This window comes from Paraburkholderia sp. Cpub6 (genome assembly GCF_014201065.1).
Taxonomy (GTDB): domain Bacteria; phylum Pseudomonadota; class Gammaproteobacteria; order Burkholderiales; family Burkholderiaceae; genus Paraburkholderia; species Paraburkholderia tuberum.
In genome coordinates this window covers 54,326-143,323 of record NZ_JACHDM010000019.1, presented here as the reverse complement: position 1 = coordinate 143,323, position 88,998 = coordinate 54,326, and the positions used below count along the sequence as shown (strand labels likewise).

Below are 88,998 nucleotides of genomic sequence, written 5' to 3'. Positions count from 1 at the left end.
GTCGGATCGTCAACAGGTTTTTATCACTCGCTTAACCTGCCCACGCCGCTGAAGCCCACGCCATCAAAGGCTTCCCGCTTCTCCGCACCCCGGCGTCCGGAGCGCGAAAGAGCGGAATTCTAGTCGCCGACATCGGGACTTGCAAGCGACATTTTGACAAGCGTATTAACGGTGCTTGAAAACCGGTTTGCGCTTCTCCACGAACGCGGCCATGCCCTCTTTCTGGTCTTCGGTGGCGAAGAGCGAATGGAACAGGCGGCGCTCGAAATGCACGCCCTCCGCGAGCGTCGTTTCAAAGGCTCGGTTGACCGACTCCTTGACCATCAGCACCGCCGGCAGTGGGAATTCCGCAATGGTGGCGGCCGCGCCGACCGCTTCGTCAAGCAGCGATGCCGCCGGGATCACGCGCGAAACCAGTCCGGCGCGCTCCGCTTCGGCGGCATCCATGAAACGGGCGGTCAAACAGAGGTCCATCGCCTTCGCTTTTGACACCGCCCGCGGCAAGCGCTGCGTGCCGCCCGCGCCCGGCATGATCCCGAGCTTGATTTCCGGTTGACCGAACTTCGCCGTGTCGGCGGCGAAAATGATGTCACACATCATCGCCAGTTCGCAGCCGCCGCCGAGCGCGAAGCCCGCCACCGCGGCAATGATCGGCTTACGGATCGAGCGAACCGTTTCCCAATTGCGCGTGATGTAGTCGCCCTTGTAGACATCCATATAGGAGTACGACGCCATCATCCCGATGTCCGCACCGGCCGCGAACGCTTTCTCGCTGCCCGTCACGACGATTGCGCCAATCGACTCGTCGCCGTCGAACTCGCGCAACGCTGCGCCTAGTTCGTCCATCAGCGCGTCGTTCAGTGCATTCAGAGCCTTCGGACGGTTGAGCGTAATCAGTCCGACCCGTCCCCGCGTCTCAACCAGAATGTTTTCGTAAGCCATGCCGCCTCCATAAGGGTTAATCGCACGCGAAAAACGCTTCGCGCATCGTCTGTGGTGATGCTACCATTCCCCAACCAACCGGTCGGTCAATTATTCGACAGGTATTTCCCCAACGTACAGCCGAGCCTCTTTGCCATGACACATCCGCTATTCACCAAGCACGAAGACACGCTGCACAAAGCGCTCGCCGCGCTCGAAACGCGCGGCTACTGGAGCCCGTTCGTCGAGATGCCCAGTCCGAAAGTGTACGGGGAAACAGCCAACGCGGACGGCGAAGCCGCGTTCAAGGCGCTTCTAGACAAAACGTTCGACCTGGACCAACCGTCGACGGGAGAGACCGTCGGCGCAGAGGTTTCGCCGTTCGGCTTCCAGCTCGGCGTGCGTTACCCGAAAGCCGACCCGAGCGCGCTCATCGCCGCATCTGCCGCGGCGCAACGCGATTGGCGCGCCGCCGGCTCGCAGGCATGGATCGGCGTGAGCCTCGAAATCCTCGCGCGCCTGAATCGCGCCAGCTTCGAGCTCGGCTATAGCGTGATGCACACGACCGGTCAGGCGTTCATGATGGCCTTCCAGGCAGGGGGCCCACACGCGCAGGATCGCGCGCTCGAAGCGGTCGCGTATGCCTGGGATCAGCTGCGCCGTATTCCCGCCGACGCGCACTGGGAAAAGCCGCAAGGCAAAAACCCGCCGCTCGCGATGCACAAGCGCTACACCGTCGTGCCGCGCGGCATCGGCCTCGTGCTCGGCTGCTGCACATTCCCGACGTGGAACGGCTATCCGGGCCTGTTCGCCGATCTGGCCACCGGCAACACGGTGATCGTCAAGCCGCATCCGGGCGCGATCCTGCCGCTCGCGCTGACCGTGCGCATCGCGCGTGACGTGTTGCGCGAAGCGGGCTTCGATCCGAACGTCGTCACGCTGCTGGCCACCGCCCCGAACGACGGCGCCCTCGTCCAGCAACTGGCCCAGCGCCCCGAGATCAAACTGATCGACTTCACGGGCAGCACCCAGAACGGCACCTGGCTCGAGCGCAACGCGCACCACGCGCAGGTCTACACCGAAAAAGCTGGCGTCAATCAGATCGTCATCGACTCGGTCGACGACATCAAGGCGGCCGCGCGCAACATCGCGTTCTCGCTGGCGCTGTACTCAGGCCAGATGTGCACCGCGCCGCAAAATATCTACGTACCGCGAGACGGCATTCGCACCGCGGAAGGCACGCTCAGCTTTGACGATGTCTCCCAGGCGCTTGCCGGCGCGGTGCAAAAGCTCGCCGCCGATCCGGCCCGCGCCGTCGAACTGCTCGGCGCGATCCAGAACGAAGGCGTCGTGCAGCGCATCGACGAAGCCGCCGGGCTCGGCCGCGTTCTCGTCGCGAGCCAGACGCTCGACCATCCGTCCTTTCCGGGCGCTCGCGTGCGCACACCGCTCGTATTGCTACTCGACGCCTCGACCGACCGCGCCCAGTTCACGAGAGAATGGTTCGGGCCGATCTCGTTCGTCATCGCGACGGACTCGACCGCGCAGTCACTCGACCTCGCTGGCGACATTGCTGCCGAGCACGGCGCGCTAACGCTGGCGGTCTACAGCACGGACGACGCCGTGCTCGACGCCGCGCACGAAGCGTCGATTCGCGGCGGCGTCGCACTGTCGATCAACCTGACCGGTGGCGTGTTCGTCAACCAGTCCGCGGCTTTTTCGGACTTTCACGGCACCGGCGCCAACCCGGCCGCGAATGCCGCGCTTGCCGATGCCGCTTTCGTCGCCAACCGCTTCCGTGTCGTTCAAAGCCGCGTTCATGTTGAACCGAAAGCGGCGCCCGCGGTAGCTGGCTGAACGGCATAAGAAGGCTTCAGCACAACGCACGACTTCGTCCTATGCCGTTCGGCGGATGGACCGAGTCGTGCGCTCTGACTAACATCAGACATCGGATCGGCATCACGCGCCGACGCTAGTCGAGCGACCGTGCCCATCGGCCAAAGAGAGTTTGAGGAGACACCCCATGTCATATGAAGCGATCCGGCTGGACATCGACTCATCGAGCCACGTCGCCACCGTCACGCTGAACCGCCCGGACAAGCTCAACAGCTTCACGCGCGCGATGCATCAGGAACTCGGCGCGGCACTCGACCAGGTCGAAAAGTCCGGCGCCCGTGCGCTCGTGCTCACCGGCGCGGGACGCGGCTTCTGCGCCGGCCAGGATCTCGCCGACCTCGATTTCACGCCCGGCGCGATGACCGACCTCGGCGCCCTGATCGATGAATACTTCAATCCGTTGATCCGCCGTCTGCAAGCGCTACCGTTTCCGGTGATCGCCGCGGTCAACGGCACGGCCGCCGGCGCGGGCGCCAATCTCGCGTTGGCCTGCGACCTGGTGCTCGCAGCTCGCTCCGCGAGTTTCATCCAGGCGTTCGTGAAGATCGGCCTCGTGCCGGATTCGGGCGGGACGTGGTTCCTGCCGCAACGCGTTGGCATGGCACGCGCGCTCGGCCTCGCGATCACCGGCGACAAGCTCAGCGCCGACAAAGCCGAAAGCTGGGGCTTGATCTGGCAAGCGCTCGACGACGCCGAACTGGCTCCGGCCGCGGCAAAACTCGCGACCCAGCTTGCCCAGCAACCGACGGGCGCGATCGCCGCGATCAAGCAGGCGATGCGTGCCGGCACGACGCAAACGCTCGACCAGCAGCTCGATCTCGAGCGTGATCTGCAGCGCCAACTAGGCGCCTCGCACGATTACGCGGAAGGCGTGCAGGCATTTATCGAAAAGCGCGCGCCGCGCTTCGAGGGGCGTTGAGATGTCCACGCAAACCACCCGCCCCGACCAGATGACTGCCGACGAACTCGCCCGCGCGACAGCTGCCGCGATGTACGAAAACGACGCCTGCAGTCGCGCGCTCGGGCTCGAGATTCTCGAAGTGCGCCCCGGCTATGCGCGGCTGCGCATGGCGGTGCGCGACGACTTCCTGAACGGCCATCAGATCTGCCACGGCGGCCTGATCTTCACGCTCGCCGATTCGACCTTCGCGTTCGCCTGCAACACCTACAACATCAATACGGTTGCCGCCGGCTGCTCGATCGAATACCTCCGGCCGGTCTACGGCGGCGACGTACTGAGCGCCGAAGCGGTCGAGCAGACATCGAGCGGGCGCACTGGCATCTACGATATTCGCGTCACGAATCGCGCCGGCGAGACCGTCGCGATGTTTCGCGGCAAGTCGGCGCAAATCAAGGGCAACCTGATTCCCGCCGGCGACTAACATTGAGCGGCGGCAAGCCAGAGCCGCCCTCGCGGACAACTGTCTGCGTGGCTCTCTGACGCCAGCCAACGCGTTACATATCAGACTCAGATACCGAGGCAGCAAGGAGACATTCGATGAGTACCGCTCTTCCGCTCGATCCGATCGAGACCGCCAGCCGCGACGAGCTCGCCGCGCTCCAACTTGAACGGCTCAAATGGTCACTCACCCATGCGTATGAAAATTCGCCGGTGTACCGGCGCAAGTTCGACGAAGCCGGTGTTCATCCGGGCGATGTCAAGTCGCTCGCGGACCTCGCGCGCTTTCCGTTCACGACGAAGAAGGATTTGCGCGACAACTATCCGTTCGGCATGTTCGCGGTGCCGCAGGAGCAGATTTCGCGAATCCATGCATCGTCTGGGACGACCGGCAAGCCGACCGTCGTCGGCTATACGGCGCGCGACATCGACACGTGGGCGAATCTCGTCGCCCGTTCGATACGCGCCGCCGGCGCGAAGCGCGGCGACAAGGTGCACGTGAGCTACGGCTACGGCCTCTTCACGGGCGGCCTCGGCGCGCATTACGGCGCCGAGCGCGCGGGGCTCACCGTGATTCCGTTCGGCGGTGGTCAGACCGAAAAGCAGGTGCAGTTGATCCAGGACTTCCGGCCGGACATCATCATGGTGACACCGAGCTACATGCTGTCGATCGCCGACGAACTCGAGCGCCAGGGTATCGACCCGGCTAGCTGCTCATTGCGCATCGGCATCTTCGGCGCTGAGCCGTGGACCAACGAAATGCGCGAGGCGATCGAAAAACGCATGGGCATCGACGCGGTCGACATCTACGGTCTCTCCGAAGTGATGGGCCCGGGCGTCGCCTCGGAGTGCATCGAGACCAAAGACGGCCCGACGATCTGGGAAGACCATTTCTATCCCGAGATCATCGACCCCGAAACGGGCGAGGTGCTGCCCGATGGCGAACTCGGCGAACTCGTGTTCACGTCGCTGACGAAAGAAGCGCTGCCGATCATCCGCTACCGTACGCGCGATCTCACGCGCCTGCTGCCGAGCAGCGCCCGCACGATGCGGCGTATGGAAAAAATCACGGGCCGCTCGGACGACATGATGATCGTCCGTGGCGTCAATGTGTTCCCGACGCAGATCGAAGAGTTGCTGCTCAAGCAGCACGCGCTCGCGCCGCACTATCAGATCGTACTGACGAAGGAAGGGCCGCTCGACGTGTTGACGCTGAACGTCGAACCGTGCCCCGAAAGCGCGCCGGATACTTCCGCGCTAACCACCGCGAAAAACGCGCTGGCGTACGACATCAAGGCGCTGATTGGCGTAAGCGCGGTGGTTAACGTGCTGGCCGTGAATGGAATCGAACGCTCGGTGGGCAAGGCACGGCGGGTGGTCGACAAGCGCAGATCGGGGCTCTAAGTCAGGCAACCGGCAACGACGCGCAGCGTAAGAGCCCAACAAAAAACGGCGTCACGCACGGATCCTGATCCGAACGTGACGCCGATTTCCACGACTTCTATTGACGGCTTCGCGGCAGCCTCCAACCCGCCTCCCGAAAACCGCCGTAACTCAATCGGCAGTCACGCTTCCGCCTGCGCCCCACCGCCTCACGAATTCGGCAGCAGCAACCACATCCGGCCACCCTGCTTCATCTTGCCAGCCAGATCACCGGCATCGTCGCCGAGGCCCCAGAAGTAGTCGGCGCGCACGCCGCCTTTGATCGCGGTGCCCGTGTCCTGCGCGAACACGAGGCGGTTCATCGGCGAGTTCGTCAGCGGCCGTGTGGTCTGCAGGAACACCGGCGTGCCGAGCGGAATCGCGCTCGGGTCGACCGCAATCGAGCGCTCCGGCGTCAGCGGCACGCCGAGCGCGCCGATCGGACCGTCCGCGCCGCCGCCCGGCATACTTTCGGCCGACGGCATCTCGCGAAAAAACACGAAGCGCGGATTGGTGTCGAGCAATCCATCGACGCGCGTCGGATTCGCGCGTGCCCATGCCTTGATGCCCTGCATCGTCGCCTGCGCGGGTGTGATCTCGCCATGATCGAGCAGCCAGCGCCCGATCGACTTGTACGGCTGATCGTTGGTACCGCCAAAGCCGACGCGCATCACACTGCCGTCTTCCATCACGATGCGCCCGGAGCCCTGCACCTGCAAAAAGAATGCTTCGATCGGGTCGTCGACCCACACGAGTTCGTTGCCGCTGAGCGCGCCCGAGCGTTCGAGCTGGGCGCGCGCCGGCAACGGCGCCCCCGCGCGATAGCCGGCGGGCCAGCGGTACAGCGCGGTCTGATATACCCCATGCCGCGTGCGCGAGCCCCGCAGCAGTGGCTCGTAGTAACCGGTGACCAGACCGTCGAGCGTGCCGTCGCTATTCGCGAGCTGGAACGGCGTGAAGTAGGCTTCGAAGAAGGCGCGCGCACCGGTGACGTCGAGATCGTCGATTTGCGCGGCGGCCGCGCATGCACGCGACCAGTTCGGCTGACGCGCGAGCCTCGTGCAGTTTTGCCGCAACGCGGCCGTCGCGCCGATCAGCGAGTCGTCCTGCCAGCCCGGCACCTGCTGCCACGCAACCGCGGTCAAGCGCGACGACGCGATCTGGCCGGGGATGATCGCCGCGCCGCTCGGCGGCGAAGGCCGGAGCGCGCCGCCGCCGCCGCAGGAGGCAAGCAATACCGCAACCGACAATGCACCGACCCACGCGCTGGCTCGGCGGACAAAACGCATACAATGTTCGTTCTTGATGGAAACCGCCATGTCTGATCTGTTCGACGAATACCCGATGCTCATCTTCGCGCTGGAATCGCTGCTCGCGCTGTTCCTGCTCGTCTTTATCGTAGTGTGGACGTCGTCTGGCAAGAAAAAAGCGAGACGTGCCAAGCCAGCGGAACGGTCCCAACAGCAAAAGCCGCAGTGACCCCGGCCGGCGGGTTGCATACGGAACCGCGCAATCCCTCGTGCATCAAGCGCTCGTCTGAGCGCTCATCCAACCACCCACTCAACTGCCCGCTGCGCCGCGCGCCGATACGAACTCATTAAAGACCGCGCAACACCGCGCCGGTTCAATGCAACGTTCGCGGCATGCGCAACACGAACTCCGGCACCGGCGCCTCGAAGCGCTCACCATCCTCCGCCACGCAGAAGTAATCGCCGCGCATCGTGCCGACCGGCGTCGCGATCACTGCCCAACTCGTGTATTCGAAATGCTCGCCCGGCTTGAGCAGCGGCTGATGACCGACCACGCCCAGGCCTTTGACTTCTTGCACGGTGTTTTCGCTGTCGGTGATGATCCAGTGACGCGCGATCAACTGTGCGGGCACCTGGCCGGTGTTACGGATGGTCAGCGTGTAGGCAAAGGCGTACTGGCGACGCTCCGGGTCCGATTCTTCGGGCAGGTAGTGCACCTGCGCCGAGACGCTGAATTCGTACTGGCTCATCCTGATTCCGATCTGATCAAACGGGCTGTGAAAAATCGTGGAAGGCCCGAACGCCAATGGTCTGCGGGTGCAGCGGCGATGCGGCGCTCATGGAATGGCATTCTGCTTGATGCGCGGCATGGCCGCAACCGGATACGCCTTTCGACCAGCAGTGTCTAAGACGTTGGGACATGGCTGCTTTGCCGCGCCCAGTCTCCATGTCGTTTTTGCGCCGGCACTTTGCGAAGTTTCATCGCGCGATTCCGCCACGCCAACCGCGGCCAGCACCCCGGTCTGCACGCGCAAAACCGGTAAAATGGCGCTTTCCCGCTTGCATCGGCCCCCTGTCATGACGCAATTTCGCATCGCCCCCAGCATTCTCTCCGCCGACTTCGCCCGCCTGGGCGAAGAAGTCCGCAACGTCGCCGCCGCCGGCGCCGACTGGATCCACTTCGACGTGATGGACAACCACTACGTGCCGAACCTGACCATCGGCCCGCTCGTATGCGAAGCGATCCGCCCGCACGTGGACGTGCCGATCGACGTGCACCTGATGGTGCGTCCCGTCGACCGCATCGTGCCGGACTTCGCGAAAGCCGGCGCGAACCTGATCAGCTTTCACCCGGAAGCGTCGGATCACATCGACCGCACGCTGTCGCTGATCCGCGACCACGGCTGCAAGGCCGGCCTCGTGTTCAATCCGGCGACGTCGCTGAACTATCTCGATCATGTGATGGACAAGGTCGACCTCGTGCTGATCATGTCGGTGAACCCGGGCTTCGGCGGCCAGTCGTTCATCCCCGAGGCGCTCAACAAGCTGCGCGAAGCGCGCAAACGCATCGACGCGTACACCGAGCGCACCGGCCGCGACATCCACCTCGAAGTGGACGGCGGCGTGAAGGTCGACAACATCGCGGAAATCGCGGCGGCCGGCGCGGACACGTTCGTGGCCGGCTCGGCGATCTTTGGCCAGCCCGATCACAAGGTCGTGATCGACAAGATGCGCGCCGCCCTCGCGACCGTCCAGCGTTAAAAACCAGCGCCTCATGACCACTTCGTATCCCGCCCCGACGTTTACCGGCCCGCGCCTCGAAGCCGCGATCATCGACCTCGACGGCACGATGATCGACACGGCCGACGACTTCACCGCCGGCCTCAACGGTATGCTCGCTCAGCTCGACGCGGAGGAAACGACGCGCGAGGAAGTGGTCGGCTATGTCGGCAAGGGTTCGGAGCATCTGATCCGCAGCGTGCTTGCGCCGCGCTTCGAAGCCGAGCACGCGCAAGAGCGCTTCGACGAAGCGCTCGCGATCTATCAGGACGAGTACGCGAAGATCAACGGCGTACACACGCGGCTTTATCCAGACGTCGAGGCCGGTCTGCGCGCGCTGCGCGACGCGGGCCTGAAGCTCGCCTGCGTGACCAACAAGCCGCACCGCTTCGCGCTCGAATTGCTGCAGCAGTACCGGCTTGCACCGTATTTCAGCGTCGTGCTCGGCGGCGACAGTCTCGCGAAAAAGAAACCAGACCCGCTTCCGATGCTGGCCGCCGCCGCGCAGCTCGGCGTCGAGCCGAGCGCCACGGTGGCGATCGGCGACTCGGAAAACGACGCGCTGGCGGGCCGCGCGGCCGGCATGGCGACGCTGACCGTGCCCTACGGGTACAACCACGGCCAAGCTATACAAACGATAAAATCCGATGGTATAGTTGCCTCGCTGCTCGACGCCGCCAGGGCGATCGCAGCGCATCAATCCACGACTTAACAGTCCTTCATCCTCATGTTTCTGAATAAAAAACGGAGTCTGATTAGCATCGACCGGGGAGCCTGGCCCTGGCGTCGCTGGTCGCGCTAACCTCGCCTGAGGTACGCTGAAGCTCGTCTTCGGCAACCGTTTTTTACTTCGCTGCGCTCACGCGCTTTTTCCATCGATCTGTTTTTGCGCAGCTGCATCGGCTGATTGAGCCTGCGCGTACCCGCAAGGTACCGTTGCTCACCCGCACCGCTCGCACGCGCCGATGGAAGACCCGCGCCGGTCGGTATCATTGTGTCGAGAACGTCGACCCACACCCTGACCGGAGGCGCTTAGCCCCGCTTTGCCCGACGCTTGCTGCCGCCGGACCACCGTACAGGATCGGAACATGACCGAACTCGAATTCCAGTCCCTCGCCAACGAGGGTTTCAACCGCATCCCGCTGATCGCCGAAGCGCTCGCCGACCTCGAGACGCCGCTGTCGCTGTACCTGAAGCTCGCGCAGACCGAGCGCAACGGCGCGAACTCGTTCCTGCTGGAGTCGGTGGTCGGCGGCGAACGCTTCGGGCGTTATTCGTTCATCGGCCTGCCGGCGCGGACTCTCATGCGCACGCGCAACGGCGTGTCGGAAGTGGTCCGCGACGGCAAGGTCGTCGAGACGCACGACGGCGATCCGCTCGCGTTCATCCAGCAATTCCAGGCGCGCTTCAAGGTCGCGCAACGCCCGGGGCTGCCGCGCTTCACGGGCGGTCTCGCCGGCTATTTCGGCTATGACGCCGTGCGCTATATCGAGAAGAAGCTCGCGCACAGCGCGCCGAAAGACGACCTCAATCTGCCCGACATCCAGCTGCTGCTGACCGAGGAAGTCGCCGTCATCGACAACCTCGCCGGCAAGCTCTATCTGGTGGTCTACGCCGACCCGACCCAGGCTGAGGCCTACACGAAAGCGAAGCACCGTCTGCGCGAACTGCGCCAGCGGCTGCGCGTCACCGTCGAGCCGCCCGTCGTGTCGGCCAGCGTACGCACCGAGATCTACCGCGAGTTCGCGAAAGACGATTACCTGGCGGCCGTGCGCAAGGCGAAGGAATACATCGCCGCCGGCGAACTGATGCAGGTGCAGGTCGGCCAGCGCCTGATCAAGCCGTACCGCGACAATCCGCTGTCGCTGTATCGCGCGCTGCGCTCGCTGAATCCGTCGCCGTACATGTACTACTACAACTTCGGCGACTTCCACGTGGTCGGCGCGTCGCCGGAGATTCTGGTGCGCCAGGAAAAGCGCGGCGAGGACCGTATCGTCACGATCCGCCCGCTCGCCGGCACCCGTCCGCGCGGCAACACGCCCGAGCGCGACGCCGCGCTCGCTACCGAGCTGCTGAACGATCCGAAGGAAATCGCCGAGCATGTGATGCTGATCGACCTCGCGCGCAACGACGTCGGCCGCATCGCGCAGATCGGCTCGGTGGTCGTGACCGACAAGATGGTGATCGAGAAGTACTCGCACGTGCAGCACATCGTCAGCTCGGTCGAGGGCAAGCTCAAGAACGACATGACCAATTTCGACGTGCTGCGCGCCACCTTCCCGGCCGGCACGCTGTCGGGCGCGCCGAAGGTCCGCGCGATGGAACTGATCGACGAGCTCGAGCCCGTCAAGCGCGGCCTGTACGGCGGGGCGGTCGGCTATCTGTCATTCACCGGCGAGATGGATCTGGCCATCACGATCCGCACCGGCGTGATCGCGAACGGCAATCTGTATGTGCAGGCGGCCGCGGGCGTGGTCGCCGATTCGGTGCCCGAATCCGAATGGCAGGAGACCGAGAACAAGGCACGCGCGGTAATGCGCGCCGCCGAGCAGGTCCAGGACGGCCTCGATAGCGACTTCTGACCGGAGACACACCATGCTGCTCATGATCGACAACTACGACTCGTTCACCTACAACCTGGTGCAGTACTTCGGCGAACTCGGCGAAGACGTGCGCACCTACCGCAACGACGAAATCACGCTCGATGAAATCGCCAGGCTGAACCCCGAGCGCATCTGCCTGTCGCCGGGCCCGAGCAATCCGCAACACGCGGGCATCACGCTCGACGTGCTGCGCGAATTCGCCGGCAAGACGCCGATTCTCGGCGTGTGCCTCGGCCATCAGGCAATCGGCGAGGCGTTCGGCGGCCGCGTCGTGCGCGCGCAGACCATCATGCACGGCAAGGTCAGCACGATCGAAACCGACTGCAAGGGCGTATTCGAAGACCTGCCGAAGCATTTCACGGTAACGCGCTACCACTCGCTCGCGATCGAACGCGAATCGCTGCCCGACTGCCTCGAAGTATCGGCATGGACTGAAGACGGCGAAATCATGGGCGTGCGCCACAAGGAACTGGCCGTGGAAGGCGTGCAGTTCCACCCGGAATCGATCCTGTCCGAACACGGCCACGCGCTGCTCGAAAACTTCGTCAAGCAGTCGAAGCTCGCCGTCGCCGGCAAGGCCTCGCATCACGCGGCGCCGGCGCCGCGCAATGCCTGACACAAAGGGAGACGAGATCATGTCCATTACGCCCCAGGAAGCCTTGCAGCGGACCATCGAGCACCGCGAGATTTTTCACGACGAAATGCTGCACCTGATGCGCCTCATCATGCGCGGCGAGCTGTCGCCCGTGATGTCGGCGGCGATCATCACCGGCCTGCGCGTCAAAAAAGAGACCATCGGCGAAATCACCGCGGCCGCCACGGTGATGCGTGAATTTGCCCGGCACGTCGACGTGCAGGACAACTCGAACTTCGTCGATATCGTCGGCACCGGCGGCGACGGCGCGCACACGTTCAACATTTCCACCGCGACGATGTTCGTGTCGGCCGCGGCGGGCGCGAAGGTCGCAAAGCACGGCAATCGCGGCGTATCGAGCAAGTCGGGCAGCGCGGACGTGCTCGAAGCGCTCGGCGTCAACATCGATCTGCAGCCGGAGCAGGTCGCGGCATCGATTGCGGAAACGGGCATGGGCTTCATGTTCGCACCGAACCATCATCCGGCGATGAAAAACGTCGCGCCGGTACGCCGGGAACTCGGCATCCGCACGATCTTCAATATCCTCGGGCCGCTTACCAATCCGGCCGGCGCGCCGAACCAGCTGATGGGCGTGTTTCACCCCGACCTCGTCGGCATTCAGGTACGCGTGATGCAGCGCCTCGGCGCCAGGCACGTGCTCGTCGTGTACGGGATGGACGGCATGGACGAAGTGTCGCTCGGCGGCGCCACGCTGGTCGGCGAGTTGCGCGACGGCGAGATCCGCGAGTACGAGATCCATCCGGAAGACTTCGGCATGCAGATGGTGTCGAACCGCACGCTCAAAGTCGCCGACGCGGGCGAGTCGAAGGTCATGCTGCTTGACGCGCTCAGCAACAAGCCAGGCGTCGCGCGCGAAATCGTCACGCTGAACGCCGGCACGGCACTCTATTCGGCGAACGTCGCGGCCACGATCGCGGACGGCATCGAGCTCGCGCGCGAAGCGATCGCGAGCGGCAAGGCACGCGCGAAGGTCGACGAACTGGTGCGCTTCACCCAGCAATTCAAGCAGTAATCACGTAGCGAGACATTTATGAGCGACATCCTCGACCGCATCATCGCGGTCAAACGCGAAGAAGTCCGGGCGGCCGAGCAAAGCGTGCCGCTCGAAGAACTGCGGCTCGAAGCGTCGTCGCGCGATCTCCGCGACTTCGTCGGCGCATTGCGCGCCAAGCACACGGCGGGTCTCGCCGCGGTGATCTCCGAAGTGAAGAAGGCGAGCCCGTCGAAGGGCGTGCTGCGCGAGCACTTCGTGCCGGCCGACATCGCGCGTTCGTACGAGAAGCACGGCGCGGCGTGTCTGTCCGTGCTGACCGACGTGCAGTTCTTCCAGGGCAGCGTCGCCTATCTGCAGCAAGCGCGCGCCGCGTGCCAGTTGCCGGTGATACGCAAGGACTTCATCGTCGATCCGTATCAGGTGGTCGAAGCACGCGCGATGGGGGCCGACGCGATCCTGCTGATCGCCGCCGCGCTCGAAACCGCCGAGATGCAGGACCTCGAAGCGCTCGCGCATTCGCTGGGTCTCGCGGTGCTCGTCGAAGTGCACGACAGCGATGAACTCAAGGAAGCGCTGACGCTGAAGACGCCACTGATCGGCATCAACAACCGCAATCTGCGCACCTTCGAAACCTCGCTCGACACGACGCTCGGCATGCTCGACGCGATTCCAGACGATCGCATCGTCGTGAGCGAATCGGGCATCCTGTCGCGCGACGACGTCGAGCGCATGCGCGCGCGGAACGTGCATACCTTCCTCGTCGGCGAAGCGTTCATGCGCGCGGACGAGCCGGGCGTGGAACTCGCGCGGATGTTTTTCTGAGCGTCGTATCGACGTATCGGGCGCAGAGAAATCCACGCAACAAGGACACCCAGCATGGGCATGGAACGCGAAATCAAGCTGGCGCTGCCGGCTTCGCAGGTGCAGGCGGCGACGCAGTGGTTCGCCGCGCGCGCCGGCAAGAACGGACGCGCGATCAAGCTCGTGAACATTTACTTCGATACGCCGCAGTTGACGCTGGCGTCGTCAAAGAGCGCGCTGCGTCTACGGCAGACCCCGGACGGCTGGCTGCAGACCTTCAAGACGGTCGGCACGGCGACGAACGGCTTGCATAGCCGGCACGAATGGGAATTGCCGGTCGCGGGCGCGAAGCTCGAAATCGAATCGTTGCTGAGCGCTTGCGACGAACCCGCCGCCGCGGATGCACTGAAACAGGCCGCGCCTGCGCTGATCGAGCTGTTCCACACCAATTTCACGCGCACGCTATGGCTGCTCGACTCCAACGGCGCTCAGATCGAGGCGGCGATCGATCAGGGCGACGTGCTTGCCGAAGTCGACGATGAAGCGCGCCGCGCGCCGATCTCGGAGATCGAGCTCGAACTGAAATCGGGCGACGAAGCGGCGCTTCACACGCTCGCCGCCGAACTCGGCAAACGGATTGCCGGCCTCGCGCCGGATGACATCAGCAAGGCGCAGCGCGGGTATCGGTTGCGCGCCGGGTGAGCGCGTTGCCCGAAACCCGCGGCACCTCATGCGCTCGCTTGCCGCAACTTGAGCTAGTCCGCGTTTGCTGCGACACTTCCCCGCCATGACCTCCGCTTCCCGCACCCGCTCCAGTTTGCCGCAGGCATCGTTGTTCGACGATGTCGCGCCCGCCCCGGCCTCCGCCGCCCCCACCGCCGCCCCGCCCACGCTCGAAGCACAATTCGCCGCGCTACCAGCGGCCTGGCGCGCGCACCTGAAACCCTTCATCGACAGCGACACCTACGCGCCGCTGTGCCGCTTCGTCGACGGTGAGCGTGCCGCCGGCAAAACGATCTATCCGGCCGACGTGTTCCGCGCGCTCCGCCTGACGAGCCCCGACGAAGTGAAAGTCGTAATCCTCGGCCAGGATCCGTACCACGGCGAAGACCGCGGCACGCCGCAGGCGCACGGTCTCGCGTTTTCGGTCGCGCCGCACGTGCGGCCGCCACCGTCGCTGCGCAACATCTTCAAGGAAATCGCCGCGAGTCTCGGTCACCAGACGCCGCAGCACGGTTGCCTCGACAGCTGGGCCAAACAGGGCGTGCTGCTGCTGAACACGGTGCTGACCGTCGAGCGCGACAGCGCCGCGAGCCACGCGAAACGCGGCTGGGAGAAATGTACCGACACGCTGATCCACGAACTCGCGACGCGGCATCAGAACCTCGTGTTCATGCTGTGGGGCGCGCATGCGCAGGCGAAGCGCGCGCTACTCGGCGGCAAGTCGCACTATGTGCTGGAGGCGCCGCATCCGTCGCCGCTGTCCGCGCATCGCGGCTTTCTCGGTTGCGGGCATTTCGCGAAGGCGAACGAATATCTGTTGCAGCACGGCCGGGAGCCGATCGACTGGCGTCTACCGGACGACGCGCAAATGCTTGCGTGAGAGCGTCGTCGTCAGAAGATTGCGATACACAACGAAAACGCCACGGAGGGTGAACCCATCCGTGGCGTTATTCTTTTCACCGCTCGCGCCGCATCGAAGCTGCGCAACGCGGCAGGACAAACCCGCTTAGACCGCGGCGATCGCTTCGCGTGCCGAGCTCAGCGCGGCGTTCGCGGCGTCCGGGCCCAGGTTCAGGCCTTCGGCGTAGATGAAGTTCACGTCGGTCATGCCGAGGAAGCCGAGGAAGCTCTTCAGGTACGGCGTCTGGCTATCGTTCGGCGTGCCGAGATACTTGCCGCCGCGCGCCGACACGACGTGGACCTTCTTGCCCGTCACGAGGCCTTCCGGGCCATTCGCGGTGTAACGGAACGTGATGCCCGCACGTGCGATGAAGTCGAAGTACGTCTTCAGTTGCGACGAGATGCCGAAGTTGTACATCGGCGCACCGATCACGATGACGTCGGCGGCTTGCAGTTCGGCGATCAGCGCTTCGCTGCGTGCGGCGATCGCGGCCTGTTCCGGGGTGCGCTGGTCGGCCGGCGTGAAGAACGCGCCGAGCACGGCGTCGTCGAGGTGCGGCAGCGGTTCGGCTTGCAGATTACGGACGACGACTTGCGCGCCCGGATTCGACTGTTGCAGCTTTTCCGTCAGCTCATTGACGAGAAGCGTCGAGTTCGCGCCTTGCGAACGGGCTGCCGAGTTGATTTGCAGGATCGTGGTCATGGTTGACTCCAGTAGGGGGCGCGCAGTGTTGCGCGAGTGAAGTCATTGTGTTTTTTTACCGGCCGGCGAAAAAGCCGTCCGGCGGCGAAGGATTGTTGCATGGGTAGAACAATCAACCGCCCTCCTCCGCCGATTGACGACGGGACAGGCGACGATCGGTGGACCGCCCGGTGCGGCCCACCACCACGCCGATCACTTCGTCAGCCAGCGCTCGAGGGCTTTGCGCGCGGCGGGACGGTGATCGCTGACCGTGAGCTTGTAGCGGGCCACTTCGGGGCCGTCGAGCTTCACCTGCGTGACCCGCAGCTCGTCGCGACGGAACGCGTGCACGTCGACTTTCGCACCCGGCTGATAGCGCGTCAGCAGAGCATCGATATTCCCGCCGGTCACGCGCAGACCATCGATCGCGATCAGCACGTCGCCAGCGGAGAGGCCCGCCTTCTGCGCGGCGCTGCCCTCGTGCACGGTCGCGAGCGCGCAATCCGCGCCGCCGCGTAGCCGCACGCCGAGCGACGGCTTGCCGTTCTTGTCGACGTCCGGCGCGGGCGCCACGCCGAACGGCGCGAGCAGCGCGTCGAGCGGCAGATCGCGCGTGCCGCGCACGCCCTCGGCGAACAGTTCGGCCAGTTGCGCGCCGCTCGCTTCCGCGAAAATCGCCTCGATCTCGCTTTCGTCGACGCCGACCGGCTTGCCTCGATAAAAATCACGGCCAAAGCGCTTCCACAGCAGACGCATCACGTCGTCGAGCGATTTCTGGTTGCCGGTCTGCGCGCGGATCGTCAGGTCGAAGGCAAGCGCGATCAGCGAGCCCTTCGTGTAATAGCTGACGATCGCGTTCGGCGCGTTCTCGTCCTGCCGGTAGTACTTGACCCACGCATCGAACGAGCTTTCGGCGACGCTCTGCTTAAGGCGCCCGCTGCCGCGCTGCACCCCGCCGATCACCTTGCCGAGCAGGCCGAAATAGTCGTCCTGCGAGATCACGCCGCTGCGTACGAGAATCAGGTCGTCGTAATACGACGTGAAGCCCTCGAACAGCCACAGCATCGACGTGTAGTTTTCGACGCCGAGGTCATACGGCGCGAACACGGCCGGCTTGATCCGCTTCACATTCCAGGTGTGGAAATACTCGTGGCTGCACAGACCGAGATAGGTCCGGTAGCCCTCGCTCATCGGCTCGCGGCCCTGCACCGGCAGATCGGTGCGATTGCAGATCAGCGCGGTCGACGCGCGATGCTCGAGCCCGCCGTAACCGTCGGTGACAGCCTGCGTCATGAACACGTAGCGCTCGACCGGCGCCTTCTTCGACTTCGGTTCGAACAACGCGATCTGCGCTTCGCAGATGCGCTTCAGATCCTTGCACAGACGCTCCATGTCGAGCCCGATCACGCGACCGCCGATCACGACGTCGTGCGGCACGCCATGCGCCTTGAAAGTCGCGAGCGTGAATTCCCCGAGCGTCACAGGATGGTCGATCAGTTCGTCGTAGTTCTGCGCGCGGTATTCGCCGAAGCCGTAGCGCTTCGTGCCGCGCGCTTCCGGCAGCGCGGTCGCGACGCGCCAGCCGCGATACGCGGCGCCCTGCGGCTTCTGGATATCGACCACGCACTGCGCGTCCTCATGGCCGAGCGGCGACAGGAACACGCTGGTGCCGTTGAAAAAGCCGATCGTGTCGTCCAGATGCGCGGCGCGCACCGACAGGTCCCATGCGTACACCTCGTAGCGCAGCGTCAAGGCTCCCTTGACCGACGCGGCCTGCCACGTGTGCTTGTCGATCTTCTCGACGCGCACCTTGCGGCCCGCGTCGTTCACCGCGCGCAACGTGACGATGTTGCGCGCGAACTCGCGCACCATGTAGCTGCCCGGAATCCACACCGGCAGCATGAAACGCTGGCCGGCCGGATCGGGATCGGCGACGGTCACGGTGACTTCGAACAGGTGGGCGGCGGGGTTACCCGGAACGATGGTGTAGCGGATCGGCTTCATCGGCGGCGCTTGGGAGTGTCAGGAGAGTGAGGCGGGGAAGTTCGGGGCTCGATGCGAAAGGAGGCGCTGCGTGCGCCTCCTTTCGTTTGAACTTTGCATCTGTTGCGCCCGCGGCGGGCGTGGCGCTGCGTGCTGTTCAGTGCACGGCCGACAGTTCCTTGTCGAGCCGATCTGCCGGCACCGCGCCGGGCAGGCGGCGACCGTCGGCGAGAAACACCGTCGGCGTGCCTTCGACGTTCATCGAACGGCCGAGCGCGAGGTTCTTGTCGATCGCGGCGGTGTCGCAGGTGGCGGCGGCGGTCGGCGCCTGACGGTCCTGCATCCACGATTCCCACGCCTTCGCGCGATCGGCCGAGCACCAGATCGACTTCGATTTGGCCGTCGAATCGGGCGACAGCACCGGGTACAGGAACGTGTAGACCGTCACGTTGTCGATCGACAGCAGCGTTTTTTCGAGCTGCTTGCAGTACGGGCAGTTCGGATCGGAGAACACCGCGATCTTGCGCGCGCCGTTGCCGCGCACGACCTTCACCGCGTTGCCGAACGGCAGGCTCGCGAAGTCGATGCGGTTGGTTTCCGACAGGCGTGCTTCGGTCAGATTCTTGCGCGTCTTCGAGTCCACCATGTCGCCGAGCATCAGGTAGTCGCCGCTCGCATCGCTGTAGACAATCTGCGTGCCGAGATTCACTTCGTACAGGCCCGCGATCGGCGTCTTCGACACGCTTTTGATCGTCACGTCGGAAAGACGGGTTTGCAAGGTGGCCTTGAGCTTGTCGGTGGTCTGGTCGGCCTGCGCCGAGCAGCCGAGCGTAGCGGCACCGATCGCGAGCGCGGCAGCGGCGATTCGGAAGGTCTTTTTCATGCTGGAGTCCTGGAGTCAGTCGCGCACCTGCGCGTTTTTTACGTTCCGGCCGCGAGTTTCGGCCGCCTATCTGTTCAATCAGGCTCGATCAGGTTCGATCGGGGGTCGGATAAGGGGCGGATCGCAGCGCTTCGATCCGGTCATGATACCTGTCCCGGGCGCCGGTGACCGGCCATCGGCTATCCGCCCGACGCCTCATTGCGGTTTACCCCAGCGCGGCCGATACGAGCCAGCGCTTGATGAATGGCTGCGCGCCGACGAACGCCATGCCGGTATTGCGCACGGCGCGCGCGAGCGGACCGGGCACCGAGAACAGTTTCTGCAGGCCGTCGGTGGCGATCATCAGCGCGCGAATGTCTTCGCGGCGCGCGCGCTCGTAGCGACGCAGCAGCACCATGTCGCCGAGATCGCGGAACGACTCCTTGCCGCCGATCGTGCTCGCGAGCGCGGCGACGTCGCGCAAGCCGAGGTTCATGCCCTGTCCTGCCAACGGATGGATCAGATGTGCGGCATCGCCGACCAGCGCGACCCGCGGGGCGACGAGCCGGTCCACGGTCTGCAACGCGAGCGGGAAGCCCTGCGCGGGCGTCACGCAGTCGAGCGCACCGAACTGTTCACCGCTCACGTGCTCGACTTCGGCGGCGAGCCGCTCGGGATCGAGCGCGAGCAACTGCTCGGCGTGTTCGGTGCGCGCCGACCAGACCAGCGACACGTGGCCGTCCGGCATCGGCAGCAACGCGATGATCTCGCCGTCGCGGAACCACTGATACGCGGTTTCGCCGTGCGGCTTCGCACCCTTGAAATTGGCGACCACACCGATCTGTCTGTAGTCGCGGCGCACCATCTTCGAGCCGATCTGCGCGCGCACCCACGAGTGCGCGCCGTCCGCGCCGACTACCAGATCCGCTTCGAGCACGCTGCCGTTCGCGAGGCCGACGCTCGCGTTGTCGACGGAGAAATCGAGCGCCTGCGCGCGCGTGTCGATCCACGTGAGGTTCGGCTGGAAGCGCAGCGCGGCATCGAGCGCGCGCTCGATCACCGACGACTCGACGATCCACGCAAGCTGCGGTACCGATGCCTGAAACGCCGAGAAATGCAGCTCGGCGTGCGCGTCGCCGTAGACGCGCATGTCGTAGACGGGACCGAGCCGTGTGTGATCGAGCGCCTGCCAGACCCGCAGCCGTTCGAGCAAGGCCTGCGAACTCGACGACAACGCATAGACGCGCGAGTCGAAGACAGCACCGGCGGGCAGCGCCGCGCAAGGCTGCGCGAGCAGTGCGACGCGCAGTCCGGCTTGCGTGAGCGCGAGCGCCGCGGTCTTGCCGACGAGCCCGCCGCCGATCACGGCGGCATCAAAGGTCTGGTGGTGTGCGTTCATGCGCGCATTATAGCCGCGGGGGTTGCGGGGGACGGATCGACGGGCGCGGCCGTTGGGCTCTGTGCGCGGGGCCTCGCGGGCTCGTGCCGGACATGGTGTGTGGGGTGAGAGTCTGAGGTTGTCGGCGGGACTGTGCGCGTCTGATGCCGACCGCTCGCGCAACCCGCACTTCATGCGTTGGCGGCCACGCGCATTTGAGTCCCGGGCCGGTGGCCGCGCGGCCTCGATGCGTCGTGCTAATGCGTCGCGGCGCTTGCCGCGAGCGCCGCGTTCGCCTCGCGCATGCGCATGAAGTCGCGATTGGACGAGAGGTTGCGCCACGCGGCCGCCTCGAGCTCCGCCTTGCGATCGCGCTGATCGCTGCGTACCGCGCAGTCGGGGAACACGCGATCGAACACGCGCCATAGCGAGTCGTAGTCGTTCTTATCGGCGAACCGCGCGATGTCGGCGTGATCTTCGTGCGACAGGTGGGTCGTCAAACAATCGATGGTCTGCCGGTCGGTGGTGGCCTGCGCTTCGTCGAAATTCGGCGCGACCCATGTCGCGACCGAGCCCACCACGACCGCGGCGGCGACGCCGATCCCAACCCATCTGATGAGTCCCACGTTGCTCCCCCGGAAATTGAGCTCTGCCGACTCCGAACCGACGATTCTACAGTGGCTTCGCGCCAATGCGCCGGCGGGTCCGCGCGGGCGAACGGGTTACAATTGCGCTTTCCGTGAAAACTCGCACTCAATCGTCGAGCCAACGCCCCGATTCGGTGTCTTGTCCGCTCCGCTGAGCCTGCCGCGCCCCACCTTACGCGAAGGCTTTCCGAATCCGCGCGCAGCGTCGAGCGCATCACGCAACCTACTGATTCACTGAAGGATTTCCATGAGCCTCAAATGCGGCATCGTCGGCCTGCCCAACGTCGGCAAGTCCACCCTGTTCAACGCGCTGACCAAGGCGGGAATCGCCGCCGAAAACTATCCGTTCTGCACGATCGAGCCGAACGTCGGCATCGTCGAGGTGCCGGACGCGCGGCTGAAGGCGCTCGCCGAAATCGTCAAGCCGGAGCGCATCCTGCCGGCCGTGGTCGAGTTCGTCGACATCGCCGGTCTGGTGGCCGGCGCGAGCAAGGGCGAAGGCCTCGGCAACCAGTTCCTCGCGAACATCCGCGAAACCGACGCGATCACGCACGTCGTGCGCTGCTTCGAAGACGACAACGTGATTCACGTCGCGAACAAGATCGATCCGCTGTCGGACATCGAGGTAATCAACACCGAGCTCGCGCTTGCCGACCTCGCGACCGTCGAGAAGGCGCTCGCGCGCTATTCCAAGGCGGCCAAGTCGGGTAACGACAAGGAAGCCGCGAAGAACGCGGCGGTGCTGGAGAAGGTCCGCGCGCAGCTCGACCAGGCGAAGCCGGTCCGCGCGCTCGATCTGACCGATGAAGAAAAGGCTACCCTCAAGCCGTTCTGCCTGATCACCGCCAAGCCCACGATGTACGTCGCCAACGTGAAGGAAAACGGCTTCGAGAACAACCCGCACCTCGACGCGATCACGAAGTTCGCGGCTGCTGAAGGCGCGCCGGTCGTGGCCGTGTGCGCGGCGGTCGAAGCGGAAATCGCCGACCTCGACGAAGCCGACATGGAAGTCTTCCTCGCCGACATGGGCATGCATGAGCCGGGCTTGAACCGCGTGATCCGCGCGGGCTTCAAGCTGCTCGGCCTGCAGACCTACTTCACGGCCGGCGTGAAGGAAGTGCGCGCGTGGACGATCCACGTCGGCGATACGGCGCCGAAGGCGGCCGGCGCGATCCACACCGACTTCGAGCGCGGCTTCATTCGCGCGCAGACGATCAGCTTCGACGACTACATCACCTACAAGGGTGAACAAGGCGCGAAGGAAGCCGGCAAGATGCGCGCGGAAGGCAAGGAGTACGTCGTGCATGATGGCGACGTGATGAACTTTTTGTTCAACGTGTAAGCGCGAAGCAGCGCAAACTGCGCTGCGCGCTTAAGGCCCGCGAACCCACAGGGGTTGCGGGCTTTTTTTGTTTGCGCGCTACGACTTCCGCAACGCGTCGAGGCAACGGGCCTTGATGTGCGGATTTGCGGTCGTGACCGCCGAAACAGCGTGCAACGCTTTGGCCTTGTAGGTTTTCGGCGCATCGTCAATAAACGGAATGCCGCACACACGCGATATCGCGAGAATGTGACTGTCGCTTTCGACAGGGTCTACGACCTTCAGCACAGCTGCGGGATTTCTCGGCCACGCATAGGCAAGAGCGATTCCCAAACCTTCCGCGTTCGCGCCGTCGGCCCCTATGGCCAGGCTACCCGGATGACTCTAGCTGTCGCCATGCATGAAGAAGGCGTCCCTGCCGAAAGTGTGCGTTCCCGGATTAGGCGTCAATGGCATGCCGAAAGCTCCGACATGATGGGAATGCCTTGGCGACCCAATCGTGTACGAACCTTCAGGTATTGGCCCGACCGATCGGACGGGTTGGATGAGGCGATTGTTTTTGCCCGCGCCATGGCCCGAGTTGCATCACCCGTGATCTTCCCGAATAGATTCCCGTTTATTTCTTTTCCCTGACAGCCAATGCTAAATTTCGGCTTCCGGCGCGCCGCCGCCGGAATGTCATCGAACACAACTAGAATCGCGCGATTCGCGTCCGCGCCCCTTCCGAACCGGAGACAAATCGATGAATTACAAGCCGCTGTTCCGTTCACTTTCCGTTGCCGCTGTATTGAGCATCGGCGTCAGCCAGGCGGCTCACGCCGCGACCGAAATCCAGTTCTGGCACGCCATGGAAGCCGCACTGGGTGAACGTCTGAACGACATCGCGAACGACTTCAACAAATCGCAAAACGACTACAAGATCGTGCCCGTGTTCAAGGGCACCTACGACCAGACCCTCGCCGCCGGCATCGCCGCCTATCGCAGCGGCAACGCGCCGGCCATCCTGCAGGTCTACGAGGTCGGCACCGCGACGATGATGCAGGCGAAGAAAGCCATCGTCCCGGTCACGCAGGTATTCAAGGACGCGGGCCTGCCGCTCGATCAGAAAGCCTTCGTGCCGACCATCGCGAGCTATTACAGCGACTCGAAAACCGGCGAACTGATCTCGATGCCGTTCAACAGCTCGACGCCGGTGCTGTACTACAACAAGGATGCGTTCAAGAAGGCTGGCCTCGATCCGAACCAGCCGCCGAAGACCTGGGCCGAGTTGCACGCCGATGCGCAGAAGCTGAAGGCCTCGGGCATGTCGTGCGGCTACTCGTCGGGCTGGCAAAGCTGGATTCAGCTCGAGAACTACAGCGCGTGGCATGCGGCGCCGTTCGCGTCGCGTAACAACGGCTTCGACGGCATGGACGCGCAGCTCGAATTCAACAAGCCGCTGCAGGTCGCGCACATCCAGTTCCTGCAGAACATGGCGAAGGACGGCACGTTCACCTATGTCGGCCGCAAGGACGAACCGGTGTCGAAGTTCTATAGCGGCGACTGCGGCATCATCACGAACTCGTCAGGCTCGCTCGCGACGATCAAGAAATACGCGAAGTTCAACTTCGGCACCGGCATGATGCCGTACGACGACAGCGTGAAGGGCGCGCCGCAGAACGCGATCATCGGCGGGGCGAGCCTGTGGGTGCTGTCGGGCAAGGACCCGGCCGTCTACAAGGGCGTCGCGAAGTTCCTCGCCTATCTGGCCACGGCGCCAGTCGCCGCGAAGTGGCATCAGGACACCGGCTATCTGCCGATCACGACCGCCGCGTATGACATGACGCGCCAGCAGGGCTTCTACGACAAGAACCCCGGCAGCGACACCGCGATCCGCCAGATGCTGAACAAGCCGCCGCTGCCGTTCACGAAGGGCCTGCGTCTGGGCAACATGCCGCAGATCCGCACCGTGATCGACGAAGAACTCGAACAGGTGTGGGCGGACAGGAAGACGCCGCAACAGGCGCTCGACTCGTCCGTCGCGCGCGGCGACGACCTGCTGCGCCGCTTCGAAAAGGCCGGTAACTAAGCATCGCCTGCAGGCAGGGTTCCGGCGCTCCCGCGCGGGAACCCGTCGTTGCAGCACACTCTGGACATCCCGATGGAAAAGCGCTCCTACTTCGGCACCAGCGCGCTGCCCTACCTGCTCGTCGCGCCGCAGCTGCTCATCACGCTCGTGTTCTTCCTGTGGCCGGCGGGCGTCGCGCTCTGGCAATCGACGCAAACCCAGGACGCGTTCGGTACGTCGAGCGCGTTCGTCGGACTCGCGAACTTCAAACAGCTGTTCGCCGACCCGCTGTATCTGGCGTCGTTCAACACGACGATTGTGTTCTGCACGCTCGTCACCGTGTCGGGCCTCGTGATCTCGCTGCTGCTCGCGGTCTGCGCGGACCGCGTGACGCGCGGCGCGAAGGCCTATCAAACGCTGCTGATCTGGCCGTACGCGGTCGCGCCCGCGATCGCCGCGGTGCTGTGGTCGTTCCTGTTCAACCCGAGCATCGGCCTCGTCACGTATGCGCTCGCGAAACACGGCATTGTGTGGAATCACGCGCTGAACCCCGGTCAGGCGATGTTCCTCGTCGTGCTCGCGTCGGTCTGGCAGCAGATCAGCTATAACTTCCTGTTCTTCTATGCGGGCCTGCAGGCGATTCCGCGCTCGCTGATCGAAGCGGCCGCGATCGACGGCGCCGGTCCGGTGCGCCGCTTCTTCGGCATCGCCCTGCCGCTGCTGTCGCCGACCACGTTCTTTCTGCTGGTGATCAACATCACCTACGCGTTCTTCGACACCTTTCCCGTGATCGACGCGGCGACCGGCGGCGGCCCAGCCCAGGCCACCCGCACGCTGATCTACAAGATTTTCGCCGAAGGCTTCCAGGGGCTCGACATCGGCAGTTCGGGCGCACAGTCGGTCGTGCTGATGATCATCGTCGTGGCACTGACCGTCGTGCAATTCCGCTTCATCGAACGCAGGGTTCAATACTCATGATCGAGAACCGACGCGGTTTCGACCTGTTCTGTCACGCGGTGCTGATCATCGGCGTCGCGCTGGTGGTGTTTCCGGTGTACGTCGCGTTCTGCGCGGCGACGATGAGCGAGCACGAGGTGTTCACGGTGCCGCTGTCGCTCGTGCCGAGCACGCATCTGTTCGAGAACATCGTCACGATCTGGACGCAGGGCACCGGCAACGCCGCGGCGCCGTTCAATCGCATGCTGTTCAACAGCCTCGTGATGGCGCTCGTCATCGCGATCGGCAAGATCGCCGTATCGATGATCTCCGCGTACGCGATCGTCTACTTCCGCTTTCCGTTTCGCACGCTTGCGTTCTGGCTGATCTTCGTCACGCTGATGCTGCCGGTCGAAGTGCGGATTTTCCCGACCGTGCAGGTGGTGTCGTCGATGCATCTGAGCAATACGTACACCGGTTTGACGCTGCCGCTGATCGCGTCGGCGACCGCGACGTTCCTGTTCCGCCAGTTCTTCAAGACGCTGCCGGACGAGCTGATGGAAGCCGCGCGCATCGACGGCGCGGGCGCGCTGCGCTTCTTCTGGGACGTCGTGCTGCCGCTGTCGCGGACCACGATGGCGGCGCTCTTCGTGATCACGTTCATCTACGGCTGGAACCAGTATCTGTGGCCGATCCTGATCACCAGCCAGCAGTCGCTGATCACCGCGGTGATCGGCATCAAGGGGATGATCGCCTCGGGCGATACCGCGACCGAATGGCATCTGGTGATGACGGCCACGCTGCTCGCGATGCTGCCGCCGCTCGCCGTCGTGCTGACGATGCAGCGCTGGTTCGTGCGCGGCCTCGTGGATTCGGAAAAATGATCCGGTATGGCGGACAGCGACAAGCACTCAAAAACAAAAGGCTAGAACGGCATGGCTGCACTGACTCTGCAAAGCGTTAAGAAAACCTACGACGGCAAACAGTTCGTGTTGCACGGCATCGACGTCGACGTCGCCGACGGCGAATTCGTCGTCATGGTCGGGCCGTCCGGCTGCGGCAAATCGACCTTGCTGCGAATGGTCGCCGGGCTCGAGCGCATCTCCGACGGCAGCATTTCGATCGCCGGCAAGGTCGTCAACGATCTGGAGCCGAAGGATCGCAACATCGCGATGGTGTTCCAGAACTACGCGCTGTATCCGCATATGAGCGTGGCCGAGAACATGGGTTACGCGCTGAAGATCGCGGGCGTCGATCGTGCGCAGATCGCCAAACGCGTCGAAGCCGCCGCGCAGATTCTCGAGCTCGGCGCGCTGCTGCAGCGCAAGCCGCGCGAGTTGTCGGGCGGGCAGCGGCAGCGCGTCGCGATGGGCCGCGCGATCGTGCGCGAGCCGGCGGTGTTTCTGTTCGACGAGCCGCTGTCGAATCTCGACGCGCGTCTGCGCGTGCAGATGCGCCTCGAAATCCAGCGTCTGCATGCGCGCCTCAAGACCACGAGCCTGTACGTCACGCACGATCAGATCGAAGCGATGACGCTGGCGCAGCGCGTGATCGTGATGAACCAGGGCCACGCCGAGCAGATCGGCGCGCCGACCGAAGTCTACGAGCGGCCGGCCACGGTGTTCGTCGCGAGCTTCATCGGCTCGCCGGGGATGAACCTGCTCGAAGGCCGTGTCGCGGACGACGGCTCGACCTTCGACGTCGCCGGCAACGGCCCGAAGCTGCCGCTCGCGGGCGTGCCGTCGATCGGCCGCGAAGTCGCGACAGGCCGCGAGTGGACGCTCGGCATTCGCCCCGAGCATCTGAGCCCGGGCACGGCCAACGCACCGTTCGCGACACTGAGCGTCGATTCTTGCGAAATTCTCGGCGCGGACAATCTCGCACACGGCCGCTGGGGCAAGCACGATGTGACCGCGCGGCTGCCTCACGCGCATCGTCCCGCGGCCGGCGAGGCGCTGCAGGTCGTGCTGCCCGCGCAGCATCTGCACTTTTTCGATCCGGCGACTGGACGGCGCGCGAACTGAGACGCCCGCGGCGCGCCGCGACGGCGGCCCGCCGCCGGCCCCCCCTGCCGCCCGGCCCTCGCCGCGAAGTACAATGCCACCTGAACCACATGCCGCGCGCGGCAGCGCCGTCGAATCCGACGCCGCGCCGGCCGGCGCCGGGTGTTCCGCCCGGCCCTCACACCGATTACCCATTCACCCCCGACTGCCCGCCCGCACGCGGCCGGCGTCGTCAACGTCTACTGCAAGCTAATGGCCCAATACGTTTTCACCATGAACCGGGTCGGCAAAATCGTGCCGCCCAAGCGCCAGATCCTGAAAGACATTTCGCTATCGTTCTTCCCCGGCGCGAAGATCGGCCTGCTCGGCCTGAACGGCTCGGGCAAGTCGACCCTGATCCGCATCATGGCCGGTGTGGACACGGAGATCGAAGGCGAAGCGACACCGATGCCGAACCTGAACATCGGCTATCTGCCGCAGGAGCCGCAACTCGATCCGCAGAAAACCGTGCGTGAAGCGGTCGAGGAAGGCCTCGGCGACGTGTTCAAAGCGCAGAAGAAGCTCGACGAAATCTACGCGGCCTACGCGGAGCCGGACGCCGACTTCGACGCGCTCGCCGCCGAGCAGGCGAAGTACGAAGCGATCCTCGCAACGACCGACGGCAGCGCCGAGCAGCAGATCGAAATCGCCGCCGACGCACTGCGCCTGCCGGCATGGGACGCGAAGATCGAGCATCTGTCGGGCGGCGAAAAACGCCGCGTCGCGCTGTGCAAGCTGCTGCTGCAAAAGCCCGACATGCTGCTGCTCGACGAGCCGACCAACCACCTCGACGCGGAATCGGTCGAATGGCTCGAGCAGTTCCTGACGCGCTTCCCGGGCACCGTGGTCGCCGTCACGCACGATCGCTACTTCCTCGACAACGCCGCCGAGTGGATTCTCGAACTCGACCGCGGTCACGGCATTCCGTGGAAGGGCAATTACAGCAGCTGGCTCGATCAGAAGGAAGAGCGTCTGAAGCAGGAAGAAGCGTCGGAGTCCGCGCGCCAGAAGGCGATCAAGAAGGAACTCGAGTGGGTGCGCCAGAACCCGAAGGGCCGCCAGGCGAAGTCGAAGGCGCGTATCGCGCGCTTCGAGGAGCTGAACAGCCAGGACTACCAGAAGCGCAACGAAACACAGGAAATCTTCATTCCGGTCGGCGACCGCCTCGGCAACGAAGTGATCGAGTTCAAGAACGTCAGCAAGTCGTACGGCGACCGGCTGCTGCTCGATAACGTCAGCTTCAAGATTCCGGCCGGCGCGATCGTCGGCATCATCGGTCCGAACGGCGCCGGCAAATCGACGCTGTTCCGTATGCTGACCGGCCGCGAGCAACCCGATTCGGGCGAAATCGTGCAGGGTCCGACCGTCAAGCTCGCGTACGTGGACCAGAGCCGCGAAGCGCTCGCAGGCACCAAGACCGTGTTCGAGGAAATCTCGGGCGGCGCGGACGTGCTGACGGTCGGCAAGTACGAAACACCATCGCGCGCGTATATCGGCCGCTTCAATTTCAAGGGCGGCGACCAGCAGAAGATCGTCGGCAATCTGTCCGGCGGCGAGCGCGGTCGTCTGCATCTGGCGAAGACGCTGATCGCGGGCGGCAACGTACTGCTGCTCGACGAACCGTCGAACGACCTCGACGTCGAAACGCTGCGCGCGCTCGAAGACGCGCTGCTCGAATTCGCGGGCTCGGTGCTCGTGATTTCGCACGATCGCTGGTTCCTCGATCGTATCGCGACGCATATCCTCGCGTTCGAAGGCGACTCGCAAGTCACGTTCTTCGACGGCAACTACCAGGAATACGAAGCGGACAAGCGCGCGCGTCTCGGCGAGGAAGGCGCGCGGCCGAAGCGCCTGCGCTACAAGCCGATCTCGCGTTAAGAAGCGGGCGGACGACGGCCCGTCTGGCGCGATGCCGCACGGGCTGCGGGGCATGCGCGTTGCTAACCGTCGCTATGGAGGCGCGCGTGAAAGTCTCGCGCACGCGACAGACGGTCAACACAGCGCCGCGCGACGCGGCGACGAGGAGACAGGCATGGCGATGTCGAAGGGCAGGCGCTGGATCGTGATCGTGGGCGGAACGCTTTTGGCGTTGGTTCTGATCGCGATCGGCGCGATGCAATTCGCGCAACAGGAAGTCAAGAATCGCGTCAGCGCGGCGCTCGGGCCGCTCGGCAGCGCCGACAGTATCGACGTCGGCCTCACCTCGGTACACCTCACCCACGTCGTGCTAAAAGCGCCGCCTGACTGGCCAGCGGGTGAACCGCTACGCGCCGACGAAATCACGATCACCCCCGACGTGCGCGATCTGATCGCGCGGCGCATGCATATCCGCGAGGTCGTCGTGCGCGGCTTCGACATGGCCGTGTTACGCACGAAGGACGGCTCGCTGAATCTGCTGCCGAACCTGCGCGAATCGCTGAACCGCGGCGATCAGCCGGGCAACGCCGGCACGGCGCCGCCGATCCCGCGCGAAAAGCTGGTCGACCATATCCGGTTCGAACACGGCAACTTCCATTTCTACGACATGACTGTCGGGCCGCCGCCGTTCAAGGTCACGGTCAGCAACGCCAACGCGAGCGTCGACCATCTGCATCTGCCGGCGCTTACCGAACCGACCCATGTCAGCGTTCGCGGCTCGATGAAGGGGCCGGCGCATACGGGCACCGTGACGTTCGACGGCTGGATCAAAATCGCCAGCCGCGATTCGCAGACGACGAGCACGCTGCGCGGCGTCGATATTGCGATGCTCGATCAGTATCTGCTGAAGAAGGCCGGCACGCGCGCACAGGTGACGGGCGGCACCGTCGATCTGACGATCGAATCGACGGTGCGGAACTATCATCTCCATGCGCCCGGCACGGTGACGGTCCACAATCTGCAGCTCGCCGAATCCGACAATCCGCTCGAGACGTTCATGTCGATTCCGACCCACGCCGCCGTCGCGGCGCTGAAGACGCATAACGGCAATATCACGCTGCATTTCGTGCTCGACGGCGATCTGCGCGATCCGAAGTTCTCGGTGCGCGAAGGAATCCTCACGCGCATCGGCGCGGGATTTGCGCAGGCGCTCGGGGTCAGCGTCGAAGGCGTCGCGAAGGGTGCGGGCGAGACCGTCAAGGGTCTCGGTAATGCGCTGAAGAATCTGCTGGGGCAGTAGCGGCGGCGGTCAGCTCAAACCGGCAAGCCCAACTCGCGCAGCTCGGCTTCCGTTTGCGCGGTGCTCGTGTGATGCACGCCGTGCCAGCCGAGCGCCGTCGCGGCTTCGGCGTTCTTCGCGTTGTCGTCGATGAAGACGAGTTCGGCCGGCTCGACACCGGGCATTTGCAGTTCGATGCGCCGGCGCATCTCCGCGAAGATCGCCGGGTCGGGCTTCACGAGTTTCACGCGCCCCGACACGACGACGTCGCGAAACCGCCGCAGCACCGGATAGTGCTCCCACGCGTACGGAAACGTCTCGGCCGACCAGTTGGTCAGCCCGAAGAGCGGCACCTCGGCCGCTTCGAGCTTTTCCATCAGCGCGATGCCGTCGTCGAGCACACCCGCCACCATCTGGTGCCAGCGCTCATAGAACGCGCGGATCAGCGGTTCGTGATCGGGAAACCGCGCGATCAGCTCGTCGGTGGCTTCGACGATCGGCTGACCGCCATCCTGGCGGATCACCCAGTCCATCGAGCAGACGTGCGTGAGGAACCAGCGGCGCTCGACTTCGTCGGGAATCAGCTCGCGGTACAGGTACTCGGGACTCCAGTCGATCAGCACACCGCCGAAATCGAACACCACTGCCTTGATCGCCATGCACCACGCTCCTTTGGAAGGTCGTCGCTATGCTCAGATGGGTTGCGTGCGCAGTTCCAGCCACGCTTTCGCGTCGCCCGATACATGCGGCGCGAGGCGCGCGCGCACCGTCTCGTGATACGCGTTGAGCCACGCGCGCTCGTCGTCGCGCAGCAGCGACAGCTCGATGCAGCGCGCGTCGATCGGACACAGCGTCAGCGTTTCGAACTTCAGGAAGTCGCCGAATTCGGTTTTTTCCGCGGCCACGTTCAGCACGAGGTTTTCGATTCGCACGCCCCACTTGCCCGACCGATACAGACCCGGCTCGTTCGACGTGATCATGCCCTCCTCCATCGCGGTCCACGGTTCGGCCGGCGCGTAGTGCGAGATCACCTGCGGGCCTTCGTGCACGTTCAGGAAGTAGCCGACCCCGTGACCGGTGCCGTGGCCATAGTCGGCGCCGGCCTGCCAGATCGGCGCGCGCGCGATCGCGTCGAGCATCGGCGAGCGGATGCCGCGCGGGAATTGCGCGCGTGACAGCGCGATCATGCCTTTCAGCACGACGGTGAAATCGCGGCGCTGTTCGCTGCTCGGCGTGCCGACCGGGACGACGCGTGTGATGTCGGTCGTGCCGCTCAGATACTGGCCGCCCGAATCGATCAGCAGCAGGCCATTGCCTTCGATCACCGCATGCGACTCCTCGGTCGCGCGATAGTGCGGCATCGCGCCGTTCGCATTGAAGCCCGCGATCGTCGCGAAGCTCAGCGACACGAAGCCGGGACGGCGCGCGCGAGCTGCCGTCAGACGCTCGTCGATCGTCAGCTCGGTGATGCGCTCGCGGCCGAGCGCGCTTTCGAACCACGCGAAGAATTCGGCGAGCGCGGCGCCGTCCTGCTCCATCGTCTCACGCACGTGCGCGGCATCGGCGGCGGTCTTGCACGACTTCAGGAAAGTGGACGGATTGACCGCTTCGGCCACCTTGACCGACGACGGCACCGCCTGCAGCGAGCCGTACGTGATGCGGCGCGGATCGATCAGCAGCGTGCTGCCGGCTGGCAGCGCAGCAAGCGTGTCGGCGGTTTTCGCGTACGGCTCGACGCCGATGCCGTCGCGCGCGAGCACTTCGGCGAGCGCCGGCGACACCTTGCCGTCGGCGATAAATAACGACGCCCGATCCACGCCGATCAGCGCGTGCGCGACGAACACCGGGTTGTAGCTGACGTCGGCGCCGCGCAGATTCAGCAGCCAGGCGAGGTCGTCGAGCGTCGAGATGAAGTGCCACTGCGCGCCTTTCTCGACCATCGCGCGACGCACCTGCGCAAGCTTGTCCGCACGTGTGACGCCCGCTTGCGGCGCGGCGTGCTCGAAGACGGCGTCGGCGGGCAGCGCCGGGCGCTGCGCCCAGATCGCGTCGAACAGGTCGAGGTCGGTGCGCAATTGCACGCCGCGCGCGTTCAGTGCGGCGCTCAACGCGCGCGCGGCCGCAACGCCCAGCACCGCGCCGTCCACACCGACCGTGCCGCCGCTCGCGACGTTCTGCGCGAGCCATTCGAAATGCGGCGTCGTGAGCTGGCCGCCGGTCATCTTCATCAGCTCGACACCGCTGCCGGCGAGCTGCGCACTCGCCTGCTCCCAGTAGCGGCTGTCGGTCCAGACGCCGGCAAATTCGGCGGTGACGATCAGCGTGCCGGCCGAGCCGGTGAAGCCCGACAGCCACTGGCGGCCTTGCCAGCGCCCTGGCAGATACTCGGACAGATGCGGATCCGCCGACGGCACGAGGTAAGCGGCAATGCCTTCGCGCGCCATCGCGGCGCGCAGGCTCGCGAGGCGCTCGGGAATGGAGGAGGTTTCGGGAAATCGGGCGTTCATGGAGTTACCTGCAAGGATTCATCGACGGATTGACCGGCGCGTTGATTGACGCGACAAGAGGCCGACCGTCACGGCGACGGCGATGAGCGCGACGGCGGTGCATACCGGCCATTCGAGCATGTCGCCGTCATGGAAGAGACTTGTCACATTGCCGGCCATCCGCGCGACGCTCGTGCCGAGCACACCGGCCAACAGGGCGGCCCACCAGCGGGCGCGGCTCGCGCGGCGCTGCGGATGCAACCACCAGCCCGCGAGGCCGATCACCGCGCCGAGTACGAGAATGCCTGGCCAACCCATCAGGCGTCGACTCCAGACTGGGCGCTCAAACACGGCAAGATCAATTTCGGATTCGTCTCATAGGCGAAAGGAGCCGCCAACGCTAGCATTTTTGCCTCCTCAACTATACAAGTTCAGCACGGCGCTTTCCGCATAGCGGTTGAGTTTAGGGATCGGGGTGTGCTTAGGCAAGTTGTAAGTCTGACGAAAACGCCTCATGCTTCGCCCGTTGCCAGGCTGACGCAGCGCCATGCGCATCGCCCTTATCGAACCCGACGTGCAACACGCCAAACTGGTTGACCGGCTCATTTTCGCCGGCGGCCACGCGTGCCAGCACTTCACCACTAGCGCCACGTTCCTGCAGCGCGCTACCGACGAATTTTTCGACCTGTTGATCACCGAAAGTTGGGCCGGCGACCATTGCGCCGAAGACGTGATCCCGCGCGCGCGCTCCATTCTGCCGGGCCTGCCCGTCATGATGCTGCTGAGCGCACCGCGCGAATGCCAGATCGTCGCCGCGCTGCATGCCGGCGCCGACGACTGTCTCAGCAAGCCAGTGCGCGGCCCCGAAATGCTCGCGCGCGTCGAGGCGCTGCAGCGCCGTGCGGGCCTGCGGCGGCCGCCCAACCGTCGACGCGACGTGATCGGCGGCTATACGTTCGACGCGGCGAATTTGGCCGTGACATTCCGCGACCTGACCGTGATCCTGACGCCGAAGGAATTCCGCCTCGCGCTGGTGCTGTTCAACAATCTTGCGCGGCCGGTGTCGCGCGCGCATATTCTCGAAACCGTGTGGGCCCGCCGTCGCGACGTAAAGTCGCGCACCATCGACACCCACGCGTCGCGCGTGCGCAGCAAGTTGCAACTGCGCCCGGAGCTTGGCTACACGCTGACGCCGGTCTATGGTTACGGTTACCAGCTCGACGCGATCCCGCCGGAGAGCCTGACAGGCGCGAACTGACGCATGCGGGATATATGGCGGGCAGGATGTGAGTATCGTGGAAACGCTATAATATGTGGCTGAACGATAGCTCCCCCACATGCAGCTTCTAACGATCGGAATCAACCATCACACTGCGCCTGTCGCCTTGCGCGAACGCGTGGCGTTTCCGCTCGAACAGATAAAGCCCGCTCTCGACACGTTCAAAGGCATCTGGCTGGGCCACATGGCCCCCAACGCGCCCGAGGCGGCAATTCTGTCCACCTGCAACCGCACTGAACTCTATTGCGCGACCGACGACCTCGCCGCGCGCGAAGCCTCGGTGCAGTGGCTGTCGAAGTACCACAACCTCCCCATCGACGAACTCGCGCCGCACGTCTATGCGCTGCCGCAGTCCGAAGCCGTGCGCCATGCGTTCCGCGTCGCGTCGGGGCTCGATTCGATGGTGCTCGGCGAAACGCAGATCGTCGGACAAATGAAGGACGCGGTGCGCACCGCCTCCGAAGCCGGCGCCCTCGGCACCTACCTGAATCAGCTATTCCAGCGCACCTTCGCCGTCGCGAAGGAAGTGCGCAGCACCACCGAGATCGGCGCGCAGTCGGTGTCGATGGCCGCCGCCGCGGTACGCCTCGCCCAACGCATTTTCGACAAGATCGCGAACCAGCGCGTGCTGTTCATCGGTGCTGGCGAAATGATCGAGCTTTGCGCGACGCACTTCGCGGCGCAGCATCCGCGGGAACTCGTCGTCGCGAACCGAACCGCCGAGCGCGGCATGCGGCTCGCCGAGCGCTTCAACGGCCGCGCCATTCCGCTCTCCGAGCTCCCCGCGCGGATGCACGAATTCGACATCATCGTGTCGTGCACGGCGTCCACGTTGCCGATCATCGGTCTTGGCGCGGTCGAGCGCGCGGTCAAGGCGCGCCGTCACCGGCCGATTTTCATGGTCGACCTCGCGGTGCCGCGTGACATCGAACCCGAAGCCGGCCAGCTCGAAGACGTGTTCCTGTACACCGTCGACGACCTCGGCGCGATCGTCCGCGAAGGCAATGCGTCGCGCCAGGCCGCGGTCGCGCAGGCCGAAGCGATCATCGAAACGCGCGTACAGACCTTCATGCAGTGGCTTGATGCGCGCAGCATCGTGCCGGTGATCCGCCACATGCACACCCAGGCCGACACGCTGCGCCGCGCAGAGGTCGAACGCGCGCAGAAAATGCTCGCGCGCGGCGACGATCCGGCCGCAGTCCTCGAGGCACTGTCGCAATCGCTCACCAACAAGCTGATCCATGGTCCTACGCACGCGCTGAATCGCGCGAGCAGCGACAACCGCGACAAGCTGATCGAGCTGATGAGCGGCTTCTACAAACACCCCGGCTCTACCGAGCGTTAGCGGCGCAGTGCTCGCCGCACCCGCGCGCGCCACCGCCGTGGCTCGCAAAGTGCTTCCGCCCCGGGCATTCGCCCATTCCCCTGGCCGCATCCATTCCGGAGTCCGCTCCGCTACCCGCCCGATGAAAACGAGCATGCAACGCAAGCTCGACCAGCTGACCACCCGGCTGGCCGAACTGAACGACCTGTTGAGCCGCGAGGACATCACCGCCAACCTCGACCAGTACCGCAAGCTGACGCGCGAACACGCGGAGCTCGGCCCGGTCGTCGAGCATTATGGGCTGTGGCGCCAGGCGCAGAACGACGCCGCCACCGCGCAGGAACTGCTCGCCGACGCGTCGATGCGCGATTTCGCCGAAGAGGAAATCCGCGCAGCACGCGATCGTATGGAGACGCTCGGCGTCGAACTGCAGAAAATGCTGCTGCCGAGAGACCCGAACGACGAGCGCAACATTTTCCTCGAAATCCGCGCGGGCACCGGCGGCGATGAATCCGCACTGTTCGCGGGCGATCTGCTGCGCATGTATCTGCGCTATGCCGAGCGCAACCGCTGGCAGGTCGAGATGATGTCGGCGAGCGAATCGGACCTCGGGGGCTATCGCGAAGTGATCGTGCGAATTGCCGGCGATGCCGCGTATTCGAAGCTGAAGTTCGAGTCGGGCGGGCATCGCGTGCAGCGCGTGCCGGCCACCGAAACGCAGGGCCGCATCCATACCTCGGCGTGCACGGTCGCGGTGATGCCGGAAGCGGACGAGATCGGCGAAGTCGAGATCAATCCGGCCGATCTGCGTATCGACACGTTCCGCGCGTCGGGCGCGGGCGGCCAGCACATCAACAAGACCGACTCGGCGGTGCGCGTCACGCACTTGCCGACGGGCATCGTCGTCGAATGTCAGGACGACCGCTCGCAGCACAAGAACAAGGATCGCGCGCTGAAGGTGCTCGCCGCGCGCATCAAGGACAAGCAGGCGCGCGAGCAGCAGGCGAAGGAAGCGGCGACGCGCAAGAACCTGATCGGCTCGGGCGACCGTTCGGAGCGCATCCGCACGTACAACTTCCCGCAGGGGCGCCTCACCGATCACCGCATCAACCTGACGCTGTATCGCCTCGACGCGATCATGGACGGCGATCTCGAAGAACTGATCGCGGCGCTCGTCAGCGAGCATCAGGCCGAACTGCTGGCTTCGCTCGGCGACGCGGACTAACGCCCCGACAATGACCGACGCCTCCCCGGCTCCGCTCGACCCCACCGCTCTGCCCCCCACGGCCGAGGCGCTATTGCGCGCATCGCCGCTGCCACCGCTCGAAGCGCGGATTCTGCTCACGCATGTGCTCGGTTGGCGGCGCACGCAGCTGATCACGCGCGGCGAGGAGCCGCTCGAACGCGCAAGCGTCGAGCGTTATCGCACGCTCGAGGCGCGGCGCATGGCCGGCGAGCCGGTCGCGCAGCTCGTCGGTGCGCGCGAGTTCTTCGGGCTCGAATTCGAAGTGACGCCGCACGTGCTGATTCCGCGTCCTGAGACCGAGCTGCTGGTGGAGACCGCGCTCGCGGCGATCGAACCTCGGCCGCGCCCACGTGTGCTCGATCTCGGCACCGGGACCGGCGCAATCGCGGTGGCAATCGCGTCGATGCGGCCCGACGCGCAGGTCTGGGCGCTCGACCGCTCGGCCGACGCGCTCGCCGTCGCCGCGCGCAACGGCGCGCGCCTGCTCGACGTGAAACGCCCGGGGGGCGCCGTCGTTTTCCTGCCCAGCGACTGGTACGGCTCGCTCGACGCCGCGTTGCGCTTCGATGCGATCGTCAGCAATCCACCGTATATCGCGAGCGGCGACCCGCATCTGCGTGAGGGCGATCTGCGCTTCGAGCCGCGCGGCGCGCTCACCGACGAGGCCGACGGCCTCAGCGCGATCCGCGCGATCGTTGCCGGCGCCCCCGAGCGTCTCGCCGCCGACGGCACGCTTTGGATCGAACATGGCTACGACCAGGCCGAAGCCGTGCGCGCATTGTTGAGCGAACGCGGTTTCGCCGAGGTCCGCTCGGCGCGCGATCTCGCCGGCATCGAGCGGATCAGCGGCGGCGTGCTGCGCGCCGCTGCGGCCTGAGCGCGGTCGCCGAGGCTAAAACCCCAGGCGCGACGTGGCTGCGGCCGCCCGTAGCGAAATCCGCTATCATTTCAGCCTATTCCCATCCTTTATCGGAACCGCAAGGTCAGTCATGGATACGCAACAACGCATCAAGCAAATCGTCGACGGCAACAACGTCGTTCTCTTCATGAAGGGCACGGCCCAGTTCCCGATGTGCGGTTTTTCCGGCCGCGCCATCCAGATCCTGAAGGCGTGCGGTGCCGGTGAAATCAAAACCGTCAACGTGCTCGAAGACGACGAAATCCGTCAGGGCATCAAGGTGTTCTCGAACTGGCCGACCATTCCGCAGCTGTACGTGAAGGGCGAATTCATCGGCGGCTCGGACATCATGATGGAGATGTACGAATCGGGCGAACTGCAGCAGCTGTTCGCCGCGGCCTGAGCGTTCTACGCTTCGTTCGCTTCATCAGGCGCCGCAAGCCATGCAGCAAGCACGCACCGCGGTGCCTCGCCGGCTGATCGTCGCGATCACCGGCGCCACCGGCGCCATCTACGGCATCCGGCTGCTCGAGACGCTGCGGCAGCTCGGCGGCGTCGAGAGCCACCTGCTGATTTCGAGCGCGGGTTGGCTCAACATCCAGCATGAACTCGAGTTGGGCAAGGAAGACGTGCATCCGCTCGCGGATGTCGTCCATTCGGTGCGCGATGTCGGCGCGAGCATCGCGTCCGGCTCGTTCGCGACCGACGGCATGATCGTCGCGCCCTGCTCGATGAAAACACTCGCGAGCATCGCGCACGGTTTCGCCGACAACCTGATCACCCGCGCCGCCGACGTCACACTGAAGGAGCGTCGCCGTCTCGTGCTGCTGGTGCGCGAAACGCCGTTCAATCTCGCGCATCTGCGCAATATGACGGCCGTCACCGAAATGGGCGGAGTGATCTTCCCGCCGCTGCCCGCGTTCTATAACCGGCCTGCTTCGATCGACGAGATGGTCGACCACACTGTCGCACGCGTGCTCGATCTGTTTGCGCTGGGGCCGGCGTTGTCGCCGGCGTGGGAAGGATTGCGGGGCGCGCAGGATTAACCGCGACAACGCGGATTAACAACGGCTGCGACGCAATCAATTCCCGCCGAACCCATTTATCAAGCCGGCGTGCGGACCTATATTGGTAGCAACCCAATTTTTCCGTGCCGTGCTTACACGGCCGCGTTGCTGTCATGAACCGCTTACCTTCGCTTTTCCTGTCTCACGGCGCACCCACGTTGCCGATTGATCCGTCGATGCCGTCCGCCGAGTTCGGCACGCTCGGCACGCAATTGCCGCGTCCCGAGGCAATCCTGATGTTGTCGGCGCACTGGGGCACCGCGCAGCCACTCGCGAGCATCGCGACGGCGCCTGAAACCATCCACGATTTTTATGGTTTTCCGCGCCAGCTCTACGAAATCCAATACCCGGCGCCGGGCGCGCCCGACATAGCACGTAGCGCCGCCGCGCTGCTGGGCGCGAGCGGCATCGTCGCGGACGTGCAGCCGCACGGACTCGATCACGGCGCATGGGTGCCGATGCTGCTGATGTTTCCGCGAGCGGACGTGCCCATCGCGCAACTGTCGATCCAACCGCACAAGGACGCCGCGCATCATTTCCGCGTCGGCCGCGCGCTGCGCGCGCTAAAAGACGAAGGCGTGATGGTGATCGGCTCCGGCCAGATCACCCATAACCTGCGCGCCGCCGATTTCTCCGCGCGCCCGGAAGACGCCGATCCGCGTGTGGCCGAATTCACCGACTGGTTCGAGGACAAGCTCGTCGCGCGCGATATCGACGCGCTGCTCGACTATCGCCGCCAGGCGCCGCACGCGGTGTTGATGCATCCGACCGACGAGCATCTGTTGCCGGTATTCGCCGCGCTCGGTGCCGCCGACGACGACTATTCGCTCGCGATCCAGTCGCTCGGCACCTACCAACGCTCGCTCGCGATGACGAACTACGTGTTCGGGACCGCCTGATCCGGCGCGGGGTCGCGCACAAAGGTCAACAAAAAGCCCGCCTGATCATCGATCGGGCGGGCTTTTTATCGGCGCCGAAAGACCCGCGTCGAGCGGATCTTCGGTTTCGACCGGCGCTCAATGCGCGCCGATAACTTCGAGCACTTCGTCGTGCACGATCCGCTCGTCCAGATACTCCGAACGATAGCCGCTGTTCACGCCCCAGAAGTAGAACACCAACGAGAAGGCGATCACGACGAGCATGTCCCAGCCGTACGGCAGAATGCCGAAGCCGCCAAACTCCTTGCTGCCGATCAGCGACAGGATCGCCATGATCGGCAGATACGCGACCAGCCACCAGGCAGCCTTCAGGTCACGGCCCCAGCCCTCGAAGCCCGACTTCGCCTGGAAGTAGAAATACACCGGCAGCGCGACGACCATCAGCAGAATGATTTCGCCGGTCAGCGGCCACCTCGCCCAGTACAGGATCAGCGACGCGCAGACGAACGCGAACGGTGCGATCACCTTCATGCCGGCGATGTGCAGCGGGCGCTCGAGATCGGTTGCCGCGCGGCGCAGTGCCATCAGGCTGATCGGGCCGGTCAGGTACGAGATCACGGTCGCGACCGAAATCACCGCCGCGAGCGAACTCCAGCCGCGGAAGAAGAACAGGAAGATGAACGAGACGAGCAGGTTGAACCACATCGCGTTGCGCGGAACGCCATAGAACGGGTGCACGTTACCGAACATCTTCGGCATCGTGTTGTTGCGCTCCATCGCGTAGATCATGCGCGAGGTGGTTGCCATGTAGGTCGTACCGGTGCCGCTCGGGCTCACGAACGCGTCGACGTACAGCAGGATCGCCAGCCAGTTCAGGTTCAGCGCAATCGCCAGTTCCGCGAACGGCGAAGCAAAGCTGAAGTGGCTCCAGCCCTTCATCACGTCGGCCGGATTCGCGGCGCCGATGTATGCGATCTGCAGCAACACGTAGATCACGAGCGCGAGCAGGATCGAGCCGATCACCGCGAACGGCACGCTCCTGGCCGGATTTCGCGCTTCACCGGCCAGGTTGATCGGGCTCTGGAAACCGTTGAATGCGAACACGATGCCGCTCGTCGCGACCGCGGTCAGCACCGCCGACCAGCCGTACGGCGCGAACGTGGTCGTCTGACCAAAGTTCTCGGTGTGGACGCCTGTCATCATCAGGCCGACGATCGTTGCGCCCGGGATCAGGAACTTGAAGATCGTGATCGCCGAGTTGGCGCGCGCGAACAGCTTGACGCCCCAGTAGTTGAGCAGGAAATAGATGATGACGAGCCCGGCGGACAACAGCAGGCCGTTGGTCGACAACGACCCGTCGACGAACAGCGCATGCGCCCAGGGATAGGGCCAGGTACTCATATATTGGATCGATGCTTCGGCCTCGATCGGGATCACCGACACGATCGCGATCCAGTTGGCCCACGCGCTGATGAAACCGACCAGCGCGCCGTGCGAGTAGCGCGCATAGCGCACCATCCCGCCAGATTCCGGAAACATCGCGCCAAGTTCCGCGTAGGTCAGCGCAATCGCGAGAATCACGACCGCACCGATGATCCATGCGCAAATCGCAGCCGGACCGGCAATTTTTGCAGCCTTCCACGCGCCGAACAGCCAACCCGATCCGATGATCGAGCCCAGACCGGTCAGCATCAGCGCGAATGGCCCGATGTTCCGTTGTATAGAACTTTTCAAGTCTTCTCCTAAAATCAGAACCATGTCGGCACCGCGTGACATCGCTTGTGGCGGGTGGGGACGGGGTGACGCGCATGTAAGCGCGTCCAGATGCGGAATAGGTGCAACCGACGCGCGGCGCGTAGTTTAACGGTTGCACCGTGTGACTGCAGCGAAACCGCAGCCGAACCAAGGGTTCTCCCTAGCAAAAAGTTGTCCCCCTGCGCAAGCTTTGTAAGAAAATTTCGGATCAGTCCGGTAAAGTTTCGTCTAGACTGTTGACCTTCGTCCGAATTCGCCGTATAACGTTCGGGCAGGATTTCAAGTGGCGAGTGAAGTGGTTCTTTCGTAGTTCGCCCATCAACGGTACTCCGGTTGGTCCCATTACCCCCTTCCTTGATTTTCATGCACCCCGGGCTTCGGCCTTATTCACCATCTTTAGGAAAAAGTAATATGGAAACCGGTACCGTCAAGTGGTTCAACGACGCTAAGGGCTTTGGCTTCATCACTCCGGACGGCGGCGGTGAAGATCTGTTCGCGCATTTCTCGGAAATTCGCACTGAAGGCTTCAAGACGCTGCAAGAAAACCAGAAGGTCACGTTTGAAGTGAAGACGGGCCCGAAGGGCAAGCAAGCGGCTAACATCAAGCCGGTGTAAGCTCCGCGCTTCCTTCTGGACGCAAAAAACCCCGCCTCGGCGGGGTTTTTTATTATGGCGGCCAATCTGAATGCGCCGATTAACTTCGCATGACTTCGCAATTCGCGGCGGATTATTTGCTGATTATCCGGGATTATCCGAATACGCGCCGCGCATGAATACCGAGGCCAGTCGCCACGCTCGCGAGACGATCGCCGAACACCGCTTGCGCGTCTGGAAACGCCGCGGCCAGCGCGCCCGACAGAAACGCGAGGCCGGTCGACCCGCCGGTGAAATAGATCGCGTCGACATCGCGCGGCGCGACACCCGCCGCCTGCACCGTATCGCGCGCGGCCTGCACGATGCGTCGCGTTTCTTCCTCGCCTGCCTTGACGAGCTGCGCTTCGTCGAACGCGAGACGCAGATCCTCTTCCACCTGCTCGAGATCGATCACGGTCTCGCCGCCCGCCGCCACGCCGATCTTCGCCTCTTCCGCGTGGGCGGCGAGCGCGTGCCCGAAACGCTGCTCGACCACGCGCATCAGCCGGTCGTGGTGCTTCGTCTGCGTGAAAAGGTGCCGCATCAGCGCGAGTTCGCTGACGCGCTTCGGCGTGTAGACGGTGTTGATCAGGTGCCAGGTCGCGAGATCGAAATAAATCCGGTTCGGGATTTCGCGCCCTTGCGGATCGAGCGACTGGTAGCCGAGTTCGCGCAGTATCGTGGCGAGTTCGACGCGGCGGTCGAAGTCCGTACCCGCGACGTGCACGCCGTGGTGCGCGAGCACATCGTCCTTGCGCTCGACGCGCTTCATCCGTTCCGGCCCCACTCGCACGAGCGAAAAGTCCGACGTGCCGCCGCCGATGTCCGCCACAAGCACGAGCCCCTCGGCGCTCAGGTGCGATTCGTAGTCGAACGCAGCTGCGATCGGTTCATACTGAAAGTGGATGTCGCGCAAGCCGGCCGTGCGCGCAGCGGCTTCGAGCTGTTGCTGCGCCATCTGGTCGGCGCGCGGGTCGTCGTCGACGAAGAACACCGGGCGGCCCAGCACTGCGCGGTCGATCGCGCCGCCGGCGCTCGCCTCGGCCGCGCGCTTCAGGTGAGTCAGGAACGTCGCGATCACGTCGGTGTACTTGATCGCACTGCCGTCGCCGAGATCGGTCGTATTCTCGGCGAGCGGCGAGCCGAGAATGCTTTTCATCGAGCGCATCAGCCGGCCGTCGAAACCGTCGATGTAAGCAGCGAGCGCCGCGCGCCCGAATTCGCTGGTGCGTTCGTCGGTATTGAAGAAGACCGCGGTGGGCAGCGTCGTGTACGCGCCTTCGACCGGCGCCAGCTTCAGCTGCGGGCCGATCGGAACCGCGACGGCCGAATTGGAAGTACCGAAGTCAATCGCGCAATAGTTCATGGCAGGAATGGCCGCTCACGGCTGGCGCGCAAAGAAAGGGGAGCGGCTTTGTATCACGAAAACTCCGGCAGCATCAACTGAAGCTGCCGGGACGGCCGCAAGATCGTTTGAAATCATGGCGCGGAATGGATCTTGCTGCGTCCGACCGGATATGCCGCCCCATTTCGCCATCGAGGAGACTTCGCGTCATGAGCGTGCCGCCCACCGCCGCCGTCGATGAACGTCACGCCACGCTGATCGAAACCGATCTGCCGTCGCGACTGGACCGCCTGCCCTGGGGCCGCTTTCATACGCTAATCGTAGTCGCGCTCGGCGTGACGTGGCTGCTCGACGGGCTCGAGGTGACGCTTGCCGGCGCCGTCGCGAGCGCGCTGAAAACGAGCCCGGCGCTGCGCTTTTCGAATGCCGACGTCGGCCTCGCAGGCAGCGCGTACATTGCCGGCGCGGTGCTCGGCGCGCTCGGCTTCGGCTGGCTGACCGACCGGCTCGGCCGCCGCAAGCTGTTTTTCATCACGCTGACGCTGTATCTGGCCGCGACCGCGGCGACCGCGCTGTCGTGGAATCTGATGAGCTTCATGCTGTTCCGCTTCCTGACCGGCGCGGGTATCGGCGGCGAATACACGGCGATCAACTCGACGATCCAGGAATTCACGCCGGCACGCGTGCGTGGCTGGACCGACCTCGGCATCAACGGCACGTTCTGGGTTGGCGCAGGGCTCGGCGCAGCGGGCTCGCTGGTGCTGCTCGATCCGCATTTGCTGCCTTCCGACTGGGGCTGGCGCGCGTGTTTTTTCATCGGCGCGGGGCTCGCGCTGGCGATCCTGCCGATGCGCATCTGGATACCCGAAAGCCCGCGCTGGCTACTCACGCACGGCGACGAGCGCGACGCCCGCACGATCGTCGAGGGCATCGAGACGCGTTTTCGCAACGACGGCTACACGCTTGCCGACGACGCCCTCTCGCGGCTGCGCCTGCGCGCGCGCGACCATACGCCGTTGCGCGAGGTGTTCCACACGCTGTTCAACGTGCACCGGCGCCGCGCGCTGGTCGGTCTCACGTTGATGACCGCGCAGGCATTCTTCTACAACGCGATCTTTTTCACCTACGCGCTCGTCCTCACCGACTTCTATCACGTGCCGGGCGACGACATCGGCTGGTATCTGCTGCCTTTCGCGCTCGGCAATTTCCTGGGGCCGCTCGTGCTCGGGCGGCTGTTCGACGTGATCGGCCGACGCAAGATGATTGCCGCGACCTACGCGATGTCGGCGATCCTGCTGACGCTGTCCGGCTATCTGTTCGAGCAGCAACTGCTGAGCGTCGTCACGCAGACGGTCGCCTGGATGGTCATTTTCTTCTTTGCGTCGGCGGCCGCGAGTTCCGCGTATCTGACCGTGAGCGAATCGTTTCCGCTCGAAATCCGCGCGCTCGCGATCGCGGTTTTCTATGCGTTCGGCACCGCGCTCGGCGGCATCATCGGGCCGGCGTTTTTCGGTCGGCTGATCGATACGCATCAGCGCAGCGAGGTGTTTTCGGGCTATCTGGTCGGCTCGGCGTTGATGCTCGCGGCGGCGCTCGTCGCGGCGATCTGGGGTGTCGACGCGGAGCGCAAGTCGCTCGAACATGTGGCCGCGCCGCTGTCGAGCGTGATGGATGGTGAGAACGGCATGGACGGCGCTGCATGAAAAACGCGCGGACGGTGCCGCGCGTGCCTGACCGCTTAGTTGCTCATCGACTGCTTTCTTCGCTTTACCCGAAATCGCGCCGCAAGCGCGGCGAATCCATCGCTCAGAACGCCTTCTTCCAGGCGCCGGCGTACACGATCTCCGCGAGCGCCGCGCGTTGACGCGGCGCCTTCTCGCGTTCGCGAAGGACCGGGTCCAGTTTGTCGACGTCGCCGTAATGGCCGAGCGAGATCATCGCGATCGGCTCGACGTCCTTTGGTAGTTCGAAGGTGGTACGGAACGCGTTCACGTCGAAGCCGCTCATCTGGTGCGCGGCGAGGCCGAGCGCGTGCGCCTGCAGCACCAGCGCCATCGCCGCCGCGCCGGCGTCGTAGAACGCGCAGCGGTTTACGTCGCCCTTGTTGGTCAGTGTGTGCGCGGTCACCGCGATCAGCACCGGCGCGGGCGCATTCCAGCCCTGGTTGAACGGCACCAGCGTGGCGAAAGCCTTCTTGAACGCGACTTCGTCGACGCTGCGATCGAATACGACAAAACGCCAGGGCTGCGCGTTATATGAAGACGGCGCCCAGCGCGCCGCTTCGAGCACGGCTCGCAACTGATCGCGGCTCACCGGCTCGCTCGAATACGCGCGAGGGCTCCAGCGGCCTGCAATGAGCTCGTGAATGGCAACTTCGGTTGAGGCGGGTTTGGTGGCCATGCGCTTCTCTCGGTAGAAATTCATGATCGTCGGGCGGCTGCCCGAGGCCACATAGCATAACGGGCTTTCGGTGCGCGCTCCAAGTTGCGGCGCGGCGTTATGCGTGCTGGCTGAGAAAACGCGCACGGCCCCGTTATGGGGCCGTGCGTCGTTGCTTCGCTGACGGTGAATCCGCGCGGCTCGCGAAGGCGCCTCAGATTGCCTGCGGCGTCGGCACCTTGGCCGGGCGGTTGATGCGCAGCACGATCACCGCGGCGATCAGACACAAGCCGCCGGAAATCATCGATGCGACCGTGTAGGTGCCAAGACTCGCGCGCAGCATGCCCGCGCCGAGCGCCGCGAACGCCGCGCCGAGCTGGTGGCCCGCGACCACCCAGCCGAACACGATCGGCGCCGATTCCTTGCCATAGACGTCGGTCGCAAGACGCACGGTCGGCGGCACGGTGGCGATCCAGTCGAGACCGTAGAACACCGCGAACAGCGGCAGTCCGAAAAAGTCGATGCCGAACGCGTGCGGCAGATACATCAGCGACAGCCCCCGCAGCCCGTAATACCAGAACAGCAGCACGCGGCTATTGAAGCGGTCCGACAGCCAGCCCGACATCGTCGTGCCGAACAGGTCGAACACGCCCATCGCCGCGAGCAACGACGCGCCCTGCACTTCGGTCATCCCGTAGTCGCCGCACATCGCGATCAGATGGGTGCCGACATAGCCATTGGTGCTCGCGCCGCAAATGAAGAAGCTGAAGAACAGCAGCCAGAAGTCGCGCGTTTTGCTCGCCGACGCGAGCGTGCCGAATGCGATCGCGAGCGGATTCTGCCTGGTGACGGTCGTCGTGATGGGCGCGTCATGCGGTTCGCCGTACGGGCGCAACTGCATGCTGGCCGGATGCTCGGGCAGCAGGAACGCGACGAGCGGAATCACGACGCCCGCCGCGAGCGCGACGACCCACACGACCTGACGCCAGCCGTAATGCTCGGCGATAGCCGCGAGCAGCGGCAGAAACACCAGCTGGCCGGTCGCCGAGCTGGCGGTCAGGATACCCATCACGAGACCGCGGCGCGTCGTGAACCAGCGCGTCACGACCGTCGCCGACAGCGACAGCGCCGCTACCCCGGTCGAGCCGCCGACCATCACGCCCCAGATCAGCACCATTTGCCACGGATGCGTCATCAGCGACGACAACGCGACACCCGCGGCCATGGTGCCGAGCGCGCTCAGCAGCGTGGGGCGCACACCGAAGCGCTGCATCGCGGCGGCCGCGAAAGGCCCCATCAACCCGTACAGCGCGATGTTCACCGAGATCGCGAGCGAAATCGTCGCGCGGCTCCAGCCGAACTGGTGCTCGAGCGGCACCATCATCACGCTCGGTGTCGCTCGCGTACCCGCAGCCGCGAGCAACACCAGGAACACCACGGCGACGGTCAACCAGCCGTAGTGGAAACGCCCGCCTATCAGTCGCGCAGCCCAGTTCATTGGTTCTCCCATCGACGCGGCCCGGGTGGCGGCGTCGTTCGTATTATTACGGCCTCGGTGAATGACTTGTGACAGATCGGTCACAATAGTGTTGCGATCTTAGTTACTGGTCGGTAACATGTCAAGGCGTCAATCTCATTCGGGTGACTTGCCATGTCCGACAGCGAAACCCCCAAGCCCGCCCCTACTCGTGCGCGGCGCGCGCGCGGCGCACAGACCGCCGGGCCGCAGGCGCAGCTGCATCTGCTGCGCGCGGCCAGCGAGTTGTTCTATCGCGAGGGCGTGCGCACGGTCGGCGTCGATGCGGTGGTCGAGCGCGCGGGCGTGAACAAGATGAGTCTGTACCGGCAGTTTTCGTCGAAGGACGAGCTCGTGATGGCGTATCTGGAACAGAAGGACGAGCAGTTCTTCCGCTACGTCGAGAAGAGCTTCGCGAAGCATCCGGACGAGCCGGCGAAGCAGCTTCAGCAGTACTTCGACGACCTCGCGGTGCGCGCCTCGGTCGACGATTACCGCGGCTGCCCGTTCGTGAACGTGTCGGTGGAGTTTGCGGATACCGCGCATCCGGCGCGGCAGTTCGTGTTCCGCAACAAGCAGCGCTTGATGGCGCGCCTCGTCGAACTGTCGACGGCGGCCGGCGCCGGCGATCCGCAAGCGCTGGCCGATGGGCTCGGTCTGCTGATCGAGGGCGTGTACGCGGCGAGCCAGACTTACGGGCCGGGCTGCGGGCCGATCCTCGCCGCGCCGAAAGTCGCCGCGCAGTTGATAGCGGCCGCTTGCGCGGAGAAGCCGGTTCGCTGAGCCAGTCCGTCAGCTGGGTCCATTAGAATTGCGCGTCTTCCCGTCACATCCGTCCGCCATGCCGTTGCCCGCCGAATCCCACGATGCCGTTATCGCCGCGATCCGTCATTGGCTGACGGAGGCCGTGATCGGCCTGAACCTGTGTCCGTTCGCGAAGGCCGTGCATGTGAAGGGGCAGATTCGCTATGCGGTCAGCGAAGCGGACACGCTCGAAGCGGTGCTGGCCGACCTGGAAGCCGAGCTGCAGGCCCTCGTCGCCGCCGACCCCGCCGCCATCGACACGACGTTGCTGATCCTGCCGCGCGCGTTCGGGGACTTTCTCGGCTTCAACGACTGCCTGTTCTTCGCCGACCGGCTCGTCCAGCAGCTACGGCTCGAAGGCGTCATCCAGATCGCGAGCTTTCATCCGCATTACCGGTTCGAAGGCAGCGAGCCCGACGATATCGAAAACTACACGAACCGGGCGCCCTATCCGATCCTGCATCTGCTGCGCGAGGACAGCATCGAGCGGGCCGTGCAGGCCTTTCCCGACGCGGAAGAGATCTACGAGCGCAATCAGGAAACGCTGCGGCGAATTGGCCTCGCGGGCTGGGATGCGTTGATGAAGCGCTAAATGAAGCGCCAGGCCGCGCCTCAGGCCGGCACGAAAAATCGCTCCTTCAGCGCATCGAGCCCGAGCGCGTCCAGCACTTCGCCGAGCCGCTCAGCGGGCCGGCGCCGCGGCAGGTCCTTGTACTGCGCGATGATCAACTCGTTTTTCATCGCGTGTTCCCAGCCGACCAGCTCGGTCACGCTGACCTGATAGCCATGCGCTTCGAGCTGCAGGCAGCGCAGCACGTTCGTGATCTGGCTGCCGAATTCGCGCGTGTGCAGCGGATGCCGCCAGATTTCCGTCAGCGCGGTCTTCAGAGCCTTGCCCTTGTTCTGCCGCAGCACGCCGGCCACCTCGGCCTGGCAGCACGGCACGACGACGATGTACTTCGCGTGCTTTTCGAGCGCGAAACGGATCGCGTCGTCGGTGGCGGTATTGCACGCGTGCAGCGCGGTCACGATGTCGATTTCGGCGGGCAGCCGCGTCGACGTGATCGACTCCGCCACCGACAGATTCAGAAACGACATCCCCTTGAAGCCGAGCCGCGCCGCCAGCTCTTCGGACTTCGTCACCAGCTCTTCACGCGTTTCAATGCCGTAAATGTGCGAAGCCCCACCAGCGACATCCTGAAACTCCTTGAAAAACAGGTCGTACAGGATAAAACCGAGGTATGACTTGCCCGCGCCGTGATCGACGAGCGTCAGCGCCCCCTGCTGGTCCTTCAGGTCCTTGAGTAGCGGCTCGATGAACTGGAACAGATGGTAGACCTGCTTCAGCTTGCGACGGCTGTCCTGATTCATCTTGCCGTCGCGCGTGAGGATGTGGAGCTCTTTGAGCAGTTCGACGGACTGGTTGGGACGGATTTCGTGGGTTTTGCCGGACATCGTATGGGCCGCCATCAATTGCAGTGCGAACGTGCGACAGATGACGGAAAAAGAGAAAAGTTGCTGCCAGTTTACCCAAAGTGCGGCAATCCCAGCGAGTACGCCGTCCGGATCACGCGAGACAGGCGGTCCACTGGGAACACTTCCTGCTCGAAAGGCGCTGCGCGGAAGTGTCTCGAGAATGGCCGAAAACAGCTTGAGCGCCGGCTGAGCCTGCGGGTGCAAGCCGCGTCGCCGAAAACAGGAAGCTGTCCGGCCGTGCAACCGGACACGCGAACCGGATGCATGTGGGGAGAGCGGTCCCGCAACAAGGGGCGAACGTTACGTAACCAGCAGCGGCCGGCTTTGCAACGGGTCGCGCGCTCGGATGATCACAGAAGAGGCGGCAATGGATACGGTACCCAACGGAAATGTCGAACAGAAGTTTCAGGAAATGATGGCGAAGCTCACCGCCGCGCCGGCATGGTCGGAGAAACAGCAACTCGAACTGGAGATGGCTCGCGACATCTCCACGGAAATGCTGCGGCTCGCCGAGGTTATGCGCGACGGCAACGTCGACCTCGAGACCTGCCTGACGATGCTCAAGTACGCCAAGGTGCTCGACTTCGTGATGACGACGCTCGCGTCGCGACGCGACATCAAGCCGCAGACGTTGCGGGTGATCTTCAAGCTCGCCGGGCTGAAGGTCGATGAGGCGTATCCGGGTTAGCGCGTCGGCATCCTGGTTAGATTGGCTTGGTATCGCGTTTCTCGTATCACCACAAGACTGCTGCAACACGCCCGCACGCGGGCGGCTGGATGCCGCTCGCGACGCGGGCTTCCACACTCCCCTTCCACGGGTGTCTCAAGCGTGCGGCGCCTCGACGGGCGGCGTTCCCTCATGAAATAGCGTCTTCAGCTGCTCGCGCAGCTCCGGCGAATCCGCGTGCTTGTGAACGCTGACGGCATGCTGGACCGCGGCTTCGAGCAGTTCGCCGTCGCTGTCGGCGGATAGCGCGACAGTGCAGTTCGTTTCGCTCGGAAACTCGCGACAGTCGATATATTTGCGGGTCATGGCAATCTCCTTGAACCAGACGATCGACCCTTCCACCGATTCAACGGGCGATGCGCGTCGGCTGCCGGCGCGCGGCAGTGAAGCGCGCCGCAGCGGCTGCGTGGCAAGTGACGTGATTGGGGATTGACGCGAGGAACGACCCGAACGGCGTCCGATGGAAGGTGTTTGAAAAGTATAGGTCGCGTGCGGCGCGAGCCAAGCGGTGAACGAGATGCGCAACGGCCGGGAGAAAGACTGAATCCAGTATTTTCCGGTCTGGGGCGATCGAGCCCGGTCGCCTGGCGAATAGCCGCCTATTTGCCAGTACCGAGCACAGTTCGACAGAGTTTGTCGGCGTTTGCCGCGCGCCGCGCGCGGTGTGACAATAGCGCCCTTCGCACCGCATATCCGTTCGGTCACCGCGGCGCACCGCCTTTTCTCCCCGTTGATCCGCTGAACCGCATGTCAATCTCGCTCGATTCCGCCCGCGTCGCCGTGATCGGCGGCGGCCCCGCCGGCCTGATGGCCGCCGAGACGCTTGCCGGGCGCGGCGTGCAAGTCCACGTATATGACGCGATGCCGTCGGTCGGCCGCAAATTCCTGATGGCGGGCAAAGGCGGCATGAACATCACGCATTCGGAAGCCCTCGCGCCGTTTCTCGACCGCTACGGCTCGCGCCGCGAGCGCATCGCGCCGTTACTCGACGCGTTCGGTCCCGACGCGCTGCGCACATGGTTGCGCGAGTTGGGCGTCGAGACGTTCGTCGGCAGTTCGGGGCGCGTATTTCCGTCCGACATGAAGGCCGCGCCGATGCTGCGCGCGTGGCTGCATCGGCTGCGCGAAGCGGGTGTGCAGTTTCATATGCGTCACAAGTGGAGCGGCTGGGCGTCAACACCCGAAGACGGTGCCGCCCACGCGTTGCGCTTCGACACGCCAAACGGTGAGCAGACGATCAGCTGCGACGCGGTCGTGTTCGCGCTCGGCGGCGCCAGTTGGCCGCGTCTCGGCTCCGACGCCGCGTGGGTGCCGCTGATGACGTCGCGCGACGTGCCGGTGACGCCGCTGCGTCCCGCGAACTGCGGCTTCGACGCGGACTGGAGCCCGTATCTGCGCGAGCGTTTCGCGGGTCAGCCGATCAAGACGGTCGCGATTTCCGTCACCGGTGTAGACGGAAAAGTCCACAATCGACAAGGTGAAATACTTTTGACCGAAACGGGCCTCGAAGGGAGCCTGATTTACGCGTTGTCGGCGCCGATCCGCGAGCGGATTCTCGCCGGCGGCGAGCTCACGATCGCGCTGGATCTCGCGCCAGGCTTGCCGCTCGAGCGAGTCGTGGAGGAAGTGACGCGGCCGCGCGGCTCACGCTCGATCGCGAGTCATCTGCACGGGCGAATCGGAATCGGCGGGGTCAAGCTGGCGTTGTTGCACGAGATTCTGTCGAAAGAAGCCTTCGCCGATGCGCGCGGCCTCGCCCACGCGATCAAGGCGCTGCCGATGCGACTGCTGCGCGCGCGACCGATCCAGGAAGCGATCAGTACGGCGGGCGGAATCCCGTTCGAGGCGTTGGACGCGCATCTGATGATCGACCGGATGCCCGGCGCATTCTGCGCGGGCGAAATGCTCGATTGGGAGGCGCCGACCGGAGGTTATCTGTTGACCGCCTGCTTTGCCAGCGGGCTGGTCGCTGGCCGGGGCGCGTGCGCGTATCTGGAAGCGCACGGCACGCCGGCGTGACGCGCGCAGTCGCCGTCACCGCGCCTTGAGCCGCCACAACGACGTGACCTCGGCCGCTCGCGCAACATACAACGAATCGTTCTGATCGCTGGCCTTCGGATGCCGTGGACGAATGTCCTCGCGTCCCACGACACTGAGCCCCGCGTGCTCGATCGCCGCGAGCAGCCACTCGCGCGTACGCAGCCCAAGGTGCTCGGCGAAATCCGAAATGATCAGCCAGCCCTCGCCGCCCGGCATCAGATGATCGGCGAGGCCGTGCAGGAAACCGACCAGCATGCGGCTGTCCGGATCGTAGACCGCGTATTCGAGCGGCGACGCGGGCCGCGCCGGCACCCACGGCGGATTGCAGACGACAAGCGGTGCCCGACCGTCCGGAAACAGATCGGCCTGCACAATCTCGACCTGCTCGTCGTAGCCAAGACGCGCGAGATTTTCACGAGCACACGCAAGCGCGCGCGCATCCTGGTCCGTCGCGACGATCTTGCGCACGCCGCGTTTGGCCAGCAGCGCGGCCAGCACGCCAGTGCCGGTGCCGATATCGAACGCGAGGTCCAGCGACGGCAGCGGCGTGCGCGCGACCAGATCGACGTACTCGCCGCGCACCGGTGAGAACACACCGTAGTGCGGATGGATGCGCTCGCCGAGCGCCGTAATCTCGACGCCCTTCTTGCGCCATTCGTGCGCGCCGATCAAACCGAGCAACTCGCGCAACGACACGACCGACGCGTCACCGCTCGCCGGTCCATAAGCTTCGATGCAGGCCTGCCGCACGTCGGGCGCGCGACGCAGCGGAATGGCGTAGTCGGCATCGAGCGGAATCAGGATCATGCCGAGCGTGCGCGCGCGCTGCGACTGCGCCTGCCGATGCTGGTTGAACGCGTCGAGCGGTGTGGCTCCCTGCTTGCGCGGCTTGCGTTCGAGCCGGCGCGTAACGGCCTGCAGCAGTTGGCGCGCGTTCTGGAAGTCGCCGCGCCACAGCAGCGCGGTGCCTTCGCAGGCGAGGCGGTAGGCCGAATCGGCGGTGGTGCGGTCGTCGGCGACGACGACGCGCTTCGGCGGCGGCACGGCCGCTTCGGAACGCCAGCGTGCGGTGCGCGGGCCGTCGGCTTCTGGCCAGGTGAGAGTTGCGGGGCTGGTCATGGTGCAATGGAGTCGATGTGACGTCGCCGGCGACGTGGACCGCGGCAGCGGACCGGAATGTCCGGCGGCTGCCCGCCATCCCGGGCGACGCCCGAATAGTACCGTACCGCCGCCGTGCGGATTCGCGGCGCGGCATGAATTGGTGACGGTGATGAGGTGACGGTGATGAGGTGAGTCTAGACGCACCGAAAGTAGACAATAATGTCTACGATCGACAAGGTGAAAGAGATATCATGATTTTTGAGCCATCGCGCGGCTCACCTCACGCTGCCCTCGCACGTTTTGACGTGCGTGAAACCCTCGTCGCAAACAAGCCTGGCCAAGGCTTCGGTGATCGGCATCAGCAACGATCCGGGCAATTTCCACCGAAAAAGAAAAACCCCGCCAAAGCGTGTGCTTCGACGGGGTTTTCTAGCATTTCCAGTTACTGCTGATAAAGCAATCTGGTGCCGGCTGCAGGACTCGAACCCGCCACCTCATGATTACAAGTCAAGCGCTCTACCTGATGAGCTAAGCCGGCATGAGGCCGTGATTCTACTTCATTTCACGATCTTAAGGCGAGCCCTTCCGCCGCCTTTCGAGCCATCGTCGTCGGGCTGCGGTTTGTCGTCGGCGTCGGTGGCCTCGGCAGGGTCGGCGGGGGCGGTTTCGACGGCGCGCGGAGCCGTCGGCGTGTCAGCTTCGTCCGCGGCATCCGCGCCCGAATCCTGAGCCTCGCCGCCCGCCGATTCGACCGGAAACGCCATACCCTGGCCGTTCTCGCGCGCGTAGATCGCAAGAATATTGGCGACCGGCACTTCGATCTTGTGGGACTTGCCGGAGAAGCGCGCGTTGAACTCGATCCACTCGTTGCCCATCTGCAGCTGGCTGGTCGCCTCGAAGCTGATGTTCAACACGATCTCGTTGTCGCGCACGAACTGACGTGGCACGCGCGTCTGATTGTCGACGCGGACCGCGATATGCGGTGTGTAGCCGTTATCCGTGCACCACTCGTAGAGCGCGCGCAACAGATAAGGTTTCGTGGAAATCTCTTGCATCAACAGTCCTCTTGCGGGCGCGGGCGCGCATCGAAGCGATGCGACGTCCGCGATCCAAAGCCAAACTCAACGACGCATCACCTTTTCCGACGGCGTCAGCGCTTCGATATAAGCCGGGCGGCTGAAAATGCGCTCGGCGTACTTCATCAGCGGCGCGGCGTTCTTCGACAGCTCGATACCGTAGTGGTCAAGGCGCCAAAGCAGCGGTGCGATCGCGACGTCGAGCATCGAGAACTCTTCGCCGAGCATGTACTTGTTCTTCAGGAAGATCGGCGCGAGCTGCGTCAGGCGATCGCGGATCGCGAGGCGCGCCTTCTCGTGATTCTTCTCCGCTGCCTTGCCCTTCTCGTTTTCGAGTGTGCCGACGTGGACGAACAGCTCTTTCTCGAAGTTGAGCAGGAACAGGCGGGCACGCGCGCGCTGGACCGGATCGGCCGGCATCAGCTGCGGGTGCGGGAAGCGCTCGTCGATGTACTCGTTGATGATGTTCGATTCGTACAGAATCAGGTCCCGTTCGACGAGAATCGGCACCTGACCATACGGATTCATCACGGCGATGTCTTCCGGCTTGTTGAACAGGTCGACGTCGCGGATCTCGAAGTCCATGCCCTTTTCGAACAACACCAGCCGGCAACGCTGGGAGAACGGGCAAGTAGTGCCGGAATACAGAACCATCATGTTTACGTTTCCTCAAAAAGCTGAAGGGCCAGCGCGCGGAAAAACCGTTCAGCAGGTTTTTCCTGGCGCCGGCCCCACGCCATGTAGCGGCGTGATTATTTGATATGTTTCCAGTACGCGGCGTTCAGTCGCCAGGCGAAAAAGCTCAGGATACCGAGGAACAACAGCACCCACACGCCAAGTTGCTTGCGGGTTTGCTGCGTCGGTTCGGACATCCATGACAGGTACGACACGAGGTCGGCCACAGCAGAATCATAATCTACCGGCGACATCGTCCCCGGAGTCAGTTGCTGGAAGCCGAGGAATTTGTGTACTTTTTCGCCAGTTCTTTCGTCGGTTTCGTCGCCGAATTTCGCCGCACGCTGCCCCTGAAGCTGCCACAGCACGTGAGGCATGCTCACGTTTTGGTACACCAGATTGTTCCAGCCGGTCGGCCGCGTATCGTCGCGGTAAAAACTCCGCAGATACGTGTAAAGCCAGTCCGTGCCGCGCGCCCGCGCCTCCACTGACAGATCCGGCGGCGTCGCCCCAAACCACGCTTTCGCGTCCTCCGGGCGCATCGCCACGGTCATCGTGTTGCCGACCTTGTCGGTGGTGAACAGCAGGTTCGCCTGGATTTCGTTCGGCGTGATGCCGAGATCGGTCAGGCGGTTGTAGCGCATCAGGTTCGCGCTGTGGCAATTCAGGCAGTAGTTTACAAACAATTGCGCGCCGCGCTGCAAAGAAGCGAAATTGTTCGTGTTGTCCGGCGCGCGATCGAGCGGGAAATTCTCGTCCGCGTGAACCGGAGCGGCCAACAGCGCAAGCACGGTCGCGCCGACCAGCGCGCACATCGAAAGCAGTTTTTTCATCTTCATGTTCTCCTGGCTCGCGATTAGTGAGGCTTGAACCGCACCCGTTCCGGCGGCTGCTTGAACTTGCCAAGCCGCGTCCAGAAGGGCATGCCGAGGAAAAACGCGAAGTAGATCAGCGCGCAGATCTGGGCGATCAGCGTCGCGGCCGGCGATGGCGGTCGCGTCCCGAGAAAGCCAAGCGTCAGGAACGCGATCACGAAGATCCCGAAGAAAACCTTGTGGAAGAACGGCCGGTAGCGAATAGACCTGACCGGCGACCGGTCCAGCCACGGCAGGAAGAACAGCGAAATCACCGCGCTGCCCATCACCACGACGCCCCAGAACTTCGATTCGGTGAACACCATCGCGACGATCACCAGCACCGCAAGCAGCGGCAGACCGAGCTTCCACTTGCCGCGCGCGCGCACGAGCGCCAGCAACCCGAGTAGCGCGATGACGATCATCAGCACGATCTTGAATGGATCGGTGGTGGCGCGCAGCATCGCATAAAAGGCGGTGAAGTACCACACAGGCGCAATTTCCGGCGGCGTCTGCAGCGGATTCGCGGGGATGAAGTTGTTGGCTTCAAGGAAGTACCCACCCATTTCCGGCGCGAAGAAGATGATCGCGGCGAAGATCAACAGGAAGATCGCCACGCCCATGAAGTCGTGCACCGAGTAGTACGGGTGGAACGGAATGCCGTCGAGCGGCACGCCATCCGGGCCCTTCTTGGCCTTGATCTCAATGCCGTCCGGGTTGTTCGAGCCGACTTCGTGCAGCGCGACGAGGTGGGCGATCACGAGGCCGACCAGCACCAGCGGAATCGCGATCACGTGGAACGCGAAGAAGCGGTTCAGCGTGACGTCGGAGACCACGTAGTCGCCGCGAATCCACAGCGACAGATCCGGTCCGATGAACGGAATCGCCGAGAACAGGTTCACGATCACCTGCGCGCCCCAGAACGACATCTGGCCCCACGGCAGGAGGTAGCCGAAGAACGCCTCGGCCATCAGGCTCAGGAAAATCAGGCAGCCGAAAATCCACACGAGTTCGCGCGGCTTGCGGTACGAGCCGTACAGGAGCCCGCGGAACATGTGCAGATACACGACGACGAAAAACATCGACGCACCCGTCGAGTGCATGTAGCGGATCAGCCAGCCCCACGGCACCTCGCGCATGATGTACTCGACCGACGAGAACGCGAGCGTCGCGTCGGGCTTGTAGTTCATCGTCAGGAAAATGCCGGTGACGATCTGGTTGACCAGCACCAGCAACGCAAGCGAACCGAAGAAGTACCAGAAGTTGAAGTTCTTCGGCGCGTAGTACTCGGAAACGTGCTTCTTCCACGTGGCAGTCATCGGGAAGCGCTGGTCGATCCAACCAGCCAGCCCGGTCGTCTCTACTTCGTGTTCGCTCGCCATTACGCTTCTCCTTTTTCGTCCTTCCCGATCACAAGGGCCGTCGCCGACGTGAACATGAAGCGCGGGATGTCGAGGTTCTGCGGAGCGGGTTTGTTCTTGAAGACGCGGCCGGCCATGTCGTAGGTCGAGCCGTGGCACGGGCACAGGAAGCCGCCGGGCCAGTCGTCGGGGAGATTCGGCTGCGGGCCTTCCTGGAAGCGCGGCGTCGGCGTGCAGCCCAGATGCGTGCAAACGGCGACGGCAACCAGCAGATGCTTGTTCTCGGCGCGTGAACGGAATTCGTTGTTGCAGTAGTCCGGCAGCGGCATCGAAAACGGATTCAGCGAGTGGGGGTCCGCTACCTGGCTGTCGGCTTTTTGAACATCGGCGAGCATGCGGTCCGTGCGGTTGATGATCCACACCGGCTTGCCACGCCAGGCGACCGTCATCATGTCGCCGGGCTTCAGACCACTGATATCGACTTCGACCGGGGCACCTGCGGCCTTGGCCTTTTCGGATGGTGCAAAGGAACTAACAAAGGGTACGACAACGGCAACACCTCCTATGCCGCCTGCTACGGTCGTCGCTACCAGCCAGTTACGGCGGCTGCCATCGACGCGTTCCTCTTCTTTGTCTCGCATCACACGCCCCACTTCTGAGTTGGATTTTTCCTTCACGTCGCTTCTACCGCCGCTAGTTTGCTCGAATGGAGTCGCCATTTACAAGGGCCGATTGCCAAAAACCGTGCGAAGCCCTTGATAACTCAGGGTTTGTCCGTACCGATCGCAAACTTTTTCGCACCTCCTTTTAAGTGCCTTCTGCGGTATTCCTGCCTTGTTCTTCGTTAATGCAATTCGCAATTCAAACGGGATTGGGGATATCGATAAAGAGATGTTCGATATCGAACGATTCGGACAAATGCTTGCCCACCGCCTGCACGCCGAAGCGCTCGGTCGCGTGGTGGCCAGCTGCCAGAAACGCGACGCCGCTTTCCGCCGCCGTATGCATCACCGACTCCGATACCTCGCCGGTCACGTAGACGTCGACACCCGCGTTGATCGCCGCGTCGAACATGCCTTGCGCGGCGCCCGTGCACCAGCCGACGCGGCGCAGCTCCATATCCGGATCGCCGAACACGAGCGGCGTGCGGCCCAGTGTCTGCGCGATCTCCGCGGTGAGGTGCGACAGCGTGATCGGCATCGGCAGCGTGGCGAGCCAGCCGAGATCGTTGTCGCCGAAACGCGCGTCGCTGATCCAGCCCATCTTCTCGCCGATCTGCGCGTTGTTGCCGAACTCGGGATGATCGTCGAGCGGCAGATGGTAGGCGAACAGGTTCAGGTCGTTGGCGAGCAGCAGCTTCAAACGAGCATGTTTGCGGCCGGTGATCTGCGGTGCCTCGTTGCGCCAGAAGTAGCCGTGATGGACCAGCACGGCGTCCGCGCCCCAGTCGAGCGCGGCCTCCAGGAAGGCCACCGACGCGGTAACGCCGGTCGCGAGTTTGTTGATCCGGCGGCGTCCTTCGACCTGCAATCCGTTCGGGCAATAGTCCTTGAAGCGCGCGGTTTCAAGGAGATTGTTCAAGTACAATTCAAGTTCAATCCGATCCATATAGACCTCTAGTCTTCAGATGCTTAGACGCTTCTGGCTGTTATTTGCCCAAGCGGTGACGGTGCTGTTGGCGCTGATGTTCATCATTGCGACCCTCAAACCGCAGTGGCTGCAGCGTCAAGGACAATTCGGCAGACAACTCGCCGAACCGATCGTCGCGCTACGGGAAGTGGCGCCGGGCATCGGCACTGGCCATGCCGAAACGTCCTATGCCGAAGCGGCGCAAAAGGCCATGCCCGCGGTCGTCAACGTGTTCTCCAGCAAGGATGGCTCGCTGCCTCCCGACCCGCGCGCCAAAGACCCGCTGTTCCGCTACTTCTTCGGCGACAGGAACAATCGCAAGCAGCAGGAGCAGCCTGCCTCGAATCTCGGCTCAGGCGTGATAGTGAGTTCGGAAGGTTACATTCTAACGAACCAGCACGTCGTCGACGGCGCCGATCAGATCGAAATCGCGCTCGCCGATGGCCGCACCGCCAGCGCGAAGGTCATCGGCATCGACCCCGAAACCGATCTGGCCGTGCTAAAGGTCAATATGACCAATCTGCCCACCATCACGCTCGGCCGGATGGACCAGACCCGCGTCGGCGACGTCGTGCTCGCGATCGGCAATCCGTTCGGCGTCGGGCAGACCGTAACGATGGGCATCGTCAGCGCGCTCGGCCGCAATCATCTCGGCATCAATACGTTCGAAAACTTCATCCAGACCGACGCCCCGATCAACCCCGGCAATTCGGGCGGTGCGCTCGTCGACATGAACGGCAACCTGCTCGGCATCAACACCGCAATCTACTCGCGCTCGGGCGGCTCGCTCGGCATCGGCTTCGCGATTCCGGTGTCGACCGCGCGCAGCGTGCTCGAGAGCATCATTACGACCGGCACGGTCACGCGCGGCTGGATCGGCGTCGAACCGCAGGACGTCACGCCGGAAATCGCGGAGTCGTTCGGGCTCGATCAGAAGTCGGGCGCTATTGTCGCAGGCGTACTGAAAAGCGGCCCGGCCGACCGTGCGGGCATCAAGCCCGGCGACATCCTGACGAGCGTAAACGGCCAGGTGATCACCGATACCACGCGTCTGTTGAACGTGATCGCGCAGATCAAGCCCGGTACGGCGGCGAAAGTGCATCTGGTGCGCAAAGGTCATCAGATCGATCTCGACGTGAAGATCGGCAAACGCCCGCCGCCGCCGAAACAGACGGAAGACGGCAACGGCGGCGATCAGCCGGATGACGAAGGCGGTTGAAGTAATGCCGCGATTCCACGCAATGAATAAGGGCAGTCCGCAATGAACTGCCCCTTTTCATTTGACACCCGGCACTGACTCGCGGCACTTCAACTAGACGGCGGCGGACTCGCATCCTCCACGACCACCGGCTGCTTGCCGACGATCAACCGCGCCGCGACGATGCCAGCTTCGTACAGCAGAATCAGCGGAACCGCGAGGATCAGCTGCGAAAACACGTCCGGCGGCGTTACGACGGCCGACACCACGAACGCGCCGACGATCACATACGGCCGGATCTCCTTCAGCTTCTTCAGCGTCACCACGTTCATCCGCACCAGCAGCACGACGACGATCGGTACCTCGAACGTGACGCCGAACGCAATGAACATCGTCAGCACGAAGCTCAGGTAATTGTTGATATCGGTTGTCATCTCCGCGCCAAGCGGCGCATTGTAGTGCGCCATCACGCGGAAGATGGTCGGAAACACGACGAAGTACGCGAACGCCATGCCGCACAGGAACAGCGTGTAGCTGCTCGCGACGAGCGGCGCGACGAGCTTCTTCTCATGCTGATAGAGCCCAGGCGCGACGAACGCCCAGATCTGGTACAGCACGACCGGCAGCGCGATCACGAAGGCAACCAGCATCGTCACCTTCATCGGCACGAAGAACGAGCCGGTGACGTCGGTGACGATCATCTTGCCGTCCTTCGGCAGATTCATCATCAGCGGACGGGCGAGCAGTTTGAAGATGTCCGGCGCCCAGTACACGAGCCCGATGAACACGACGACGACGGAGAGCCCCGCACGGATGATGCGGTCACGCAGTTCGACGAGGTGGGAAATGAAGGTCTCTTCAGTGCCTTCGTTCTGGGATTGCTGGGGGTCGCTCACACCGGCCCTCGGTTGGGGATTGTCGATCTGAACATCAGAAAAACCGCGTCGGACGACGCAGGTTGGCAGGTGTGTGCCGCGCAACGCGCGCGGCGCCCGACTGCACGCGCGTGCGCCGCAGGCTCGCTCGCTTGTACCAGGTGGGCGTGGCGCTCTGCTGGACGCGCCAGGTCTTGCGTTTGGGCGCGGCGGCCGGCGTACTGACGGGCCACGAGGTGGCACCCGCGCTGCCGCTGGCCCCGCTGCCGGCGTCTTCGAGCGCGCCGCCGGCGATGCTCGGCGATACCGACGTACCGCTATTCCATGCTTCGTTCAGTTCATTTTCGTGCTTGCGCAGATTGTCCTGAACCGCCGTTTCGACATTGCTCGCGGCCTTCTCGAACTCGGTCTTCATGCGCCGCAATTCGTCGAGCTCGATTTCGCGCGTGACTTCGGCCTTAACGTCGTTGATGTACCGCTGTGCGCGGCCGAACAGCGCGCCGGCCGTGCGAGCGACACGCGGCAGGCGCTCAGGCCCGAGGACGACCAGCGCGACGACGCCGATCAGCGCCATCTTGGTTAGACCGAGGTCCAGCATGAAGTGGAATGTCCGTCAGAAACGCGGGAACGGCGCGAAGGCCGCGGCTTAGCGGTAATCGCTCGATTGCTGCGTCTTTTCCTTCGCTTCGACGTCCACCGCGCCGTCGCGCGGCAGCTCGCGCTGCTGCTGTTGCGCGTCGGCCGACGACGAATCGGCTTCCTTCATGCCTTCCTTGAAGCCCTTCACGGCGCCGCCCAGATCGCTGCCGATGTTGCGCAGCTTCTTCGTGCCGAACACGAGCGCGACGATCAACAGAACGATCAACCAATGCCAAATACTCAACGAACCCATGACTGCTCTCCTTAACCCCGGCGCCGCATCTTGATGCGGCCAATTTGCATAACCTGAAGCGCGTGCGCTTCGTCTCGATATATCTCTACGTTACCTCAGGCTGCACCGCCTCGCTCGCAATGCCGCCCTCTACGCCTGTCATTGTGGCCACACGATCGCGTCGACGTTATTACACAGCGGTAAAAACAACGACGGCGCTATTGTCCTCGACCAAAACTCGCGGCGGTGCGCATTTGCCACGCAGCGCGCCTGACGCGCGAACCGGCGCTCAGCCCATGCGTTGCCAGGGACGCGGACCCGCGAGAATGTGCGCGTGCAGGTGATACACCTCCTGACCACCGCCCGGACCGGTATTGATTACCGTGCGAAAGCCCGTTTCGCCGCCGTTATACGCGACCCCCAATTGTTCGGCCAGTCGCGCGGCCAGGACAAGCATTCTACCAAGCAGAGGCGCGTCGCTTTCCGTGCAGTTCGACAGCGTTGCAATGTGCTTGCGAGGAATCACCAGCACATGCGTTTCGGCCGCCGGACGGATGTCGCGGAAGGCGACGAACTCGTCGTCTTCGTGGACCCTGGTCGAGGGGATTTCGCCAGCAGCAATCTTGCAGAAAAGGCAGTTCGGATCGTGACTCATCGTATTCCTGACGCGGTATGACTTGGGCGAGCGAAGCCGCCCGCGCCGAGGTTCGATCCGAAAGCCGGCCCGCCCATACGGACCGGCTAGCGTTCAGACCCAACTGGCCGGATTCGCGAACGGCTTGTTATCGTACAGATACAGCCAGCCTTTGATAATACGGTACAACATCCATATGCTGACTGCCCACAGCACGGGAATGCCGATCACGACGAGCAGCAGCAACGCGCCGATCGCGTAACCGACGAGGCCCAGCCAGAACGTGCGGATCTGCCATTCGAAGTGTGCTTCGTACGGCGTGCCGGCCACGTCCGACCGTTTGACGTAGTTGATGATGATCGCGACCAGAATGGTGAGCCCGCCGGTCAGCCAATGGACCGCATACAGCGCGTAGAGCACGTGCGTGAGCGTGCGCAGGCTGCGCTCGCGCTCAGGCTCCATCGCGTGGCGGTAGACCGGCGGCGGATAGCTTCCTTGCGGCTGTTCCATGCTTGCGTCCTCCCGGAGGTGCGGTTACCGCTATATTGGTGCCGGCGCGCGCGACTTCAAGCGGAAACGCCAGATTTCCGCTCCGGCTGCTCAGTCGCCGTTTTCCTCGCGCTCGCGGCTCTTGCGCAGCGCCTTTTCCTCGATGCCCGACAGGCCTTCGCGACGCTCGAGTTCAGCGATCACGTCGGCGGGGCTCAGATCGAAATGCGACAGCATCACGAGGCAGTGGAACCACAGGTCCGCAACCTCGCCGACCAGCGCCTTCGGTGCGCCGCCCTGGCGCACGTCCTTCGCGGCCAGCACGACTTCGGTGGCTTCTTCGCCGATCTTTTTCAGCACCGCGTCGTCGCCCTTGTGGAACAGGCGCGATACATACGAGATGTCCGGATCGCCGCCCTTGCGGCTGTCGATCACCGCCGCGAGGCGCAGCAGCGTGTCGAGCGTGGAAGCTGTGGCGGGCGACGGGTTTTGCGTGGATTGCGTCATTTGTAGATGTGTTCGGGGTCTTTCAGCACGGGATCGACGGCCTGCCAGTTGCCATCGTCCACCGAGCCTTCGAATTTCTGGAAAAAGCACGAGTGGCGGCCTGTATGGCACGCGATGCCCGATACCTGCTCGACTTTCAGCAGCACGACGTCTTCGTCGCAATCGAGTCGCACTTCATGCACATGCTGCACGTGGCCCGACTCCTCACCCTTGAACCACAGGCGCTGGCGCGAGCGCGAGAAATACACCGCGCGGCCGGTCTCGACGGTCTTCGCGAGGGCCTCGCGGTTCATCCACGCGAACATCAGCACGTCGTTCGTCGACGCTTCCTGCGCAATCACCGGCACGAGGCCGCTCGCATCCCACTTGACCTTGTCGAGCCAGTTCACTGCCGAAGGATTCGTCACGTCACAACCTCACCGAAATGCCCTGATCGGCCATGAAGCGCTTGGCCTCGCCGACCGTGTGTTCGCCATAGTGGAAGATGCTCGCGGCGAGCACCGCGTCCGCGTGACCGCTCTTGATGCCGTCGGCGAGATGCTGCAGATTGCCGACGCCGCCCGAGGCGATCACCGGCACCGGCACCGCGTCCGACACCGCGCGAGTCAGCGCGAGGTCGAAGCCGCTCCTGGTGCCGTCGCGATCCATGCTGGTCAGCAGGATTTCGCCCGCGCCCAACTCGGCCATCTTGCGCGCCCATTCGACCGCATCGAGACCGGTGGCCTTGCGGCCGCCGTGCGTGAACACTTCCCAGCGCGGCGTTTCGCCGTCGGCCGACACGCGCTTCGCATCGATCGCGACGACGATGCACTGCGAGCCGTATTTGTCGGTCGCGTCCTTCACGAGTTGCGGATTCGCTACCGCCGACGAATTCATGCTGATCTTGTCGGCGCCCGCGTTCAGCAGGCGCCGCACGTCTTCGACCGCGCGCACGCCGCCGCCGACCGTCAGCGGAATGAACACCTGCGAAGCGACCGCCTCGATGATCGGCAGAATCAGGTCGCGCTGATCCGAGGTCGCGGTGATGTCGAGGAACGTCAGTTCGTCGGCGCCCTGATTGTCGTAACGGCGCGCGATTTCGACCGGGTCGCCCGCGTCGCGCAGTTCGACGAAGTTGACGCCCTTGACCACGCGGCCCGCGGTGACGTCGAGACAGGGGATGATGCGTTTAGCTAGAGCCATGATCGTGCAATTCTGCCAATACCGCTGATGAGGCCGCTCGCTTGCGGGCAAGCGGCACGGTGCCGGCGCGAGCGGTTGCGTCGCGCCGCGAGTGAGGTGCCGGCCGGAAGCTGGCGAGGTTCCGGGCGCTTGATCGTGCGACGCGCGTTACAGGCAAGCCATCGTTCGAACGAGCGCCGCAAGCCGACACGAGCGCAACGCCGGCGGCCCGCGCAACCTGCCCAGCACGCGCAGCCGACGCCGTGCTTAAGCGTCGTCCGCTTCGCGCAGCTTGTCCGCGAGCGTCTGCGCGGCCGCGAAGTCGAGGTCGCCCGAATAGATCGCGCGGCCGCAGATTACGCCCTCGATGCCCTCGCCTTCGACTTCGCACAGCGATTCGATGTCCGCGAGGTTCGACAGGCCGCCGCTCGCGATCACCGGAATCTTGACCGCGCGCGCAAGGCGCACCGTCGCTTCGATGTTGATGCCTTGCAGCATGCCGTCACGGCCGATGTCGGTGTAGATGATCGACTCGCAGCCGTAGTCCTCGAACTTGCGCGCGAGGTCGGCCACTTCGTGACCGGTCAGCTTGCTCCAGCCGTCGGTGGCGACCTTGCCGTCTTTCGCGTCGAGGCCGACGATGATGTGACCGCCGAACGCGGTGCACGCGTCCTGCAGAAAGCCGGGGTTCTTCACCGCGGCCGTGCCGATGATCACGTACGACAAACCGTCGTCCAGATAGCGCTCGATCGTGTTCAGGTCGCGGATGCCACCGCCCAACTGAACCGGAATCGCGCCGCCCACTTCATCGATGATCGCCCGGATTGCGTCACCGTTCTTCGGCTTGCCGGCGAACGCGCCATTCAGATCGACGAGATGCAGACGACGCGCGCCGCGGTCGACCCAATGTCGGGCCATTGCCGCCGGTTCCTCGGAGAAAATCGTCGCCTGGTCCATATCGCCCTGTTTGAGGCGTACACACTGACCGTCTTTCAGGTCGATGGCGGGAATCAGCAGCATAGCAATCGGGTGTTATCTGGGAGTGGATTGAAGGTCGGCGGCAGCGGCTGGCGAGTCAGCCCGCCGCCATACCGTCTCGCTAGTTTAGTACAACTCGTTCGGCGCTCCAGTGGGGCGCCGGTCGGATGCGGGACCGCGGCACCGCGCGACGCGCGCGCGGCAACGGGATGAAAAAAGGCGTTCACGGGTTCCAGTGCACGAAGTTGCGATACACGCGCAAACCCGCCTCGGCGCTCTTTTCAGGGTGGAATTGGGTGGCAAAGATGTTATCCCGCGCTACCGCCGAGGTAAAGGGCACGCCGTAGACCGTTTCGCCCGACGTATGCGCCGGGTTGTCCGGAACCACGTAGTAGCTGTGCACGAAGTAGAAGAACGCGTTGTCGGCGACACCGTCCCACAGCGGATGCGGCTGCGCCTGACGCACGCGGTTCCAGCCCATCTGCGGGACCTTGAAGCGCGAGCCGTCGTCCTGCACCTGGCCTTCGAGCTCGAAACGCACCGCCTTGCCGGGCAACAGACCCAGACCCGGCGTGTCGCCCTCGGCGCTCCAGTCGAACAGCATCTGCTCGCCGACGCACACGCCCATCAGCGGCTTGCTGCGCGACGCCTCGACGACCGCTTCCTGCAAACCGGACGCGCCGAGACTGCGCATGCAGTCGGGCATCGCACCCTGGCCCGGCAGCACCACGCGGTCGGCCGAGCGGATCGCTTCCGGACGATCGACGATCGCCACGTCCGCTTCCGGCGCCGCTTTACGCAGTGCCTGGGCAACCGAGCGCAGGTTGCCCATTCCGTAATCCACAATCGCTATCGAAGTTTTCATTTCAAGTTTGGCCGCTCTGCCCTCGATCCATCGATGCCGCCGCGCGGCGTCAAACGACGTGCCGGCAAATGCGGTCCTGCCCGATGAATCGCTTGAAGGTGAGTGGCCTGAAGACGTTGGAGGCGGTGAAACCCGTGTTAAAGCCTGCTACGGCCGTTACGTTAGAGGCTGCCCTTGGTCGATGGAATCTGTCCGGCCGCGCGCTCGTCGAGTTCGACGGCCATGCGCAGCGCACGCCCGAATGCCTTGAACACCGTTTCGAGCTGATGGTGCGCGTTGATGCCACGCAGGTTGTCGATGTGCAGCGTCACGCCGGCATGGTTCACGAAGCCGCGGAAGAATTCGATCGACAGGTCGACGTCGAACGTGCCGATGCGCGCGCGCGTGAACGGCACGTGGAATTCGAGGCCCGGACGGCCGGAAAAATCGATCACGACGCGCGACAGCGCTTCGTCGAGCGGCACGTAGGAATGGCCGTAGCGGCGGATGCCCTTGCGATCGCCGATCGCCTTCGCGACGGCCTGGCCGAGCGTGATGCCGGTGTCTTCGACCGTGTGATGATCGTCGATATGCAGGTCGCCATGCGCTTCGATCTCGAGGTCGAACAACCCGTGGCGGGCGATCTGGTCGAGCATGTGGTCCAGGAACGGCACACCGGTGGCCAGCTTCTGCTGGCCGGTGCCGTCCAGGTTGATCTTCGCACGGATCTGCGTTTCGCTGGTGTTGCGAACGACTTCCGCAAGGCGCATGGCAATTCCTCGAATCTGGCTTAAAAGCGCTAGTAATGTGGGATGGACAAACTGGCGGGCTGCTCAGTGCAGCCGTTCAACGCAGCGGCTCAGTGCCGCCGCTCGATGCGGCGGGTTACCGCAACACGAGTTTCAGGCCGGCGAGCAACTGGGCGTTCTCGTTCGGCGAACCGACGGTCAAACGCACGCAATTGGCCAGCAATGGATGCATTTTACTCACGTTTTTGATCAGAATCCGCGCCGTTAGCAGGGTTTCGAACAATACCGACGCATCGGGCACCCGCACGAGCAGGAAGTTGCCCGCGCTAGTGAACACTTCGGCGCCCGGCAGCGCGGCCACCGCCTGCGCGAGTTTCTCGCGTTCGTCGCGCAATTGCGCGGCCTGCGCATCGAGCACGCCGATGTGGTCGAGCAGGAAATCAGCGGCGGCCTGCGTCAGCACGTTGGTGTTGTACGGCGGGCGGACCTTGTCGAACTCGGTCAGCCACGCGGGCTTGCCGACCAGGTAACCGAGGCGAATGCCGGCGAGGCCCAGCTTCGACACCGTGCGCATCACGACGACGTTGTCGAACTGGTCGGCGCGCGGCAGCCAGCTCTTCTGCGCGAACGGCTGATACGCCTCGTCGATCACGACGAGGTTCTTGCCCGCCGCGGCGATGATGCGCTCGATTTCGGCGTCATCGAACAGCGTGCCAGTCGGGTTGTTCGGATACGCGAGATAGATGATCGCCGGTTCATGCTCGGCGATCGCCGCGAGCATCGCGTCGGTATCGAGCGTGAAGTCGGCTTTGAGCGGCACGCCGACGAATTCGAGATTCGCCAGCTTCGCCGACATCTGATACATGACGAAGCCCGGCACCGGCGCGAGCACCTTCGCGCCCGGCTTCGCGCACGCGACCGACATGATGCTGATGATTTCATCCGAGCCATTGCCGAGCAGCACGTCGCACCCCGCCGGCACGCCCATCACGTGACGAATGCGCTCGATCAACTGCTCGGGGCGCGGCGCCGGATAACGGTTCAGCGCGACGCCGGCCAGACGCTCGCCGAGATGCGCGGCAAGTTCCGGCGGCAGCGGAAACGGGTTTTCCATCGCGTCGAGCTTGATGAAGCCGGTGGCGTCCGGAACCGGATAGCTCGTCATTGCGAGCACGTCGCTGCGGATGATGTCTTGAGGTGTCGTCATAGGTTCGGGGGCCGGTCCGTGCGAAAGACGCCGGGTCGGCGTCGTCGGCATGGGGCGCTCGGGTTGGTCTCTGTCGTCGTTATTGAACGGGGCGGGTGGGCTCGAGCCGTCGCTCGAGCGGGTGGAAGCCGGAAAACATGGAAGCCGGTCGATGCGGCGGCGGTTGCCGCCCTCGCCGCTTCTCCTGCTCCCGCTTACGCCTGCTTGAGTTCCGCCGCGCGCCAGCGCGATCGGCGCTCCGCCTCAGCCGCGTTCGTTGTTGTTCTGCCGCATCCGGTATTCGGCGCTGCGTGCGTGCGCTTGCAGACCTTCGCCGTATGCCAGTTCCGCGGCAATCTCGCCGAGCGTCTGCGCACCTTCCGCGCTGACCTCGATCAGGCTCGAACGCTTGAAGAAATCATAGACGCCGAGCGGCGACGAAAACCGTGCGGTACGCGACGTCGGCAGCACATGATTCGGGCCCGCGCAGTAGTCGCCGAGGCTCTCGCTCGTGTAACGGCCAAGGAAGATCGCGCCTGCGTGACGGACCTGTTGCGCCCACTGATGCGGCTCCAGCGCCGAAATTTCCAGGTGCTCCGGCGCGATGTCGTTGGCGATCGCGCAGGCCTCGGCCATGTCGCGCACCTTGATCAGCGCGCCGCGGTTTTCGAGCGACGTGCTGATCACTTCGCGGCGCGGCAGGGTGGGCAGCAGTTCGTCGATCGCTTCCTGCACGCGCGCGATGAACGCGTCGTCGGGGCACAGCAGGATCGATTGCGCGAGCTCGTCGTGCTCGGCTTGCGAAAACAGGTCCATCGCGACCCAGCGCGGGTCGGTCGTGCCGTCGCACAACACGAGGATTTCCGACGGCCCGGCGATCATGTCGATGCCGACCGTGCCGAACACGCGACGCTTCGCCGACGCGACGTACGCGTTGCCGGGGCCGCAGATCTTGTCGACCGCGGGCACGGTCTGCGTGCCGTACGCGAGCGCAGCTACCGCCTGCGCGCCGCCGATCGTGAACACGCGATCGACGCCACCCAGCAGAGCCGCCGCGAGCACGAGCGGATTCTTCACGCCTTCCGGCGTCGGCACGACCATCACGATTTCGCGCACGCCGGCCACCCGCGCCGGTATCGCGTTCATCAGCACCGACGACGGATACGCGGCCTTGCCACCCGGCACGTAGATCCCCGCGCGATCGAGCGGCGTGACCTTCTGGCCGAGCACGGTGCCGTCGGCTTCGGTGTACTGCCAGCTATGACTGCCGCACTCGATCTTCTGCTTCTCGTGATAGCCGCGCACGCGTGCCGCCGCCGCTTCGAGCGACGCGCGCCGCTTCGGCTCGAGACTTTCGAGCGCCGCCTCGAGCTCGGCCATCGGCAGTTCGAGCTCGGCCACGCTGTTCGCATCGACGCGATCGAAGCGATTCGTGTACTCGAGCACCGCCTCGTCGCCACGCGCCTTCACGTCGTTCAGAATCTGCGCGACCGCGCGCTCGATGGCTTCGTCTTCGCTCGCCTCGAACGCGAGCACCGCATGCAGCGACTTGTGGAAGTCGCGAGCGGTGGAATCGAGTTTGCGAATCTTGGTAGACATACAGGTATCCGTTTCGGTAAGGCGCGCTATCAGTGCAACGTCACATTGCCATCGTCAGTCAGGGCGCCGGGGCGGCGGTTTTCGACGAAGCATTGGCAAACGCGTCGAGAATCGGCCGCAACGCGGCGCGTTTGAGCTTCAGCGCTGCCTGGTTCACGACGAGACGCGACGAAATCTGCATGATCTCCTCCACCTCGACCAGATTGTTCGCGCGCAGCGTATTGCCCGAGCTGACCAGGTCGACGATCGCGTCGGCGAGTCCAACCAGCGGAGCGAGTTCCATCGAACCGTACAGCTTGATCAGATCGACGTGAACGCCCTTGGCGGCAAAATGCTCACGAGCGGTTTCAACATACTTGGTAGCGACCCGCAGACGCGCGCCCTGGCGCACCGCGTTCGCATAATCGAAACCGGCCGCGACCGCGACCGACATGCGGCAACGCGCAATGTCCAGATCCACCGGCTGATACAGGCCGCTGCCGCCATGCTCGAGCAGCACATCCTTGCCGGCCACGCCGAAGTCGGCCGCGCCGTACTCGACATAGGTCGGCACGTCGGTCGCGCGCACGACGATCACGCGCAGGTTCGGGTCGGTGGTCGGCAGAATCAGCTTGCGCGAGCTTTCCGGATCTTCCGCTACCTCGATGCCGGCCGCCGCGAGCAGCGGCAGCGTTTCCTCGAAGATACGCCCTTTCGACAACGCGAGCGTGAGCGGCGCGCTGACCGCCGGCGACGACGACGTTTGCGGCATCGAACTCATGCCCCGCTCCCGGAAACCCGGCGCACCTTCGCGCCGATCGCATTGAGCTTCGCTTCCATGCGGTCGTAGCCGCGATCGAGGTGATAGATGCGGTCGATCAGCGTCTCGCCCTCGGCGCGCAGCGCGGCGATCACAAGACTCGCGGACGCGCGCAGATCGGTGGCCATCACCTTCGCGCCGGACAGTTTTTCGACGCCGGTTACGAGCGCGGTGTTGCCGTCGATCGTGATGCTCGCGCCGAGACGGTTCAGCTCCTGGACGTGCATGAAACGGTTTTCGAAGATCGTCTCCACGACTTGCGACGTACCGTCCGCGATCGTGTTGAGCGCCATGAACTGCGCCTGCATGTCGGTTGGAAACGCCGGGTATTCGGAGGTGCGGAACGTGACCGCGCTCGGGCGCTTGTCCATGCGCACGCGCATCCAGTCGTCGCCTTCCTCGACCGTGACGCCCGCTTCGCGCAGCTTTTCGGTGACGGCTTCGAGCAGCAGCGGACGCATCTTGCGCAGCATGACGTCGCCGCCGGCCGTCGCGACCGCGCACAGGAAAGTGCCCGCTTCGATGCGGTCCGGAATCACTGTGTGCTTCGCACCGTGCAGCTTGTCGACGCCATGGATCACCAGACGGTCGGTGCCGATGCCTTCGATCTTCGCGCCCATCGCGACGAGCAGATGCGCGAGGTCGACCACTTCGGGTTCGCGCGCGGCGTTCTCGATGACCGTCTCGCCTTCGGCGAGCACCGCCGCCATCAGCAGGTTCTCGGTACCGGTCACGGTGATCATGTCGGTGACGATGCGCGCGCCCTTCAGACGCTTCGCGCGCGCTTCGATGAAGCCGTGCTCGATCGTGATCTCGGCGCCCATCGCCTGCAGACCCTTGATGTGCTGATCGACCGGACGCGCGCCGATCGCGCAGCCGCCCGGCAGCGACACGCGCGCATGACCGAAGCGCGCGACGAGCGGACCGAGCACGAGAATCGACGCGCGCATCGTCTTCACCATTTCGTACGGCGCGACGAGGTTGTCGACCTTCGACGCGTCGAGCGCCACGCGCCCTTCGCCGGCTTCGATACGCACGCCCATCTGGCCGAGCAGCTTGAGCATCGTGCGCACGTCCTGCAGATCGGGCACGTTCTCCAGATGCACCGGATCGGCGCTCAGCAGACCCGCGCACAGGATCGGCAATGCCGCGTTTTTCGCACCCGAGACGACAACTTCACCGGAGAGCGGGTAGCCACCTTCAATGATGAGTTTATCCATGCCTGTCGGTTCCTGATCGGCCCGGTTCGCGTCCGGACCTGCTTTGTCTGTGTTCGGCGCGCCGCTAGCGGTGTCGCGCCCTTCCTGAGTAATTCGCACAAAATTTCCAGATTACGCGTTCTGCCATTCGGCGGGCGTCAGCGTCTTCATGCTGAGCGCGTGGATTTCTTCGCGCATGCGGTCGCCGAGCGCCGCATACACGAGTTGGTGACGCTGGATCAGGCGCTTGCCTTCGAAGTTCGGCGAGACGATCGTCGCAAAGAAATGCTGACCGTCGCCTTCGACTTCGAGATGCTCGCACGCGAGTCCAGCTGCAATGTACTGTTTGACCTGTTCGGGAGTCGGCAACATGAGAGAAGCTCCTCGTCAGTGGCGCAGCTTGTAGCCGGTAGCGAGCATGCGCATCGCCACGGCGGCCAGCACCACGAAGAAACCGGCGACGATCGCGAGGCTCACCAGCGGGTCGATATCCGACACGCCGAAAAAACCATAGCGAAAGCCGTCGATCATGTAGAAAAACGGATTGAGCCGCGATACTTCGCGCCATCCGGCCGGCAGCGTATGCGTCGAGTAGAACACGCCCGACAGGAACGTGAGCGGCATGATCAGAAAGTTCTGGAACGCGGCGAGCTGGTCGAACTTCTCGGCCCAAATGCCGGCGATCAGACCCAGCGTGCCGAGAATCGCCGAGCCGAACATCGCGAACACGATGATATAGAGCGGCGCGGTGAAGGCGAGCGGCACGAACCAGATCGTCACGATGAACACGCCGAAGCCGACACACAGCCCGCGCGCCACGGCCGCGAGCACGTAGGCCGCGAACATCTCGTGGTGCGACAGCGGCGGCAGCAGCACGAACACGAGGTTGCCGGTGATCTTCGATTGAATCAGCGACGAAGAACTATTCGCGAACGCGTTCTGCAGCACGCTCATCATCACGAGGCCCGGAATCAGGAAGCTCGTGTATTCGACGCCCGGATAGACCTGCACGTGGCCGCGCAGCGCGTGGCCGAAGATGGTCAGGTAAAGCAGCGCGGTGATGACCGGCGCGAGCACGGTCTGGAACGACACCTTCCAGAAGCGCAGCAGTTCTTTGTAAAACAGCGTGCTAAATCCACTGTACCCGCTCATGCAAGCCCCTCGATCACTTCTGGACCGTTCATCACCTGAACGAATACGTCTTCGAGGTCGGCCTTGCGGACCTCGATTTCTTCGAATGTACAACCGGCCGCGCGGCATTGCGCGAGGATGCGCTCGACGTCGTCGTAGCTCGTCAGGCGCAGCAGATGCTGGCGGCCATTGCCGTTGCCGGCGCCGCTTTCCGCCTCGAGCGGACGCAGCTCGGCGGGCAGCACGCCCTGCGCGAAGCGAACGAACAGTTGCATGCCGGCGAAACGCTGCAGCAGTGTGCTGGTGCGATCGAGCGCAACGACCTCGCCACGGCGCAGCATCGCGATGCGGTCGCACAACGATTCGGCTTCTTCCAGATAGTGCGTGGTCAGCACGATCGTGTGGCCTTCGCGATTCAGGCGCGAGATGAACTTCCACAGCGTCTGGCGCAACTCGACGTCGACACCCGCGGTCGGCTCGTCGAGCACGATCACCGGCGGGCGGTGCACGAGCGCCTGCGCGACCAGCACGCGGCGCTTCATGCCGCCCGACAGCGCGCGCATGTTGGCATCGGCCTTTTCGGTGAGATCGAGATTGGCCATGATCTCGTCGATCCACGCGTCGTTGTTGCGCAGCCCGTAGTAGCCGGACTGGATGCGCAAGGTTTCGCGCACCGTGAAGAACGGATCGAACACGAGCTCCTGCGGCACCACGCCGAGCGCGCGGCGCGCGTTGCGGAAATCGTCGACGACGTCGTGACCGCGCACCGCGATGCTGCCTTCGTCGGCGCGCGCGAGACCCGCGAGTATGCTGATGAGCGTCGTCTTGCCCGCGCCGTTCGGACCGAGCAGTCCGAAGAACTCGCCTTCTTCGACCGTGAGGCTGACGCCCTTGAGCGCCTGCAAGTCCTTGTAGCGCTTCTTGACGTTACGAATTTCTATGGCTGACATGACTATGGGCCGCGTGCGTCGCGGCGCCTGAAGTAGCCCCAATGGAGCTTGGGGACGCGCAAATGCTGGAAGAAACGGGAACCGGGGCCGATTAGGGGGCCAGTTCGACGCCCCAAAAAAACGTTTGATTATAGGGCAAAAACTGACACCCCCGGCCAGGCCGGAAGGGGGGAGACGACGCTAGAGGAGCGTCAATGTCGCGCTGACGCAACCATGCTGGAGGCGCCAGAAGAGAGAAGTGTATCGACGCCGTAGGCCTGCGCGAGACTGGCGAGCCCAGCCGGCAGATTGACGATTTCGAACTTGCCGCCGCGCGCCGCCGCGCCCCGCACCCACGCGAGCAGGACGGCGAGCGCCGACGAATCGAATTGCGTGAGCGGCGCGCAATCGACGCCGCCCGCACCCGCCGCGATGCGTTGCAGACCTGCCGCGAGCGCGGCCTTCGCGCTCTCGTGGGTCAGCGTCGTGCCGCTGTCGAAGCGGTTCGCAACCGGGTTCAGCACGTCGCTCACGACTGCTTGCCCGCGGCGAGTTGCTGATTGCGCTGCGTGAGGAACTGGATCAGTCCGTCCACGCCCTTCTGCTGGATCTGCTCGTTGAACTGCTGCTGATACGCCTGGATCAGCCACGCGCCGAGCACGTTGATGTCATACACGCGCCAGCCCTGCGCCGTCTTGTACAGGCGGTAGTCGAGTTCGATCGGCTGGCCGTTGTTCATCACGACCGAGCGCACCACCGTGTCGGTGTCGTCCGGGTTCATGCGGAACGGCTTGTACTGGATCTGCTGGTCGCGCACCTGCGCGAGCGCGCCCGCGTACGTGCGGATCAGCAGCATCTTGAACTGCTCGACCACCTGGTTCTGCTGTTCGGGCGTCGCGGTGCGCCAGTTACGGCCCATCGCGAGCTGGGTGGTGCGGCGGAAATCGGTGTACGGCAGGATCTTTTCGTTGACGAGCGCCGTGATGTGCTTGATGTCGCCCTGCTGGATCGACTTGTCGCCCCGAATCGCGTCCATCACCTGCTGGGTGACGGTCTTGATCAGCGCGTCGGGCGCGTTGGTGTCGACGGTTTGCGCCGATGCGCCCGCGCTGATGAACGAAAACAACGCGGCAAACAACGGAATCAGGAAGAATTTTTTCATATCGAGCTTTGCCTCAAAAATAATGCAACAGTTTGAACCGACCTTATCACGCGAGTTCGACGGCAATCCATGCGCAAACTGCGAGAGTCGTATCGATCTGTTACGGCTGCACGTTCAATGCAATCTTAAGGACGGGAAGTTGAAGCGCGTGGGCGGCACCAACTGACCGGCCGGAATTTGCGTTTCCGGGCCGCCTTTCAGGTCGAGAGGCGGTGTTTCGGCGCCCGACGCGGCCTCCGGTGCCGACGCGCCTTGCGGCGTGCCCACGGCCGCGCCGGATGCGGGAGCCGGCTTGGCCGGCGCACCTGCCGCGCCCGTCTCGCCTTCGTCGTACTTCGGCAGCGGCGCTTCCTCGTCGTAGCTCGGCAGTTCCTGCGGACGCCGGCGGTTATCCGACAACAGATACTGCCGGCGCTGCAGATACGCGTTACGCACGAACGAGTATTTGTCGAGCGCCGCGCCTTCCAGCAGGTTGCTCGCTCCGAGCAGGTTCGCGCGCGTGTTGACGATGTTCAGGCCATACAGCGCCCAGCTCAGGCCCGGCGGGTCGACGTAGCTGAGCGGGTTCACGTAGTAGTTGCCGAGCGAGCCGACCGCATCACGCACCGTGCTCGGCCCGAACAGCGGCAGCACCAGATAGGGGCCCGCCGGCACGCCGTAGTGGCCGAGCGTCAGACCGAGGTCGTTGTCGTGCTTCGGGAGCTTCGCGAGCGTCGCGACGTCGAACAGGCCGCCGACGCCGAACAACGTGTTGATCACGATCCGCATGATGTCGGACACGCCGTCGGCGATGCGCAGCTGCAGCAGGTTGTTCGCCGCGATATAGACGTCGCCGATGTTCGAGAAAAAGTTCGTCACGCTGTCGCGAACCGGCTGCGGCGTGACCCAAACGTAGCCCTGCGCAACCGGCTTCAGCGCGTACTGGTCGATCTTGTCGTTGACGGTGAAGATCGTACGGTTCAGCCCTTCGAACGGGTCGCCCTTGGTAGGCGTCTGCACGGTCGTGCAACCGGCGAGCAGCGCAGCCGCTATGGCGACCTTGCCGAACTGTAGGACGCGTGCGCCGCTGCGCGCGGTCTGCAGTGTCGTCTGCATCTAATTCTCCTTGTTGGCCTTACTGGCCGGTAGCGCCGGAGGCCGGCGCTACCGGCGCCGGTGCAGGGGCGGATGCGGCGGGCTTCGCCGCGCCGGAATCCGCGGCCTTGCTATACAGGAACTGGCCGATCAGGTTTTCCAGCACGATCGCCGATTGCGTCATCGAGATCGTATCGCCGGCCTTCAGCATTTCCGAGTCGCCCCCCGGCTCGAGCCCGATGTACTGCTCGCCGAGCAGACCCGAGGTCAGGATCTTCGCCGAAGTGTCCCTCGGAAACTGATATTGCTTGTCGATATCGATCGTGACGAGCGCCTGGTAGGTGTTGCTGTCGAAGCCGATCGACGCGACCCGGCCGACCGTCACGCCGGCGCTCTTCACCGGCGCGCGTGGCTTCAGCCCGCCGATGTTGTCGAACTTCAGCTTGACCGGGTAGGTTGCCTGGAACGACAGCGAGCTCATATTGCCGGCCTTCAGCGCAAGAAACAGCAACGCCACGAAACCCAGCACCACGAACAGGCCGACCCAGAAGTCGAGAACATTCTTTTTCATCGTCATCCCAAAGTGAATCCGCCGCGCCGCCGCCACCTCCCGCCGTGCGCGGCGCACATGCACCGCCGGCAGCCGGCACGCTGCGCGGTCTTAGCTGAACATCAGTGCGGTCAGCAGGAAATCGAGCCCGAGCACCGCGAGCGACGCGTACACGACCGTGCGGGTCGTCGCGCGCGACACGCCTTCCGGCGTCGGCTTCGCCTCGTAGCCCTGAAACAGCGCGACGAAGGTCACCGCGAGGCCGAACACCACACTCTTGACGACCCCGGCGCCGACATCGCGCCACACGTCGACGCCGCTTTGCATCTGCGACCAGAACGCGCCGGCATCGACGCCGATCAGCAGCACGCCCACCACGTAACCGCCCAGAACGCCGACCGCGCTGAAGATCGCGGCGAGGATCGGCATCGACACGATGCCGGCCCACAGGCGCGGCGCGATCACGACCTTGACCGGATCGACGGCCATCATTTCCATCGCGGTGAGCTGCTCGCCCGCCTTCATCAGGCCGATTTCGGCGGTCAGCGACGTGCCCGCGCGCCCGGCGAACAGCAGCGCGGTCACGACCGGCCCGAGCTCGCGCACGAGCGACAGCGCGACCAGCAACCCGAGCGCCTGCTCGGAGCCATAACGGTTCAGCGTGTAATAGCCCTGCAGCCCGAGCACGAAGCCGACGAACAGCCCCGACACCGCGATGATCACGAGCGAATAATTACCGACGAAGTGGATCTGCTTCGTGACAAGACGCGGGCGGCGCAGCAGCGGGAAAAATTCGAGCACGAGCCGCAGGAAGAAGCGCGTCGCGTAGCCGGCGGTGCCGAGCCCGGTGATGACCGAGCGACCGATCGTACTGATCATGACTGGCCTCCGCCCATTCCGAAGTCCGCCTCGAGCGGCGTCTGCGACGGATAGTGGAATCTGAACGGGCCGTCCGGCGCGCCGTCGATGAACTGCCGCACGGTCGGATCGGTCGACGCGCGCAGTTCGTCGGGCGTGCCCTCGGCAAGCACACCGCCGTTGGACAGGAAGTACACGTAGTCGGCGATCGCGAATGATTCCGGCACGTCATGCGTGACCAGAATCGACGTGGCGCCGAGCGCCCGGTTCAGCGTGCGGATCAGGTTCGCGGTGATGCCGAGCGAGATCGGGTCGAGACCGGCGAACGGCTCGTCGTACATCATCAGTTCGGGGTCGAGCGCGATTGCGCGCGCGAGCGCCACGCGCCGCGCCATGCCGCCGGAAATCTCGGACGGCAGCAGGTCGCGCGCGCCGCGCAGGCCGACCGCGTTGAGCTTCATCAGCACGAGGTCGCGCAGCAGTTCTTCAGGGAGATCGGTGTGCTCGCGTAGCGAGAAGGCGACGTTTTCGAACACCGACATGTCGGTGAACAGCGCGCCGAACTGGAACAGCATGCCCATCTTGCGGCGCAGCGCGTAAAGGCCTTCGCGCGTCTGCTCGCCGATGTCCTCGCCATGGAACAGCACCTGGCCGCGCTGGGCGCGCACGAGGCCGCCGATCAGCCGCAGCACCGTGGTCTTGCCGCAACCCGAGCCGCCCATGACCGCGACGACCTGACCGCGACGAAAGCGCAGATTCAGATTCGACAGGACGAGCCGGTCGCCGTAACCGAAGTCGACGTCGCGCAGCTCAAGTAAGGTCTCGGGATAGGAAGGCACCAAACTGACGATCCTTTTACAGGGAAGGCCGAATTATAGGGCCATCGTGCAAAAGCTGCCGTGAGGTGCCCCGTTCCTTGACTATGCCTGACGATTATTGCGTAAACGTGTGTTGCAGTGCAGAAACGGCGGCGGCCGGGTCGGCCGCTTCCGTCACCGCGCGCACCACGGCCGCGCAGCCGACACCGGTCGCGAGCACGGCCGGCAGCACCTGCAGATCGATCCCGCCGATCGCGACGAGCGGCACCACGCCGTCGAGCAGCCGCACATAGCGTGCGAGGCGGCGCAAGCCCTGCGGCGCGGTCGGCATGACCTTGGTCGTGGTCGGGAACACGGCGCCCAATGCAATGTAGCTCGGCCGGAAATGCAGCGCCTTCAGCATCTCGTAGAAGCCATGAGTGGACAGGCCCAGGCGGATGCCCGCGTCAGCCAGCGCGGACAGATCCGCGGTATGCACGTCTTCCTGGCCGAGGTGCACGCCGTATGCGCCCGCCTCGAGCGCCGCCAGCCAGTGATCGTTGATGAACACCTGCGCGTCGTGCGCGCGGCCGGCCGCCACGCAGCGCGCGATTTCGCGCTTCAGCTCGTCGGCGGGTTCGGCCGACTTGCGGCGCAACTGCACCGTCTTCACGCCGAAGCCGACCACCCGTTCGACCCAGTCCGCGGTCGGCAGCACCGGATACAGGCCGAGCCTTGCCGGGCAGCGCGGGAACGCCTTGGCGGGTGCCGCCGGCAGGTCGGTAAGGCGCGGAAAGCGAGCGAGGTCGGCCGGGAAACCATCGTCGGCGCGGGTCTCGTCGCCATCGCGCCACGCGAGCGCGAGCACCAGCGCGTCGTGCGGATCGAAACCGCAGTCGAGGAACGCGGCAAGCGCGGGAATCCAGTCTTCCGCCAGATGGCCTTCGAGCCCATACTTCTCGCCGCCCAGATGCAGCGTCGCGTGGTTTTCCGCGGCGACGATCACGCCCGCACCCCGCGTCAGCCAGCGCGCGATTTGCTCGCCGTGCTGCTGTGCGTCGGCGGTTACGATCAGGTCGCCACCGTTCGGTTCGTCGGGTGCGATCAGGCAGATGCGCCACGGCGCGTGCGTCGGCGGCCAGTCGCCGAGACGTGCGCGGATGCGCTCGGCGGCTTCGATGAGTTCGTCGGCCGTCGGCCAGAACAGATCGCGGTCCTTCAGCGTCAACGACTGAGTCATGCGGCACCTCCATCCTGATGCCAGAACGGCATGCCGACCACCGGCGTGCTCGCGTGCGCGCTCTCGCGCTCGGCCATCGGGCCCGCGAGATACGCTTGCCGACCCGCCTCGACGCCCAGCGCGAACGCGCGCGCCATCGCGTCGGGGTGCGTCGCCTGCGACACGGCCGTGTTCAGCAGCACGCCGTCGAAGCCCCACTCCATCACCTGGGCCGCATGCGACGGCACGCCGAGCCCGGCGTCGACGATCAGCGGCACGTCCGGCAGCCGCTCGCGCAACACGCGCAGCCCGTATGGATTGATCACGCCCTTGCCGGTGCCGATCGGCGCGCCCCACGGCATCAGCGCCTCGCAGCCGGCGTCGAGCAGACGGCGGCCGATCACCAGATCTTCGGTGCAGTACGGCAGCACCTTGAAGCCATCCTTGACGAGCCGCGCGGCGGCTTCGATCAGGCCGACCGGGTCGGGCTGCAGTGTGTAGTCGTCGCCGATCAGTTCGAGCTTGATCCACTCGGTCTCGAAGATTTCGCGCGCCATGTGCGCGGTCGTCACCGCTTCACCGACGCTCAGGCAACCCGCCGTGTTCGGCAAGAGCGGCACGCCATGGCGCTTGAGCAGATCGAAGAAGCCGGCTTCGGCGTGGCCCTCGTTCATCTGACGGCGCAGCGCGACCGTCACCATGCCGGGGCGCGCGGCGTCGATCGAATCGGACAGCGATTGCAGCGACGGATAGCGCGATGTGCCGAGCAGCACGCGGCTTGCAAAAGTTTGACCGTATAGCGTCAGCGCGTCGGCGGTCTCGTGAGAAGTCATTTGCATCATCCTGGTTTGCCCTCGCGGCTAGAACCGACCGCGTTGCGGCAATGGGTTTTCGGCGACGGTTGTTGCGTTCGGTAAGCGACAGGCTGGCGCGGTCGCGCTCAGCCGCCCGCGACCGGCTGCACGACGTCGAGCCGGTCGCCCGTTTGCAACGCGCGCGCCGCATGCTGCGCACGCGCGACGAAATCGCCGTTGAGCGCGACCGCGAACGGCGGACGCGCGCCAAAGGCGGCGAGCGCATCGGCGACAGTCGCGCCCTCGGGCAGCGACAACGGCTTCTGATTGATATGAATGTCCATGGTGTTCGAATACGGTTCAATCGATGGCGCAAGCGGCATCGCGCGCGGCACGTTGGCCGCTACGCTCGGGCCGGCTCGCGCGCGAAATGCTGCTGGAACAGCTCGCTCCAGCGTGAGTCGCGCCGCCAGCCGGCGAATGCGTCGGCATCACCGACGCGGCCGTCGAGCAGCGCGCTCGCGAAGCGCACGGCTTCGTCGGCGACTTCGGGCGCGATCATGTAGCCGTGCCGGTACAGGCCATTCACGCGCAGCGTGCGCGCGCCGTCCCACAGCAGCGCGGGACGATGATCGGGCAAGGTCGGCCGGCACTGCGAATTCAGCTCGAGAATGCGCGCCTCGCCGAAGCCCGGGTGCACCGAAAACGCCGCGCTCAGCAACTCGAGCGCCGAACGCACGCTGACGGGCGACATGTCCTCGCCCTCCACCTCGGTCGCGCCGATCACGTAGAGGCCGTTCTGCTTCGGCGCGATATACAGCGGGTAACGCGGATGCAGTAGCCGCACCGGGCGCGTCAGCTGCAGGTGAGGCGCATGCACGCGCGCAACTTCGCCGCGGATGCCGCGCAGCGTCGGCAGCACCGGCTTCGCGCCGAGCCCGCGGCAATCGATGGTGACGCCGGCCTCGGGCAGCGACGCGTCGTCGATCGGCGTGTTCCAGTGCGTGTCGACGCCGCGCTCGGCAAGCCCGGCCGCAAGCGCGGACAGCACCTGGCGGTTGTCGAGCTGGCCTTCTCGCGGCAGCAGCCAGCCTTGACTGAAGCGGCCGGCCAACGCGGGTTCGGCGGCGCCGAGCTGCGCGCCCGCCAACGCGACGAAGCCGCCGTCGAGCAACTCGGCCGGCGCGTTCGCACGCACGCGCCGCTCGAATAGCGGCGCCTCGGTGCGATCCGCGTGATGCCAGACGACGAGCGTGCCGTTGCGCTGGAAAAACACCGGCTCCGGCAGTTCGGCAAGCACGCGCGGCCAGCTTTCGAGCGAACTCGCGCCAAGCCGCGTGATCAGCAGCTCGGCGCTCGCCGCCTCTGCCAGCGGTGCGAGCATCGCGGCGGCGACCCACGCGGCAGCCTGCGAACCGGTGGCATCGCCGCGCTCGTAGAGCGCCACGCGATGCCCGTCGCCAGCGAGGCGCCACGCGACCAGGCGGCCGCACAGGCCGCCGCCGAGCACGGCGAAATCGGGTCGGGCGGGACGGTTCATCGCGCGCGCTCCGTTCGACTGCGGTGGGCAAAACCAGAACGGCACGGCTCGCCCGAGGCGGCGTGACGAAGGGAAAAATGCATGTCTGAAGAATAGGCGGTCATCGAGTCCTTTCCGTACGGCCAAAAACGCACGTACCCAGGACGAAACCGGCGGGTGAAGCCGGCCGGTCGCGACGTGCACATGTGAGCTGCGCTCGCCGCCCGGCGGGGAATGGAAGACGGTTGCTTCCGGAAACTTCCCGCGCCGGTATTACCCGGATCGGGTGCAAAGGGTCTCTCTCAGCCTCGCCGCCCCGGCATGAAAGTCATGCCGCCTGTGGGCGAAGCACCCCTGTTTCGTCGCAGCTCATTAGACCATAAAAGGCGCGGCGCCCGCAAACCAGCGCTCCGCGGTCGCCACCCCAATTTTGATCTGGCACCGTCTATCGAGATGCCGGTGCGAAGCGGCCCGGCGCTCTGGCACAATGCCGTGACCGGTGCCGCAAAAACGCGGCGCGCGCGGCGCTCGTGGCCGCATGCGTGGCGGCGGCACCCCAGCGGATGCCGGCCCCGAAAATTAATTTTCGCTTAAGGGCGTCACGCCAGAATCGGGCGCCAGTCCGGACTCGCGTTCATCGAGCGTGATGGCGCGATGCCCGGTCAGGTATCGCAGACCCGCGGCAGCCACGCCCTCGCAAAGGGGCCTGCAGTTCGCGGGATCGCCCGACATGGGTCAACCAGATTGGCCCCGTACGCCGGAATGGCACTTCGGGTCAGCACTTCATCAGGACGCTCATGACACCACATACTTCCGCCAGCCCCGCGCTGCCGCCCGACGAAAAGGTCTCCGCGTGGACCCTGATCAAGCCCTACTGGGTTTCCGAGGAACGAGGCATCGCGTGGGGGCTGCTCGTCACGATCATCGTGATGAACCTGCTCGTCGTCTGGATCAACGTGCGCCTGAATAGCTGGAGCAGGGACTTCTACAACGCGCTGCAGGCGAAGAACGTCCACGACTTCCCGCACCTGCTGATGGTCTTTACCGGACTCGCGTTCGGTTTCATCATCCTCGCGGTGTATGGACGCTATCTGCGCCAGATGCTCGGCTTCCGCTGGCGCCAGTGGCTGACCACCCGCTACCTGAACGAGTGGCTCAACGACAGCGCGTTCTACCGCATCGAGCGCGACCGCCTCGCCGACAACCCCGACCAGCGGATCAGCGACGACCTGCAGTCGTTCGCGACCACCACGCTGTCGCTAACGCTCGATCTGCTGTCGACCGTCGTCACGCTCGTGTCGTTCATCACGATCCTGTGGTCGCTCGCGGGCGCGTTGAGCATCTCGCTCGGCGGCATGCCGCTGCAGATCCCCGGCTACATGGTGTGGGCCGCCGCGCTGTATGCGGTGGTCGGCTCGCTCATCACGCAGAAGGTCGGCCATCCGCTCGTGTCGATCAACTATCAGGCGCAGAAAGTCGAGGCCGACTTCCGTTTCGGCTTGATCCGGCTGCGTGAGAACGCCGAGCAGATCGCGTTCTACAACGGCATGGAAACCGAGAAGACGAACGCGCGCACGCTGTTCGGCCGCATCCGCGACAACTGGTGGCAGGTGATGAAGTACACGAAGCGCCTGACCTTCGTGCTGAGCTTCTACGGCCAGATCGCGATCATTTTCCCGATCGTCGTCGCCTCGCCGCGCTACTTCGCGGGCGCGTTCACGTTCGGCGTGCTGATGCAGATTTCGAGCGCGTTCGGCACCGTCAGCGATTCGTTCTCGTGGTTCATCAACAGTTATACGAGCCTCGTCGAATGGCGCGCGACCGTGAACCGGTTGCGCGAATTCAAGCGCGTCGTGCATTCGCCGCGTCTGAAGGAATCGGTGTCGCCGGCCACGGAACATGGCGGCATCAATCTGCATTTCGTCGACAGCAACACGCTTACCACCGACAGCCTCCAGCTCGCGCTGCCCAATGGCAACCCACTGTCGCGCATCCGCGATATCGCGATCCGGCCGGGCTCGCGCTGGCTCGTGCGCGGTCCGTCGGGCGCCGGCAAGAGCACGCTGATGCGCGCGCTCGCGGGCCTGTGGCCGTTCGGCGACGGCTCGATCGACGCACCGGTCAACGCGCGCATGATGTTCATCCCGCAGGTCAGCTACATGCCGATCGGCACGCTGAAGGCGGCGCTCGCGTATCCGTCGGCGGCGGACACCTATGACGACGACGAATGCCGCGACGCGCTCATCACCTGCCATCTGTCGGAATACGCGGACCGTCTGCAGGAAACGGCGCACTGGACTCGCGTGCTGTCGCCGGGTGAGCAGCAGCGCTTCGCCGCCGCGCGCGTGCTGCTGCACAAGCCGGACTACCTGTTCCTCGACGAAGCGACCAGCGCGCTCGACGCGGAAAACGAGTCGCGGCTCTATCGGCTGTTCACCGAGCGGTTGCCGAAGGCTGCGATCGTCAGCGTCGCGCATCGCGAATCGCTCGCAGCGTTCCATGACGAAACGCTCGACGTCGAGCGTTCTGTCGAAGCGGTAGCGGCGTGAGCGACGCGAGCGGCGCTCACGTCAGCGAAGCGCACGGCACCGCCGCTCGCGTCGTGCTGATCACCGGCGCCGGTTCCGGCATCGGCGCGGCGCTCGCACGGCGCCTCGCGGCGCCGCCTACGTCGTTGATGCTGCACGCGCGCGGCGCAGACGACGCCTCCCGTCGACGGCTCGTACAGGTTGCCGCCGACTGCACGGCAAGCGGCGCACGCTGCGCGACCGTGTTCGGCGACCTCGCCGAGCGCGGCGCGGCGGAGCACGTGATCCATCAGACGCTCGCGAGCTTCGGCGCGCTCGATCAACTGGTCGCGAACGCCGGCCATGCGCAGCGCCAAACGCTGGCCGCGCTCGATCCCGACACCTTCGGCGCCGCCTTCGCCGCGATGCCAGCCGCCTTCGCCGCGCTCGTGCGGCGCGCGATGCCCGCGCTCGAAACATCGAAGCGCGGTCGCGTGGTCGCCTTGAGTTCGTTCGTCGCGCATCGCTATCGCGCGGATGCGCCATTCGCCGCGACGGCGGCCGCGAAAGCGGCACTCGAAGCGCTTGCGAAAACGGCGGCCGCGGAGCTCGCGCCGCTCGGCGTGACCGTCAATTGCGTGGCGCCGGGCTACACGCGCAAAGATCGCGGCCCAAGCGCCGACAACGCGGCCGTGTGGGCGCACGCCGCCGAAGCCACGCCGCTCGGTCATGTTGCCGAACCGGACGACGTCGCCGCGCTGATCGCATTCCTGCTGTCCGACGCGGCACGCCACATCACCGGCCAGGTGATTCACATCGATGGCGGCTTGACGCTCGGTTAAGCCTCGCCTGCGCGCCGGCACCTCCGGGCGCAACATCCGGAAAGACACGAGAAGAGTTCGAAAGCATTTGCGGAGCGCGCAAGCTGTTCCGCGCTTTGAAAATGCCTGCGAGCAGCGACGATAGTCGTACGGGCCGCGCCATGCGTCGGCCTTCGTTGATGTCAGTCACGTCTTTCATCGCAACCGCTCTTCGGACTCCTCGCCCATGTCATTCGCTCGCCGTGTTTCACCTTTGCTCCCGTCTTTGCTCCCGCGCATCGCGCTCGCCTGCGGCGCGGCGCTGCTGCTCACGAACGCCGTCGATGCCGCGCAAACGACCGGGCCGAACCAACCCGCCGATATCTGCGCGGCGCTCACTCACATCGTCGATGCGAGCGATTTCCGGCGACTGCCAAACGAGACCGCCGCGCAACTGCCGGGCGTCTCCAATACGGACGATTGCCGCGCCAGCCCGCACGCGTACGACTGCCACTGGCGCGCGCACTGGCAAGCCGACGGCGTCATCAACGATCCGCTCGAAGAACTCGGCGCCGACATCGCCGCCTGCTTTCCGCGCGTCGTGCACGACGTCAACACACCCGTGCGCCAGCATTTCGTCGTGACCACCGACGCCCGTCGCGTGAACGTCACCGCGAGCGTGCAAGGTCAGAACGAACTGCGACTGCGCGTGACGCGCTGAGCGCGCGGCCGTCGCTGCTTTTGATGCTCCATCGCATTTCGTGACCGGGATCGGGTGCTGCCTCATGACCTCGTCGCCGACCGTGCGCGTGCCAGCGGCAACCAGGCATTCGCGCCTGTGTCTGGTCGCCTCGCTGATATGCCGGCGTCGTTGCGCCCTCGCCGCCTTCGCCGCGACGCTGACGCTCGCGCTCGACGGCTGCGCCTGGACGCTGATCCAGGCCGCCGACGCCACCGGCTCCGTCATCCAGGCCGGCTACGCGATCGCGTCGAACTACTCGTCGCCGACCTTCGTCAACGGGCGGCCCGCGGATTTGCAGCACCTCTGCATCGAAGTGAACCCGACGGTGTCGGTCGGCGATTTCGTGCCGGCGCTGCAGCTCGCGCTCGAGCGGCGCGGTATTCGTTCGGACGTCTACAATCCGGGCACCTCGCCGGCCGGCTGCGAAGCGCGGCTCGTCTACAACGCCGCGATCGACTATGGCCGCCGCTCGTTCAGCGACGAATCGATCCAGTACCTGTCGATCATCGATCTGACGCTGATCCAGAGTGGCCGCATTCTGGTCACCGCGCGCTATCAGACCGGCGGCCTGAACACCGACCGTTTTTCGTCGGCCTCGGTCAAGCTCGGCGGACTGATCGAGCGGATGGTGGTCGATCGGACCGATTTCCCGCGTCAAGCGCAGCAACAGCAGACCCTGCAAACCTCGCAGGCCTTCCCGTCGCCCCGCTGAGTGCTCGCGGCTTTGCTTTCGCTTGCAGCGCCTTACACGGGAAAGGATTGGAAAGCGGTATGCGCTTTGCGCGGCCCGTGCGCATCACTAAGATGACCTGAATGAACCAGACCATCCTGATCGTCGATGACGATCCCGTCGTACGCGAGCTCGTCAGCGAATATCTGCACGGCCGCGGCTTCAAGGTCGCCACGCTGGAAAATGGCTTGGCGTTGCAGCGCAGATTGCAGCAGGAGCGTCCCGCGCTCGTCGTGCTCGACATCATGATGCCGGAGCTCGACGGCATCAGCGCGCTGCGCGCCTTGCGTGTCGCCGGCGACGACATTCCCGTGATCCTCCTGACCGCGCGCGCCGATCCGATCGATCGCGTGATCGGCCTCGAACTCGGCGCCGACGACTATCTCGGCAAGCCTTTCGAACCGAGCGAGCTCGTCGCGCGGATTCGCACCGTGCTGCGGCGTCGCGGCTCGATCGCGCCGGGCGCGCCCGAACAGCGCGCGCCCTATCATTTCGGCCGCTTCGAAGTGAACTTCCCCGCGCGCGAACTGCGTCGCGACGGCGAACGCATCACGCTGCGTTCGAGCGAATTCGCGATGCTGAAGGTGTTCGTCACGCATGCGATGACCGTGCTCACGCGTGCGCAGCTGCTCGAAAAACTGCACGGCAATAGCGAAGCGCATCGCAACCGCAGTCTCGACGTTTCGATCTGGCGCTTGCGTCGATTGATCGAAGTGGACCCGTCGGAACCGCGCTACGTGCAGACGGTGTGGGGACGCGGCTACGTGTTCGTGCCGGACGGCGAGATCGGCGCGGCCGAACGCGGGCTTGCGCCGCCGCTCGGTTAGCGGCGCCTGATGATCGAAGCCGGTTGATGCGGCCCACGCGTCGCACGTAACGCGCAGCGCGGTGTCGCGCGCACCGCGCTGACCCGGCTGACGGTCAAAACGTCAGCACACTCAGAAACATCCTCTGCAGCCAGCCCATCGTCGTCGCATCGTTGACCATGCCGAGGCCCGCCTGCTCGATGCGCGCATTCGCGACCTTGCTCGACGCGACGTAATTGCCTGCTTCGATGTCCTTGGGATTGACGATGCCCGAGAGTCGAAGACGGTCGCGGGTCCCGCTCATCGCGATCACCTTCTCGCCTGACACGACGAGATTGCCGCCCGACACCGTGCCGATCACGGTGACGGCTAGCGTGCCCGTCATGTCGCTGATGTCGCTCAGATTGCCCTGCCCTTTGTAGTCGGTGCTGGCAGAGCCGATGTTGAACAGTTTGGCGAGTCGCGCGGCGGCATTCGTCGATTGATCCGCGGCAGTCGCGGTGATGCTGCTCGTGCGGTTCGCCGACGCGCTTGCGCTGTTGTTGCCGCTATACGATTCCGACAGCCGGATCGTCAGCACGTCGCCGACGTGCTGCGCGCGCGGCGTCTCATACAGCAGCAGCGGCGCGCCGGCCTGATAGATCGCGCCTTGCGTGTTGACGTTCAACGGTGCGGACGCGAGCGGCGGCGCCATCGGCGTTTCGACGATCGACCTGGTCTGCGCGCTCGAACAGGCCGCGAGACAGCTCGCGGCGCCGAGCACGAGGGTGAGACGTAGCGCGGTCATGCTGGCTCCGTGGCGGAAAGGATGAAAGGAGTCGAAGTGAGGCGGCCTATCCGGACACCGCCCGGTTTCGGCGTTGGGATCGCACCGGTAATCAGGGTTGCCTGGCAATCGTCAGCCCGCGTCGGCGCCACTCGCCTGCCACTGCCGCACGACCGCTTTCATCCACGCATCCGAGCCCTTCAGCAGATACGTGAGCGTGCCGTTGCGGCTGCCGGGCAGAAAGCACAGCGTGATCGAACTCACCGCGTTCTCCCATACGTACATCGGCATCGCGCCCGGCGCCGCCGCGTTGCGCGTCGCGAGACGCGGCGGCCCGTAACGATCCTCGAGCGCGTCGCGCAGATCCTCCGCGGTTAGCTCGTCGATCACGAACGACATCTCGTAGAGACGCAGCGCGCCCTGCCCGTCGATGCGCGCGAAGCGCATCACGTGTTCGAGCGCCGGCGCACCATCGACCACGGCCTGCGACACCGCCCAGCGTTCATCATCGCGATGCGCCCAGCGGCACGCGACGCTCAGGCTATCGTGCGACTTCAGCCGCATGCCGAGCGCTCCGGCCTGCACGTCCGTCTCGCAGA

93 protein-coding genes, 1 tRNA gene and 1 riboswitch (1 of these 95 running past the window's edge) are annotated in these 88,998 nt (G+C 64.6%); of the genes, 39 read left to right on the top strand and 55 right to left on the bottom strand.

Going from position 1 to position 88,998, the window contains the following annotated elements; genetic code table 11:
• Window positions 1-165 precede the first annotated feature (165 nt).
• Window positions 166-942, bottom strand: coding sequence for an enoyl-CoA hydratase (locus HDG33_RS26685; RefSeq protein WP_184036005.1), 777 nt, complete (start codon window positions 940-942; stop codon window positions 166-168).
• Window positions 943-1,077: 135 nt separating this feature from the next.
• Here HDG33_RS26685 and paaN point away from each other — a divergent pair, with 135 nt between their 5' ends.
• From paaN to paaK, 4 genes are all read left to right on the top strand, one after another.
• Entirely contained in the window at window positions 1,078-2,778 is a 1,701-nt protein-coding gene (paaN, locus tag HDG33_RS26680; RefSeq protein WP_184036002.1) for a phenylacetic acid degradation protein PaaN, read from the top strand.
• Between the two features lie 166 nt (window positions 2,779-2,944).
• On the top strand, window positions 2,945-3,736 hold the full coding sequence (paaG, locus tag HDG33_RS26675; protein WP_184035999.1) for a 2-(1,2-epoxy-1,2-dihydrophenyl)acetyl-CoA isomerase PaaG: 792 nt from the start codon (window positions 2,945-2,947) through the stop codon (window positions 3,734-3,736).
• Window position 3,737: 1 nt separating this feature from the next.
• Window positions 3,738-4,199 (top strand): hydroxyphenylacetyl-CoA thioesterase PaaI, encoded by a 462-nt coding sequence (gene paaI / locus HDG33_RS26670; protein ID WP_184035997.1) that lies wholly within the window; start codon window positions 3,738-3,740, stop codon window positions 4,197-4,199.
• A gap of 116 nt (window positions 4,200-4,315) precedes the next feature.
• The gene (gene paaK, locus HDG33_RS26665; protein WP_184035993.1) at window positions 4,316-5,620 is read left to right on the top strand and encodes a phenylacetate--CoA ligase PaaK; all 1,305 of its coding nucleotides are present in this window, start codon (window positions 4,316-4,318) and stop codon (window positions 5,618-5,620) included.
• Between the two features lie 188 nt (window positions 5,621-5,808).
• On the opposite strand, the gene HDG33_RS26660 is transcribed toward paaK, so the two are convergent.
• Window positions 5,809-6,927: a murein transglycosylase A gene (locus tag HDG33_RS26660; protein WP_221311546.1), complete on the bottom strand. Its 1,119-nt coding sequence runs from the start codon at window positions 6,925-6,927 to the stop codon at window positions 5,809-5,811.
• A 28-nt stretch (window positions 6,928-6,955) separates the two neighbouring features.
• On the opposite strand from HDG33_RS26660, the gene HDG33_RS26655 reads away from it, so the two are divergent.
• Entirely contained in the window at window positions 6,956-7,117 is a 162-nt protein-coding gene (locus tag HDG33_RS26655) for a hypothetical protein (protein WP_176078910.1), read from the top strand.
• 145 nt (window positions 7,118-7,262) lie between these two features.
• Here the strand turns inward: HDG33_RS26655 and apaG are convergent, their stop codons facing one another.
• Complete coding sequence (gene apaG / locus HDG33_RS26650) at window positions 7,263-7,637, bottom strand: Co2+/Mg2+ efflux protein ApaG (RefSeq protein WP_184009102.1); 375 nt, start codon at window positions 7,635-7,637, stop codon at window positions 7,263-7,265.
• 328 nt (window positions 7,638-7,965) lie between these two features.
• Between apaG and rpe the strand changes: the two genes are divergently transcribed.
• The 8 genes from rpe to HDG33_RS26610 all read left to right on the top strand — a co-directional run bounded on the left by rpe (window position 7,966) and on the right by HDG33_RS26610 (window position 15,323).
• Window positions 7,966-8,649 carry a ribulose-phosphate 3-epimerase gene (gene rpe, locus HDG33_RS26645; protein WP_260330595.1) on the top strand — a complete coding sequence of 228 codons (684 nt, stop codon included), beginning with the start codon at window positions 7,966-7,968 and terminating at the stop codon, window positions 8,647-8,649.
• A 13-nt stretch (window positions 8,650-8,662) separates the two neighbouring features.
• Window positions 8,663-9,379, top strand: coding sequence for a phosphoglycolate phosphatase (locus HDG33_RS26640; protein ID WP_184035987.1), 717 nt, complete (start codon window positions 8,663-8,665; stop codon window positions 9,377-9,379).
• A 376-nt stretch (window positions 9,380-9,755) separates the two neighbouring features.
• The gene (trpE, locus tag HDG33_RS26635; RefSeq protein ID WP_184035984.1) at window positions 9,756-11,249 is read left to right on the top strand and encodes an anthranilate synthase component I; all 1,494 of its coding nucleotides are present in this window, start codon (window positions 9,756-9,758) and stop codon (window positions 11,247-11,249) included.
• Window positions 11,250-11,262: 13 nt separating this feature from the next.
• Window positions 11,263-11,886: an aminodeoxychorismate/anthranilate synthase component II gene (locus HDG33_RS26630; protein ID WP_184035981.1), complete on the top strand. Its 624-nt coding sequence runs from the start codon at window positions 11,263-11,265 to the stop codon at window positions 11,884-11,886.
• A 19-nt stretch (window positions 11,887-11,905) separates the two neighbouring features.
• Window positions 11,906-12,937, top strand: coding sequence for an anthranilate phosphoribosyltransferase (gene trpD / locus HDG33_RS26625; RefSeq protein WP_184035978.1), 1,032 nt, complete (start codon window positions 11,906-11,908; stop codon window positions 12,935-12,937).
• An 18-nt stretch (window positions 12,938-12,955) separates the two neighbouring features.
• Window positions 12,956-13,741 (top strand): indole-3-glycerol phosphate synthase TrpC, encoded by a 786-nt coding sequence (trpC, locus tag HDG33_RS26620; protein ID WP_184035975.1) that lies wholly within the window; start codon window positions 12,956-12,958, stop codon window positions 13,739-13,741.
• A gap of 54 nt (window positions 13,742-13,795) precedes the next feature.
• On the top strand, window positions 13,796-14,422 hold the full coding sequence (locus HDG33_RS26615) for a CYTH domain-containing protein (RefSeq protein WP_184035972.1): 627 nt from the start codon (window positions 13,796-13,798) through the stop codon (window positions 14,420-14,422).
• A gap of 85 nt (window positions 14,423-14,507) precedes the next feature.
• Window positions 14,508-15,323: a uracil-DNA glycosylase gene (locus tag HDG33_RS26610; RefSeq protein ID WP_184035969.1), complete on the top strand. Its 816-nt coding sequence runs from the start codon at window positions 14,508-14,510 to the stop codon at window positions 15,321-15,323.
• Between the two features lie 126 nt (window positions 15,324-15,449).
• Here HDG33_RS26610 and HDG33_RS26605 read toward each other — a convergent pair whose 3' ends face one another.
• The 5 genes from HDG33_RS26605 to HDG33_RS26585 all read right to left on the bottom strand — a co-directional run bounded on the left by HDG33_RS26605 (window position 15,450) and on the right by HDG33_RS26585 (window position 20,874).
• Window positions 15,450-16,046 (bottom strand): FMN-dependent NADH-azoreductase, encoded by a 597-nt coding sequence (locus tag HDG33_RS26605; RefSeq protein ID WP_018420121.1) that lies wholly within the window; start codon window positions 16,044-16,046, stop codon window positions 15,450-15,452.
• 192 nt (window positions 16,047-16,238) lie between these two features.
• Window positions 16,239-18,029: a M61 family metallopeptidase gene (locus HDG33_RS26600; RefSeq protein WP_184035966.1), complete on the bottom strand. Its 1,791-nt coding sequence runs from the start codon at window positions 18,027-18,029 to the stop codon at window positions 16,239-16,241.
• Window positions 18,030-18,165: 136 nt separating this feature from the next.
• The gene (locus HDG33_RS26595; protein WP_184035963.1) at window positions 18,166-18,891 is read right to left on the bottom strand and encodes a DsbC family protein; all 726 of its coding nucleotides are present in this window, start codon (window positions 18,889-18,891) and stop codon (window positions 18,166-18,168) included.
• Window positions 18,892-19,096: 205 nt separating this feature from the next.
• Window positions 19,097-20,269 (bottom strand): UbiH/UbiF family hydroxylase, encoded by a 1,173-nt coding sequence (locus HDG33_RS26590; protein WP_184035960.1) that lies wholly within the window; start codon window positions 20,267-20,269, stop codon window positions 19,097-19,099.
• Between the two features lie 236 nt (window positions 20,270-20,505).
• Window positions 20,506-20,874, bottom strand: a complete 369-nt coding sequence (locus tag HDG33_RS26585) for a hypothetical protein (protein WP_260330594.1) — start codon at window positions 20,872-20,874, stop codon at window positions 20,506-20,508.
• A 268-nt stretch (window positions 20,875-21,142) separates the two neighbouring features.
• Here HDG33_RS26585 and ychF point away from each other — a divergent pair, with 268 nt between their 5' ends.
• From ychF to HDG33_RS26550, 7 genes are all read left to right on the top strand, one after another.
• Window positions 21,143-22,237, top strand: coding sequence for a redox-regulated ATPase YchF (gene ychF, locus HDG33_RS26580; RefSeq protein WP_184009123.1), 1,095 nt, complete (start codon window positions 21,143-21,145; stop codon window positions 22,235-22,237).
• Window positions 22,238-22,958: 721 nt separating this feature from the next.
• On the top strand, window positions 22,959-24,284 hold the full coding sequence (gene ugpB, locus HDG33_RS26575) for a sn-glycerol-3-phosphate ABC transporter substrate-binding protein UgpB (RefSeq protein WP_184035957.1): 1,326 nt from the start codon (window positions 22,959-22,961) through the stop codon (window positions 24,282-24,284).
• 72 nt (window positions 24,285-24,356) lie between these two features.
• Complete coding sequence (gene ugpA / locus HDG33_RS26570) at window positions 24,357-25,241, top strand: sn-glycerol-3-phosphate ABC transporter permease UgpA (protein ID WP_184035954.1); 885 nt, start codon at window positions 24,357-24,359, stop codon at window positions 25,239-25,241.
• Window positions 25,238-26,083: a sn-glycerol-3-phosphate ABC transporter permease UgpE gene (ugpE, locus tag HDG33_RS26565; RefSeq protein WP_184035951.1), complete on the top strand. Its 846-nt coding sequence runs from the start codon at window positions 25,238-25,240 to the stop codon at window positions 26,081-26,083. Before ugpA ends, ugpE begins: the two co-directional genes overlap by 4 nt.
• 51 nt (window positions 26,084-26,134) lie before the next feature.
• Complete coding sequence (locus HDG33_RS26560) at window positions 26,135-27,223, top strand: sn-glycerol-3-phosphate import ATP-binding protein UgpC (RefSeq protein ID WP_184035948.1); 1,089 nt, start codon at window positions 26,135-26,137, stop codon at window positions 27,221-27,223.
• 231 nt (window positions 27,224-27,454) lie between these two features.
• Window positions 27,455-29,119 (top strand): energy-dependent translational throttle protein EttA, encoded by a 1,665-nt coding sequence (gene ettA / locus HDG33_RS26555; protein WP_184035945.1) that lies wholly within the window; start codon window positions 27,455-27,457, stop codon window positions 29,117-29,119.
• A 154-nt stretch (window positions 29,120-29,273) separates the two neighbouring features.
• Complete coding sequence (locus HDG33_RS26550) at window positions 29,274-30,398, top strand: DUF748 domain-containing protein (RefSeq protein ID WP_184035941.1); 1,125 nt, start codon at window positions 29,274-29,276, stop codon at window positions 30,396-30,398.
• Window positions 30,399-30,412: 14 nt separating this feature from the next.
• Here HDG33_RS26550 and HDG33_RS26545 read toward each other — a convergent pair whose 3' ends face one another.
• Genes HDG33_RS26545 through HDG33_RS26535 form a run of 3 tightly spaced genes read right to left on the bottom strand, consistent with a single transcriptional unit; the run spans window position 30,413 to window position 33,181 of the window.
• Complete coding sequence (locus HDG33_RS26545; protein WP_184035938.1) at window positions 30,413-31,036, bottom strand: HAD family hydrolase; 624 nt, start codon at window positions 31,034-31,036, stop codon at window positions 30,413-30,415.
• Window positions 31,037-31,069: 33 nt separating this feature from the next.
• A complete protein-coding gene (locus tag HDG33_RS26540) occupies window positions 31,070-32,884 on the bottom strand; it encodes an aminopeptidase P family protein (RefSeq protein ID WP_184035935.1) in 1,815 nt (604 codons plus the stop codon).
• Window positions 32,885-32,902: 18 nt separating this feature from the next.
• The gene (locus tag HDG33_RS26535) at window positions 32,903-33,181 is read right to left on the bottom strand and encodes a hypothetical protein (protein WP_184009140.1); all 279 of its coding nucleotides are present in this window, start codon (window positions 33,179-33,181) and stop codon (window positions 32,903-32,905) included.
• Window positions 33,182-33,410: 229 nt separating this feature from the next.
• On the opposite strand from HDG33_RS26535, the gene HDG33_RS26530 reads away from it, so the two are divergent.
• From HDG33_RS26530 to HDG33_RS26500, 7 genes are all read left to right on the top strand, one after another.
• Window positions 33,411-34,121: a response regulator transcription factor gene (locus HDG33_RS26530; protein WP_184035932.1), complete on the top strand. Its 711-nt coding sequence runs from the start codon at window positions 33,411-33,413 to the stop codon at window positions 34,119-34,121.
• Between the two features lie 79 nt (window positions 34,122-34,200).
• The gene (gene hemA, locus HDG33_RS26525; protein WP_184035929.1) at window positions 34,201-35,487 is read left to right on the top strand and encodes a glutamyl-tRNA reductase; all 1,287 of its coding nucleotides are present in this window, start codon (window positions 34,201-34,203) and stop codon (window positions 35,485-35,487) included.
• Window positions 35,488-35,608: 121 nt separating this feature from the next.
• Window positions 35,609-36,691 carry a peptide chain release factor 1 gene (gene prfA / locus HDG33_RS26520; RefSeq protein WP_184035926.1) on the top strand — a complete coding sequence of 361 codons (1,083 nt, stop codon included), beginning with the start codon at window positions 35,609-35,611 and terminating at the stop codon, window positions 36,689-36,691.
• 10 nt (window positions 36,692-36,701) lie between these two features.
• Window positions 36,702-37,589 carry a peptide chain release factor N(5)-glutamine methyltransferase gene (prmC, locus tag HDG33_RS26515; RefSeq protein WP_184035904.1) on the top strand — a complete coding sequence of 296 codons (888 nt, stop codon included), beginning with the start codon at window positions 36,702-36,704 and terminating at the stop codon, window positions 37,587-37,589.
• A gap of 112 nt (window positions 37,590-37,701) precedes the next feature.
• Window positions 37,702-38,013 (top strand): Grx4 family monothiol glutaredoxin, encoded by a 312-nt coding sequence (grxD, locus tag HDG33_RS26510; RefSeq protein ID WP_018420101.1) that lies wholly within the window; start codon window positions 37,702-37,704, stop codon window positions 38,011-38,013.
• Between the two features lie 40 nt (window positions 38,014-38,053).
• A complete protein-coding gene (locus HDG33_RS26505; RefSeq protein WP_184035882.1) occupies window positions 38,054-38,656 on the top strand; it encodes a UbiX family flavin prenyltransferase in 603 nt (200 codons plus the stop codon).
• A 134-nt stretch (window positions 38,657-38,790) separates the two neighbouring features.
• Window positions 38,791-39,576 (top strand): class III extradiol ring-cleavage dioxygenase, encoded by a 786-nt coding sequence (locus HDG33_RS26500; protein WP_184035879.1) that lies wholly within the window; start codon window positions 38,791-38,793, stop codon window positions 39,574-39,576.
• 117 nt (window positions 39,577-39,693) lie between these two features.
• Here HDG33_RS26500 and HDG33_RS26495 read toward each other — a convergent pair whose 3' ends face one another.
• On the bottom strand, window positions 39,694-41,289 hold the full coding sequence (locus HDG33_RS26495) for an APC family permease (protein WP_184035876.1): 1,596 nt from the start codon (window positions 41,287-41,289) through the stop codon (window positions 39,694-39,696).
• A 432-nt stretch (window positions 41,290-41,721) separates the two neighbouring features.
• On the opposite strand from HDG33_RS26495, the gene HDG33_RS26490 reads away from it, so the two are divergent.
• A complete protein-coding gene (locus tag HDG33_RS26490) occupies window positions 41,722-41,925 on the top strand; it encodes a cold-shock protein (RefSeq protein ID WP_007180251.1) in 204 nt (67 codons plus the stop codon).
• 133 nt (window positions 41,926-42,058) lie between these two features.
• Here the strand turns inward: HDG33_RS26490 and HDG33_RS26485 are convergent, their stop codons facing one another.
• The gene (locus HDG33_RS26485; protein ID WP_184035873.1) at window positions 42,059-43,309 is read right to left on the bottom strand and encodes an Hsp70 family protein; all 1,251 of its coding nucleotides are present in this window, start codon (window positions 43,307-43,309) and stop codon (window positions 42,059-42,061) included.
• Between the two features lie 188 nt (window positions 43,310-43,497).
• On the opposite strand from HDG33_RS26485, the gene HDG33_RS26480 reads away from it, so the two are divergent.
• A complete protein-coding gene (locus HDG33_RS26480; RefSeq protein ID WP_184035871.1) occupies window positions 43,498-44,991 on the top strand; it encodes an MFS transporter in 1,494 nt (497 codons plus the stop codon).
• Window positions 44,992-45,094: 103 nt separating this feature from the next.
• On the opposite strand, the gene HDG33_RS26475 is transcribed toward HDG33_RS26480, so the two are convergent.
• Both HDG33_RS26475 and HDG33_RS26470 read right to left on the bottom strand, forming a co-directional pair.
• Entirely contained in the window at window positions 45,095-45,688 is a 594-nt protein-coding gene (locus HDG33_RS26475) for a nitroreductase family protein (protein WP_184035868.1), read from the bottom strand.
• 193 nt (window positions 45,689-45,881) lie between these two features.
• Window positions 45,882-47,165, bottom strand: coding sequence for an MFS transporter (locus HDG33_RS26470; protein ID WP_018420094.1), 1,284 nt, complete (start codon window positions 47,163-47,165; stop codon window positions 45,882-45,884).
• Between the two features lie 153 nt (window positions 47,166-47,318).
• Here HDG33_RS26470 and HDG33_RS26465 point away from each other — a divergent pair, with 153 nt between their 5' ends.
• Window positions 47,319-47,966: a TetR/AcrR family transcriptional regulator gene (locus HDG33_RS26465; protein ID WP_184035865.1), complete on the top strand. Its 648-nt coding sequence runs from the start codon at window positions 47,319-47,321 to the stop codon at window positions 47,964-47,966.
• Between the two features lie 58 nt (window positions 47,967-48,024).
• On the top strand, window positions 48,025-48,579 hold the full coding sequence (locus HDG33_RS26460) for a DUF1415 domain-containing protein (RefSeq protein ID WP_184035862.1): 555 nt from the start codon (window positions 48,025-48,027) through the stop codon (window positions 48,577-48,579).
• A 20-nt stretch (window positions 48,580-48,599) separates the two neighbouring features.
• Here the strand turns inward: HDG33_RS26460 and HDG33_RS26455 are convergent, their stop codons facing one another.
• Window positions 48,600-49,442, bottom strand: coding sequence for an SAM-dependent methyltransferase (locus tag HDG33_RS26455; RefSeq protein WP_184035859.1), 843 nt, complete (start codon window positions 49,440-49,442; stop codon window positions 48,600-48,602).
• A gap of 388 nt (window positions 49,443-49,830) precedes the next feature.
• Here HDG33_RS26455 and HDG33_RS26450 point away from each other — a divergent pair, with 388 nt between their 5' ends.
• Complete coding sequence (locus tag HDG33_RS26450; RefSeq protein WP_090802066.1) at window positions 49,831-50,151, top strand: DNA-binding protein; 321 nt, start codon at window positions 49,831-49,833, stop codon at window positions 50,149-50,151.
• 135 nt (window positions 50,152-50,286) lie between these two features.
• Here the strand turns inward: HDG33_RS26450 and HDG33_RS26445 are convergent, their stop codons facing one another.
• Window positions 50,287-50,496 (bottom strand): DUF1059 domain-containing protein, encoded by a 210-nt coding sequence (locus HDG33_RS26445; protein ID WP_018420089.1) that lies wholly within the window; start codon window positions 50,494-50,496, stop codon window positions 50,287-50,289.
• A 441-nt stretch (window positions 50,497-50,937) separates the two neighbouring features.
• Here HDG33_RS26445 and HDG33_RS26440 point away from each other — a divergent pair, with 441 nt between their 5' ends.
• The gene (locus tag HDG33_RS26440) at window positions 50,938-52,209 is read left to right on the top strand and encodes a TIGR03862 family flavoprotein (protein WP_184035856.1); all 1,272 of its coding nucleotides are present in this window, start codon (window positions 50,938-50,940) and stop codon (window positions 52,207-52,209) included.
• Window positions 52,210-52,224: 15 nt separating this feature from the next.
• Here HDG33_RS26440 and HDG33_RS26435 read toward each other — a convergent pair whose 3' ends face one another.
• The 8 genes from HDG33_RS26435 to HDG33_RS26400 form a co-directional block, all read right to left on the bottom strand.
• Entirely contained in the window at window positions 52,225-53,349 is a 1,125-nt protein-coding gene (locus HDG33_RS26435) for a class I SAM-dependent methyltransferase (RefSeq protein WP_184035851.1), read from the bottom strand.
• A gap of 444 nt (window positions 53,350-53,793) precedes the next feature.
• Window positions 53,794-53,869: transfer RNA gene (locus HDG33_RS26430), tRNA-Thr, on the bottom strand.
• Between the two features lie 19 nt (window positions 53,870-53,888).
• Window positions 53,889-54,386 carry a ClpXP protease specificity-enhancing factor gene (locus tag HDG33_RS26425; RefSeq protein ID WP_184035839.1) on the bottom strand — a complete coding sequence of 166 codons (498 nt, stop codon included), beginning with the start codon at window positions 54,384-54,386 and terminating at the stop codon, window positions 53,889-53,891.
• 66 nt (window positions 54,387-54,452) lie between these two features.
• Entirely contained in the window at window positions 54,453-55,064 is a 612-nt protein-coding gene (locus tag HDG33_RS26420) for a glutathione S-transferase N-terminal domain-containing protein (RefSeq protein WP_006052302.1), read from the bottom strand.
• 95 nt (window positions 55,065-55,159) lie between these two features.
• The gene (locus tag HDG33_RS26415; RefSeq protein WP_184035829.1) at window positions 55,160-55,915 is read right to left on the bottom strand and encodes a cytochrome c1; all 756 of its coding nucleotides are present in this window, start codon (window positions 55,913-55,915) and stop codon (window positions 55,160-55,162) included.
• A gap of 23 nt (window positions 55,916-55,938) precedes the next feature.
• A complete protein-coding gene (locus HDG33_RS26410) occupies window positions 55,939-57,318 on the bottom strand; it encodes a cytochrome bc complex cytochrome b subunit (protein ID WP_184035820.1) in 1,380 nt (459 codons plus the stop codon).
• Complete coding sequence (gene petA / locus HDG33_RS26405) at window positions 57,318-57,938, bottom strand: ubiquinol-cytochrome c reductase iron-sulfur subunit (protein WP_090802072.1); 621 nt, start codon at window positions 57,936-57,938, stop codon at window positions 57,318-57,320. Before petA ends, HDG33_RS26410 begins: the two co-directional genes overlap by 1 nt.
• 220 nt (window positions 57,939-58,158) lie before the next feature.
• A complete protein-coding gene (locus HDG33_RS26400; protein ID WP_090802074.1) occupies window positions 58,159-58,905 on the bottom strand; it encodes a Nif3-like dinuclear metal center hexameric protein in 747 nt (248 codons plus the stop codon).
• Between the two features lie 19 nt (window positions 58,906-58,924).
• Between HDG33_RS26400 and HDG33_RS26395 the strand changes: the two genes are divergently transcribed.
• Window positions 58,925-60,145: a Do family serine endopeptidase gene (locus HDG33_RS26395; protein ID WP_184035815.1), complete on the top strand. Its 1,221-nt coding sequence runs from the start codon at window positions 58,925-58,927 to the stop codon at window positions 60,143-60,145.
• Window positions 60,146-60,234: 89 nt separating this feature from the next.
• Here the strand turns inward: HDG33_RS26395 and tatC are convergent, their stop codons facing one another.
• The 28 genes from tatC to HDG33_RS26255 form a co-directional block, all read right to left on the bottom strand.
• The gene (gene tatC, locus HDG33_RS26390) at window positions 60,235-61,020 is read right to left on the bottom strand and encodes a twin-arginine translocase subunit TatC (protein WP_184035812.1); all 786 of its coding nucleotides are present in this window, start codon (window positions 61,018-61,020) and stop codon (window positions 60,235-60,237) included.
• Between the two features lie 34 nt (window positions 61,021-61,054).
• On the bottom strand, window positions 61,055-61,597 hold the full coding sequence (gene tatB / locus HDG33_RS26385; RefSeq protein ID WP_090802078.1) for a Sec-independent protein translocase protein TatB: 543 nt from the start codon (window positions 61,595-61,597) through the stop codon (window positions 61,055-61,057).
• Window positions 61,598-61,645: 48 nt separating this feature from the next.
• Entirely contained in the window at window positions 61,646-61,891 is a 246-nt protein-coding gene (gene tatA, locus HDG33_RS26380; protein ID WP_184035809.1) for a Sec-independent protein translocase subunit TatA, read from the bottom strand.
• 268 nt (window positions 61,892-62,159) lie between these two features.
• Entirely contained in the window at window positions 62,160-62,525 is a 366-nt protein-coding gene (locus HDG33_RS26375) for a histidine triad nucleotide-binding protein (protein WP_184035806.1), read from the bottom strand.
• 93 nt (window positions 62,526-62,618) lie between these two features.
• Window positions 62,619-63,014, bottom strand: a complete 396-nt coding sequence (locus tag HDG33_RS26370; RefSeq protein WP_184035804.1) for a hypothetical protein — start codon at window positions 63,012-63,014, stop codon at window positions 62,619-62,621.
• Window positions 63,015-63,104: 90 nt separating this feature from the next.
• Window positions 63,105-63,500, bottom strand: coding sequence for a phosphoribosyl-ATP diphosphatase (locus HDG33_RS26365; RefSeq protein ID WP_184009180.1), 396 nt, complete (start codon window positions 63,498-63,500; stop codon window positions 63,105-63,107).
• The gene (hisI, locus tag HDG33_RS26360) at window positions 63,497-63,907 is read right to left on the bottom strand and encodes a phosphoribosyl-AMP cyclohydrolase (protein WP_184035801.1); all 411 of its coding nucleotides are present in this window, start codon (window positions 63,905-63,907) and stop codon (window positions 63,497-63,499) included. The genes HDG33_RS26365 and hisI overlap by 4 nt, the downstream gene beginning before the upstream one ends.
• Window position 63,908: 1 nt before the next feature.
• Entirely contained in the window at window positions 63,909-64,682 is a 774-nt protein-coding gene (gene hisF, locus HDG33_RS26355) for an imidazole glycerol phosphate synthase subunit HisF (RefSeq protein ID WP_184035799.1), read from the bottom strand.
• A 246-nt stretch (window positions 64,683-64,928) separates the two neighbouring features.
• A complete protein-coding gene (hisA, locus tag HDG33_RS26350) occupies window positions 64,929-65,681 on the bottom strand; it encodes a 1-(5-phosphoribosyl)-5-[(5-phosphoribosylamino)methylideneamino]imidazole-4-carboxamide isomerase (protein WP_090802089.1) in 753 nt (250 codons plus the stop codon).
• A gap of 181 nt (window positions 65,682-65,862) precedes the next feature.
• A complete protein-coding gene (gene hisH, locus HDG33_RS26345; protein WP_184035773.1) occupies window positions 65,863-66,504 on the bottom strand; it encodes an imidazole glycerol phosphate synthase subunit HisH in 642 nt (213 codons plus the stop codon).
• Window positions 66,505-66,665: 161 nt separating this feature from the next.
• Entirely contained in the window at window positions 66,666-67,253 is a 588-nt protein-coding gene (hisB, locus tag HDG33_RS26340) for an imidazoleglycerol-phosphate dehydratase HisB (RefSeq protein ID WP_027199020.1), read from the bottom strand.
• Between the two features lie 115 nt (window positions 67,254-67,368).
• Entirely contained in the window at window positions 67,369-68,439 is a 1,071-nt protein-coding gene (gene hisC / locus HDG33_RS26335; RefSeq protein ID WP_184035760.1) for a histidinol-phosphate transaminase, read from the bottom strand.
• Window positions 68,440-68,682: 243 nt separating this feature from the next.
• Window positions 68,683-70,017 carry a histidinol dehydrogenase gene (hisD, locus tag HDG33_RS26330; protein ID WP_184035757.1) on the bottom strand — a complete coding sequence of 445 codons (1,335 nt, stop codon included), beginning with the start codon at window positions 70,015-70,017 and terminating at the stop codon, window positions 68,683-68,685.
• Between the two features lie 58 nt (window positions 70,018-70,075).
• Window positions 70,076-70,777, bottom strand: coding sequence for an ATP phosphoribosyltransferase (gene hisG, locus HDG33_RS26325; protein ID WP_184035753.1), 702 nt, complete (start codon window positions 70,775-70,777; stop codon window positions 70,076-70,078).
• Window positions 70,774-72,036, bottom strand: coding sequence for a UDP-N-acetylglucosamine 1-carboxyvinyltransferase (murA, locus tag HDG33_RS26320; RefSeq protein ID WP_184035750.1), 1,263 nt, complete (start codon window positions 72,034-72,036; stop codon window positions 70,774-70,776). Before murA ends, hisG begins: the two co-directional genes overlap by 4 nt.
• A 111-nt stretch (window positions 72,037-72,147) precedes the next feature.
• Window positions 72,148-72,387 (bottom strand): BolA family protein, encoded by a 240-nt coding sequence (locus tag HDG33_RS26315; RefSeq protein WP_008918725.1) that lies wholly within the window; start codon window positions 72,385-72,387, stop codon window positions 72,148-72,150.
• Window positions 72,388-72,402: 15 nt separating this feature from the next.
• A complete protein-coding gene (locus HDG33_RS26310) occupies window positions 72,403-73,167 on the bottom strand; it encodes an ABC transporter permease (protein WP_184035747.1) in 765 nt (254 codons plus the stop codon).
• Window positions 73,164-74,096, bottom strand: coding sequence for an ABC transporter ATP-binding protein (locus HDG33_RS26305; RefSeq protein ID WP_090802100.1), 933 nt, complete (start codon window positions 74,094-74,096; stop codon window positions 73,164-73,166). The genes HDG33_RS26310 and HDG33_RS26305 overlap by 4 nt, the downstream gene beginning before the upstream one ends.
• A 191-nt stretch (window positions 74,097-74,287) precedes the next feature.
• Window positions 74,288-74,608 carry an STAS domain-containing protein gene (locus HDG33_RS26300; RefSeq protein WP_184035744.1) on the bottom strand — a complete coding sequence of 107 codons (321 nt, stop codon included), beginning with the start codon at window positions 74,606-74,608 and terminating at the stop codon, window positions 74,288-74,290.
• Window positions 74,605-75,237 carry a phospholipid-binding protein MlaC gene (locus HDG33_RS26295; protein ID WP_184035741.1) on the bottom strand — a complete coding sequence of 211 codons (633 nt, stop codon included), beginning with the start codon at window positions 75,235-75,237 and terminating at the stop codon, window positions 74,605-74,607. Before HDG33_RS26295 ends, HDG33_RS26300 begins: the two co-directional genes overlap by 4 nt.
• Before the next feature lie 114 nt (window positions 75,238-75,351).
• On the bottom strand, window positions 75,352-76,332 hold the full coding sequence (locus HDG33_RS26290; RefSeq protein WP_184035738.1) for a VacJ family lipoprotein: 981 nt from the start codon (window positions 76,330-76,332) through the stop codon (window positions 75,352-75,354).
• 19 nt (window positions 76,333-76,351) lie between these two features.
• On the bottom strand, window positions 76,352-76,882 hold the full coding sequence (gene mlaD / locus HDG33_RS26285) for an outer membrane lipid asymmetry maintenance protein MlaD (protein ID WP_221311544.1): 531 nt from the start codon (window positions 76,880-76,882) through the stop codon (window positions 76,352-76,354).
• A 90-nt stretch (window positions 76,883-76,972) separates the two neighbouring features.
• Window positions 76,973-77,740, bottom strand: coding sequence for a lipid asymmetry maintenance ABC transporter permease subunit MlaE (gene mlaE / locus HDG33_RS26280; protein ID WP_018420057.1), 768 nt, complete (start codon window positions 77,738-77,740; stop codon window positions 76,973-76,975).
• Window positions 77,737-78,561 (bottom strand): ABC transporter ATP-binding protein, encoded by an 825-nt coding sequence (locus HDG33_RS26275; protein ID WP_221311543.1) that lies wholly within the window; start codon window positions 78,559-78,561, stop codon window positions 77,737-77,739. The genes mlaE and HDG33_RS26275 overlap by 4 nt, the downstream gene beginning before the upstream one ends.
• Window positions 78,562-78,652: 91 nt before the next feature.
• Window positions 78,653-79,756 carry a thiamine phosphate synthase gene (thiE, locus tag HDG33_RS26270; protein WP_184035728.1) on the bottom strand — a complete coding sequence of 368 codons (1,104 nt, stop codon included), beginning with the start codon at window positions 79,754-79,756 and terminating at the stop codon, window positions 78,653-78,655.
• A complete protein-coding gene (locus HDG33_RS26265; RefSeq protein WP_090805494.1) occupies window positions 79,753-80,568 on the bottom strand; it encodes a thiazole synthase in 816 nt (271 codons plus the stop codon). The genes thiE and HDG33_RS26265 overlap by 4 nt, the downstream gene beginning before the upstream one ends.
• Window positions 80,569-80,675: 107 nt before the next feature.
• The gene (gene thiS, locus HDG33_RS26260; protein WP_026225709.1) at window positions 80,676-80,873 is read right to left on the bottom strand and encodes a sulfur carrier protein ThiS; all 198 of its coding nucleotides are present in this window, start codon (window positions 80,871-80,873) and stop codon (window positions 80,676-80,678) included.
• Window positions 80,874-80,932: 59 nt separating this feature from the next.
• Window positions 80,933-82,069 (bottom strand): FAD-dependent oxidoreductase, encoded by a 1,137-nt coding sequence (locus tag HDG33_RS26255; protein ID WP_184035725.1) that lies wholly within the window; start codon window positions 82,067-82,069, stop codon window positions 80,933-80,935.
• A gap of 221 nt (window positions 82,070-82,290) precedes the next feature.
• Window positions 82,291-82,414, bottom strand: a riboswitch (TPP riboswitch).
• A 431-nt stretch (window positions 82,415-82,845) separates the two neighbouring features.
• On the opposite strand from HDG33_RS26255, the gene HDG33_RS26250 reads away from it, so the two are divergent.
• From HDG33_RS26250 to HDG33_RS26230, 5 genes are all read left to right on the top strand, one after another.
• Complete coding sequence (locus HDG33_RS26250) at window positions 82,846-84,597, top strand: ABC transporter ATP-binding protein/permease (protein ID WP_184035722.1); 1,752 nt, start codon at window positions 82,846-82,848, stop codon at window positions 84,595-84,597.
• Complete coding sequence (locus tag HDG33_RS26245) at window positions 84,594-85,397, top strand: SDR family oxidoreductase (RefSeq protein WP_184035719.1); 804 nt, start codon at window positions 84,594-84,596, stop codon at window positions 85,395-85,397. The genes HDG33_RS26250 and HDG33_RS26245 overlap by 4 nt, the downstream gene beginning before the upstream one ends.
• A 205-nt stretch (window positions 85,398-85,602) precedes the next feature.
• On the top strand, window positions 85,603-86,076 hold the full coding sequence (locus tag HDG33_RS26240; protein WP_184035716.1) for a hypothetical protein: 474 nt from the start codon (window positions 85,603-85,605) through the stop codon (window positions 86,074-86,076).
• A gap of 64 nt (window positions 86,077-86,140) precedes the next feature.
• Complete coding sequence (locus HDG33_RS26235; RefSeq protein WP_184035712.1) at window positions 86,141-86,809, top strand: hypothetical protein; 669 nt, start codon at window positions 86,141-86,143, stop codon at window positions 86,807-86,809.
• A gap of 101 nt (window positions 86,810-86,910) precedes the next feature.
• Window positions 86,911-87,654, top strand: a complete 744-nt coding sequence (locus tag HDG33_RS26230; RefSeq protein ID WP_184035709.1) for a response regulator — start codon at window positions 86,911-86,913, stop codon at window positions 87,652-87,654.
• Window positions 87,655-87,748: 94 nt separating this feature from the next.
• Here HDG33_RS26230 and HDG33_RS26225 read toward each other — a convergent pair whose 3' ends face one another.
• Entirely contained in the window at window positions 87,749-88,420 is a 672-nt protein-coding gene (locus tag HDG33_RS26225; protein ID WP_184035706.1) for a flagellar basal body L-ring protein FlgH, read from the bottom strand.
• 111 nt (window positions 88,421-88,531) lie between these two features.
• Window positions 88,532-88,998: the 3' portion of a hypothetical protein gene (locus HDG33_RS26220; protein WP_184035703.1), read on the bottom strand. The gene runs 247 nt beyond the window's last position; the window shows 467 of its 714 coding nt (coding positions 248-714); its start codon lies off the right edge, out of view; the stop codon is at window positions 88,532-88,534.

Excerpts from the sequence above, each read along its gene's own strand:
- HDG33_RS26365 (WP_184009180.1), bottom strand. The coding sequence starts at position 63,500 with ATGACGCAATCCACGCAAAACCCGTCGCCCGCCACAGCTTCCACGCTC.
- HDG33_RS26400 (WP_090802074.1), bottom strand. The coding sequence starts at position 58,905 with ATGGATCGGATTGAACTTGAATTGTACTTGAACAATCTCCTTGAAACC.
- HDG33_RS26535 (WP_184009140.1), bottom strand. The coding sequence starts at position 33,181 with ATGGGTTGGCCAGGCATTCTCGTACTCGGCGCGGTGATCGGCCTCGCG.
- ettA (WP_184035945.1), top strand. The coding sequence starts at position 27,455 with ATGGCCCAATACGTTTTCACCATGAACCGGGTCGGCAAAATCGTGCCG.
- thiE (WP_184035728.1), bottom strand. The coding sequence starts at position 79,756 with ATGACTCAGTCGTTGACGCTGAAGGACCGCGATCTGTTCTGGCCGACG.
- ychF (WP_184009123.1), top strand. The coding sequence starts at position 21,143 with ATGAGCCTCAAATGCGGCATCGTCGGCCTGCCCAACGTCGGCAAGTCC.
- tatB (WP_090802078.1), bottom strand. The coding sequence starts at position 61,597 with ATGCTGGACCTCGGTCTAACCAAGATGGCGCTGATCGGCGTCGTCGCG.
- hisC (WP_184035760.1), bottom strand. The coding sequence starts at position 68,439 with ATGACGACACCTCAAGACATCATCCGCAGCGACGTGCTCGCAATGACG.
- hisD (WP_184035757.1), bottom strand. The coding sequence starts at position 70,017 with ATGTCTACCAAGATTCGCAAACTCGATTCCACCGCTCGCGACTTCCAC.
- HDG33_RS26530 (WP_184035932.1), top strand. The coding sequence starts at position 33,411 with ATGCGCATCGCCCTTATCGAACCCGACGTGCAACACGCCAAACTGGTT.
- ugpA (WP_184035954.1), top strand. The coding sequence starts at position 24,357 with ATGGAAAAGCGCTCCTACTTCGGCACCAGCGCGCTGCCCTACCTGCTC.
- HDG33_RS26410 (WP_184035820.1), bottom strand. The coding sequence starts at position 57,318 with ATGGCGAGCGAACACGAAGTAGAGACGACCGGGCTGGCTGGTTGGATC.
- HDG33_RS26640 (WP_184035987.1), top strand. The coding sequence starts at position 8,663 with ATGACCACTTCGTATCCCGCCCCGACGTTTACCGGCCCGCGCCTCGAA.
- prmC (WP_184035904.1), top strand. The coding sequence starts at position 36,702 with ATGACCGACGCCTCCCCGGCTCCGCTCGACCCCACCGCTCTGCCCCCC.
- mlaE (WP_018420057.1), bottom strand. The coding sequence starts at position 77,740 with ATGATCAGTACGATCGGTCGCTCGGTCATCACCGGGCTCGGCACCGCC.
- rpe (WP_260330595.1), top strand. The coding sequence starts at position 7,966 with ATGACGCAATTTCGCATCGCCCCCAGCATTCTCTCCGCCGACTTCGCC.
- hemA (WP_184035929.1), top strand. The coding sequence starts at position 34,201 with ATGCAGCTTCTAACGATCGGAATCAACCATCACACTGCGCCTGTCGCC.
- HDG33_RS26255 (WP_184035725.1), bottom strand. The coding sequence starts at position 82,069 with ATGAACCGTCCCGCCCGACCCGATTTCGCCGTGCTCGGCGGCGGCCTG.
- prfA (WP_184035926.1), top strand. The coding sequence starts at position 35,609 with ATGAAAACGAGCATGCAACGCAAGCTCGACCAGCTGACCACCCGGCTG.
- HDG33_RS26490 (WP_007180251.1), top strand. The coding sequence starts at position 41,722 with ATGGAAACCGGTACCGTCAAGTGGTTCAACGACGCTAAGGGCTTTGGC.
- HDG33_RS26470 (WP_018420094.1), bottom strand. The coding sequence starts at position 47,165 with ATGAACTGGGCTGCGCGACTGATAGGCGGGCGTTTCCACTACGGCTGG.
- hisH (WP_184035773.1), bottom strand. The coding sequence starts at position 66,504 with ATGAAAACTTCGATAGCGATTGTGGATTACGGAATGGGCAACCTGCGC.
- HDG33_RS26545 (WP_184035938.1), bottom strand. The coding sequence starts at position 31,036 with ATGGCGATCAAGGCAGTGGTGTTCGATTTCGGCGGTGTGCTGATCGAC.
- HDG33_RS26265 (WP_090805494.1), bottom strand. The coding sequence starts at position 80,568 with ATGACTTCTCACGAGACCGCCGACGCGCTGACGCTATACGGTCAAACT.
- trpC (WP_184035975.1), top strand. The coding sequence starts at position 12,956 with ATGAGCGACATCCTCGACCGCATCATCGCGGTCAAACGCGAAGAAGTC.
- tatA (WP_184035809.1), bottom strand. The coding sequence starts at position 61,891 with ATGGGTTCGTTGAGTATTTGGCATTGGTTGATCGTTCTGTTGATCGTC.
- HDG33_RS26395 (WP_184035815.1), top strand. The coding sequence starts at position 58,925 with ATGCTTAGACGCTTCTGGCTGTTATTTGCCCAAGCGGTGACGGTGCTG.
- hisF (WP_184035799.1), bottom strand. The coding sequence starts at position 64,682 with ATGGCTCTAGCTAAACGCATCATCCCCTGTCTCGACGTCACCGCGGGC.
- HDG33_RS26440 (WP_184035856.1), top strand. The coding sequence starts at position 50,938 with ATGTCAATCTCGCTCGATTCCGCCCGCGTCGCCGTGATCGGCGGCGGC.
- HDG33_RS26655 (WP_176078910.1), top strand. The coding sequence starts at position 6,956 with ATGTCTGATCTGTTCGACGAATACCCGATGCTCATCTTCGCGCTGGAA.
- HDG33_RS26240 (WP_184035716.1), top strand. The coding sequence starts at position 85,603 with ATGTCATTCGCTCGCCGTGTTTCACCTTTGCTCCCGTCTTTGCTCCCG.
- HDG33_RS26370 (WP_184035804.1), bottom strand. The coding sequence starts at position 63,014 with ATGGAACAGCCGCAAGGAAGCTATCCGCCGCCGGTCTACCGCCACGCG.
- HDG33_RS26600 (WP_184035966.1), bottom strand. The coding sequence starts at position 18,029 with ATGAAGCCGATCCGCTACACCATCGTTCCGGGTAACCCCGCCGCCCAC.
- HDG33_RS26250 (WP_184035722.1), top strand. The coding sequence starts at position 82,846 with ATGACACCACATACTTCCGCCAGCCCCGCGCTGCCGCCCGACGAAAAG.
- thiS (WP_026225709.1), bottom strand. The coding sequence starts at position 80,873 with ATGGACATTCATATCAATCAGAAGCCGTTGTCGCTGCCCGAGGGCGCG.
- HDG33_RS26230 (WP_184035709.1), top strand. The coding sequence starts at position 86,911 with ATGAACCAGACCATCCTGATCGTCGATGACGATCCCGTCGTACGCGAG.
- HDG33_RS26465 (WP_184035865.1), top strand. The coding sequence starts at position 47,319 with ATGTCCGACAGCGAAACCCCCAAGCCCGCCCCTACTCGTGCGCGGCGC.
- mlaD (WP_221311544.1), bottom strand. The coding sequence starts at position 76,882 with ATGAAAAAGAATGTTCTCGACTTCTGGGTCGGCCTGTTCGTGGTGCTG.
- HDG33_RS26420 (WP_006052302.1), bottom strand. The coding sequence starts at position 55,064 with ATGATGGTTCTGTATTCCGGCACTACTTGCCCGTTCTCCCAGCGTTGC.
- HDG33_RS26630 (WP_184035981.1), top strand. The coding sequence starts at position 11,263 with ATGCTGCTCATGATCGACAACTACGACTCGTTCACCTACAACCTGGTG.
- HDG33_RS26615 (WP_184035972.1), top strand. The coding sequence starts at position 13,796 with ATGGGCATGGAACGCGAAATCAAGCTGGCGCTGCCGGCTTCGCAGGTG.
- HDG33_RS26415 (WP_184035829.1), bottom strand. The coding sequence starts at position 55,915 with ATGAAAAAACTGCTTTCGATGTGCGCGCTGGTCGGCGCGACCGTGCTT.
- HDG33_RS26605 (WP_018420121.1), bottom strand. The coding sequence starts at position 16,046 with ATGACCACGATCCTGCAAATCAACTCGGCAGCCCGTTCGCAAGGCGCG.
- HDG33_RS26445 (WP_018420089.1), bottom strand. The coding sequence starts at position 50,496 with ATGACCCGCAAATATATCGACTGTCGCGAGTTTCCGAGCGAAACGAAC.
- HDG33_RS26455 (WP_184035859.1), bottom strand. The coding sequence starts at position 49,442 with ATGTCCGGCAAAACCCACGAAATCCGTCCCAACCAGTCCGTCGAACTG.
- ugpE (WP_184035951.1), top strand. The coding sequence starts at position 25,238 with ATGATCGAGAACCGACGCGGTTTCGACCTGTTCTGTCACGCGGTGCTG.
- hisG (WP_184035753.1), bottom strand. The coding sequence starts at position 70,777 with ATGAGTTCGATGCCGCAAACGTCGTCGTCGCCGGCGGTCAGCGCGCCG.
- HDG33_RS26435 (WP_184035851.1), bottom strand. The coding sequence starts at position 53,349 with ATGACCAGCCCCGCAACTCTCACCTGGCCAGAAGCCGACGGCCCGCGC.
- HDG33_RS26595 (WP_184035963.1), bottom strand. The coding sequence starts at position 18,891 with ATGAAAAAGACCTTCCGAATCGCCGCTGCCGCGCTCGCGATCGGTGCC.
- HDG33_RS26450 (WP_090802066.1), top strand. The coding sequence starts at position 49,831 with ATGGATACGGTACCCAACGGAAATGTCGAACAGAAGTTTCAGGAAATG.
- HDG33_RS26235 (WP_184035712.1), top strand. The coding sequence starts at position 86,141 with ATGACCTCGTCGCCGACCGTGCGCGTGCCAGCGGCAACCAGGCATTCG.
- HDG33_RS26685 (WP_184036005.1), bottom strand. The coding sequence starts at position 942 with ATGGCTTACGAAAACATTCTGGTTGAGACGCGGGGACGGGTCGGACTG.
- HDG33_RS26590 (WP_184035960.1), bottom strand. The coding sequence starts at position 20,269 with ATGAACGCACACCACCAGACCTTTGATGCCGCCGTGATCGGCGGCGGG.
- hisB (WP_027199020.1), bottom strand. The coding sequence starts at position 67,253 with ATGCGCCTTGCGGAAGTCGTTCGCAACACCAGCGAAACGCAGATCCGT.
- HDG33_RS26660 (WP_221311546.1), bottom strand. The coding sequence starts at position 6,927 with ATGCGTTTTGTCCGCCGAGCCAGCGCGTGGGTCGGTGCATTGTCGGTT.
- murA (WP_184035750.1), bottom strand. The coding sequence starts at position 72,036 with ATGGATAAACTCATCATTGAAGGTGGCTACCCGCTCTCCGGTGAAGTT.
- HDG33_RS26305 (WP_090802100.1), bottom strand. The coding sequence starts at position 74,096 with ATGTCAGCCATAGAAATTCGTAACGTCAAGAAGCGCTACAAGGACTTG.
- HDG33_RS26560 (WP_184035948.1), top strand. The coding sequence starts at position 26,135 with ATGGCTGCACTGACTCTGCAAAGCGTTAAGAAAACCTACGACGGCAAA.
- petA (WP_090802072.1), bottom strand. The coding sequence starts at position 57,938 with ATGCGAGACAAAGAAGAGGAACGCGTCGATGGCAGCCGCCGTAACTGG.
- HDG33_RS26460 (WP_184035862.1), top strand. The coding sequence starts at position 48,025 with ATGCCGTTGCCCGCCGAATCCCACGATGCCGTTATCGCCGCGATCCGT.
- HDG33_RS26480 (WP_184035871.1), top strand. The coding sequence starts at position 43,498 with ATGAGCGTGCCGCCCACCGCCGCCGTCGATGAACGTCACGCCACGCTG.
- HDG33_RS26540 (WP_184035935.1), bottom strand. The coding sequence starts at position 32,884 with ATGAACGCCCGATTTCCCGAAACCTCCTCCATTCCCGAGCGCCTCGCG.
- HDG33_RS26485 (WP_184035873.1), bottom strand. The coding sequence starts at position 43,309 with ATGAACTATTGCGCGATTGACTTCGGTACTTCCAATTCGGCCGTCGCG.
- paaI (WP_184035997.1), top strand. The coding sequence starts at position 3,738 with ATGTCCACGCAAACCACCCGCCCCGACCAGATGACTGCCGACGAACTC.
- apaG (WP_184009102.1), bottom strand. The coding sequence starts at position 7,637 with ATGAGCCAGTACGAATTCAGCGTCTCGGCGCAGGTGCACTACCTGCCC.
- HDG33_RS26500 (WP_184035879.1), top strand. The coding sequence starts at position 38,791 with ATGAACCGCTTACCTTCGCTTTTCCTGTCTCACGGCGCACCCACGTTG.
- hisA (WP_090802089.1), bottom strand. The coding sequence starts at position 65,681 with ATGCTGCTGATTCCCGCCATCGACCTGAAAGACGGTCAGTGTGTACGC.
- ugpB (WP_184035957.1), top strand. The coding sequence starts at position 22,959 with ATGAATTACAAGCCGCTGTTCCGTTCACTTTCCGTTGCCGCTGTATTG.
- HDG33_RS26375 (WP_184035806.1), bottom strand. The coding sequence starts at position 62,525 with ATGAGTCACGATCCGAACTGCCTTTTCTGCAAGATTGCTGCTGGCGAA.
- HDG33_RS26425 (WP_184035839.1), bottom strand. The coding sequence starts at position 54,386 with ATGCAAGAGATTTCCACGAAACCTTATCTGTTGCGCGCGCTCTACGAG.
- HDG33_RS26315 (WP_008918725.1), bottom strand. The coding sequence starts at position 72,387 with ATGTTGCCGACTCCCGAACAGGTCAAACAGTACATTGCAGCTGGACTC.
- paaN (WP_184036002.1), top strand. The coding sequence starts at position 1,078 with ATGACACATCCGCTATTCACCAAGCACGAAGACACGCTGCACAAAGCG.
- HDG33_RS26225 (WP_184035706.1), bottom strand. The coding sequence starts at position 88,420 with ATGACCGCGCTACGTCTCACCCTCGTGCTCGGCGCCGCGAGCTGTCTC.
- HDG33_RS26610 (WP_184035969.1), top strand. The coding sequence starts at position 14,508 with ATGACCTCCGCTTCCCGCACCCGCTCCAGTTTGCCGCAGGCATCGTTG.
- HDG33_RS26295 (WP_184035741.1), bottom strand. The coding sequence starts at position 75,237 with ATGAAAAAATTCTTCCTGATTCCGTTGTTTGCCGCGTTGTTTTCGTTC.
- paaG (WP_184035999.1), top strand. The coding sequence starts at position 2,945 with ATGTCATATGAAGCGATCCGGCTGGACATCGACTCATCGAGCCACGTC.
- paaK (WP_184035993.1), top strand. The coding sequence starts at position 4,316 with ATGAGTACCGCTCTTCCGCTCGATCCGATCGAGACCGCCAGCCGCGAC.
- HDG33_RS26475 (WP_184035868.1), bottom strand. The coding sequence starts at position 45,688 with ATGGCCACCAAACCCGCCTCAACCGAAGTTGCCATTCACGAGCTCATT.
- HDG33_RS26290 (WP_184035738.1), bottom strand. The coding sequence starts at position 76,332 with ATGCAGACGACACTGCAGACCGCGCGCAGCGGCGCACGCGTCCTACAG.
- grxD (WP_018420101.1), top strand. The coding sequence starts at position 37,702 with ATGGATACGCAACAACGCATCAAGCAAATCGTCGACGGCAACAACGTC.
- HDG33_RS26310 (WP_184035747.1), bottom strand. The coding sequence starts at position 73,167 with ATGAGCGGGTACAGTGGATTTAGCACGCTGTTTTACAAAGAACTGCTG.
- trpD (WP_184035978.1), top strand. The coding sequence starts at position 11,906 with ATGTCCATTACGCCCCAGGAAGCCTTGCAGCGGACCATCGAGCACCGC.
- trpE (WP_184035984.1), top strand. The coding sequence starts at position 9,756 with ATGACCGAACTCGAATTCCAGTCCCTCGCCAACGAGGGTTTCAACCGC.
- HDG33_RS26550 (WP_184035941.1), top strand. The coding sequence starts at position 29,274 with ATGGCGATGTCGAAGGGCAGGCGCTGGATCGTGATCGTGGGCGGAACG.
- HDG33_RS26505 (WP_184035882.1), top strand. The coding sequence starts at position 38,054 with ATGCAGCAAGCACGCACCGCGGTGCCTCGCCGGCTGATCGTCGCGATC.